86 protein-coding genes, 2 tRNA genes and 5 pseudogenes are annotated in these 99,071 nt (G+C 41.6%); 60 read left to right on the top strand and 33 right to left on the bottom strand.

From position 1 onward, the window contains the following. The 3 genes from CSQ79_RS24425 to CSQ79_RS24435 form a co-directional block, all read left to right on the top strand. On the top strand, window positions 1-273 hold a 273-nt coding region (locus tag CSQ79_RS24425), incomplete at its 5' end, for an NADH-quinone oxidoreductase subunit D-related protein (RefSeq protein WP_502693965.1). A 160-nt stretch (window positions 274-433) separates the two neighbouring features. Further along, window positions 434-1,315, top strand: a complete 882-nt coding sequence (locus tag CSQ79_RS24430) for a helix-turn-helix domain-containing protein (protein ID WP_289501519.1) — start codon at window positions 434-436, stop codon at window positions 1,313-1,315. A gap of 91 nt (window positions 1,316-1,406) precedes the next feature. Further along, a complete protein-coding gene (locus CSQ79_RS24435) occupies window positions 1,407-1,817 on the top strand; it encodes a nuclear transport factor 2 family protein (protein WP_099703803.1) in 411 nt (136 codons plus the stop codon). A gap of 147 nt (window positions 1,818-1,964) precedes the next feature. Here the strand turns inward: CSQ79_RS24435 and CSQ79_RS24440 are convergent, their stop codons facing one another. The 8 genes from CSQ79_RS24440 to CSQ79_RS24475 all read right to left on the bottom strand — a co-directional run bounded on the left by CSQ79_RS24440 (window position 1,965) and on the right by CSQ79_RS24475 (window position 15,696). Next, on the bottom strand, window positions 1,965-3,626 hold the full coding sequence (locus CSQ79_RS24440) for a glycosyltransferase family 4 protein (protein WP_099703804.1): 1,662 nt from the start codon (window positions 3,624-3,626) through the stop codon (window positions 1,965-1,967). 173 nt (window positions 3,627-3,799) lie between these two features. Then, window positions 3,800-5,194, bottom strand: coding sequence for an FAD-dependent oxidoreductase (locus tag CSQ79_RS24445; protein ID WP_099703723.1), 1,395 nt, complete (start codon window positions 5,192-5,194; stop codon window positions 3,800-3,802). Window positions 5,195-5,371: 177 nt separating this feature from the next. After that, window positions 5,372-6,577, bottom strand: coding sequence for a glycosyltransferase family 4 protein (locus CSQ79_RS24450; RefSeq protein ID WP_099703724.1), 1,206 nt, complete (start codon window positions 6,575-6,577; stop codon window positions 5,372-5,374). 100 nt (window positions 6,578-6,677) lie between these two features. Then, on the bottom strand, window positions 6,678-8,117 hold the full coding sequence (locus tag CSQ79_RS24455; protein ID WP_099703725.1) for a beta-barrel domain-containing protein: 1,440 nt from the start codon (window positions 8,115-8,117) through the stop codon (window positions 6,678-6,680). Further along, a complete protein-coding gene (locus tag CSQ79_RS24460; protein ID WP_099703726.1) occupies window positions 8,114-11,083 on the bottom strand; it encodes a type I secretion system permease/ATPase in 2,970 nt (989 codons plus the stop codon). Before CSQ79_RS24460 ends, CSQ79_RS24455 begins: the two co-directional genes overlap by 4 nt. 182 nt (window positions 11,084-11,265) lie before the next feature. Beyond that, the gene (locus CSQ79_RS24465; RefSeq protein WP_099703727.1) at window positions 11,266-12,039 is read right to left on the bottom strand and encodes a peptidylprolyl isomerase; all 774 of its coding nucleotides are present in this window, start codon (window positions 12,037-12,039) and stop codon (window positions 11,266-11,268) included. Between the two features lie 117 nt (window positions 12,040-12,156). Continuing rightward, window positions 12,157-14,286 carry a calcium-binding protein gene (locus CSQ79_RS24470; protein WP_099703728.1) on the bottom strand — a complete coding sequence of 710 codons (2,130 nt, stop codon included), beginning with the start codon at window positions 14,284-14,286 and terminating at the stop codon, window positions 12,157-12,159. Window positions 14,287-15,102: 816 nt separating this feature from the next. Further along, a complete protein-coding gene (locus tag CSQ79_RS24475) occupies window positions 15,103-15,696 on the bottom strand; it encodes a calcium-binding protein (RefSeq protein WP_099703729.1) in 594 nt (197 codons plus the stop codon). Window positions 15,697-16,018: 322 nt separating this feature from the next. Between CSQ79_RS24475 and CSQ79_RS28470 the strand changes: the two genes are divergently transcribed. Further along, a complete protein-coding gene (locus tag CSQ79_RS28470) occupies window positions 16,019-16,597 on the top strand; it encodes a helix-turn-helix domain-containing protein (RefSeq protein WP_289501520.1) in 579 nt (192 codons plus the stop codon). 17 nt (window positions 16,598-16,614) lie between these two features. On the opposite strand, the gene CSQ79_RS24485 is transcribed toward CSQ79_RS28470, so the two are convergent. Further along, on the bottom strand, window positions 16,615-18,906 hold the full coding sequence (locus tag CSQ79_RS24485; RefSeq protein WP_099703730.1) for a RelA/SpoT family protein: 2,292 nt from the start codon (window positions 18,904-18,906) through the stop codon (window positions 16,615-16,617). Window positions 18,907-19,186: 280 nt separating this feature from the next. On the opposite strand from CSQ79_RS24485, the gene patD reads away from it, so the two are divergent. From patD to CSQ79_RS24505, 4 genes and pseudogenes are all read left to right on the top strand, one after another. Continuing rightward, window positions 19,187-19,552, top strand: coding sequence for a heterocyst frequency control protein PatD (gene patD / locus CSQ79_RS24490; protein ID WP_099703731.1), 366 nt, complete (start codon window positions 19,187-19,189; stop codon window positions 19,550-19,552). A gap of 280 nt (window positions 19,553-19,832) precedes the next feature. Further along, a complete protein-coding gene (locus CSQ79_RS24495) occupies window positions 19,833-21,482 on the top strand; it encodes a dipeptide ABC transporter ATP-binding protein (protein WP_099703732.1) in 1,650 nt (549 codons plus the stop codon). A gap of 359 nt (window positions 21,483-21,841) precedes the next feature. Next, window positions 21,842-22,885 (top strand): fatty acid desaturase, encoded by a 1,044-nt coding sequence (locus tag CSQ79_RS24500; RefSeq protein ID WP_099703733.1) that lies wholly within the window; start codon window positions 21,842-21,844, stop codon window positions 22,883-22,885. 110 nt (window positions 22,886-22,995) lie between these two features. Next, window positions 22,996-23,287 (top strand): annotated as a pseudogene (locus CSQ79_RS24505) (nucleotidyltransferase family protein). A gap of 43 nt (window positions 23,288-23,330) precedes the next feature. On the opposite strand, the gene CSQ79_RS24510 reads toward CSQ79_RS24505, so the two are convergent. Further along, window positions 23,331-24,092, bottom strand: coding sequence for a class I SAM-dependent methyltransferase (locus tag CSQ79_RS24510; protein WP_099703734.1), 762 nt, complete (start codon window positions 24,090-24,092; stop codon window positions 23,331-23,333). 195 nt (window positions 24,093-24,287) lie between these two features. Here CSQ79_RS24510 and CSQ79_RS24515 point away from each other — a divergent pair, with 195 nt between their 5' ends. Further along, window positions 24,288-24,581 carry a type II toxin-antitoxin system RelE/ParE family toxin gene (locus CSQ79_RS24515; protein ID WP_099703735.1) on the top strand — a complete coding sequence of 98 codons (294 nt, stop codon included), beginning with the start codon at window positions 24,288-24,290 and terminating at the stop codon, window positions 24,579-24,581. A 32-nt stretch (window positions 24,582-24,613) separates the two neighbouring features. Next, entirely contained in the window at window positions 24,614-25,006 is a 393-nt protein-coding gene (locus CSQ79_RS24520) for a HigA family addiction module antitoxin (RefSeq protein WP_099703736.1), read from the top strand. A 206-nt stretch (window positions 25,007-25,212) separates the two neighbouring features. On the opposite strand, the gene CSQ79_RS24525 is transcribed toward CSQ79_RS24520, so the two are convergent. Further along, window positions 25,213-29,190, bottom strand: coding sequence for a magnesium chelatase subunit H (locus CSQ79_RS24525; protein WP_099703737.1), 3,978 nt, complete (start codon window positions 29,188-29,190; stop codon window positions 25,213-25,215). Window positions 29,191-29,582: 392 nt separating this feature from the next. On the opposite strand from CSQ79_RS24525, the gene CSQ79_RS24530 reads away from it, so the two are divergent. Further along, complete coding sequence (locus tag CSQ79_RS24530) at window positions 29,583-30,833, top strand: glycosyltransferase family protein (protein WP_099703805.1); 1,251 nt, start codon at window positions 29,583-29,585, stop codon at window positions 30,831-30,833. 48 nt (window positions 30,834-30,881) lie between these two features. Here CSQ79_RS24530 and CSQ79_RS24535 read toward each other — a convergent pair whose 3' ends face one another. Then, window positions 30,882-31,271, bottom strand: a complete 390-nt coding sequence (locus tag CSQ79_RS24535) for a hypothetical protein (protein WP_099703738.1) — start codon at window positions 31,269-31,271, stop codon at window positions 30,882-30,884. Window positions 31,272-31,906: 635 nt separating this feature from the next. Between CSQ79_RS24535 and cysC the strand changes: the two genes are divergently transcribed. The 5 genes from cysC to opcA all read left to right on the top strand — a co-directional run bounded on the left by cysC (window position 31,907) and on the right by opcA (window position 38,533). Beyond that, the gene (gene cysC, locus CSQ79_RS24540) at window positions 31,907-32,461 is read left to right on the top strand and encodes an adenylyl-sulfate kinase (protein ID WP_099703739.1); all 555 of its coding nucleotides are present in this window, start codon (window positions 31,907-31,909) and stop codon (window positions 32,459-32,461) included. A 531-nt stretch (window positions 32,462-32,992) separates the two neighbouring features. Further along, window positions 32,993-34,072, top strand: a complete 1,080-nt coding sequence (fbp, locus tag CSQ79_RS24545; protein WP_099703740.1) for a class 1 fructose-bisphosphatase — start codon at window positions 32,993-32,995, stop codon at window positions 34,070-34,072. Between the two features lie 60 nt (window positions 34,073-34,132). Next, window positions 34,133-35,296: a transaldolase gene (gene tal, locus CSQ79_RS24550; protein WP_099703741.1), complete on the top strand. Its 1,164-nt coding sequence runs from the start codon at window positions 34,133-34,135 to the stop codon at window positions 35,294-35,296. A 96-nt stretch (window positions 35,297-35,392) separates the two neighbouring features. Next, the gene (zwf, locus tag CSQ79_RS24555; protein WP_099703742.1) at window positions 35,393-36,922 is read left to right on the top strand and encodes a glucose-6-phosphate dehydrogenase; all 1,530 of its coding nucleotides are present in this window, start codon (window positions 35,393-35,395) and stop codon (window positions 36,920-36,922) included. Window positions 36,923-37,165: 243 nt separating this feature from the next. Next, entirely contained in the window at window positions 37,166-38,533 is a 1,368-nt protein-coding gene (gene opcA, locus CSQ79_RS24560) for a glucose-6-phosphate dehydrogenase assembly protein OpcA (protein ID WP_099703743.1), read from the top strand. A 40-nt stretch (window positions 38,534-38,573) separates the two neighbouring features. Here opcA and CSQ79_RS24565 read toward each other — a convergent pair whose 3' ends face one another. Together CSQ79_RS24565 and CSQ79_RS24570 are read right to left on the bottom strand one after the other, a co-directional pair. Beyond that, complete coding sequence (locus CSQ79_RS24565; RefSeq protein ID WP_099703744.1) at window positions 38,574-39,521, bottom strand: AEC family transporter; 948 nt, start codon at window positions 39,519-39,521, stop codon at window positions 38,574-38,576. Window positions 39,522-39,690: 169 nt separating this feature from the next. Next, entirely contained in the window at window positions 39,691-41,832 is a 2,142-nt protein-coding gene (locus CSQ79_RS24570) for an IMS domain-containing protein (RefSeq protein ID WP_099703745.1), read from the bottom strand. Between the two features lie 194 nt (window positions 41,833-42,026). Here CSQ79_RS24570 and pdhA point away from each other — a divergent pair, with 194 nt between their 5' ends. The 4 genes from pdhA to CSQ79_RS24590 all read left to right on the top strand — a co-directional run bounded on the left by pdhA (window position 42,027) and on the right by CSQ79_RS24590 (window position 45,569). Beyond that, on the top strand, window positions 42,027-43,058 hold the full coding sequence (pdhA, locus tag CSQ79_RS24575; RefSeq protein ID WP_099703746.1) for a pyruvate dehydrogenase (acetyl-transferring) E1 component subunit alpha: 1,032 nt from the start codon (window positions 42,027-42,029) through the stop codon (window positions 43,056-43,058). A 139-nt stretch (window positions 43,059-43,197) separates the two neighbouring features. Further along, entirely contained in the window at window positions 43,198-44,070 is an 873-nt protein-coding gene (locus CSQ79_RS24580; protein ID WP_099703747.1) for an aldose epimerase family protein, read from the top strand. Window positions 44,071-44,187: 117 nt separating this feature from the next. Continuing rightward, window positions 44,188-44,259, top strand: a tRNA-Lys gene (locus tag CSQ79_RS24585). 146 nt (window positions 44,260-44,405) lie between these two features. Next, window positions 44,406-45,569 carry a tyrosine-type recombinase/integrase gene (locus CSQ79_RS24590; protein ID WP_099703748.1) on the top strand — a complete coding sequence of 388 codons (1,164 nt, stop codon included), beginning with the start codon at window positions 44,406-44,408 and terminating at the stop codon, window positions 45,567-45,569. 297 nt (window positions 45,570-45,866) lie between these two features. On the opposite strand, the gene CSQ79_RS24600 is transcribed toward CSQ79_RS24590, so the two are convergent. Beyond that, window positions 45,867-46,085 (bottom strand): hypothetical protein, encoded by a 219-nt coding sequence (locus CSQ79_RS24600; RefSeq protein ID WP_099703750.1) that lies wholly within the window; start codon window positions 46,083-46,085, stop codon window positions 45,867-45,869. Between the two features lie 31 nt (window positions 46,086-46,116). Between CSQ79_RS24600 and CSQ79_RS24605 the strand changes: the two genes are divergently transcribed. The 20 genes from CSQ79_RS24605 to fba all read left to right on the top strand — a co-directional run bounded on the left by CSQ79_RS24605 (window position 46,117) and on the right by fba (window position 61,106). After that, the gene (locus CSQ79_RS24605; RefSeq protein WP_099703751.1) at window positions 46,117-46,311 is read left to right on the top strand and encodes a hypothetical protein; all 195 of its coding nucleotides are present in this window, start codon (window positions 46,117-46,119) and stop codon (window positions 46,309-46,311) included. A 98-nt stretch (window positions 46,312-46,409) separates the two neighbouring features. After that, window positions 46,410-47,084, top strand: a complete 675-nt coding sequence (locus CSQ79_RS24610; protein WP_143755499.1) for a hypothetical protein — start codon at window positions 46,410-46,412, stop codon at window positions 47,082-47,084. A gap of 11 nt (window positions 47,085-47,095) precedes the next feature. Continuing rightward, window positions 47,096-47,623, top strand: a complete 528-nt coding sequence (locus CSQ79_RS24615; RefSeq protein ID WP_099703753.1) for a hypothetical protein — start codon at window positions 47,096-47,098, stop codon at window positions 47,621-47,623. A 168-nt stretch (window positions 47,624-47,791) separates the two neighbouring features. Then, a complete protein-coding gene (locus CSQ79_RS24625; RefSeq protein WP_099703755.1) occupies window positions 47,792-49,777 on the top strand; it encodes a hypothetical protein in 1,986 nt (661 codons plus the stop codon). Then, window positions 49,774-50,691 (top strand): hypothetical protein, encoded by a 918-nt coding sequence (locus CSQ79_RS24630; RefSeq protein ID WP_099703756.1) that lies wholly within the window; start codon window positions 49,774-49,776, stop codon window positions 50,689-50,691. Before CSQ79_RS24625 ends, CSQ79_RS24630 begins: the two co-directional genes overlap by 4 nt. A 4-nt stretch (window positions 50,692-50,695) precedes the next feature. After that, entirely contained in the window at window positions 50,696-51,382 is a 687-nt protein-coding gene (locus CSQ79_RS24635; RefSeq protein ID WP_143755500.1) for a hypothetical protein, read from the top strand. A gap of 126 nt (window positions 51,383-51,508) precedes the next feature. Then, a complete protein-coding gene (locus tag CSQ79_RS24640) occupies window positions 51,509-52,039 on the top strand; it encodes a peroxiredoxin family protein (protein WP_099703758.1) in 531 nt (176 codons plus the stop codon). 7 nt (window positions 52,040-52,046) lie between these two features. Continuing rightward, a complete protein-coding gene (locus CSQ79_RS24645) occupies window positions 52,047-52,703 on the top strand; it encodes a hypothetical protein (protein ID WP_099703759.1) in 657 nt (218 codons plus the stop codon). Between the two features lie 5 nt (window positions 52,704-52,708). Then, window positions 52,709-52,999: a hypothetical protein gene (locus CSQ79_RS24650; RefSeq protein WP_099703760.1), complete on the top strand. Its 291-nt coding sequence runs from the start codon at window positions 52,709-52,711 to the stop codon at window positions 52,997-52,999. Window positions 53,000-53,025: 26 nt separating this feature from the next. After that, window positions 53,026-53,469 carry a hypothetical protein gene (locus tag CSQ79_RS24655; protein WP_099703761.1) on the top strand — a complete coding sequence of 148 codons (444 nt, stop codon included), beginning with the start codon at window positions 53,026-53,028 and terminating at the stop codon, window positions 53,467-53,469. Between the two features lie 3 nt (window positions 53,470-53,472). Continuing rightward, complete coding sequence (locus CSQ79_RS24660; RefSeq protein WP_099703762.1) at window positions 53,473-53,916, top strand: hypothetical protein; 444 nt, start codon at window positions 53,473-53,475, stop codon at window positions 53,914-53,916. Then, window positions 53,917-54,516: a hypothetical protein gene (locus CSQ79_RS24665; RefSeq protein WP_099703763.1), complete on the top strand. Its 600-nt coding sequence runs from the start codon at window positions 53,917-53,919 to the stop codon at window positions 54,514-54,516. Window positions 54,517-54,612: 96 nt separating this feature from the next. Beyond that, window positions 54,613-54,891 (top strand): hypothetical protein, encoded by a 279-nt coding sequence (locus CSQ79_RS24670; protein WP_143755501.1) that lies wholly within the window; start codon window positions 54,613-54,615, stop codon window positions 54,889-54,891. After that, a complete protein-coding gene (locus CSQ79_RS24675; RefSeq protein ID WP_099703765.1) occupies window positions 54,891-55,391 on the top strand; it encodes a hypothetical protein in 501 nt (166 codons plus the stop codon). The genes CSQ79_RS24670 and CSQ79_RS24675 overlap by 1 nt, the downstream gene beginning before the upstream one ends. A gap of 99 nt (window positions 55,392-55,490) precedes the next feature. After that, window positions 55,491-55,781, top strand: a complete 291-nt coding sequence (locus CSQ79_RS24680) for a hypothetical protein (RefSeq protein ID WP_099703766.1) — start codon at window positions 55,491-55,493, stop codon at window positions 55,779-55,781. 2 nt (window positions 55,782-55,783) lie between these two features. Then, a complete protein-coding gene (locus CSQ79_RS24685) occupies window positions 55,784-56,077 on the top strand; it encodes a hypothetical protein (protein ID WP_099703767.1) in 294 nt (97 codons plus the stop codon). Continuing rightward, a complete protein-coding gene (locus tag CSQ79_RS24690) occupies window positions 56,067-56,468 on the top strand; it encodes a hypothetical protein (protein ID WP_099703768.1) in 402 nt (133 codons plus the stop codon). The genes CSQ79_RS24685 and CSQ79_RS24690 overlap by 11 nt, the downstream gene beginning before the upstream one ends. 20 nt (window positions 56,469-56,488) lie before the next feature. Further along, the gene (locus CSQ79_RS24695; protein WP_099703769.1) at window positions 56,489-59,035 is read left to right on the top strand and encodes an AAA family ATPase; all 2,547 of its coding nucleotides are present in this window, start codon (window positions 56,489-56,491) and stop codon (window positions 59,033-59,035) included. Window positions 59,036-59,711: 676 nt separating this feature from the next. Further along, a tRNA-Lys gene (locus tag CSQ79_RS27200) sits at window positions 59,712-59,779 on the top strand. A gap of 247 nt (window positions 59,780-60,026) precedes the next feature. Then, entirely contained in the window at window positions 60,027-61,106 is a 1,080-nt protein-coding gene (fba, locus tag CSQ79_RS24705; RefSeq protein WP_099703771.1) for a class II fructose-bisphosphate aldolase, read from the top strand. Window positions 61,107-61,287: 181 nt separating this feature from the next. Here fba and CSQ79_RS24710 read toward each other — a convergent pair whose 3' ends face one another. The 3 genes from CSQ79_RS24710 to glyS all read right to left on the bottom strand — a co-directional run bounded on the left by CSQ79_RS24710 (window position 61,288) and on the right by glyS (window position 64,938). Then, the gene (locus CSQ79_RS24710) at window positions 61,288-61,713 is read right to left on the bottom strand and encodes a sulfocyanin-like copper-binding protein (protein ID WP_099703772.1); all 426 of its coding nucleotides are present in this window, start codon (window positions 61,711-61,713) and stop codon (window positions 61,288-61,290) included. Between the two features lie 111 nt (window positions 61,714-61,824). Then, complete coding sequence (locus tag CSQ79_RS24715) at window positions 61,825-62,637, bottom strand: carbon-nitrogen hydrolase family protein (protein WP_099703773.1); 813 nt, start codon at window positions 62,635-62,637, stop codon at window positions 61,825-61,827. A gap of 162 nt (window positions 62,638-62,799) precedes the next feature. Further along, entirely contained in the window at window positions 62,800-64,938 is a 2,139-nt protein-coding gene (glyS, locus tag CSQ79_RS24720; protein WP_099703774.1) for a glycine--tRNA ligase subunit beta, read from the bottom strand. Window positions 64,939-65,279: 341 nt separating this feature from the next. Between glyS and aspS the strand changes: the two genes are divergently transcribed. Further along, the gene (aspS, locus tag CSQ79_RS24725; RefSeq protein ID WP_099703806.1) at window positions 65,280-67,091 is read left to right on the top strand and encodes an aspartate--tRNA ligase; all 1,812 of its coding nucleotides are present in this window, start codon (window positions 65,280-65,282) and stop codon (window positions 67,089-67,091) included. A gap of 75 nt (window positions 67,092-67,166) precedes the next feature. Here aspS and CSQ79_RS24730 read toward each other — a convergent pair whose 3' ends face one another. Then, the gene (locus CSQ79_RS24730; protein WP_099703775.1) at window positions 67,167-68,090 is read right to left on the bottom strand and encodes an S-layer homology domain-containing protein; all 924 of its coding nucleotides are present in this window, start codon (window positions 68,088-68,090) and stop codon (window positions 67,167-67,169) included. Window positions 68,091-68,538: 448 nt separating this feature from the next. Between CSQ79_RS24730 and CSQ79_RS24735 the strand changes: the two genes are divergently transcribed. After that, window positions 68,539-69,426, top strand: a complete 888-nt coding sequence (locus tag CSQ79_RS24735) for a DUF2382 domain-containing protein (protein WP_099703776.1) — start codon at window positions 68,539-68,541, stop codon at window positions 69,424-69,426. A 234-nt stretch (window positions 69,427-69,660) separates the two neighbouring features. On the opposite strand, the gene CSQ79_RS24740 is transcribed toward CSQ79_RS24735, so the two are convergent. Then, on the bottom strand, window positions 69,661-70,239 hold the full coding sequence (locus tag CSQ79_RS24740) for a thioredoxin family protein (RefSeq protein ID WP_099703777.1): 579 nt from the start codon (window positions 70,237-70,239) through the stop codon (window positions 69,661-69,663). Window positions 70,240-70,648: 409 nt separating this feature from the next. Between CSQ79_RS24740 and CSQ79_RS24745 the strand changes: the two genes are divergently transcribed. Next, entirely contained in the window at window positions 70,649-72,163 is a 1,515-nt protein-coding gene (locus tag CSQ79_RS24745; protein WP_099703778.1) for a thymidylate synthase, read from the top strand. A 110-nt stretch (window positions 72,164-72,273) separates the two neighbouring features. Next, complete coding sequence (locus tag CSQ79_RS24750) at window positions 72,274-72,651, top strand: hypothetical protein (RefSeq protein ID WP_099703779.1); 378 nt, start codon at window positions 72,274-72,276, stop codon at window positions 72,649-72,651. Window positions 72,652-72,716: 65 nt separating this feature from the next. On the opposite strand, the gene dcd is transcribed toward CSQ79_RS24750, so the two are convergent. Together dcd and CSQ79_RS24760 are read right to left on the bottom strand one after the other, a co-directional pair. After that, window positions 72,717-73,310: a dCTP deaminase gene (gene dcd / locus CSQ79_RS24755; protein WP_099703780.1), complete on the bottom strand. Its 594-nt coding sequence runs from the start codon at window positions 73,308-73,310 to the stop codon at window positions 72,717-72,719. 52 nt (window positions 73,311-73,362) lie between these two features. Beyond that, the gene (locus tag CSQ79_RS24760; protein ID WP_099703781.1) at window positions 73,363-73,899 is read right to left on the bottom strand and encodes a P-loop NTPase family protein; all 537 of its coding nucleotides are present in this window, start codon (window positions 73,897-73,899) and stop codon (window positions 73,363-73,365) included. Between the two features lie 200 nt (window positions 73,900-74,099). Here CSQ79_RS24760 and rph point away from each other — a divergent pair, with 200 nt between their 5' ends. Together rph and bchB are read left to right on the top strand one after the other, a co-directional pair. After that, window positions 74,100-74,828 (top strand): ribonuclease PH, encoded by a 729-nt coding sequence (rph, locus tag CSQ79_RS24765; RefSeq protein ID WP_099703807.1) that lies wholly within the window; start codon window positions 74,100-74,102, stop codon window positions 74,826-74,828. 371 nt (window positions 74,829-75,199) lie between these two features. Further along, window positions 75,200-76,725, top strand: a pseudogene (bchB, locus tag CSQ79_RS24770) (ferredoxin:protochlorophyllide reductase (ATP-dependent) subunit B). A gap of 24 nt (window positions 76,726-76,749) precedes the next feature. Here bchB and CSQ79_RS24775 read toward each other — a convergent pair. The 6 genes from CSQ79_RS24775 to pgl all read right to left on the bottom strand — a co-directional run bounded on the left by CSQ79_RS24775 (window position 76,750) and on the right by pgl (window position 80,766). Continuing rightward, on the bottom strand, window positions 76,750-77,034 hold the full coding sequence (locus CSQ79_RS24775) for an AzlD domain-containing protein (RefSeq protein WP_099703782.1): 285 nt from the start codon (window positions 77,032-77,034) through the stop codon (window positions 76,750-76,752). 34 nt (window positions 77,035-77,068) lie between these two features. Next, a complete protein-coding gene (locus CSQ79_RS24780) occupies window positions 77,069-77,716 on the bottom strand; it encodes an AzlC family ABC transporter permease (RefSeq protein WP_099703783.1) in 648 nt (215 codons plus the stop codon). A 70-nt stretch (window positions 77,717-77,786) separates the two neighbouring features. Continuing rightward, window positions 77,787-78,677 (bottom strand): AraC family transcriptional regulator, encoded by an 891-nt coding sequence (locus CSQ79_RS24785; RefSeq protein WP_289501523.1) that lies wholly within the window; start codon window positions 78,675-78,677, stop codon window positions 77,787-77,789. Beyond that, window positions 78,643-79,146 (bottom strand): FHA domain-containing protein, encoded by a 504-nt coding sequence (locus CSQ79_RS28725; RefSeq protein ID WP_099703785.1) that lies wholly within the window; start codon window positions 79,144-79,146, stop codon window positions 78,643-78,645. The genes CSQ79_RS24785 and CSQ79_RS28725 overlap by 35 nt, the downstream gene beginning before the upstream one ends. 24 nt (window positions 79,147-79,170) lie before the next feature. Next, entirely contained in the window at window positions 79,171-79,962 is a 792-nt protein-coding gene (locus tag CSQ79_RS24795) for a double zinc ribbon and FHA domain-containing protein (protein WP_099703786.1), read from the bottom strand. 72 nt (window positions 79,963-80,034) lie between these two features. Next, window positions 80,035-80,766 carry a 6-phosphogluconolactonase gene (gene pgl / locus CSQ79_RS24800; protein ID WP_099703787.1) on the bottom strand — a complete coding sequence of 244 codons (732 nt, stop codon included), beginning with the start codon at window positions 80,764-80,766 and terminating at the stop codon, window positions 80,035-80,037. 331 nt (window positions 80,767-81,097) lie between these two features. Here pgl and CSQ79_RS24805 point away from each other — a divergent pair, with 331 nt between their 5' ends. Both CSQ79_RS24805 and CSQ79_RS24810 read left to right on the top strand, forming a co-directional pair. Then, window positions 81,098-81,790 carry a class I SAM-dependent methyltransferase gene (locus CSQ79_RS24805; protein ID WP_099703788.1) on the top strand — a complete coding sequence of 231 codons (693 nt, stop codon included), beginning with the start codon at window positions 81,098-81,100 and terminating at the stop codon, window positions 81,788-81,790. 118 nt (window positions 81,791-81,908) lie between these two features. Continuing rightward, window positions 81,909-82,568, top strand: coding sequence for a TIGR04282 family arsenosugar biosynthesis glycosyltransferase (locus tag CSQ79_RS24810; protein ID WP_099703789.1), 660 nt, complete (start codon window positions 81,909-81,911; stop codon window positions 82,566-82,568). A gap of 69 nt (window positions 82,569-82,637) precedes the next feature. Here the strand turns inward: CSQ79_RS24810 and CSQ79_RS24815 are convergent, their stop codons facing one another. After that, window positions 82,638-84,959, bottom strand: a complete 2,322-nt coding sequence (locus CSQ79_RS24815) for an ATP-dependent helicase (RefSeq protein WP_099703790.1) — start codon at window positions 84,957-84,959, stop codon at window positions 82,638-82,640. A 104-nt stretch (window positions 84,960-85,063) separates the two neighbouring features. Between CSQ79_RS24815 and CSQ79_RS24820 the strand changes: the two genes are divergently transcribed. Continuing rightward, complete coding sequence (locus tag CSQ79_RS24820; RefSeq protein ID WP_099703791.1) at window positions 85,064-86,713, top strand: glycosyltransferase family 39 protein; 1,650 nt, start codon at window positions 85,064-85,066, stop codon at window positions 86,711-86,713. A 19-nt stretch (window positions 86,714-86,732) separates the two neighbouring features. Here CSQ79_RS24820 and CSQ79_RS24825 read toward each other — a convergent pair whose 3' ends face one another. Further along, window positions 86,733-86,930 (bottom strand): hypothetical protein, encoded by a 198-nt coding sequence (locus CSQ79_RS24825; RefSeq protein ID WP_015188033.1) that lies wholly within the window; start codon window positions 86,928-86,930, stop codon window positions 86,733-86,735. Between the two features lie 199 nt (window positions 86,931-87,129). Here CSQ79_RS24825 and CSQ79_RS24830 point away from each other — a divergent pair, with 199 nt between their 5' ends. The 5 genes and pseudogenes from CSQ79_RS24830 to CSQ79_RS24850 all read left to right on the top strand — a co-directional run bounded on the left by CSQ79_RS24830 (window position 87,130) and on the right by CSQ79_RS24850 (window position 90,500). Next, a complete protein-coding gene (locus CSQ79_RS24830) occupies window positions 87,130-87,708 on the top strand; it encodes a hypothetical protein (RefSeq protein WP_099703792.1) in 579 nt (192 codons plus the stop codon). A gap of 166 nt (window positions 87,709-87,874) precedes the next feature. Continuing rightward, a complete protein-coding gene (locus tag CSQ79_RS24835) occupies window positions 87,875-89,164 on the top strand; it encodes a Glu/Leu/Phe/Val family dehydrogenase (RefSeq protein ID WP_099703793.1) in 1,290 nt (429 codons plus the stop codon). A gap of 386 nt (window positions 89,165-89,550) precedes the next feature. Continuing rightward, window positions 89,551-89,911 (top strand): annotated as a pseudogene (locus CSQ79_RS29060) (transposase); the annotation flags it as partial. Window positions 89,912-90,026: 115 nt separating this feature from the next. Continuing rightward, a complete protein-coding gene (gene brnA / locus CSQ79_RS24845) occupies window positions 90,027-90,314 on the top strand; it encodes a type II toxin-antitoxin system BrnA family antitoxin (protein ID WP_099703794.1) in 288 nt (95 codons plus the stop codon). A gap of 69 nt (window positions 90,315-90,383) precedes the next feature. After that, on the top strand, window positions 90,384-90,500 hold the full coding sequence (locus CSQ79_RS24850) for a DUF4351 domain-containing protein (RefSeq protein WP_099703795.1): 117 nt from the start codon (window positions 90,384-90,386) through the stop codon (window positions 90,498-90,500). Window positions 90,501-90,670: 170 nt separating this feature from the next. Here CSQ79_RS24850 and CSQ79_RS24855 read toward each other — a convergent pair whose 3' ends face one another. Beyond that, window positions 90,671-91,753, bottom strand: coding sequence for a RuBisCO accumulation factor 1 (locus tag CSQ79_RS24855; protein WP_099703796.1), 1,083 nt, complete (start codon window positions 91,751-91,753; stop codon window positions 90,671-90,673). A gap of 146 nt (window positions 91,754-91,899) precedes the next feature. Here CSQ79_RS24855 and ubiE point away from each other — a divergent pair, with 146 nt between their 5' ends. Further along, a complete protein-coding gene (gene ubiE / locus CSQ79_RS24860) occupies window positions 91,900-92,595 on the top strand; it encodes a bifunctional demethylmenaquinone methyltransferase/2-methoxy-6-polyprenyl-1,4-benzoquinol methylase UbiE (protein WP_099703797.1) in 696 nt (231 codons plus the stop codon). Between the two features lie 33 nt (window positions 92,596-92,628). Continuing rightward, window positions 92,629-93,864, top strand: coding sequence for a DUF445 domain-containing protein (locus CSQ79_RS24865; RefSeq protein ID WP_099703798.1), 1,236 nt, complete (start codon window positions 92,629-92,631; stop codon window positions 93,862-93,864). Window positions 93,865-93,867: 3 nt separating this feature from the next. Here CSQ79_RS24865 and hflX read toward each other — a convergent pair whose 3' ends face one another. After that, window positions 93,868-95,583 (bottom strand): GTPase HflX, encoded by a 1,716-nt coding sequence (hflX, locus tag CSQ79_RS24870; RefSeq protein ID WP_289501526.1) that lies wholly within the window; start codon window positions 95,581-95,583, stop codon window positions 93,868-93,870. A gap of 335 nt (window positions 95,584-95,918) precedes the next feature. On the opposite strand from hflX, the pseudogene CSQ79_RS24875 reads away from it, so the two are divergent. The 3 genes and pseudogenes from CSQ79_RS24875 to CSQ79_RS24885 all read left to right on the top strand — a co-directional run bounded on the left by CSQ79_RS24875 (window position 95,919) and on the right by CSQ79_RS24885 (window position 97,810). Beyond that, window positions 95,919-96,345: pseudogene (locus CSQ79_RS24875) on the top strand (DUF29 family protein). A 118-nt stretch (window positions 96,346-96,463) separates the two neighbouring features. Further along, window positions 96,464-97,063: a TetR family transcriptional regulator C-terminal domain-containing protein gene (locus CSQ79_RS24880; protein WP_099703800.1), complete on the top strand. Its 600-nt coding sequence runs from the start codon at window positions 96,464-96,466 to the stop codon at window positions 97,061-97,063. Between the two features lie 63 nt (window positions 97,064-97,126). Next, window positions 97,127-97,810, top strand: a complete 684-nt coding sequence (locus CSQ79_RS24885) for a glutathione S-transferase family protein (RefSeq protein ID WP_099703801.1) — start codon at window positions 97,127-97,129, stop codon at window positions 97,808-97,810. Window positions 97,811-97,861: 51 nt separating this feature from the next. Here CSQ79_RS24885 and cofG read toward each other — a convergent pair whose 3' ends face one another. Beyond that, window positions 97,862-98,824: a 7,8-didemethyl-8-hydroxy-5-deazariboflavin synthase subunit CofG gene (gene cofG, locus CSQ79_RS24890; protein ID WP_099703802.1), complete on the bottom strand. Its 963-nt coding sequence runs from the start codon at window positions 98,822-98,824 to the stop codon at window positions 97,862-97,864. Between the two features lie 136 nt (window positions 98,825-98,960). Here cofG and CSQ79_RS24895 point away from each other — a divergent pair. Continuing rightward, window positions 98,961-99,071, top strand: a pseudogene (locus CSQ79_RS24895) (photosystem II q(b) protein); the annotation flags it as partial.

Raw genomic sequence — 99,071 nt, forward strand, 5'->3', positions numbered from 1 at the left:
AATGGCTTTGATTACCAGTATATTGGCAAGAAAGTCGCACCCACGTTCAAAATCCCCAAAGGCGAACATTATGTTCGGATAGAAAGTGGCAAAGGTGAGTTAGGCATCTACATCATGGGTGATGATCGTGTCTTTCCTTGGCGGTGGAAGATTCGTCCAGCAGATTTCAATAACTTGCAGATTTTGCCGCACCTTTTGCGGGGTGTTAAGGTCGCTGATATTGTTGTTATTCTCGGCAGTGTAGATATTATTATGGGTTCGGTTGATCGGTAATACCGATTCTCTTAATTTCGGCAACAGATAAAACATCAACAATAGACTTCTGGCAATCATGGGCGGATGAAGACACCACCCCACAAACTTAAAAGTGTTATTTCATCAAGGTCATAAGCTTGATTCATTTACAATTTAGGCAATTAAAATCAAAGTAACAATGACCGATTTTAACAAGAACAATTTACCGCTGATCTTCCCCCATCCGCCGATTCTAACTAGCGATTGTGCTGACTGGAACAACATTCAGTTTACTCATTTCCGGCAACCACCCTGCGATGTTCCAGAACGCGTGTCGTCCCAGCATACCATTTGTATGAATGTTGGGAAGCCCGTGCAGTTGGAGCAAGCAGTTGGTGGGCAATATCAGCAGGTTTACTCAGGATTTGGAGATTTGAAAATTTACCCAGCCTACTGTAGCCAACAGTTTCACTGGGATAAAGAAGCTGAGTTTTTCAATTTGTTTTTAGCACCGTCATTTCTGGCTACTGTTAGTTATGACGTATTTGGGAGCGATCGCCTCGAACTCATTCCACATCTGGCTACACTATTCGATCCACTAGTTCAGCAGATTGGCTTTGCACTCAAAACATCCTTAGAGATCGACGGAAAAAACAGCCATCTTTATGCTGACTCGCTAGCCCATGCACTTGTCGTTCATCTTTTATCTAGATATTCAACCAACTCACGTCAAATCAAAACTATCACAGGTAGTTTTAATCAACAGCAATGGCAACAAATTGTTGATTTTATTGAGGCAAATTTAGAGAGAAACATCAGCTTAACTCAGTTAGCAGAAATTGTGCGGTTGAGTCCATATCATTTTGCTCATTTGTTTAAGAAATCGACTAATATTTCACCTCATCAATATTTAATTCGTTATCGGATTGAACGAGCCAAACAACTGATCGTTAGCGGTAATTTATCGCTGGCTGCGATCGCTCAGACTGTTGGGTTTGCCAGCCAAGGACATTTCACTTACCATTTCAAACGCCTTGTAGGAGTTACGCCCAAATTTTGGCAGCGATCGCAAGAACGTTGAAAATAACCGCAAGAACCTTGAAGAAAAGAATTTGAGAGTTATTGGATACTGAATGCGTAAGTTGATAACTTCTTACGAGAAAGGAGAATTTATGTCACGGGAGAATGTAGAGAATATTCGCTGTCTTTTTAAAGCTGTTGAAGAACGCGACATTGCTGGAGTTCTCGCCGCTTACGCTCCTGAGATTGTCATCCGCGATGCAGAGTCACTGCCCTATGGTGGCGTGTATCGCGGTCTTGAAGGTGCAAAACAACATATTGAAGGGGCTGCCCAAACTTGGAACAACCTTCAACCTTCAGCCGAGAGGAAAATGGAGGCAGTCTTTTTAGATGCAGAAGATTATATCATCGTCCTTTGGCGGTTGAAAGGGCTGGCGACGAGTAGCGGCAGAAAGCTCGATTTACCAGTAGTGAGCGTCTATAAGATGCGTGATGGCAAAATCGTCGAATCACAGATGTTCTACGCAGATACAGTTGCAATACGGCAATTTCTAGAGGAGTAGAGGAGAGGCGGGTGGTTGGTAGGCGGGTAGTAGGGTAAGAGGGAAAAATAGCAATTAGATCTCTCCTACACTCCTACACTCCTACTTTCTCAATAGCCAAAGCGCCACTACTCACTCCACATTGCAGTTAATTAACGGGAATTATTACTAGTTCTCAAGACGTAGAATATCGAATTTTAAGAGGTAAACGAGGGTACGTAAGAGTTTTGATGCGTTTTCTTCAGGAAATTGACTGAGAATTTGTGCTACTGACAGAGAACCGTGTTCGGCGATCGCTCTCACAATAGCATCAATAGTTGCAATAGGAATTCTTCTTTCCGCACCAAAGTTGGTTATCCATATTTGTTGGATGGCATTTAACTGTTGTGGTGTTGCCATTACACCGATTCCTAAAACTGAGTCGTGGTTTAGCGTTGCCGTTGGATAATGCCCAAAAACTCGCAACGGATCGTCACACAAAGGGTAAGGTGGTGTGTTTGGAGGAAGTGCAGACATCGCACTTTTAGTCCGAATTCCAGCAAGTTCCTGCCAGAGGTTTTCGTAAGCGGCGATCGCAACTTGCCAATCATACATTTTCCTGGCGCGTTCTCTGCCGTTGTTTCCTAGGCGTTGTCGTAGTTCGCTATCTGCTATGAGTTTTGTTAAAGCTGTTGCACACGCATCAATATCTACCGCAGCTGCCATAGACGTATGCGCAATATAGGCGCTGTAATTAAGGTTGTCGCTAAGATAATCGAAAGCTAAATCAATAGCTGTTGGTGGTGGTATCACTGTCGGGATTTTAAAACCATCGATCTCATCACGTACCGATTCTTGATAACCATCCCAATCAGAAACAACAACGGGTAAGCCTGCTGCCATTGCTTCAATTGGTGTCAGTCCAAAGGTTTCTTGAATGTTATCGACAAGCGAAACAAAAATATCTGCAACAAACCAAATACTAGAACGAACTTCGGGTTTGCGTCCATCAACAAAAATCGTATTTACCGAAGGACAAAAAACTTTAGCACTTTCTTTAAAAGCCACTTCTTCTTTTTGATCTTCAAACCAGCCTGCTTGAATCAAATGTACTCTTACATTACTTGCTTGTGCTGCTCTTTCTATGGCTAAATACATCGGTACGGGATGCGCTTTGGCATAAAAGCACAACCTACCAACGAACAAAATTACAATGTCATCCGGTGCAATACCGAGTTGTTGGCGAACACTGTGACGAATTTGCGTTTTATGACTGTGTAAAAATGCATTGCAGTCTACCCCCAAGGGAATCACTGGTAGCTGAACGTCAATGTTTGGTTTCCTACCAATGCGTTGTGCTAAATATTCAGCCCAGGTATCAAGCAGACGTTGAATTGCTATTTTAACTGCAATTGAGGTACATATCAGCGCGTCCCAAGGTTGAATGGGTGCAATCAGTAACTCTCCAATGCTTTGCATAACGCTAAGACTGGCAATTGTATGTGTTACCCCACAAATACTGTAAGCTTGTTGATCAGTAAAACGACGCTGCCAAGCTAATTGAGCGATCGTAGGGGCGGGATAATAAATTGCACCTGGTTGGGCTGGGCTATGAGGATTGCTAGTTGGTAGCCACTCGACTTGGCGCGGTTGTTTCATCCAAGGTTGAATGCGCTGGCAAAAATCAACAAACTCTGCACGGCTGGTTGCATAACAATACAAAGTGTCTGCACGACTAAACTCAATCCAACCTTTAAGAAAACCCTCACCCGCAGCTTGACGACCTAGAAGTCGGTTACTACTAGTATCATATCCATCTCGTTTGTAAAAAATTGCTGCATTGGAATTCATATGAGAGGCTGGTAACTGGTCATTAGTCATTAGTCATTGGTAGTCAATAGCGATCTTCTGTGAGATTTTGTTTGATTGCTAAATACTTACTGTTTTCTCATTACCCATTACCTATTACCCAATAAAAGATGTAACTTCTAATGATGTTTAACTACTTAGCTACGAATGAGTGTTTAAGTTACTTTGGTTGCAACCTTAGTTGTTAGTGTTTCTCGATGTAAAGTTGATTGCAGCACTTCTTTGAAAACTAGAGCAACGATTTTGGGATGAAATAAAGCATTTGGTGTTTTTAGCATATGCATGACTTGGAGAAACTGCGATCGCACACCCACATTTTTGGTAGATAGCAGCATTACCCAATCCATATACCAATGCATTAACTTCGTTTTTTGAGTCACTGGCTTACCTTCAGTACCGCGATAACGGTAATCTTCACTTGTTGCGAGTGTCCAAGGAACTGCGTTAACTTGAGCTAATTGAGATTGAAAACGTTTACTTAAGCCAAAAAGACCTTTTTTGAGACATTGATCTAGAGTTTCCGCAGCGATCGCCGCCGTTGTCATACCTTGTCCATATACGGGATTAAACGTACACGCCGCATCACCAGTGACGATGAAACCTTCTGGCATTTGGTGAAGTTTTTCGTAATGACGGCGGCGGTTTTCGGTAGCGCGATAGCTAACTATTGGGGAGAGAGGTTTAGCGTCTTTGATCGCGTCATAAAGAATAGAACTACGCAGCGTACGTACAAATTCAAGAAAACCCTTCTCGTCTGTGGGTGGATAGTCTTTATCACCTCCGCCTAGAGAAACAAGCCAACGATTGCCTTCAATGGGTAACATTAACCCCCCACGCGTCACGTTTGGTGGTGCGGCTTGCAAGTACAAAGCCTGCCAATCGCTTGAGAAGTTAGTAGGAGGTTGATAAATGCGACTTGCGTAGCCAACGTGAGAATTCACAACGGTTTCTTGCGGCGGTTCGTAACCGAGTGCTGTTAGCCACTGCGGAGTTTTGGACATTCGCCCACTTGCATCAACAACAAGATCGGCATAGACTTGTTGTTCACTCACCCTTCCAGGATGTGGTTGATTGTGTAAACGCACTTGAACACCAGTAATCGCACTTTTGTCAGAATTAGCAAGTAAACCTGTCACTTCAGATTTAGTAATGAAGCATACCTGGGGACATTGCATCAACCGTTGACGCACACCCCATTCCAATAAACTGCGGCTGCTAGCCAACAGCATCACTCCAGAAGTAAAGCGAATACCCCACCCCGCTGGATTTAGCCAAGCAACATCTTTTGCCATGTCAATCTGTGATGCGCCCGCAGCGTATAATTCTGTATGCAAGCCTGGAAAAAGTTCTTCTAAAATTATCGCTCCCCGCATTAATAACACGTGGACGTGATGCGATTGCGGAACGCCTTTACGCGGTACAGGGTTTTCAGGAAAGCAATCGCGTTCAATAATCGTGACTCGATCAAAGTACTTCGTCAAAACTCGACCAGCCACCAGCCCAGCGATACTACCACCGATTACCACTGCATGACTACCTTGATTTGACATTCTGGTATCTCCCGTAAAGATTGTGCTTCCAATAGCAAGCCGAGGAGAATTTATCTTCCTAGTAACACATCTTGCTTAGTTCAGATCTCTACAAACTCTTTACCACCAATTACAGATCCTCTAAGTCTATCTTTGCATTCTCTGCGTCTGAATTGATTCATGAAACTTATAAAAACACTACCCAGCAATACTTTTAATCATTTCAAGATGTTTCGGCAACAAATCTGCCAAAGCATAACGTTCTAACACCGTTTCTCTTGCTTTAGCACGAAGTTCTGCCATGCGTGTAGGATGATTTAACACTTCATCAACGCGATCTGCAATTTGCTGCGGTGCAAAGAAGTCAACAAGTAATCCATTCTCGCCATCTTGAATGACTTCCGCAACGGGTGCAGTGTTAGAACCTAATACTAAGCACCCTGTAGACATTGCCTCAATCATTGACCAAGATAAAACAAACGGTCGCGTTAAATAAACATGAACAGAGGAGGCTTGAATAACTTGCAGATATTGATTATAAGGTAATGAGCCAGTAAAATGCACCCGCGATAAATCTAGCGGGACTTTTTTGAGCATGAACTCTTTGTAAGATATACCGTCGGGTAAAGATTTACCATAGCAAACGCGCTCAGAACCTACAATAACAACATGACAATTGGGGCGGCGTTCTTGGATATAGGCGATCGCTTCCATAAACTGCGGGAAACCTCGATACGGTTCCATCCCCCGCGCCACATACGTTACAAGTTCGTCAACCCCCGATAAATCGAGATTTGGTAAAACTAGCTTTGCTCCTGGCTTCGGTTTAAAGTATTCTGTATCTACCCCGTCATGCAGTACAGAAATCTTACTGTGAAATTCTGCAGGAAACTGGGCACGTTGCCAAAATGTAGGTGATAAACCGCGATCGCAGCTATATAAATCAATCAAAATTGGTGCATTCTTAATCCGAATTCGCGCTATGTCATCAACATTTAAAGGATCGGTAGGATCAAAATCGGCATCTGAACCCCGCGCATGATAAAACCATTCAAAATAACAAATCAACGGTGTATTTGGAAATGCATCTTTAACAAATAATGTTGGACCCCAACCTGAATGTCCGCAAATAACATCAGGAATAAATTTTTGTGCTTTTAATTGTTCAGCTATTTTATATACGGCTTGTCCGTGCAATACTGCACTTTCTAAAGGTCTAACATAATGATGTGTTGATGGGTGAGGATTGCGACTTGGTTCAAAGATAGCTTTGTAAACACCTGGTAGCGAAACATCTTGATTTTTAGTACCAAAAACAACTTGGTTATTTGGAACGCTGGCAAGCGCTTGCGCAACATGACGATATTGTGCAGGAAAATTAGTGTGAAGAAATAATATGCGCATATAAATTAAGTGGGTAAAATAAACGTAACTTAAAGATTGGTAACTGGTAATTGGTCAATCACAAAAAATTTCAATTACCTATTACTTATTACCCATTACCCTATCGCACTGTTTCTAAACTCTTAATTTTCTTATCAAACATATTCATAAACATACTTAGAACTGTTCGCTTACGTACTTTTATACTGCTATTGACGCCCATACCAGATTGCAGTGGTACGTCTTTACCATTAACAGTTAAAGCTTGGCGTTCGAGTTGAATTTTTGCGGGAAAGGCGTAATATGGGCGTTCTTGCGTTGGCGGTAAAGCATCTGAACCAACCCAGACTAATTTGCCTTTAATACTACCGAATTCAGATTCAGGAAAAGATTCAATTTTGACATCTGTTTCCATTCCTGGATACACAAAACCAATATCTTTATTAGTTAGATATACCGAAGCTACTAAATTTTCATTTGGGACAATTTTCAGTATTGGTTCAGCAGAATTAGCGACAAATCCTTGCGATTTTGCTTGAAGATCAAAGACAATTCCATCAACAGGCGATCGCAATTCTTGATATTGTAAATTCAAGTTAGCTTTGCTTAATTCTCCGTCGATCTCGGCAATTCTTTTCTCGTTTTCTATTTTATTGCGCCCAAGTTGAGTATCAATTTCAGCAATTTTCTTCTGATTATCGGCAATTTTTGTTAAATTGTCTTTTGAACTGAGCGCAATTGTATTCTGTAATTGTTCTTTTGCTTGAGCAATTTGAATTGATAATCGTTGTTGTTCTGCATCCAAGCGATCTACTTCAGATTGGCGTGTTAAAACTTCTTGCTGTTGGCGTTGGTATTGTACTTGTGATAATCCACCTTCTTCGGCAACAGGTGTAATTTTATCGAGTATTCCTTGGTTGATTGCAGTGACTTTTCTAGCAGTTGCTAGCTGCGATCGCGTTTGACCAAGTTGTTTTTCTAGTTCTTGAATGCGGAGATTTGCATCTGCTATGCGTGAGCGATATTCTGCCCGTGCACTTGTTAGTAATTGTTGTTGATTTGCATCAAATTCGCCTTCAGTCCGCTTGTTAGGGTTAAGTCCATTAACTTGTGCTTTTAAAAAGTCATTTTCTGCGACTAAAGCTGCGCGTAACCGAGTTAATGCGGATAAATCTGATGAACTATCTAAACTGTTATTACCCGCTGTAGCTGTTGTGTAAAACTGATTTTCTCGTAATAAGGAGGCTTTTAATTGAATCAGCGATCGCACATCTGCTTGTGGGGCAGTAGGATCAAATGTAACTAACAATTCTCCTTTTTTAACTAATTGCCCATCATTGACATAAATTTCCCGAACAACACCACCAGTTGGTGCTTTAATTTCTTTTGTTGAGCCTTGCGGTTCAAGCTTTCCTGTTGCTGGTACGGCTTGTTCTATTTTGGCAAGTGATGCCCAAATAAATGCCGAGGTTGTCACCGAAACAAGTAACCACATGACAACTCTAGACCATATTGCGGGTTGCTCTAAAATAACGGGTTGTTCGATAGATTCTGATCTCATAGCTGCGACTCCTGTTGTTGATAAAGACAGTAGTACCGTCCTCTGATTGCCATCAATTCTTGATGGGTTCCTTGCTCAACAATCGAACCTTGATCCATCACGACGATTGTATCTGCGTTTCTCACCGTAGAAAGGCGATGTGTAATAAAGAAAACCGTTTTGCCTTGAAATGCTTCGTTTAAGTTGTTGCATACTTGACGCTCAGAATTGTAGTCTAAAGCGCTCGTTGCTTCGTCTAAGATCAGGAGTTTTGGGTTTTGCAGAACCGTACGGGCGATCGCAATTCTTTGTCGTTGTCCGCCAGATAAGGAAGAACCTCGCTCTCCCACTACTGTGTTATATCCTTGGGGCAAAGACATAATAAAATCATGAGCAACTGCAATTTTAGCAGCAGCGATAATTTCTTCGGAGCTTGCTTCAGGATTTGTTAAGGCAATGTTTTCCTGAACTGTGCCATTAAATAGCAAGGTATCTTGTAAAACTACCCCAATTTGCCGACGGAGCGAATAAAGTTCGACTTTACTAATGTCGTAGCGGTCAATCTGAATTCTACCGGAAGTTGGTTCATATAATCGCTGTAGTAACTTAGCTAGCGTACTTTTACCGGAACCACTTTGCCCGACAATTCCCACAAAAGATCCAGCAGGAATTTCTAAATTGACATTAATTAATTGCAGCGGACCATTGCTATTAAATCTGAAGGACAACTCATCGTAATGTACATCGCCTTTAATTTCAGGCATGGGAATATTATCACGATTGGTTTCATCAACTTCTTGCGGTGCATCTAAAACATCACTGAGTCGTTCGATAGATAATGCGGTTTCCTGGAAGTTTTGCCACAGTTGAATCAGTCTTAATAAAGGACTTGTAACGTAACCTGCAATAATCCGAAATGCGATTAGTTGTCCTAATGTCAGTTGGTTTGCAAGAACAAGGTGTGCTCCTACCCACAACAGAAGCAATCCTGTAAATTTATTTAAAAAGCCACTAATTGAACTTGCAGTACTGAATGTCAAAACATTCTGAAACCCAGCAGTGATATATTTTGCATAGCGTTCTTGCCACTGCCAACGCGATTTTAATTCAATATTTTGCGCTTTTACTGTTTGAATTCCTGACAATACTTCAACTAGATAAGACTGCGTATCAGCATATTTTTCAGCTTTTTTATGAAGTTGTCGCCGGACAATTGGCGAGACAAAAATTGTGAGTAAAGCAAATAATGGTATTGTGACTAACGTAACAAGAGTCAGCAGCCAGCTATAAAATAGCATTACGGCAACATAAATGACTGAAAATACCGCATCTAATACAACAGTTAATGCTGTTCCTGTTAAAAATTGCCGAATATTTTCAAGCTCATTAATTCGTCCTGCTAATTCTCCAATCCGGCGCCGATCAAAATACTTGAGGGGTAAGCGTAATAAGTGATCGATGACTTCGGAACCTAAACTGAGATCAATGCGGTTTGTTGTATCGACAAATAAATAAGTTCTAACGCTAGTTAATAACGCCTCAAATACCGCAACTCCGAGTAAGAATATTCCTAAAACATCTAAGGTATCAATGCTGCGTTGAACTAAGACTTTATCAATAATAACTTGAGTAATTAGTGGATTTGCCAAACCAAAAAGCTGGACAAAAAGTGAGGCGACTAAAACTTCAGTTAAAACTTTACGATAGCGATAAATTGATGGTAGAAACCAGCGGAGGCTAAATTTCTCTTTAACTTGATGGCTGGGAGGTTGAAGTAGCAGTACCTGTCCTTCTTTTCCCCAAATTTCTGCAAAACCTTGCGGACTTTTGCGTAAAAGTCCACTTTCGGGAATTGCTAGAATTAATTCTTTTTCGGTAATGCTGTAAATAACAGCAAAACTATCGGCGTAGCGAATTAGTGCAGGGGCTTTCAGGCGATTGATTGCTGTTGCAGAAACTTGCACTAGCTGGGCGCGTAAACTCATCATTTCAGCGATCGCCCCACACGCTTGCAGCGAAATATTTCCTGCGCTTTTAAATTGATTTTCTAAAACTTTGCGAATTAAATCTTTGCGAAATGTCAGTCCTAAGTGCTGACTCAACATCTGAAAGCACGCTAGTGGGGCTTCAATTGATCCTCGACCGCGTACTAAGGGATATTTAGGTTTGGCTGCGTAAGGGTCGGGTGGTGCTTCTGGTGGATGTTCTGGTGCGTAAGGAATTTCTAAAGCAGGGACACTAAAATCAGATTCGTGGGTAGCACTAGGCGGAATTGCATCAACTGAAATGTTGATTTGCTTGCGGATATTAAGTCCTAGTAAACGCGCTTTGTCAACACGAATAATTTGAGAGGAACCATTAGCAGGTAAACGACTGCCGACAGGAAAGTCTGAAATTGAACCACTACTGACTAGCCATAGGCGCTGCGAGTCGAGTTGTGCTAAATCGAGTTTTCCTCTGGGGATGTTGCGGACAACGGCGTCTTGCCACGCTGCAGTTGCTAACTCTTTTAATTTGGGAGTTTCGTTGGCACTGCGTTGAAGTTCGACACTGAGTAGTTCAAAAACTTCGCTGAGGCTGCTACTATGTAGAAAAGCTTGTTCTAGCGATGGTTCAGAATTGAGCAAGTCTGAGAAATCTTGAAATGCTATTGTAATGCAAATTACCTCGGTGGATGCGATCGCCGTTTCGCAGGGAATTCCGCGCACGAAGGAAGTTGCTCCGAGAATGCTTCCTGAACCTAGCAATTCCAAACTGACAGGAGTCCGCGTCCGCTGGTCGTAACCTAATAACCTCGCCTGTCCTTGATAGAGTATCGCTATGTGTGCAGGCATTTTTTCTCTGACAAGAATTGATTGCCCGACGCGATAGCGCATCAGTTGGCATTTAGCCGCGATCGCTTCTATGACCTCTGTTGAGAGTTGGTCAAACGGGAAAGTTTGTGCCAAGAAAGCTTGAATGGGAGCCAGAGGTATGCTTTGAGTCATATACTACTTACTAAATGCATAAAGCTGCTTTAATTTAGTATCCACACTTGTTATCAATACAATTCCTAATTAAATAAAAATTTTGCAATTTTAAAATATTAGACTTTCTATCCGAATCGCATAGTGACTAAAGTCACGGCTAATTGCGGCAACTTATTGTTACGAAGTGTGTTTAGCATTATTCAGTCTATGGGATTGGGAGATTTAGATAAAAAGTCTATTGAATTGCGATTGTGTAGACTTGTTGCGATCAATTGCTTGATATCGACTTGCTGCATTTTTTGGGCTAGCCAATTTTCAAATAATTCATCTTGCAAGCGGCGGCGCATTGATTTATCAAGTTGTGCTGGAATTAATTTTTCGAGACGAATAATCACCACCCATTCAGCTAAAGGACGAGGTGCCCAAAGTTGCCCTGGCTGACTCACAGACAACAGTTTACTAATAGCAGGATGCGGCTGTGCCAGTGATACTGGTCCTAGCAACCCACTTGTTTTAGCTTCTGCACCTTGCGAGTATTCGCGGGCTAACTCGGCAAACGATTGTTCTCCTTCTAAAATCCGAAAGTAAAGTTCTTGGGCTAACCCCATATCTTTAGTTCGGATCAGAGAATATACTACCTGATCTAGATGTGCCTTGCGGGTTAAGAAATAATTATCTACCTTGGGTTCCCAAACAGTAGTTTTATGCTTTTCTAGTAAGACAGGACGCAAGGCAAGGTCATGCATTTGCGCTAAGGTCATGCCTTGTTGATTAAGCCAATCGTCTCTATTGGCAGGAATAATTTGCTGTTGTGCTTCAAATGCTTCAATCGCGGCTTGGCGTTCCTCATCAGTACAAGGTATGTCTGCGATCGCTTGATCGACGATCAGGTTTCGTACTAACTGCGGCATCATTTGATAACGGCTCAACAAAGCTAAAAGCGCATCGACTTGATCTTTACTACCAGTTTGCATAGTTTTTACTTACCAACTTGTCCTCAGTATTTGCCCAGCAGTTTGATGCATCTGCATTACATAACTAATAGTGTGAGGGCATAATAAATATGCCTTTATTACTACACTGCCTAGTTGCTACAAAACGAAAATATCAGCATTTTGCATGTCTAAACCTTTAGGCAGTAACGCAAACTGCACTTTCTGTGTTGCTCCTGTACCATCTTCATCAAAAGATAAAGCGCCTGTGTTGCGGTTATAAATAAATCGATGATCTGTCGTTGATGCCGTGCCACCAATAGTAAATTGTGCTGCGCTAATGTGCGTACCGCGATCCAACTGACAATTAACACCAAAACCGACGCCTGAATTAGGTGCGATCGCATAGACAAAAATGCGATCTTCCCCAGCAACAAAATCTGTTATCTTGTCTATACCTTGGAATGGCTCATAGAAGCCAAAACAGTCGCGTCCGGCACCACCTGTCAGAACATCATCACCAAAGCTGCCAAAGAGCGTGTCATGACCAGAACCACCAATTAAGGTATCATTGTCAGAACCGCCTCTGAGTTTATCGTCACCGTCACCACCGTCGAGCGTGCCACCACCTTCGAGGGTATCATTTCCAGCACCACCAAACAAAAAGTTAGCTTCGCCACCAAACTCCATGTCACGCAGTATGTCGTTGCCTGCGTCACCTCTTAGCGTATCGTTGCCAAATCCGCCTTGGAGTGTATCGTTACCTAGTCCGCCATCTAAACTATCGTCGCCGAAACTGCCATCTAATTTATCGTTGCCAGATTCACCAAATATCGTGTCATTGCCATCGCCTCCCTGTAGCGAATCATTGCCGTCGCCACCTGATAACAGATCGTCGCCCCCGCTGCCATTGAGCGTATCGTTACCACCACCACCGTAAAGGCGATCGTCACCAAAACTCGCGTCTATTTTATCGTTACCAAGTCCACCGGATAAGATATTATTGCCGCTGTTGCCGTAGATAATATTGTTGAGTGCATTGCCAGTGCCATTGATGTTGCGATCGCCGCCCAAGGACAAATTTTCAAGATGATTACCTAGGGTATAACTTACCGTTGATTCAACCCAATCAATTCCTTCATTGGCAAATTCGATAATTGTACTACTAATGCTATTAACAATGTAATAGTCGTTTCCAGTACCACCAACTAACGTATCATTGCCTACACTACCATCTAAAAAATCATTACCTGCACCACCATATAAGCTGTTATTAGCATCGTTACCAACAAGAATATTATCTAAAGTATTACCTATAGCAAAGCTAGGACTATTAATATTGCTTTGCACTGTATTTAGTGGATTACCAATACCAATTAAACCATCGTCTGTAAGAACTAAGTGCTCTATATGCTCGTCTAAAACGTAACTTATTGAGGAATAAACAGTGTCAGTACCTTGATTGGGTAACTCAACAATCTTGTCATTAAGAGTGTCTATATAGTAAACATCGTCGCCAAAACCACCGACTAACGTGTCGTTGCCAAAACCGCCATCGAGCGTGTCATTTCCACCTTTTCCATAAAGTTTATTATTAGCATCATTACCAGTAATAAAATTGTCTAACGAATTTCCTGTACCTTTAATAGGCTGATTACCAGTAAGAACTAAATTCTCTACATACTGCCCTAAAGTATAATTAACAGAGGCATATACCGTATCGATGTCTGCGTCAACAACTTCTATATTCCAGTTTTCATCATACATTTCTACTGGATTAATAGTTTCAATGACTACATCACCACTACTGTCAACTATGTAGACATCATCACCAATTCCACCGATGAGCGTGTCATTACCCAAACCACCATCTAAAATATCGTCCCCTGCGTGACCATAAAGCCGATCGTTGTCTCTACCACCATAAAGATAGTCATCACCAGCACCGCCATAGAGAGTGTCTGTACCGAAGCCACCGTAAAGAGTGTCATCTCCTGTACCACCTGCAAGGAGGTCATTACCTACTTCTCCATAGAGAATATCGTAACCATTATTCCCTTCGAGGGTGTCATTGCCAATACCACCATAAAGGACGTCTAGCCCTATACCACCTATTAAACTGTCATCGCCAGTACCGCCGTAAATTGTGTCGTTTCCAGCTAACCCTAACAAGGTATCATTTCCCGAAAGACTATGAGCGTTGTCGCCAACTGCCCAACCTAAGATTTTGTCTGCACCTGGAGTGCCTTTGATTAAATCTGGTTTTTTAGTGCCATGTATAGTTGACATTTTTTCTCCTGCTTTTCCTCAACCACATTCAAGGTGCAACTTTAACTAACGAATTGCCACATCAGTTTGAATACACGCTTTATGTTTTGATTTGATTTTTCTATAAAAGTTTCAGCGCTAAGACAGGTTTTTCTGCAAAAAGTGCTGATAAAAATGACCATAAAGAAGTTGAGTGAGCCAACTTTATATAATGAACAAAATGCTGAATTTAAAAAAAAACTTGCATCTATTTTTGGTTAGATTTTTAGGAAAATCAGTAGTTGACACACTGGTATCGAAAAAATATTTTGTACTGACTTTATCTAATCTTAAGTGCGTGGCTAATGAATGAGCTTGATGTATGATTTTATCTGCAAAAACTTTAAACTCAATTGAATGAATCCCAGAGATTACCTCAAATTTAAAATAAGAAAATACTCCTGATTTTCAATAACTAGTATTAAAGTATTACTTCTACGTATATAATTTTATAAATTTTCGATGAAGACTTGATGAAAAATTTATGAAATGCAACTCAATATTTTAGGATTGCTAGCGGCTCAAAGAAATTTCTGTACTAGCATATTTTAAGCAAAGTTTGATAAGTTCACAATTAAATTAGTGGAAAAAATGACATTTATCAAAAAGTAGATATAAGTATGTGTTATTATTTACATGAGTAGTATGTGAAATACTCAGAAACAAATAAGAAGTTAACGCTTCTGTATTGACAACGAAGATGAGGCGATCGCCTGAATTCAATATTTTTACAAAAAATCCTCACCTTTGAACAGTGAGGAATTTTAGTGAAGAATGAGTTGCTTACAAGTAGTTACTCTACCAAATCATTAATTGTGTATTAACATCAAAGCTTGTGCCTGGTTGTAATTGAGCGACTTGACTTTCAACAGAGTTACCATTGATGTACTCAGTATATAACAGAGCACCAGTACTGTTGTTATATGAAAAGGAACCTTGATAGAAGCCTGTAAAGCTGGCAACAATCATGTCTCCTTGCTTGGCGTTGAAGTCTGTAATTGTTGCATGAGCAGATGGGTTATTTAGGATAAAGAGATCTGCACCTGCGCCACCAGTCAGTGTATCACTACCAATTCCACTTTCAAGCGTATCATCACCTTTTCCGCCCTTGAGATGATTATTACCTGCAAAGCCTATGAGATAGTCATTACCTGCACCACCAAGTAGAGTATCATTACCTGCACCACCAATAAGAGTGTCATGACCTACGCCACCATCTAAATAGTCGTTACCAGCACCACCCTCAAGATAGTCACGACCACCTCCACCAAAGAGACTGTCATTTCCAGCTTCACCAACTAGGGTGTCATTGCCTTGATAGCCATAAATTATATCTCCAGAATTTGAGCCTAATATGTAGTCAGCTTCACTAGTGCCAAAGTAATTTGCCATATTAATTTCTCCTATATTTCCTAATTCTTGATACGAGATAAAAACTTTAGATTTTGTTAATGTTTTGCGTATTTTCTCGGAAGAATCCTGATAAATACACTTATGTAGTTTGTTGCTGTTTTGCTTTAATTTGAAGCTAGATCAAATTTAAGTGTATCCACCGATTTTTGTCTGTCACTTAAGGTCATTTAAAGTCACACTTCATGAAAAAAATTGAGAACTTTACTGAAATTCGGTGAACTCACTGATTTGACGTCTGTAAATCTGCGGGTAAGCTAGGAAGCAAAACAAAGTACTATAAATATCGCTGTATAGTTGAATAATGGATATTGAAGAAGCATTACTTGTTATAGATATAGCTTTAGAGAACATTTTTTTAAGTAATATACAAGAGCTAGTTTTGCGGCAATCTTGGGAAGGCAAAACATATCCAGAAATTGCAGAAAGCCATGGATATGAGGCTAATTACATCAAAAATGTTGGTTATAAATTGTGGAGTTTACTTTCACAAGCTTTTGCAGAAGAAGTCACAAAAAGTAATTTTCGCTCAGTTATTAGAAGACAAGCTACTCAGGCGCTAATCAAGCCACGCACTCAATATGAAACAAATAACGATAGTAAAAATATGCAAAATACCATAGATGCATTGAAAGAGATAAAATCCCTCGCTCCTCAAGTATCGCAGTACAATAGCGATGATAATTCAATTTCAAATCAGCATTTAGTAGCAATAAATATTGTCAAGCAGTGTATGGGATGTCCGCTGATGGCACTATTGAAGCCAAGTAAAAATTGCCAAGAATTTAGTACGGAATTTCGCTTAGTCCGCCTAGCTATTGAAACCGACAATATAACGAGCAATCAAGTCCAGGCTAATAAAATTATATGCGCAATCAGCTAATGACTTGGTATTCAACGTTAATCTTCAGCTTGACTAATACGACGTAAATTAATGACATCGCTCATTTTTTTGATTTGTACAAAAACACGATCAAGTTGTTCGCGATCGCGGATATCAATTCCTAAATCAATTAAAGCAGGTTGCCCGTTGGATGTTTTGACTTGAGCGTTGCGCACATTAATTCCTTGATCGCTGAGGCGTGACAGAATATCTTTGAGAATTCCTACGCGATCAATTGCTTCAATTTGAATATTGACAGTGTAAGTTTGCGGGCGATTTCTTTCTGAGTTATTGTGATTCCAACTAACCGGAATTAAGCGATCGCCTTCTATAGTTTCAACATTCTGACATCCTTGACGGTGGATTGAAATGCCACGACTGTTGCGCGTAACGACCCCAATAATAGATTCGCCTGGAATTGGAGTACAGCATTTAGCCAAGTGATACAACAAACCTTCTACTCCAGCAATAGGAGAATCACTTGCCCGCGAACTCGGTAATGGTGCTTCTTTTTGTGTTTTGGTAGAAGACGGTAAAACTGTGACATCTTCTGTTTGCGCGATGGGTTGTTGGGCTTTGATGATTTCTCGCCAACGATTGAGAACAAGATTTAAAGTAATTTCACCGTAACCCAACGCCGCTAGGAGTTCTTCTACACCGTGATAGTTACATTTTTCGGCTACTGCTTGCATAGGTTCTGATTTAAGCAGCGCTTCAAATCCTGTTTTACCGAGTTCTTTTTCTAACAACTCGCGTCCCCGTGCGACATTTTCTTCACGGTGCGATCGCTTGTACCATTGACGAATTCGGTTTTTTGCCCCAGTTGTCACGACAAAGTTGAGCCAATCTAAACTTGGATGGCTATTCTTTTGAGTCAGAATGTCTACAATATCGCCGTTCTTCAACCGCGTATCCAACGTTACCATTCGCTCGTTAACACGCGCACCACAACAATGATTGCCGACTTCTGTATGAATCCGATAGGCAAAATCAACTGGTGTTGCACCCGCTGTGAGCGAAACAACATCACCTTTGGGGGTAAAAACGTAAACGTCGTCTTCAAACAAGTTATCTTTAACGCTATCAAGATACTCTTGAGCATCATTGACATCTTTGAGGTCATTTTGCCATTCCAGGATTTGCCGCAACCAGGTAAATCGTTCTTCACTAGTCTTTAACTGACTGTGGCTAGAACTTCCTGTTTCCTTATACTTCCAATGCGCAGCAATTCCATATTCAGCAATGTGGTGCATTTCAATCGTCCTAATTTGCACCTCTAAAGGACGCCCAGTAAAACCGACAACTGCCGTATGCAAAGATTGGTAGCGGTTAGGCTTGGGTAAACCAATATAGTCCTTGAATCTACCAGGGATTGGTTTAAATGCGTCGTGAACCTCGGCTAAAGCTCTATAACATTCTTCTTTTGAATTGACAATGATCCGAATTGCAGCAATATCATAAATTTCATGAAATTCTTTTTGTTGCCGCTGCATTTTCTGATAAATTCCATAAAGGTGCTTTGGACGACCGCTGATATCGATACAATTAATTTCGGCTTGCTCCATCCGCGCCTTTAGTACATCGACGACTCGTGTTAATCGAGCTTCTCGGTTTACTCGTTTTTCGGCAACTAAGTCTTGAATTTGACGATATGCTTCGGGTTCTAGATACTTAAACGCCAAGTCTTCTAATTCCCACTTAAACCGCCCGATACCCAATCGATTAGCCAATGGGGCAAAAATTTCGCGCGTTTCTAATGCAATTCGTCGCTGTTTTTCTGGTGCTAAATGTTCCAATGTGCGCATGTTGTGCAGGCGATCGGCAAGTTTGACTACAATCACGCGGATATCTTTTGCCATTGCCAAGAACATCCGGCGAAAATTCTCAGCTTGACGCTCAGTTTTGCTGGAAAATTTTTGTGAAAACTCGGAAAGCTTCGTTACTCCTTCGACTAATTGACGGACTTCATTACCAAACCGCTGTTCAATTTCTTCAATCGAGATATCCGTATCTTCCACTACATCATGGAGAAATCCTGCGGCGATCATGGCACTACTACCACCGAGATCCCGTAATAATCCGGCAACAGCAATTGGGTGACAGATATATGGTTCGCCAGATTTGCGGTATTGCCCTTGATGCAAATCATACGCAAAGCTAAAAGCCAAGCAAATCAAGCTATTGTCAGCTTGTTCTGAATGCTGATGACTATCCTGCGGTGCAACTAAACAGTTTTGCAACCATTGGGGAAGGTCAACATCAAAGGCGAGTGAGGTAGCATGAGTAACGGTGGAAACAGCGGCGTTCATAGGATCGAGCGGCAAAGATGGATGGTGGATATTGGGTAAGATATGTGTGGAATGCTCCACTGTTATTCAAAGTTGCGATCGTGCATTAATCAAAAAATTTATAAGGTAAAATTATCATCGCTTAGACTAGATTAAGTAGTATCTGCGAAAAATACTAAATCCGAAAATTGCGCTATCAACTCAAACTTATAAATAAGCATGAGTTATCGTTAGCTCTGAAACAGAGTTTATGCTACGGGGCAAAATTCTTTACATTAATAATATCGTAAGAAGCTACTGAATGTTGTCTAATTTTCATTATCAGAGCTATCAAGAATTTGCTGCAGTTCTAGAGCAGTTACAAGCAAATGCCAATCGGACACAGCCAGATGTTGCCAAACTGCACGAGGTTTTTCAGCAAGCACAACGGCTGTTTGGGCAGCAAATTATCACGCTAGACTCTAGCGATTTAGAGCCGAGTGTCGCATCCCGGGTACGTTCCTACCACACTGAAATTGATAAACAGCTGAAGTTATTAAGGATGGATATGACCTTTTTACAAGCAGCACGGCAACCTGAGACAATTATTGCCAGAAAAGAGCAAATTTGTCTCCGAATTCAAACTTTAATCAACTATTGCAATGTTTTATTAGAGGCGAGTGCATAGTTGATTGCGGTGGTTACTTGCTCACTTGCTCATTATGAATTTACTACTTGCCCATCAAATGACACCTACAGATTTGCTATTCGGGCATGTGCAGTTCCAGTCTATAATTTTTTCTTTGTCAGAAGTAGCAGATGAAGTGCAAAAATAATTTACTTGGTAGCAAATTCTTGCAGCGATCGCATTTTATGTTATCACTCTGTTGTCATCTGGTAAAAAGGCAACAGTTATGACGTTGACACATCACTAATATCACAGCAACAATTTATTGCAGAATACCAATATGAGCGAAGCCTTATTTCGTATTGAAAATCTCAAAGTTGCCTATCCTCAATCCGAAACGCAGCAACTACAATGGGCTGTTGATGATGTGTCTTTTACGCTAAATTGCGGTGAACGGCTAGGTTTGGTGGGAGAATCAGGCTGTGGAAAATCGACGTTGGGACGCGCAGCCATGCGGTTGCTACCAACATCCACTCAAATTGAGGGTAAAGTCACATTTGAGGGGAAATCAGTTTTTGATTTTACTCCGGCACAGTTAAGGCACTTTCGCGGTGAAGCTGTCGCTTTAATTTTTCAAGATCCCATGACACGCCTCGATCCTTTAATGACAATTGGGGATCATTGTACCGAGACACTCAAAGCCCATCAACCGCACTTATCACAACGCCAAGCAAAAGAAATTGCGATCGCAACTTTAGAAGCTGTGAAAATACCTGCGAGTCGCTGGAGTCAGTATCCGCATGAATTTAGTGGGGGAATGCGTCAAAGAGTTGCCATTGCACTCGCCTTGTTACTCAATCCCAAATTGATTGTTGCCGATGAACCAACGACAAGTTTAGATGTTACAGTGGCAGCGCAGATACTACAAGAATTAACTCGTTTGTGCCGCGATCGCGATATGGCACTGTTATTGATTTCGCACGATTTAGCATTAGTTGGGGAGTACTGCGATCGCATCGGCGTGATGTATCACGGGAAGCTAGTTGAAATTGGTGCTTCGCAGTCGGTTTTTCGCGATCCCCAGCACGAATATACGCGTTCTCTTCTCAAAGCCGCATTACACCTGCAAGCTGGAGATAGCAAGGTACATCATGACCAATTACCAATGACCAATTACCAATCACCCATTCTCCGCATCACGAATTTAAAACAACACTATTCTTTAGAAAGTAACTTTATCGAACGACTGTTTCAAGGCAAAAATCAAACAATCAAAGCTGTTGATGGAGTCAGTTTAGAACTTTATCAAGGGGAAATTTTAGGATTAGTTGGCGAGTCGGGATGCGGTAAAAGTACGCTATCGCGGACAATATTGCAGCTAATTCGTCCGACAGCAGGGAAAGTAGAGTTGCAAGGAACTGATATCACCGCATTACCAAAAGCAGGCTTGCGTTCTTATCGACGACAAATGCAAATGATCTTTCAAGATCCTCATGCTTGTCTTAATCCTGCCATGACAGTGGGACAAAGTATTGCCGATCCTTTGTTGATTCATCATTTAGCTGATGTTACTTCAGCAAAAAAACAAGTGTTGCAAATGCTCGAACGCGTTGGTTTAACACCGGCTACAGAGTATTATGAACGATACCCAAGTCATCTTTCTGGCGGACAACAACAAAGAGTTGCGATCGCCCGTGCATTGATTACGCATCCCAAACTAGTCATTTGCGATGAACCTGTCAGTATGTTAGATGCTAGCGTACAAGCGCAAGTATTAGACTTGATGCTGGAATTGAAGCGCGAGTTTGATTTAACATATCTCTTTATTACGCATGACCTTTGGGTAGCAAGATTTTTATGCGATCGCATTGCGGTGATGAATGCAGGGCAAATTGTTGAAATTGGTCCTACACAGGAAATTTTTCATCATCCAAAACACGCTTACACGCAAACTTTACTACAAGCTGCCCCTTTACTTGCAAAAACGTAACCAGTTGCTAGTTGTTAGTGGCTAGTTGCTAGTTGCTAATTGTATTAGCCCACAACATTAGCCGCAGATATCTTCCAACCTAAAAGCGTTATAAACCAACAACGTGGGCTAACCTCCTGAGTCAATACAACTAATCACTAGCCACTAGTCACTAACTCCTAATCCATAACAATAGTAAATTGTCAAGCGAATTTTTCTCAACGAATCTGCGATAAATTCTTTCCAAATGAGTAGAACTACAGTGTTCTAGCGATCGCCTGACATTGTTATAATTTCAAAGCGCTTCTATTACAAAACTTAACAGCAAGTTATTTGCTAAGGAGTTTGGCAGCGATGTGGCACACTTTGTTTAGGTATTCATGACTATATTAACGACACCGCGTTCGATTCCAACCAATGAAGAGACAATTCGCCTCAAAGATATTCTCAAAACTTTACCCAAAGAATGTTTTCAGCAAGATCAACGCAAAGCTTGGTTAGGGCTGTTAACAAATGTATTGTTGGTTGGTTTAGGTTACGCAGGTATAGCGATCGCTCCTTGGTTTGTACTACCTCTATTTTGGATTTTTACCGGTACAGCATTAACCGGTTTTTTTGTGATTGCGCATGACTGTGGACATCGATCGTTTGCGAAACGCCGCTGGGTAAACGATTTAGTCGGGCATATATTTATGTTGCCGTTGATTTACCCTTTTCATAGTTGGCGGCTATTGCACAATCATCATCATCTACATACAAATAAACTCGACATAGACAACGCTTGGCAACCTTTTCGCCCCGAAGTTTATGCGAGTTCAGATAACTTTACACAATGGGGTTATCGCTTAGTACGCGGTCGCTTTTGGTGGGTAGGATCAATTGCACATTGGGCACTTTTGCACTTTGACTGGTCAAAATTTTCAGGGAAGAACCGCGCCCAAGTCAAGCTGTCAGTGTTGGTTGTTGCAATATTTGCGGCGATCGCTTTTCCAGTTTTAGTTGCAACAACTGGAATTTGGGGTTTTGTGAAATTTTGGTTGATGCCGTGGCTAGTCTACCATTTCTGGATGAGTACATTTACACTGGTTCATCATACAGTGTCTGATGTTCCTTTCAGTACAGCAAGTGATTGGAATGCTGCTACAGCACAATTATCGGGTACAGTTCACTGCAATTATCCGCGTTGGATTGAGTTTCTTTGCCACGATATTAATGTTCACGTTCCGCATCATATTTCTACTGCTATTCCTTCCTATAATTTGCGTTTAGCATACAGCAGCTTGCAGGAAAATTGGGCAGAGTATCTTCACGACGAATTGCAGTTTTCCTGGTCTTTAATGCAGCAAATTACTGATGAATGTTATCTCTATGAGCAGAAGAATTGCTATCAATCTTTTCAAGATTATCATGGCATCAGTCGGTAATTTAACTTAACTAAATTTTGGGATAGCCATCTGGGCTATCCTTTCCTTCACTCGCAGCTTTGCACCATGATAAAATTAAATAGAGGGCAAGCTCACAATATAATCTTGCAATGAAACAGAAAGAAGTCTTATTAATTTTGGCAGCACACCAGGAAAAGCTAGAGAAACTAGGAGTCAAATCTTTAGAATTATTTGGTTCTGTGGCTCGAAATGAAGCAACATCTGAGAGTGATGTTGATTTTTTGGTTGAATTTTCGATTGATGCAGGATTTATTTGAGCTATTTAGAGTTCAGCACTATCTGGAAGATATTTTAGGATGTGCAGTGGATTTAGGCACTAAAGATGCTTTACGAGAACATTTGCGAGAACCTGTGTTGAAGGATGTAATTCGTGCTTTCTAGAAACTGGCAACTCCGTAGTCAAGACATTATTGGTTTTAAACCTTCACTCTTTCACAGCAACAATCCGTATACGGCGATAATCAGCAAACCAAGCGTTATTTTGATACAACACTGGATGTAATTGATTTTCCATATCAGAAATAATACTTACTTGTTGCTCAGGAGAAAACGTATTTAAAAAACTATTAGCAAACATTTTCAACCAGTTTTGTAGCCCTTTTTCGCCATCTTCTAAACGGGTGGGGCGATCGAAGAGAGTAGCAAATACGAGTTGTAAGCCATGTTTTTCTAATAAACTTCCATACTCGGCAATACTTGGAAAATACCAAGGATTTAGTTTTTTATCTATAGGATAACCAGCATTTTTTAAAGCTTGATATAATGCCGTAGTAATTGCTTTTACATTACCCTTACCACCGAACTCCGCCACAAAACGTCCACCTGGTTTTAAAGCTTGCTGAATTCCCAATATGACTTTTTCTGGTTCTGTGATCCAATGGAGTGCAGCGTTAGAAAACACAGCATCAAATTCTTCTTGATATTGTAAGTTCCTTGCATCTAATACTTCAAAATGCAAATGTGGGTATTTGCTACGCGCTTGTTCAATCATTGTTGTAGCAAAATCTATACCGACAACTTCGACACCTTGAATTGCAATTTTGTTTGTTAAATCGCCCGTACCGCAACCTAAATCAAGAATGCGATAGTCCTTTTGAGGTGCGAGTAATTCTGTTAAATCTGTTGCTAATTCTGAAACAAAAGAGTGGTTGCGATCGTAGAGTTTAGCATCCCATTGATTAGTCATTTTGTCAGCAATTGAAGAGTAAATAACATTTTTATTTTTTATGTTAGGTAATACATAACTTTTATTACAATTATATACTTTATGCAATCATTTACCCATTGTAACCCCAGCCATTTGCATTTTCAATAAGAGCAAATAGGTTTCTTTTTAAGATTATATTGTTATAATAGGGCACTACACGGTATAGTAGAGTAAATGATAGAAAGCTTCGCGTGTAAGGATACGAAAGATGTATTCAATGGTATTAAGACAAAAAGAACAAGAAAGCTAATTCCTGATTATCTATTAGAAGATGCTCAAGATATGCTTGATATTTTAAATGCTGTAGAAACATTAGATTCTTTGAGAATACCAACAAGTAATCGTTTAGAAAAACTACAAGGAGATAGAAAAGGACAATACAGCATCCGAATCAATAATCAGTATCGAGTTTGTTTTGCATGGAAAGACGGGAATGCTCACGATGTCGAAATAGTAGACTATCACTAAAAATTTTATTTCAAGCAGGAAGAAAAAAACACATGAGAGTACCAACAAATAGAAGACCACCACATCCAGGAAGAATTTTGCGCAAATACTTCTTAGATAATTTAGGTATAGATCAGCAACAGTTAGCTAATGGAATAGGTGTGGAGTACAAAAGAATTAATTCAATAGTTAATGAACGCAGAGATATTAGTGAAGATACAGCTTTAAGACTTGCAAAGTACTTTGGAAATACTCCAGGTTTTTGGTTAAATCTGCAAAGTGTTTATAACTTATACAAAGCTGAACAAAAAGTAAGAGAAGAGTTAGACAAAATAAGGACATTCACAGTGTCATCTTGTACCTCTGAGCAGATTGAGAGCGATCGCATAACAAATATTGACAAAGGAGATTCATCAATACTTGCTAATAGCCCAAGAGATGACTAGATTGTTTTTTAAAAGGCGATCAACTTTATTATTTATTTGATAGAGACAGTTTTCTATCGCACTTAGTCTTCCCACAACAGCTAAAAACCTAATATTTCTCTACGTAAAAGATTGAGTATCAGGGATGTCATTGATGCTTTATCCCAAAAAGAAAATAGTAGGATAGGCAATGCCCACCCTACTAATTAGTTTATCTTTATTAAGAACTACTCAATTCCCTCGATGCGGTCTTCGACTTCTTGATACAACTCGCGGAGTAGTTCGAGATTACTTTCGCTGGTTTCCCAATAACCGCGTCCGTTGACTTCTAGTAAAGTTGCGACAACTTTACGGAATGAATGCGGGTTCAGATTCATTAACCGCTGACGCATGGCTTCATCTTGGATAAATGTGGCGTTAGTATCCTCATAAATCCAGTTATCGACAGCGCCTGCTGTTGCACTCCAACCCATTGTATTGACAAGGCGTTTCGAGAGTTCGCGGACACCTTCATAACCGTGGTTCAACATTCCCTCGTACCACTTGGGATTGAGTAGTTTGGTGCGGGCGTCGAGACGTACAGTTTCAGATAAACTACGGACTTGGGCGTTTGCTGTTGTAGTATCTGCAATATAAGCTGCTGGAGTTTTGCCATCACCGCGTAAACTTGCGACAACCTTTGTAGGATCGGAGTCAAAGTAGTGCGATACGTCGGTAAGGCTAATCTCGGAAGAATCAAGGTTTTGAAAGGTAACTTCAGCAGTTTTTAAAGAACTTTCAAAGATTTTCCGCGATTCTTCCATTGTGCCAGGGTTATCGGATGTGAAGGCAAATGATTTGCGCTTGAGGTACATTTCTTGTAACTCAGCTTCACTATCCCAAGTACTGTTTTCTACTGCTAAGTTGATGTTAGAAGAGTAAGAACCAGAAGCATTGGAGAAGACACGAGTCGCCGCTTGACGTAGGTTAATCCCCATTTCCTCAGCTTGTTGCATCGCATGTTTGCGGATAAAGTTCATCGATGATGGTTCATCAACTTCCGCTGCCATTTTGACAGCTTGATCCAGCAAGTTCATTTGGTTAATGAACAAGTCACGGAAAACACCGGAACAGTTGACAACAACATCAATGCGCGGACGTCCTAATTCTTCTAAGGGAATTAGTTCGAGTTTGTTGACTCTTCCCAACGCATCAGGAACAGGACGCACACCCACCATCCACATGATCTGTGCGAGAGATTCACCATAAGTTTTGATGTTGTCAGTCCCCCAGAGAACGCAGGCGATCGTTTCGGGATATTGACCGCCATTATCTGCTTTTTGGCGTGCAATGAGGCGATCGACAACAATTTTGGCAGATTGTACTGCCGCTGTCGTCGGGATCGATTGGGGATCGAGGGCGTGGATATTTTTGCCAGTGGGGAGAACATCAGGGTTACGAATCGGATCGCCGCCAGGTCCAGGAAGGACGTATTCGCCTTCTAGGGCTTTAAGTAATGCACCAAGTTCGTTATCGGCGACAACTTGCTGTAAGCAAAATTCGAGATACTCAAACAGCGGTTTTAATGCTTGGGGATCAACTTTGGGATAGCCTGATTGATGCAATGCTTCTAACCAAGGTTCTTTTTTCCCCATGTTGAAGAAATTGAGTTTAGAAACCTTGGAAACTCGTCCATCTGCATCGGTTTGGGCTTTTACTAAAGCTTGAATTGCATCGCGTGTCGCGAGGGTGATCTCTTGCAACAATTGCACATCTTCGAGCATACCGCGATCGCTATTGCGATAAATTTCATCAATATCGCGATTGATGCTATTGGCAATAATTCGAGGAAGGCTCAGAATTTCTTCTTCTGGGCGATCGAGTGCTGCAATATTAACTAAAGTGGCGATCGCTTCTTCTGCTGTTGGTGGCTTACCAATTACGTGTAAACCACATGGTAAAAGTCGCGACTCGATTTCCATCAACTTACGATACACCGAACCAACAATGCGATCGCGTTCCTCTGCCGACATATCTTTCGCATCAACTTCGGGTAAAGCAATATCTTTATCCAAATTGACAATGCGGCACTTGTCCATAATCGTATTCACGATCGGAATCCCGCGTCCGCTGTCTTTAAGAGTTTGGTACGAAGCAATCAGTTCACTTAGTTCTTTTAACCCTTTGTATAACCCAGCATTTTCAGCAGGTGGAGTTAAGTAAGAGATCGTTTCCGCGTAGCTGCGGCGTTTAGCGATCGTGGCTTCGCTAGGGTTATTTGCCGCGTAGTAGTACACGTTAGGAATCGTACCGATCAAATTATCTGGATAACACTCGCCAGACATACCAATCTGCTTACCTGGCATAAATTCTAAAGAGCCATGTGTCCCAAAGTGCAACACTGCGTCAGCTTGCCAAATTCGCTCTAAATACGTGTAGTAAGCAGCAAAACCATGATGCGGACTTGCAGAACGCGAGAACAACAACCGCATCGGATCGCCTTCATAACCAAACGTTGGTTGTACGCCGATAAACACATTGCCAAAGTGTTTGCCGTAAATGAGTAAATCTTGCCCGTCACTATTGAGATGTCCTGGCGGTGGTCCCCAGTTTTCCTCTAATCTTTCTGAATAAGGTGTTAGTTCCTCATATTGGGGAACCGACATCCGATAAGCAATATTTAATTCAGGGCTGCTGTACTGTGCTTGGGCATCGTGAATGACTTCTTGCATCAGTTTTTCGGCAGAGTCTGGCAAGTTTTGCACATCGTAGCCATTGCGCTGTAAGGAGTGCATGACCTCGTAAATCGAGCCAAACACATCGAGATAAGCCGCTGTTCCCACGTTACCTTTATCCGGTGGAAAGCTAAAGACAGTAATTGCCACGCGCTTTTGTAGTTTTGGCTTGCGGCGCAAATTTGCCCATTTTAAAGCCCGTTGTGCCACAGCTTCAATCCGGTCTTGGAGTGCGATCGCTTTTCCGGTTGTCCCGTCTCTTCCTGATAAAATAATCGGTTCAATCGCGCCATCAAGTTCGGGGATCGCAATTTGCAAAGCAACTTGAATCGGATGCAATCCCAAATCGCTATCTTGCCACTCTTCGGTAGTTTGAAACACTAATGGCAATGCCACCATATAAGGGCGATTCAAACGTTTGAGTGATTCGATTGCTTTCGGATGATCTTGTCTTGCAGGACCTCCAACTAAGGCAAAACCTGTCAGCGATACTACAGTATCAACTAATGCAACTCCTTCCCCTCGCCCCTGATCGTAAAAATAAGCATCAACAGGCTTAGAAAAGTCCAAACCGCCGGCAAATACAGAAATCACCCGTGCGCCCATTGCTTCGATTTCTTGCACCATTGCGACATAATGCGCATCATCACCTGTAACAAGGTGCGTGCGTTGCAACACTAAACCAACGCAAGGAGCTAAAGGATCTTTGAGATCGGCAGGAATATCTTTGCGGCTGTTGTACCAGTTGAGGTATTCTTTGACATCCTCAAACATCTGTGGTGCTAGCGGGTGCCAGATTCCCATGTCAGGATAAGTCACAGGATCTTGGAATTTCACCTTTTGCTGTAATGATGGTACGTATTTATCTGCCAGCATCAGCAAGAAGTTTTCCAAGTTTTCGGCAGAACCACCCAGCCAGTACTGAAAGCTCAACATAAAGTTACGCGCGTCTTGTGCTTTGTCCATGGGTAGGTATTTCAGCACTTTAGGTAGCGTTTGCAACAGCTTGAGCATTCCATCTTGAAACGACGAGCCAGATTTTTCTTTACGCTTACGCATAAATTGCGCGATCGCACTTTTGGATTGCCCCAACTGTGCCATCGAGAAACTGCCCATTTTGTTAAGGCGCATTACTTGTGGCATTGAAGGGAAAACAACCGCTGCATCCAAGCGATCGCGATGTGGCTCGACTGCTGCAACAACTTTGTCTGCTAAGTCTTCGATAAAAATTAATGAAGCGATAAATATATTTGCCTCGGCAACTTCACGTTTGAAGTCCTCATAGTTTTCTGCGTCTCGGAGTTCTTCAACTAAGTAACCGCTAATTTCAATTGCCACAGAAGAGTTATTTGCATTAATCTTGCGTACGGCTTGCGACAATGCACTTTGGTACTGTGACTCAAGCACGACATAGACCACCTTAATTAAAGAGCGCCCCTGGAGACTTTCAGGAGCAATGTGACGAATGGTGGACTTGACGTGTGTAAACATTCAGGTAAGGCTCCTCAATGAAAATACGTGTTCTCTATCTTGAACTGCGCAAGATCGTGGACAATTTGCCTTCAGACCTTGTGCTTTTTTTTCGGCTATAAAGTGTTTTTTACCAGAAAATGCTTACCAGTCGGGAGTTTTACCACTCATCTGACACAATTTGATAAAAAAGTTGCAATAATTCTTCTTATTTGTTGACAACCAATAAAGTAATTGCTTGCGTCCTAATTAACAAAAATTATCAAAGCTATAAGTATATGACTACAAATAAACCTAATGCCAAGGCTGGTAACTGGTAACTGGTCATTGATCATTGGTAGTTGAAAAGCTTACCCATTACCCATTACCCATTACCCATTACCCATTACCCATTACCCATTCCCTATTACCCTATGCCAGAAATTGATATTTTAATTCTCTCGAATGGTCCAGGAGAAATCACAACCTGGGTGCGTCCTGTTGTAAAAGCATTACGTCAACAATTAGGAGACAATCGCACTCAAATCCGTATATCCGTAATCTTGTCGCCGTGTCCAAATGCCAGTGGGAAAGAAGCTGCGATCGCCCAAAGTTATCCAGAAGTCGATCGCGTACAAGCCGCACAACATTTTTGGCAGTTTCTATTAACAGGTAAAACTGCTGATAATTGGGATTGGCGCAAGCACGGTGTTGTCATTTTTTTAGGAGGGGATCAGTTTTTTCCGGTTGTGATTGGTAAACGTCTCGGCTACCGCACCGTAATTTATGCTGAATGGGATGCACGGTGGTATCGCTGGATTGATCGCTTTGGTGTGATGAAGTCTGAACTGATTTCCCGCATTCCTACGCAATATGCCTATAAGTTTACAGTTGTTGGTGATTTAATGGCAGAAGCGAGTCTAGGGGCGAGGAGTGAGGGGCGAGGAGTGAGGGAATATAAAGAATTGATTGGGTTGTTACCAGGATCAAAATCTGCCAAATTGACTCAAGGTGTGCCTCTAGCGTTAGCGATCGCCCAGCACATTCACAATCAAAAACCTGAGACAGAGTTTGTCATTCCTGTAGCTCCTACTTTGGATTTAGAAACTTTAGCTCGTTTTGCTGATCCACAATTTAATTCGATGATCGAACATTTAGGGGGTGTTACGGCTGAACTTGTGACGACCGAAGAACGTCCCTTTTTACAAACAAATACAGGATTACGTGTGGAGTTAGAAACGCGATCTCCTGCTTATGACTTACTCACACAGTGCAGTTTGTGCTTAACAACTGTCGGCGCTAACACTGCAGAATTAGGCGCTTTAGCAGTACCAATGATTGTCTTACTTCCCACGCATCAACTCGATGCAATGCGATCGTGGGATGGAATTCCTGGAATTTTGGCAAATTTACCCGTCGTTGGCTCTAGTATGGCAAAAGCAATCAATTGGCTAGTATTAAGACGCCTAGGCTTACTCGCATGGCCTAATATTTGGGCAAAATCTGAAGTTGTTCCCGAACTTGTCGGAAATTTGCAACCACACGCCGTTGCAGAACTTGCTTTAGATTACTTGAACCATCCTGACAAACTCGCAGCCATGCGCGAACAACTCCGCAATATTCGCGGAGAATCTGGTGCAGCCCAAAAACTAGCAACTCTAGTAACTGAACAGTTGAATTTCTAGCTAAATCAAACAAGATATCCAGTTTCACTAATCACTAGCCACTAGCAACTACTCTCCTCTCGAAGATTCCCCATCGCGACGCCCCAACTCATATACTCCACAGCCCATACACGCTAAAATTCCCATGCTGATCGCCCAGCTTTTGCCCAAACTAATTTCCACACCATAGTTGCACAAGCTACCAACAATTAAAAACGGCACAATACTAAAAAGAGAGGCGTAGAAAGCGTTTTGCGATTCTCTAGCCACGCGGGTTTTTTCAAATTCTTCGCTACTGTAGAGCGATCGCTCAGCAAAGTTAAACCAGCGATTGAGTTGATTGATTACCCAATCACTCACAGGTGAAAATCCTAGATACAAAGCCAAAGACCACAAACTCGCTCCTGCTATCGTCGTAGCATTCAAATCGAATTTAAACGGAAAAATATCACTCAGCATGGTTCAAATTGTGAAGAGTCACAAAAAGGTCAGTATTTTAACTACATTAAACCTCAGATGCAGGCTAGGTATCTTACCTGCCCCTAAAATAACTAAGCAGGCTATTTCTTTGTACTGAGTTGATAAGCTTGACATAAAAAACTCAGAGCTTTCACACGGTTGATACTTGTGGCATCAGCAATCTGCAACCTTGTTATGTAAAAAACAACACTCAGTTTAATATTAGTCACAATTTTGTTGTTTAAAATACATACTTTTTCTGAAATTTAAGCTTACTTATTCTGTAGTTAAAACTTATTTCTTTTTTGCCGAATTGAAGTAGGATAAACTCTCAAAGCAAATAAAAAGAAGTCATATAATTCATAAAAAATGATTGACATTTTATTGAAATAAACTAAAATTCAAAGGCATCGTTCAATACTGAATTCATTTGTTTCGGTAGAAACCTGTTTGCTAGCAAAAGCAAAATGAATCGCGAAAACTATTCTTCAAATACTCTAAATTTCATAGAACTGAACTTGCCTATTTGCCAAGCCTTTCTCAGAGCGTCATCCTTCAGATTCAAATCTAAATCGAATTAGTTTACTCGCAAACTTCTTTCACAATTAATACATTTAGCTAGTCGGCAATAAATAATGAAAAATCAAGGTTTCGTTTTGTGGCTAACTGGATTAAGTGGTTCTGGTAAAACCACACTTGCTAAAGGCATAGAACATGAACTCAAAGAGCGCGGCTGTACAGTTGAGTTGTTTGATGGTGATGTTATCAGAACTAACCTTTCTAAAGGTTTAGGTTTTAGTAGAGAAGACCGAGATACTAATATCCGACGAGTCGGTTTTGTTGCCAATCTCCTGAGTCGCAATGGTACGATCGTCATAGCGGCTATAGTGAGTCCCTATCGTGCAACTAGAGACGAATTGCGTCGTACAAGCAATTTTGTTGAAGTGTATGTCAATGCCCCATTAGAAGTGTGTGAAGCACGGGATGTTAAAGGATTGTATGCAATGGCAAGAGCAGGAGAAATTATAGCCTTTACAGGAATTGACGATCCTTACGAAGAACCTTTAAATCCAGATATTGTTTGCTATACCGCAGAAGAAACAGTAGAAGAAAGTGTTGCCAAAGTGATATCGCAACTAGAGCACCGAGAATATATAGGAGAAAAACCTCAACTCGAATATGTCATTTGATTTGTCAGCACGGAAATCTAAAGCTTAAAAACGAAGGGTAGAGCATTGCTTTACCCTTTCTGTCTTTATGTAAGAAATGCAAAATAATATCAAATTTCTATAACTTGAGCCTTTCTGGATGACACCAAGCTAAATTTAAGCTTAAATGTAACACTTCTATAATAGTAAGTAGGGTAAAATTCGGCGTGGTTGTTGGATGAAAACCAATAAAATTAAGACGATGAATCAACTCAATATTGTATTTTGCGCTATTGTCAACGCACTACAAGAAAAAAGGTTGATGTTTTGAGTTCAAGACAAGCATCATAAAAAGTGCGCCTTAAGTAAGGTAGTTAACCCAAAGTCAGATTTCACAATTGAAATCCCTTTCTAATATAGGAATTGAGAGCGATTGTGCAAAGCGCAACGCTGTTATGCGATCGCATAACATGACCGTAGCTAGATCGCTTATTAGTAACACGCGTTTATACTAGGCGCAAACTTGGCGATCGCAAATATGACTAGCGATCCACAAACCTAGGGAGAAGAAACATGGCTGAAGCGCAACAACCACTAGACTATGAGTACGCCCTGGATCGCGATTGTACAACTTTGTCACGGCACGTATTGCAGCAATTACAAAGCTTCTCGCCAGATGCCCAAGACCTCAGCGCTTTAATGAATCGGATCGCTTTAGCTGGTAAGCTAATCGCGCGGCGTCTTAGTCGTGCGGGCTTAATGGAAGGTGTTTTGGGCTTCACTGGAGACGTCAATGTTCAAGGTGAATCCGTTAAAAAGATGGACGTCTATGCTAACGACGTTTTTATCTCGGTATTTAAGCAAAGTGGTCTTGTTTGTCGCTTAGCTTCCGAGGAAATGGAAAAACCTTATTACATTCCAGAAAATTGCCCGATTGGTCGTTACACGCTGCTTTATGACCCAATTGACGGCTCCTCAAATACGGATATTAATTTAAGCCTAGGCTCCATTTTCGCAATTAGACAGCAAGAAGGAGACGACAGCGATAACTCAGCAAGCGACTTATTACAAAGTGGTCACAAACAAATCGCTGCTGGATATATTCTGTATGGTCCTAGCACAATGTTAGTGTACTCAATTGGTACAGGAGTTCACTCGTTTTCACTTGATCCCAGTTTAGGAGAATTCATCTTAACAGAAGAAAATATTAAGATGCCTCAGCAAGGAGCTGTTTACAGCGTTAATGAAGGCAACTTTTGGCAATGGGAAGAATCGATTCGAGAATACATTCGCTACGTGCATCGTACTGAAGGTTACACAGCACGCTACAGTGGAGCAATGGTCAGTGATATTCACCGCGTTTTGATACAAGGTGGTGTATTTCTCTACCCAGGAACCACGAAAAAACCAGAAGGTAAAATTCGCTTACTGTACGAGTCTGCACCTTTAGCTTTTCTCATCGAACAAGCAGGTGGGAGAGCAAGTACGGGAACCCAGGAAATTTTAGATGTAGTACCCGAACAACTTCATCAACGCACACCTTTGATCATTGGAAGTAAGGAAAACGTTGCATTGGTAGAGTCATTCATTCAGCAACAAGCTAAAGAACAAAACGAAAAAACAATCATGGCTCGTTCTCGCGTACCACAATAGAGGTGAGGGGCGAGGAAGAAGAAATTCTAATTTGAAGTTAAAAATAAGGAGAGAGTAGCAATGACAGACCAAGCAACAAAACCAGCTAATCATTTAATTGAAATCAAAGAATACGGTCAAAGTATCTGGATGGACAACTTGACTCGTGACATGATTCAATCGGGCGAACTCAAACAGCTGATTGAAAACGGTGGAATTTGCGGAATTACCTCTAACCCAGCGATTTTTGAAAAAGCAATTAAGGGTAATGCAATTTACGATGCAGATATTGAAGCAGGCATCAAAGCTGAGTTACCAACATATCAAATTTATGAGTCATTAATCTTTGATGATATCCGTCATGCTTGTGATATCTTGCGCCCTGTGTACGAAGCATCTAATGGTCTAGATGGCTATGTCAGCATCGAAGTACCACCAACGATCGCTGACGACACGGAAGCGACAATCAAAGAAGCTAAGCGCTACTACCAGGAAATTGGTCGGGAAAATGTGATGATCAAGATTCCTGGAACAAAAGCCGGTTTACCAGCAGTTGAGCAAGTCATCGCTGCAGGAATCAATGTTAATGTCACGCTACTATTTTCAGTAGAAAGTTATGTCGAAACAGCTTGGGCATATATTCGTGGTTTAGAAAAGCGCGTATCTGAAGGTAAAGATATTAGTAATATTGCATCAGTAGCTAGCTTCTTCCTCAGCCGCATTGATAGCAATATCGATCAGCGCATTGACGATAAACTTGCACAAGGTATTGACGATATCAGTCACCAAGCAAAACTCGAAGCAGTCAAAGGTAAAGTGGCGATCGCCAACGCTAAAATTGCTTATCAGAAATACAAAGAGATTTTTAGTAGCGATCGCTGGCAAGCACTTGCAGAAAAAGGCGGTAAAATTCAACGTCTATTGTGGGCAAGTACTAGTACCAAAGACCCCAAATACAGCGATGTCATGTACGTCGATGAGTTGATTGGTCCTGATACCGTTAACACTTTACCACCTAATACGATTGAAGCTTGTGCCGACCACTGCAATGTTGACAATCGCATCGAAACTGACCTTGAAGAAGCTTACAAACTGATTGAAAGCCTCAAAAATCCAGAAATTAACATCGACATTAATGAGGTAATGGACGAACTACTCATCGAAGGAATCGACAAGTTCGTTAAACCTTTTGAATCGTTGATGCAATCTTTGGAAGAGAAAGTCAAACATTTATCCCCTGTTTAAGCAGTTAGCTGTGAGCAATTAGTGATTGGTGGGCAATGTAAACTGCTAGTTGCTAATTGCTAACTTGTTAAATTAATTCACAAATTCAAAAACACTATGGTCACGCTGCTAGAAAACCCTCTGCGCGTAGGGCTGCAACAAGAAAAAATGCCAGAACCTCAAATTCTGGTAATTTTTGGAGCATCAGGGGATCTTACCCAGCGCAAGTTGGTTCCAGCACTTTACAAACTCCGACGCGAACGACGCATTCCCCCCGAAACAACAATTGTCGGTGTTGCCCGTCGAGATTGGAGTCACGAATATTTCCGCGAACACATGCGCGAAGGCATCGAGCAATTCTCTGATGGTCTTGGTCGCGAAGAACTTTGGCAAGAATTTTCTCAAGGATTATTCTACTGCTCAGGTGATATCGATAAACCAGAAAGCTATCAAAAGCTCAAAGAGTTATTAAGCGAACTCGATGGTAAGCGCGGTACGCAAGGCAATCGTGTTTTTTATCTTTCAGTTGCACCAAAATTCTTCCCTGAAGCAATTCAGCAACTTGGTGATGCAGGAATGCTCAGCGATCCCGTAAAACATCGTTTGGTGATTGAGAAGCCCTTTGGTCGCGATTTAGCTTCGGCGCGATCGCTTAACAAAATAGTTCAAAAAGTCTGTCGTGAAGAACAAGTATACCGTATTGATCACTACTTGGGTAAAGAAACGGTACAAAACTTGTTGGTATTTCGCTTTGCCAATGCCATTTTTGAGCCGCTGTGGAATCGCCAGTTTGTCGATCACGTCCAAATTACGGTAGCTGAAACTGTAGGCGTTGAAGATCGTGCCGGCTACTACGAAACGGCTGGAGCATTGCGCGATATGTTGCAAAATCATTTGATGCAACTATTTTGCTTCACGGCGATGGAACCACCAAATTCGCTCGATGCAGAAAGTTTTCGGACTGAGAAAGTCAAAGTTCTCCAAGCTACACGCTTAGCTGATCTTCAAAATCTAGAACTGTGCGCCGTACGCGGGCAGTATAGTGCTGGCTGGATGAAAGGAAAAAAAGTTCCAGGATACCGCGAGGAACCAGGCATTGATCCTAACTCAACCACAAATACTTATGTGGCAATGAAGTTCATGATTGATAACTGGCGCTGGAATGGCGTACCCTTTTATCTACGTACTGGAAAGCGCTTGCCTAAGAAAGTGTCAGAAATTTCAATTCACTTTCGCGAAGTCCCAAATCTGATCTTTCAATCCGCTTCGCAACAGATGAACACAAACATTCTGGCGATGCGAATTCAGCCCAATGAAGGTATTTCACTGCGCTTTGAAGTGAAAATGCCAGGACCAGATTTACGGACTCGTTCGGTCGATATGGACTTTAGCTACGGTTCAACTTTTGGCTTTGCTGCTTCTGATGCTTACGATCGCCTCCTCTTAGACTGCATGATGGGCGACCAAACTTTGTTTACACGCGCCGATGAAGTAGAAGTAGCTTGGCAAGTCGTAACTCCAGCCCTGGCTGCATGGGACGCACCATCTGATCCGACGAGTATTCCTTTGTATGAAGCGGGTACTTGGGAACCTGCTGAAGCTGAAGCCTTGATTAACCGCGATGGACGTCACTGGCGCAGACTCTAGCAGTGGTGTTTTAGTAGGATTGTCTTCATCAATTTAAAAGGAAGTAAGCGAGTGGCTAGTGGTTAGTGGCTAGTATCAAGAGTGCTTAACAACTAGTAACTAGCAACTAGTAACTAGCCACTAGTTCTTCCTCTGACCTCTGACCTCTGCTATACAATCCTAGTATACAAAAACTCAAAAAGAACTGAACTACCCTAAAGCTAATGGCTGATAGCTAATCACAGTAAAACTTCAAAACAAACTATGGCAATTCAATCTCCTCCACTTTTTTCACTTCAGGAGCCAAAGGACGTTTCTCTCGGTGAAATAGAGGCAGAACTAAATAAAATTTGGCAAAGTTATGGTACTGCTGGAAATGGCGAAGGAAGTCCAGCGGCAACTCGTGCAGCGACATTTAGTTTAATTGTTTACGAACCCGAAGAAACGCAACTCCTGCTCGCAAATTTAAATATCTATCGCGGTCCAATTGATGGCATTCCAGGTCCACAAACCGAAGCCGCACTCCGTGACTTTCAGAAAAAATATGACTTGCCCATAAGTGGGACTGCAACCACCGAAACTCGTGAGAAGCTGCGCGAAGCTGTTGCCCAGCAACATGGATCGAGCAATGGAGATGGTGATGCTCCTTACTCCTGGGATAGCAGTAGAAATCCAAAAATTGCCGATGCGATCGCTCTACGCAATCCGTGTCGGATTATTACACTTTGCCCCGTTGTTGGTGACGATGACGGCGTAACGGCGCAAGTCTCAGCATATTGCCCCATTCAAAAACAATCTTCAACAACATTGATTTGTTGTGAATACATCACATTTACAGGTACTACAGCGGGATTAGAGCGGGTAGCAGGTATGATTGCAGCCCTCCTCATCGGTGACTTGCCCAAGTTTCTGTGGTGGAAGACGACACCAGATCATCACAATCCGCTGTTCAAGCGACTCGCATCCGTGTGTAATTCGGTCATTATTGACTCTAGTGGATTTAATGCCCCTGAATTCGGTCTTTTACGGGTACAAGAACTGATTGAGGCTGGGTTCCCCATTGCCGATCTCAACTGGCGACGCTTATCGGCTTGGCAAGAATTAACTGCTGAAGCTTTTGATCCACCTCAGCGGCGTGCGGCGTTAAGTGAAGTAGACCGCGTCACAATTGATTATGAAAAAGGCAACCCCACACAAGCACTCATGTTTTTAGGCTGGTTGGCAAGTCGTCTACATTGGCATCCTTGCGAATTTGAACAGGAAGCAGGAGACTACGAAATTAAGCGAATTCGCTTTACTGCTGAAGATCAACGTCAAGTTGAAGCTGAGTTAGCCGCAATTCCCACGGCTGATAGCGGTGAGATTCCTGGAGATTTAATTGCACTACGCTTGAACTCCACAAACACTAAAGCTGATTGCTGTACTGTTGTTTGTTCAGAAACTGGCGGATGTATGCGTATGGAAGTTGGCGGTGGTGCTCAAGCTTGTCGTTTTCAACAGGTATCTTCACTTGCTGACCAAAAAGCTGAAATTCTACTCAGTCAGCAATTGCAACGGATAGGGCATGAGGCACTTTATGAAGAAAGCCTTGCTGTGACAGCGCAAATTCTGCAACTCACATCGCAAGACTAATGATTCAGTGCTTGTAGGGTGGGCAATAGCTCACCCTTAATTATTGAAATAGAAATAGCCACAAAGGCAGGACTAACAGCAGCAAAACGGTAGACACAACAATACAACTAGCGACTAACTCCCGTTCTAAATTGTATTCCTCCGCAAAAATGAGTCCAGCAAACGCCGAAGGCATTCCAGACATCAGTACCATTGCCAAACGGCGATCGCCTGATAGTCCTAAAAATAATGTCGTCAAAATACCAACTAACCCAGGGATAACAACGACTTTTAACACTGCAGGAATCACCGCAAGTTTTAAACTCTTCCACCCACGTAGTTGAGCAAGTCGCATTCCCGTTAATAGAAACGCACAAGGAATCACAATTCCAATCGAGGCTTGTAGTCCTGATTCTACTACAGAAGGCAGTTCGACATCGCGTGTCAGGTAGCCTAATAAGAAAGTCCACAGAGTTGGCACTGTTAAAACATCTCGTAACTGTACCCACCAATGATTCTGATGAGTTTCATGGGCAAAGTAACTCGCAATAAAAACACCGAAGCCATAAGTTCCAATTAAATTGTGCGTCAGGCTGTAGAAGACAATCCAATTTAAGTAACTGTGGTCAATAAATGCTGGCGCGATCGCCAGTCCCACAAACCCTGTATTACCTAATACTGCAGCTAAAATGAAACTTCCTTGCATCGCTGGTGAATTTAAAGCTGTGGCGATCGCAAGAAAAGAAAGTCTTTTTAATATTTGTAAACATAGCACTGCAACACCCAACCCCAAAAGCAATGCAGCAAAAGTAATTATTGGAGGAAGCCCTACAGATTGCGAAAAATCTGTCTGCCGCGCCAGTGCCAAAATTTCTATTGGTATGCCTACCCAATAAAGGCTGCGTCCTAATAAGCGTGGTAGCGTGTGGGGCAGAAAGCGAAAGCATAACAATCCTAAACTTGTCCACAAAATGAGTGGTAAGTAGGCATCAAATAAGGTTTCTGTCATTATTGAGGAGCGAGGAGCGTTAGCGTTAGCGTTAGCGAAGCGAGGCGAAGCCCAGCGAGGCGAAGTCCGGAGCTAGGGGCTAGGGAAAGATGAAAACAGACGTTATACATGAGTTCCCACTTACAATCATGATTGTAAAAGCTAATGGCTCATCGCTCATCGCTAAAAGCTAATTTAAAACCTGCATTTGCCGAATTTGCCATGCACCATTTCTGCGCACTAAATCATATCTAACACGGAGGTTTTGATCGGCGTAGGAAGCACGTTGGTTTAGCTGACCATTTTCGTATACTTGAGCAATTTCACTAACTATTGCTTGTACTACTGCTATGTCTGAATTCTTCGGATTGACTTGAACTGAGTCTATTTTTACACTATGTTGGAATTGCCGATAGCGGTTACTCGCTCTGTCGTTCCTGACACGCTGTTGCCATTGAGCTAACGTCGGATCAACTAAAATATTTTGTAAGCTTTCTATCGCATAATTAGGGCTAAACGCTGACGATTTTGCCGATAACCAACTTTGCACAACTTGCTCAGCTGTTGCAGTATCAAGAGGTTCCACAACAGGAGAAAATTGAGAACCAGGAGTAGGAATTGCGATCAGTGGTCGATTTAACTCTACTGACAACTGTTCTCCTGGTAACAGAGGTGGCGCTGGATACAAAGTTCGACGTAGCCAGTTAAAGGCTTGACCGAGTAGAGCAAACAAAAATACGCTTGCTAAAAGACCCGCAAGGGCTACTAATGCCAGTGCTGTTTTTCTTTTTGTAGAAAGTTTTCTTCTGCGTCTTTTTCTTGGAGAAATGCGTACGCGTTCTAGCGCTGAAGTTGTTTGCTTGGAATTTTCACCTACATAGGCAGCACGTTCTGTCGTCGGGACAAGCGCACCGTTGTTAGTTGGAGGCTTGATCGCTGATGTCGTTACTCCAGTAACATCCCCTGCAACATCAGTAGTATGCTGCTTGCGAGTAGGTTGCACTCGTTGCTGAGATGTATGATTAACTCTTGCTGACGTTGCAGTCATAGCCGGAGCTTTTTGCTGGTTTGCTACAATCTGATTTGGCAGTGCTTCCAAGTAAGCCTGAACGTGTTCGTCAGCAAAGTATTCTTTTAAAGAAGCTTGCTGATTTTTTAAATCGCGAAACTGGGGAAATACTTCAGTTTGCAGCCAGCGTTCTGCATAAAGACACAATCCAGGTAAAAGATCCGGAGAACCTTGAGAATGTTCGCGAATAAACTCTAAAGGTTCGTATTCTTGTGAAAGTTCTAAGGCTTGATTTGCTTCTACTGTTTGACCTAAAAGAAGTGTAGATATTGCCTGCTCTAAATAAACATCTTGAGGTTTGACTTGCGCTAAATGTTGTAATAACTGCTTAGCTTGAGAAATAAGAACAGGCATTCTTTGAGTAAAGCCGCGTGCGATTAAGGCATACACTGCTAAATAGTTAGCAACAGCCGATGGGCGTTTGCTTTCTGCTTCAAATAAACTTTGCTGTTCGGATACTGTGAGGTAACTGCGTATCTGCTGAATAAAACGGAGAAAGTCATCAAGACTGAGTCCTGAACCATCATCTGTGATCCCGTCAATTCCACCGCGAGCATCGAGCAAATCTTGCAGTAATGTTAATCCCAAGTATCGGCGTTCCAATGTGCCTTCTGGTTCTTTTAACAATGTCAAAATTCTATACGGGCGTAATTTATTGAGATCTGCTGAGATATCGTTTCTGATACCGAGTAAGATACCTTCGCGACTGAGTAGTTGTTCGCCATTTTGTAGGGAGTTTGCAGCACTTTCGTATTGTCCTTGCTGCCATTGTTCGCGTCCTAATTCTAGATAAGCTAAGGCAACTGTGAGAACAATATCAGCGCGGAATGAGATGTTATTTGGTTCGTGGTTCGTGGTGTTGAGGTAAGAATTTCCTAGGGTGAGGACAAGTTCGTATTCTCCAAGTTCTTGAAGGATCAGTAAAGCACCAGCAAATAAGTGATCTGCAACGTCGATAATCGGAGTGTGAGGCGCAAAAATATCCTCGACAGGAAATTCTGAATGAGGTGGCGTGTCATTAGGTACTAGTTGCTGTTCGTACCGATGTGCAAAATAATTGGTATCGTAAACACTACGCTGTTCAGGATCAGATAAAACGGCGTATGCTTGTTCTATCAGCTGCTTGCGGGCGGCGATCGCGGCTTGTGAATACTCGCGTCGCGGTAATTGTAATAAGCGATCGCGGTAAGCTTGTTGTAACTGTTCGTGACTTGCCGCAACTGGCAGTCCCAAGATTCGGTAGTAGTCTAGTGGAATTTGCACAGCTTACTTCCTTTGCACCGCAAGTAATCAACTTATACGAACGTTTTTCCGTCTCAGCAAAACCGTGCAATCATAATAACTTGTGAGCTTTATCCGCGACAGGAATTTGCCCCACAATAGTCAAAGTTATCTAACCTAAGATACTAGACAGTTTATAACTATCTTTAATATTACTACGAGGATACTACACAGCGATGGTGCAAGAACGAACATTACCCACTTTTTCTGCTGCTTCGACTCAACTGAGCAAATCAGAAGGACTGCGGCTGTATGAAGACATGATTTTGGGGCGCTACTTTGAAGACAAATGCGCGGAAATGTACTACCGAGGCAAAATGTTTGGCTTTGTCCATCTTTATAACGGACAAGAGGCGGTTTCAACTGGGGTGATTCAAGCGATGCGCCCTGGTGAGGATTACGTTTGTAGCACGTATCGCGATCACGTTCATGCATTAAGTGCTGGAGTACCTGCTAAACAAGTTATGGCAGAGTTGTTCGGCAAAGCAACTGGCTGTAGCAAAGGTCGTGGTGGTTCAATGCATATGTTCTCCGAAGAGCATCGTCTCCTTGGTGGTTATGCGTTTGTTGCTGAAGGAATTCCTGTTGCGACGGGTGCAGCGTTTCAATCGAAATATCGTCGCGAAATGATGGGCGATGAAAGTGCGGATCAAGTAACGGCTTGCTTTTTTGGCGATGGTGCTTGTAATAACGGTCAATTTTTTGAATGCCTCAATATGGCAGCATTGTGGAAACTGCCGATTCTTTATGTTGTAGAAAATAACAAATGGGCGATCGGCATGGCACACGAACGCGCTACCTCGCAGCCAGAGATCTATAAGAAAGCGAGCGTATTTGGTATGGCGGGTGTTGAAGTTGATGGCATGGATGTTTTAGCAGTACGCCAAGTTGCTCAAGAAGCTGTGGCGCGGGCAAGAGCAGGGGAAGGTCCTACACTCATTGAAGCTTTGACGTATCGTTTTCGCGGTCACTCTTTGGCTGATCCTGATGAGTTACGCAGTAAAGATGAAAAAGAATTTTGGTTTGCCCGCGATCCCATCAAGAAACTTGCGGCATATCTAACTGAGCAAGATTTGGCATCTCAGGAAGAGTTGAAACAAATTGAACTAAAAATTCAACAAGAAATTGACGAAGCGGTGAAGTTCGCAGAAAGTAGCCCAGAGCCAGATCCAAATGAGTTGTATCGGTATATCTTTGCAGAAGATTAATCAACTGTAATGGGCAACACATTTATCACACATTCATCGGTAGGGCAATAGCTAATAGGTAATATAATGCTCCAACTACCAATTACCGATTACCAGTCTTGAATTTATATTGATTTTCACCCAGTTACTGAGAATTACAGTGTTTGCGATCGCCTCTTCTCAACAACAATACAAAACCTACACTCTCACCGACAAAGCCGCTGATTCTCTTGCAGAAGTTGTCCCAGAACGCGGTGGGATCGTCACTCGTTGGTCAATTCAAGGTCAAGAAATTCTCTACTTGGATGCGGAACGGTTTGCAAATCCGCAACTGAGTGTGCGCGGCGGGATTCCAATCTTATTTCCAATTTGCGGGAACTTACCAGACAACACTTATATCTACAACGGGCAACAGTACACGTTAAAACAACACGGCTTTGCCCGCGATTTACCTTGGGAAGTTACCGAGCAGGTAACGCAAGAACAAGCTAGTATAACTCTGAGTTTAGAGAGCAATGATACAACTCGTGCAGTTTATCCGTTTGATTTTCAATTGGCGTTTACGTATCAGCTAGTCGGGAATAAATTAGCGATCGCCCAATGCATTACGAATCACTCTACAGTTGCTATGCCCTTTTCAATAGGACTGCATCCTTATTTTCTAGTACATGATAAAACGCAGTTACAGTTCACTATCCCCGCGACTGCATATCAAGATCAGCGTACCAAAACGAATCACTCTTTCACTGGTAATTTTGATTTTGAGCAAGATGAGATTGATGCTGCGTTTCGACCACTCAATGCAGCAACGGCAAGTGTTCGCGATGCTAATCGAGGCTTACAGTTGCAGATGAGTTGGAACGATACGTACTATAAAACATTCGTTTTTTGGACGCAGAAGGGCAAAGATTTTTACTGTGTTGAACCGTGGACTGCGCCACGCAATGCACTCAACACAGGAACTGACTTAATTTCCTTAGAACCTGGCGCGAGTTTGAATACTTTGGTAAACATGGAAGTCATTTTTTTATAAAATTCCCACACAAACTTGGAATTTATGTGGTATCTTAGGAAAGTTGCCAAAAAACATCAGGCATCTATCTTGTAAAGTTTGCTCAACGGAGGAAGCCTCCGCACGCAACTTTCCACTGGGTCGCTAACTCAACGGTAGAGTACTCGGCTTTTAACCGATTAGCTGCGGGTTCGAATCCCGCGCGACCCATGACTATTTATGGCTGGAACCAACGATTTTAAACGGTTCCAGCCATTTTTATATGCTAAAAACACTAGTAGAGTAACCATTGACTTTGGATAAAACTTGTATAAAACTTGTATAAGCTTACTAGAATAACCTTTTAGTTATACAACATGGCTCAATTAGCATTTACAGGTAAGGAAAGAATCGGACGCGTCACGATTGAGCGATTTAAAGACTACATCCGTTTACGTTGGACTTATAAAGGTAAAACTCACTGTATAACCATCGGTAGCGACTGTAGAGCCTCGATACAGGCTGCTAGAGCTAAGGCGGGTAGGATTAACGACGATCTCACCTTTGATCGCTTTGATAGCACCTTAGCAGCCTACAAAGCTGAAAAATCACCTGCGCTATCAATAGTTAATAAGTCATCTCCAGTCACTCACACTTCAATAAGGGAAATTTGGAATTTATTTTTAGATGACAAACTTCCGCAATGTAAGCAAAAAACACAAGATGAATATCGCAACTTTACTAGAATTTTTGACAAGGTAGGTAAATCATTATCTATCGATCCTATTGCTACTAAAAAAGCGTTGCTTGATTGTACGACTCAAGATCAAGCAAGGCGATCGCTACAATATTTATCAGCCGCGTGTAAATGGGGAATCAAACGACAATTAATTCAGTTTGATCCGTTTGATGGTTTGGCAGCTGAAATGCCTAAGCGTAAATCCTACACAGATCCACAACCAGATGCATTTACAGATGATGAGAGAGATCGAGTAATCGAGGCATTCAAAACAGATACACGCCCAGGAATAAACTACAGACATTACGCTCCTATTGTTGAATTCTGGTTTTTTACTGGATGCCGTCCAAGCGAAGCGATCGGCTTAAAATGGAATTGTGTTTCTGATGATTGCAGCAAAATTACTTTTATCGGCTCGATTCAAACTGTTAGGGGTAGGCAAGTATGGGTAGAAGGCTCTAAGAATAATAAGACTAGAACTATTGCAGTAAGTCGCAAGGTTCAATCCTTACTTTTATCAATTAAACCTGAAATTGATAATCCAGATAGCTATGTGTTTCCTTCGCCTAAAGGTAAAGCGATCAACTATCCTAATTTTCTATCTAAAATTTGGGGAAAAATAGTAGATCCGATTAAACCTAATACCACGCCATACAATTGTAGAGATACTTTTATTACTAATCAATTATTAAATGGTGTGGCTACTTCTGTAATCGCAAAATGGTGTGATACATCTACTCAAATGATTGATAAAAATTATGCAGATAAACTCAAGCTTTCACAGTTGCGTCCTGTGGACTAGCAATAGTATCTAGTTTGATTCATCAATAATCCTTGTGTCACCCGCACAAGGATTTTTTATGCGCTATCTCCTTAAGCTTCTTTATCCGCTTTTCCCAATTCCGGCATAATCTCCAGCCATAAGTTACTTGGTAGTAAATCAAGCTTGCAGCCTTACGCTTTGATTTCCAATCTGTTTTGGTCCACTGCTGTAAGTGTGGCAAGCTCTTAGCAATATCTGCTGAATAAGCACTCTTACACGGCTGGTGACTTAACCAGTTGCACAATTCCTCTAATTCTTTAATATCGTTGTCTTTTATCATTTCCCTTCATATTGCTCAAGCATTAGTAATGCCGTAATCCCTGGCTTACGATTGTGCAAGATATCCTGCTTCGCACAAGAAGCAGCCAGTACCAGATCCAGATCGCAATTCATACAGATATCCTTGCCTGGATACTCTTTCTTGAGAAAAGCGATTGCGCTTTCATCATCTGTATGAATTGCCTTGCCACAGCGATCGCAGTTAATTGATTGCATAGCCTATCTCTATCTCCATCTAAATTTTAAAATGAAAAAACAGCAAGCATACACAACAATCTGGATAGCGATCGCCTTCTCACTAGCCTGCAAAGAGCTAGCGCGTCGTACCGGAGTTCATGCGATGGACTGGCATAAAGAACTGCAGCATCGAGCGTTAAAAAAAATCAATCGTTTTTCGGATGGAGAGCTAGCAAGATATATCAAAGAGAATTTTGAGGAATAGGCGATCGCATATTTCAACTAAATCGAATATCTTAGATCAAGCTCAAAAGTTATTGCTCTATGCCAATTAGCAGTGTTAATCGTGTCCGATCTGTTGTCGTGCCATTACAATTTGATACCTTCGATAGGATTATTCCTATTTATAGAAGTAGCGAATTATCTATAGGTAGTGAATTAATTCCAGGTCATACAATTGTCAACTACAACTGCTTTTTTAAAAACCTCAAAGCTTTTGCCGAAATTATCAGCTTACCAGAAGCTAATTTACCTGATTTTGAATTAGAGGATAGCGAGACAGATAAACTTTACAAAGTTCTAGATATTGAGTGGAAATCAGCCAGAAAACAAATGACTGTGTATATATCGCCTACATCCAACACTCTTAACTGGGTAAAAGTAGGTAGCGTATCAATGCTAAATCCTTCAGGATATCCTTATCGCATTTACAACTTGCTAGATATGTTTACAGATAATCTTGCACTGGAGTTAGGAGAAAATAGCGCAATAGGGGTAGGAATAGATAATGTGGGGCATGGTTTACTGGGCACTTCTGACAAAGTAACAATTCATGGATCTTACGTAGAGGAAATATTTGTTCAATACACTGAACCACAGCCAATTATCAATCTGACAATTCCAGAACGGCAACCAATTATCAATGTTAACTTTGCTAGTAATCCAATTAGTAATGGAGGTGGAAATACTGGCAATCAGCAGCAATCTACAATTGATAACACTAGTTTGATTGACAATAGCTTTTTAATAGCCAATTAGCAAGGTAAATTATGTCTTACGATTTTGAGCATTTAAAAGTTCCCGTATTTACTGGAGTTAACGATAATCCAATCGAACCAACCGCAAATAAAGCTGGTAACGGTTCGCATTTAATAAAAACTATCAATGATTTAATTGATGAGACTACTGGTAGTTTAAATGAGTTGCAAAGCTTTATTCCTAGTGGTGATGCTCAATCATCAAATAACTGGAAAGTAATTAATGCTGATGTGGGGAATTATTATGCACAAGCAGGAGATAAAGTAGTAATTGTTTCTACAGGGGTTGACAATAATCTATCTTTTTATTTACCTAATCATGATAATCGCCCAATAGGTGCCGCAATATCTTTAATTAAAACATCTGATAGCGACATCGTAGAGATTGCTTATAACGGCAAATTTTGCAATGATTACCCAGCCAATTTATATCTTGCTGACAGATATAAATTGGCTACAGTTATTTGGTCGGGAGATGATTACGGCTGGATTCCTAACGATAGATTCAATACTATTTCAGAAATTTACAATGCTTCTTAATAATCCATTTAGTAATCAAATTTATGAAAACGATCCAGACGGTTTTCTAATGCCTTACAAGCTAGTCGGTAAAACTGATTTAGAAGTAATGAAGCATAAATATATGCGATTACGTAAAGCTTCTTATGGATACATTGTGCGATTGGGAATAGCTGAGAAAAAAAGATAATGGTTGTTCAAAGACTTGCTAAAAGATTAGCTTTTAATGAGATTGATAAAAGAATAAATCAACAAGGTAGGCGTAACGATATTATGCGTGGTTTAGTGCCTATTGGCGATACTGGCTTTTATCGTAGTTCATTAGAGCCAGTTAGCCCGTTTGATTGTGCTAGATACCCTGATAGTCCTTATTGTGGCGGTTTTCCAATATCACCATTTGCTTTTGAATTGCAACCCGTTATTTACAGAGATAATTGCAATATTGGGATTAGATTAAATCAGACTGTAGGTTTTATTAAATTTCCACCACTAGCAATTGTTTATCGATATCCAGATTGCAGACAACCTGCTAAATCTCTACCTTTTCCTTCCGATGGTAGTAATTATGAAGAATCTTTAGATATTCCTTTCATAACTGAACCTCATTTTTTATTTGTATATAATGACAAATTAATTAGTCAGCAGGAAATCTTTAGGAAAGAAACTAACGAATTGTTAATATATGACGAAAGTTCGGAGACGAACTTAATTAGCTTTGATTTTCCTTTGCAAACAACAGAAACAGTAACCGAAATAGGAGGTACTACTGCGCGTGTTCTTGGATATTTAAAGTTTTTTACAAAATCAAGAGTAAGAATGAATCGTGCTTGGAAAGAAACTATTTGGTTTAGCACAACAAACGAGCAGTGGATTGCGTCAGGATACAATTTAGAGGAGGACGGAGGTGTTCTAGCAAAAGGACAACGCGAAATTACTTATAGAATTCTTGAGTCTACTAGACAAGAATATCATAGTGGTTGGTACTCACAGCCAAATGAAGCTAAATATCAACTTCGGGATGCAAAAAACTATCAAATAACAACTATTTATGACGGTGAGACAGATTATATAAAAGATTTTGATTTACGTCATTATACTGTAGTAGCTAGAACAACTTTAGGGCAAACTCCCACTAAAAATAATCCACCGCCACCAATTGATAAAGAGAAGGATGAAGAAGATATGGCGTGTTGCCCCGAGCATACAGCTTTACTTAGTAGATTAATTAAAAGAGTAGAGGAACTATCTAAAAAATTAGAAGAGGAATCTGAAGAACCAACCTCATTAGAAGCAATTACAGAAAAGATAGATAAGTTATCAGAAATTATTGGAGTCGATGAATTTCCGGCATCTTTACCACAATCACTAATTAGTAAAGATGAAGGATTTATAGGTAACTTAATTCCCAACCCTAATAAAGAAATTGCTAACCTAACACAATTTTTAGCTTGGTATGTCGAACGTTTTGATGAAATTATGGGGCAGTGGGAAATACCTATCGAGATTAAAGATAGCGATCCAAGTACTCCAGGAGATCAGTCAAAAATGATGCGATTGCCTAATATAGCTGAAACAATGGCTGAGATGGTAATGCTATTAATGCAGATTAGTATTTCTAGTGAATTAAATACCAATATATCTACTCGTATAATGGTAGATTCTGGGCAGGATAAGAAACAAAATTTTATTACTTATAAATCAGTTGAAGCAATCATTGATTATCTGGGTTTCGATACTAAAAACAAACAGGTAAATCTACCAATGATGTTTACCCCAGAAAAAGAAAAGTTTGAGGAGATATTGCAAGAATCAGATATTCCAGTTTCTGTAGCAGAATGCAGCGAAAAGCTAAATCTGCAAGCTGATTTAATGAGATTTAGGGAAGCATCGGGAATCATTAAAGCAATTCACTTTAGAAAAGTAGATCCTAACAGTGATATTAAATTTCAAATCATGGAGCGGCTGTTGGATTTGAGCGGGTTGCTAGATGATACAAAACCGGAGACAGAATCAGAAGCAGATTTTGACGCCTTCTTAAACTCGGTAGAGCAAGGATTCACAAACATTGCTGGAGTAGGCGACCCATCTAAACCATATGGTAGAGATTACGAAAATCGACCTCGAATTAGGCGAATTAAAAAGGTAAATCCCAATGAGGACATTACAGAGCAATGAGCCTAGTTATCAGACTTGCAGACTTAGCCTCAAGGACAGAGCGGCAATATGCTACTGGTGCTGAAGGGATTAGAAGGTTTGCTAATAGTGGCATGGTATCGCGTCAAGGTAGAGATGGAGGCGATGCGACCTTTTGGGATGGATTAGCTAGGTTTGGGGCTAGTTTGTTTGCGGCTCTAACTTGGCAGCCACCTTGGGCTTCAATGTTCTCTCTCACTAATTTGTGGTCAAAAGCTGTCGCAACATACCAATTTTTATTTAACTTTAATTGGAACGCTACAGATGACCAACTTGATCAGCAAATTAAACAAGCTGAATTAGCTGTTGCTGCAGCCGAAGGAGGCGCTAGAGGCGCTTTTGTCGGTTATCTGGTTTGTGGAGTTGCCCCAACTGCTGCGATCGCAGTCTTTAATGAACCACTAGCGCTTTATGTCCTCAAAAACTTAGGAGAAGAAGCAGCTGAAGAGATGGCAGCAAGAATTGGGGCGTTAATACAACTGCAGATTAGAAAAACAGCCATAACAGCATTTATTAATATATTTAAAAATAATCGTGCCTTAATTCGTAGTGCAGCGCTTGGCTTTACTAAACTCTTACAGATTGCTGGCGTACCAATAGATGATGAGGCAATTAATAAAGCAAATGAACAGCGCGACCAACCGTGGTCAATTGCAACAGCAATGGAAGATACAATTGATCGCATTGAAGACCCAGCACAGAGGATTAGAGTAGAGGAATTCTGGGAAGAGTTCGGGGAAGCTTGCATTGAAGCTGGGTATATTGTCGCTGGTAGTACTGATAGCTGGATCGCTCAACAACGGGTTGTTAATAATCCACCAGAAGACATTGATGAAGACATAATTATCATTAACCCTAGTGGGGCAATTGGGGCATCTGGTAGTACGGGAGAATAATGTGATGAGCGATTTAGTTTATTTAAGAGGTACGCAAAAAGAATTACGTCCTGTCATTATTGCGATGATGGCAACTTATCAGTTGCTGCAGGGTAAAGATGTTGGCTCAATTTATGGTTATCCCTCAGAGCAAATCCAAGCTAGAAGAAGATTTAAGCCAAGGATATTTCTGTATTTTGAGCAAAGAAACACGCTTAACGCAGCTAACTTTAAGCCTAAAAGGGGTGAAATATCATTCCGAATTATGGATGAGGAGTATTCAACTATAACTAATGGTGAGTTAACTAGGCTAGCAACTAACATCAAAACTCAGTTTGGCGCTAATGGCGGCTACGAGTGGAATAAAGGTAAAACAATGTATGCCTACACTGACTGGGATAAAGGCTATCAATTCCAGATGCTATGCAGATCTAGCACTCAGGCTAGAGAGTTAGTTACTAAAGTATTAGCGATCCAAAATCACTCGCCAGAATGGGGAAAATTAGCTAAGTCAGAAGCTGAAGACGAAACCGCAGCTTATCCAGATATTCCAGGACAGCATCGAGTCTTAGGGGAGATGGTAGATAAACCACAAAGACGACCAAGAGTAGAAGTTTGTTTTACCTACGCTTATGCTGAGATTTGGGGCAAGCCAAATCCAGTAATTCTGTACGATCCATTGGGTAAAAAAGGGAATGCTTTAATCACTTGAAACTACACTCAAATTTTTCCGATAGGCTAGCCTATCGTATAGACACTGACCTTGCTTTTGAAACTGGACGATCGCCTTCTTACTTGCCTACGATTGACGCAAGTAGAGTAAGAGTGAAACAGAAGGATGCCGATACTTTCAGATGGATCTCAAAAGTTAAAAGGTGCAACAGAAGAGCCTCTAAAGATAAGCGATAAAGCAATTGGATTTAGGCGCTTAGCTCAAGATGGAAATGAGGTTGCGCTATCAGATTTTACGGGGAAGCCTGTTATTTTAATTGGAGTAGGCGATATTAGAAATCCTATTGCTAAGGAGTTTCTAAATAAACTCAAGCCAGTCATCAGCGAAGCTAAAGCTAATGGGGTGCAAACAATTGTTAGTACAACCAGTTATTACAAAACTAATAAAGAGATAGCGGATGCTAACGGGTTTGATTTCCCCTTGCTTGATGACGAGTCTTTTTATGAAATTTCCGGCACTTATGGTCAACAAATGTGGCGGGGAGAAACCTTAATAGGAATTGAATTTCCGATTTATATATTAGATGCGAAACACACAATCGTTAGCATGGTTAGCACTAACACTTTAGTTGATTTTGAAATCACACCAGAATTAACAGCAGCAATTGATCGAGTTAGCACTAAAGTACAAGCGTAGGTAAATTATGGGTTCTCAGTCTAAGTACAAGAGTAAAGATTTAGTCTATGTCAACATCAAGATTCCAGATCCTGAAGGTGGAGATGGAGCGGTAGGCTTAAAGTACGGTTTTTTTACGAATATTCCGGCTGGGAATAGAAGCGATTTAGGTCAGGTTGCAATTCCACCAACTGATTATGCCGATCCGCCTACAGCTTTAATTATTGGGGCATCATTTCCTAAACCAAGACGCGCTTCTAGAAGAGAGACACAAAGATTTACTTCTTCTTTTGTAGGTGTAGATAAGATAGCTTCAGCTAAAGTTGCTGGGTATCGAATCGGAAAAACAAAAGCGCGTAGTAAATTAAAAGTTGCTGGTAGCGGTTCATATTTTGTTGAAACCGTATATGTAACAATTCGTGGCATTAAATATGGGTGGAATATTCCCAAAGTTTCCAAGGCTCATATCGGAGGTGATGCAGCAGCATTAGGAATTAGAAATGCGGCTGCTAGCGATCGCGATGAGTTATGTTTCGGGGCTAATTTCCCTAAACCTCCAAGAGCGAATAAATCAGCTACGGTTAGTAACGAAGTTCAGACTTACTCTACTTTTTACGACCCTAGTACCGAAAGCTTACCTAGTGGTTGGCAACCTTCTGGTGGCGGGGTTTATTCCATCTTGTAATTGATATGCATAACCCAGGTGAACGCTTAATTATCCTTCCAGGTGATATTGAATTTGAACAAACTCTTGCAACGCCACCTCCAGATTGGCGGCAGATAGCAAATAAAACTAATGGAAGCTACGCTTTTATTGCCGATGCTGAATCTGGGTTATTGCGTACTGTTGACGGTAGGGGATGTCAAGAATATTTGCTAGGGGGTGAATACATCCAAAGACTTGAATCTTTATATGAAGATGAAGACGATTATTTGGGTGAAGATTTAGAGGGAGTAGAAGAACTCTACATTGATTGGTAGTTTAGTTTAAATACGTTTGAGATTGAGTGAATTATTCTAATGTAAGTTTTTGGCAAAAAGTTTATGAGCAAAGCTTCGGAGATAGAACGCTACAGGCTTACTCTAAAACACATATTCCTTTGCCTAATTTCTCAATTAATTACAGATTTAATCACAAAACAATTGCTATTAAAACAACTTCTTTTAATGCAAAATCAACGTGGCGGCGTGGTGTTTATGTCTACCAAGTTTTAAGCGTTGGTAGTTTGCGATCTTTAGTAGGAAAAATTCATTCAACTTTATTAGGGAAAACAAACCTACTTGTATTTGACGAAGATTCTTCTGATTATTATATAGAAATTTCAATTCCTAAATGGTTTTTAGATATTACTGTTGAGATTTGGGTACTAAAGGAATTTAGCCCAGAAAGTTTATTATTATCTACTCAATTAGGCTTACCTGAAAAAACTTTATTTTTAACACTTTTGTAAAGTATGGCTAATATCAAGGCTATTGATGCAAATAGTGCATTAATTGAAGTTGCAGCAGATGGTGATGGATCTGCTGCAAATCCTTTTGTTACTTATCACAAGATAATCGAATCTGCACTACCAGTTAACGCAGCTACAAATGAAGCTATTTATACAGTGCGAGACCGACTACCTATAGCTGCAGTTAATTCTAATGTTAATGCGATCGCGGCTGCAACTGCATCTATTCAATTACTCGCTAGCAATGCTAATCGATTAGGAGCTATTTTTTATAATTTCAGTACCAGTAAACTTTATCTCAAATTGGGTATGAATGCTTCAACTACAAGCTTTACTGTACTACTGAATTCAGAAGATTATTATGAATTGCCTTTTAGGTACGTAGGCGTTATACACGGCATTTGGGAGCAACAAACAGGCAATCTTTTAGTTACGGAGCTTACTTAAATGCCACTAGTGAAAGCACCAATTAGGGAATCTGGATCAAATTTTCTCAATTACGATCAAAATACTGCACCTATTAATCCAGTTCGTGGTGCTATTTGGAAAGAACGCGATAGCAATAATGATTTAATTCAAGAGTGGTTTTGGAATGGTACTTACTGGCTAAGTACAAAAGTCTATTTAGCTGAAAGTTCTTCCTTTACTTCAAGCGCAGCGTCTACACAATTGCCTCTTTTTTGTGATTTCAATAACGATATTTTTATTGAGAGTGTTTTTGTTTCTGGTAGAAATGCCGGAGCGGGTACTTCTCCAAGTATTACTAATTATAGGACTTTTATTTTTTACATTATCAATAATAACGGGACAACTCCAGAGGTTACACGAGTTGATTCGAGAAATAACTCAAGTGTACAAACTCATTCAACAGTAGGATTAGCTAAAAAGAATGTAAATTATTATATCAGTCGTCCTTTTGATTACGCAGCATATTCTGCAATAACACCTTTATCTGTTGGACTTGTTGTTACAGTTACCACTGCAGGAACACCACCAGCAATGAATTATATGACTTTCAGTGCAAACTATCGGATAGCAAGAAGATAAAATAGAAATACTTCTTTTATTCATCATAATCACTGAGGGAATTTAAAAATATTTTGGGCACTATTTAGTTAATAAATTTAATTTTGTTTTTGATAAATGAACGATCAAAAATTCTTATGTCCTGCGACTTGCCCTAATAGGATGACTCGATTAAGCAAAGGATATTGCTTTCTCTTTTCTATTTCAATTACTGCATTACTTGCTTGGCAATCAGTAGATCTTCAATACACAAAAGGTAATGGACTAGAACTCAAAACTAGAGATGTGCCTTTAGCTTTATTACTCCCATCAATGCTTTTAATCGCAGGGGCATTAGGAATAAATACAGACCCAATTGCTCAAAAACTTGGCGCTGCACTTACTGATAAACGATAATGAATCCAACCATTGAATTTCACTTACCTTTACCTTTAGCTAGTACTAAAGCACTTGCTAAAGGTTTTTTATTGCTGAAATCCGATTTCAGCAAAGCGGGTCTTAGATTGCAAGCTACAAGCGGTTGTTCTGGATTTCAACATTCTGGTTCCTGGAAATTTAAAGGCCGAGGGCCATTACCTCCCAGTGCTGCAATTGAACCCATAACTTGGAGCGTATCGACTCAAAGATTGTGGCTCCCCCATGTGCGAGGTGTGGAGGGAAGCTTTTATGCGATCGCACCATTTAGCGTACCTGTAGATGAGAAGGTATCTAGGGGCGATTTTGGCATTCACTTTGATGCAAATGTGCCTGGATCGGCGGGTTGTATCGTGATTCCTTTACAAGATCACTGGGATGTATTTAGGAAATGGGCTGCAGATCTTGCACATCAAAAAATACAACAAGTGCCTTTAAGCGTCACTTATACTTCTCCTTTAATTTCAAAACAAGCTGTATAAAAACAAGATTTTAAAGTTTAACTTCAAAATATAAGTATTACCACGGATGATTTTTCTCGGGGGGGGGTAAAATCATCCTTGTTTAGTTTTGGAGCCGAAATGCCAATAATTTACTGGCAAGATCTTCCAGGTAATAAATACTTAAAAAAATTGGAACCAGCAATGCTTAATTGCAGCGAATGCACTCGCAGGCAAATCATTCGCCCAATTGGTAAGAAGCGATTTGAAGATAGACAGACTGTTTATGTTACCTACGATCGCTCGTATGTAGTTAGCAAAATAGCTATTGAGATACTGCAATCGTTAGAGATTAAATCATTGACTGAATTATTGAAATTAATGATTGCAGTTTGGCGTGAATATGAACGGGGAAAGAGTAAAGCAAGTTAGCTATGGATTTTACACAATTGGATCTTGAGCATAAGAAAAGATTACTTATGCAATCGATGTGCTTGAGCAGTGCTATTCAAAACTTGGCAAATTCTACAGGAATAGAATGTGATGTGATAGTTTCGGGAATTTGGCTAGAAACAATTGCCAAGTTTCAAAAGTTAAACGAGGCTCAAATTCAAGATTTGATTGCACATATTGAGACTCAAAGCAGTTTTGCACAAACTTTATCGACTCCTGTAGTGGTGACAGGACAAATATTTGATCCAGAGGAACTTCAAGACTATGGAAATTAAAACAGTTTACTATTCAACAGTAGTTAATTTAGGTAACTACAACAATGAGAAAATCGGATTTAAAGCTGATGTAAGTGAAGGAGAGACAGTAGAGCAGGTTATTGAAGCACTAAGAAATAAAATTAAAAAGTGCGGACATCCTAATCTAGAAAAGCTTTATAAGGAACTGCGCGATCGCACATGGGACCTAGAACAATTAAATAACAAGATTGAGAAAGCCACTAATCAATGGAATTCAACAGCCGAATTCTTAAGAACACAGGGCATAAAACCAGATCTTGTAGATCTGCCTGTATTTACGCGTTTATTGCCTGAAGCTAAATCAGAAACGATTGTCACTGGTGATGATGTTGAATTTGTTGATGAAGACAATGATGAGGCTGAATTTTAGCTTGTTTGTAAGGATTCTACATGGCTTTCGATATTCGAGATTTCATTGATTCAAAAGGACGCGATCGCGGCAATATTCACATAGCGTGTCCTAACTGTCAGGATGCATCTACAAAAAATCCTGCACTCAGTATCAATCTAGAAACTGGAGCGTATCACTGCTTTAAATGTGAAGGTGAAAAAAATGGCGAAATAAAATTGGCACTGGGATATTCAAAGGATAAGATAGTGCCAACTGGGTACAGTAAAGTCTCCGAGGTTACAGTAACGCCAACTGATGTTCTCTCCTATCACACAAAGCTGATTAATGAATCCCGATTAGGTAAGCAATGGTTACTTGATCGGGGTTTTTCTTTGGAGATGATCGAATACTTCAAGCTTGGCATCAGGCGGATCAAGCGCTTATATCAATTGTGGTATGCCATTATTATTCCAATACCCGCCGATCAACTGGGTACGCGATACTTTCAAAAATTAAGGATTCAGCCGTGGGCCAACGATGACGATCGCCCTAGTGGATTAAAGGCGTGGGACCAAAAGGGTATTAGCGCTATGGTGTGGCTGACCTATAACCCTCCAGATGCAACGGAGACTTATTTATGTGAGGGAGAATGGGATGCAATGATGCTTGGATGGTTAGCACGGCAAGCTAACGCCAAAATTGCGATCGCCACTTTTACTTGTGGCTGTGATACTGTCCCTCCTCAATCTGAGCTTGATAAATTACCAGGACAGGTGACAATCTTTTACGACCGTAACGATAAACCGAATAGTAAGACGGGGGAGCTACCAGGTGAAAAGGGAGCGCTCAAGGTTGCAGGGCAATTACAAAATCGCGGGTTTGTTGCAGCTGTGCCGTGCAATTCGTATTACGAAGATCGTCAAGGATGGGATGTATCGGATGCAATTAACGCCGGATTTAAATTTGATGATTTTGTGGCGGCGGGGAAAATAGCAACGCAACCTACACTCCTACCGAAAGAAAACCCGTTACGCGATCGCTTAGTTTCTAATGCCGAATTAATGGCACGCGCTCCAGATTATATTGACTGGTTAGTACCGGATATGCTACCGGCGAATGAGTTGTTTGTACTGGCTGCAAGTCCACGGGCTGGGAAATCGCTAATGGCGATGCTACTTGCAAAGTGTATTGCAACGGGTGAAAACTTCTTAGGGCGTGTCGTTACTCAAGGTGCTGTACTTTATGTAAACCTTGAGGATTCTGAAGCGAAGATCAAGCAGCGTGAACTTGCGCAAGAGTGGAGTACAGATGTACCTATTTACTGGCTCGATCGCTTTAAATTATCTGAAACTGCTCATTTAAGAGAATTGGCTGAAGAGTTAGATGTCAGGCTGATCATCTTGGATACTTTAAGTCGTATCCGTGATGATGGTAGCCAGGAGACATCAGCAGAGATATCGCGGTATCTGGAACCATTGCAGGATATGGCGATGCAATTACGGCTATCGGTGTTGCTAGTTCATCACACTACTAAAATCACGATTGAGAACGCAGGTAGTACGAATGTATTCGACACCATTCGCGGGAGTAGTGCAATTCGTGGTGTGTGTCGTGGATCTTGGGTGCTGGCTGCTAGCGATCGCACTTATCGATTGTGTGTAGAGCATGGTTTTGGCGAGAAGCAAGATTTAGAGGTATTGCTTGACGGGGAAACTTTGACATGGAAAGCAGTAAGACCTTGGAATCCTAAATCAAGTAGCACGCAAGTAGAACAGATTTTGGAGTATCTCAAAAAGGCTAAGAAAGCCACAATCCCTGAGGTTGCTAGCGTGCTTAATTTGAATCCTAATTATGTAACTACTGCTTTGTGGCGGTTGCAGATGGAAAAGCAGGTTTACAAAATTCCAGGTAAGAAATATTACCCTGCTACGTACTACTATGCAATGTCAACAAGCAGCCTTAATGACCTATCAATTACCTATCAAAAAAATGGCTTGATAGGTAATGAAAAACCCTGTGCTGAGGGAGATACAGCCAATAATCGCCATAACCTATCAAGCGGTGATACTTTTGACGGTACAAAGTACAAAAAAAATCCTGATGATACACAAAATGCAAGTGATACTGAGATATTTGATCAACTTTCTTCAATAGCTGAAAAGCTTACCAATGAAGCTATTGAAGCTAAAATGAATACTCAATCAATAGATAAATTTCTCAGTATTGATTCCAGCAAGAGTAGCAATCTTGCTGTACCTGCTGAAGAAAAAGGTATCAGTTTAGAAGGGGGCAGTGATCACTTGATACCCAAAACTGATACCTTTTTGCTTGATGACAATAGAGAAACTAATGAGAATTTAGGAAATTCTATTGCAACTATTGATGGTAAGACTGAACACATACCACGCAGGAAAACACGCAAGTTGCAAGTAGGCGATCGCTGCAAGTGGATAGGCTTACCTGGAGCTATGGCAGTTGTTTGCAAAGGTAGGACGCTAGAAGTATTGGAGTTGAGGTATCAAGGCTTAGAAGCACGCATTAAAGCGCCTAATTGGGCGTGTGACTACTGGGTAGCTAGCAGTGATTTAAGGCAAGTTAAGCAATGAGATCAAAGCAAGAAAAACATACCAACTATTTGCTTGTTTTAGCAGTAGCAGACGCTTACGAGATCGCGATCGACGCTTGTAAAAACGACAGAGAGAATTTAGAGAAGCTTTTAAGATTGCGAATTAAAGCAGATTCCGCAATTGAAGCAAGGCTTGAGTATCTAAAAAAAAAATGTGCTTATTGCAAAAATGATACTTTTTTGTGAGAATAGCCTACCGCGTATATTGATAGGTGATATGTAATCATGCTCTAATCTTTACACTGTAAGGTTTCTAGTTACCTATCAAATTACCTATCAAATCAGATTGATAGGTAATAAGGTATCAGAATTAGGGGTTTACAGCCTAATTCTGATACCTTCTCTCTCAATAAGTATTGCTTGTTGAGAGAATGATACCCGTGCTTATTGGCTAAAGTATCAGCCTTGTTGCAAGTAGAATATTGGTCTATGCATATTCAGGGTAATAAATATATATATTGTAATAAAAATTAATAAAGTATGTCATAGAGGGTATATCTAAGTACCGCTTGTATATAATCCGTATATTCTACTTTTACGATTTTTAGCACTCGCATTGATATTTAGTAAGCATGGCAAGCAAAGCGATTCAACACGCATCTAGCTACAAACTTGTATAAAAATTGTATAAATAAATTGTATAAAGCTTGAAATGTCTATAGATAGGCAATCTCGCACTCGGCTTTTAACCGATTAGTTCCGGGTTCGAATCCCGGGCGACCCATATCAAATTTTTAATGACAAAGAGTAAGAGAACAGCTTAATCAACCGCGATGCACTAATTGCTGGATTATATTGAGTTAGCCTCATCCGTTCTTCACAATTTATAGCTCCGCACAGCGGTAAACACGAATTAAAAAGTATTCTCTGAATATAATTGCTTATAAGTTGAAAATTATCTTAAGATTAGCGTAAGAATTACGCTTGTTTTAAGACGACTAGCTGACTATCAAAATTTAGGAGGACTATCTATGGCGCTCGTACCAATGCGGCTGCTGTTGGACCACGCGGCTGAAAACGGTTACGGCATTCCAGCTTTCAACGTGAACAACATGGAGCAGATCCAGGCAATTATGCAGGCTGCTAAAGAAACAGATAGCCCCGTGATCTTACAAGCTTCTCGTGGCGCACGTAAATATGCTGGTGAAAACTTCTTGCGTCACTTGATTCTAGCAGCAGTAGAAACTTATCCTTACATTCCCATTGCCATGCACCAGGATCATGGTAATGAGCCAGCCACTTGCTACTCTGCAATGAAAAATGGCTTTACCAGCGTTATGATGGACGGTTCGCTGGAAGCAGATGCTAAAACTCCTGCAAGCTATGAGTATAACGTCAATGTTACCCGTGAAGTTGTGAAAGTCGCTCACGCGATCGGTGTCAGCGTTGAAGGCGAACTCGGTTGCTTGGGTTCCTTAGAAACTGGTATGGGTGAAGCTGAAGATGGTCATGGTTTCGAGGGTAAACTAGACCACTCTCAACTGTTAACTGATCCTGACCAAGCTGTTGATTTTGTTGAGCAAACTCAAGTTGATGCTTTGGCAGTAGCGATCGGTACTAGCCACGGTGCTTACAAGTTTACTCGCAAACCTACTGGGGAGATTTTAGCAATCAGCCGCATTGAAGAAATTCACCGTCGCCTACCAAATACTCACTTGGTAATGCATGGTTCTTCTTCAGTACCTGAAGATTTGCTAGAACTGATTAATAAGTACGGCGGTGCGATTCCTGAAACCTACGGTGTACCTGTAGAAGAAATTCAAAAAGGTATCAAGAGTGGTGTGCGTAAGGTAAACATCGACACCGATAACCGTTTGGCAATTACCGCAGCAGTACGCGAAGCTTTGGCAGCAAATGCTAAGGAATTTGACCCCCGTCACTTCCTCAAGCCTTCGATTAAGTATATGCAGAAAGTTTGTGCAGACCGCTATCAACAGTTTGAGGCTGCTGGTCAAGCTAGCAAGATCAAGCAAGTTTCGCAAGATGAGTTTGCAGCAAAATATGCTAAAGGTGAATTAAGTGCTGTAACGAAGAAGACAGTTTCTGTGTAAGAGACTTGATTTTTGGGTCGGGTAGTCTTTGGGCTACCCGTTTTTTTTACGAACCACATTCCCCGCAGGGGTTGCCGTTAGCGTAGCGTCAGCAAAGCGAAGGCGTTAGCCGTTAGCCGAAGGCGCTAGGCTAAGGTACAAAAGTCGCAAAGAATTTCTGCTTTCGAGAATGTGAACTTGATTATTCAACAAAAAGTTCGGCTTTCATTCCGGCTTGAAAGTGTCCTGGAATGTTGCATTCGATGAGGTATCTTCCATGTTCTAGGTTGGTAAGAAGCGTTGCGGTTGCGCCACTAGGGAGATCTTCTGCTTCGATTTCATCGATTTTTTCGCCGACTTTTTTACGATCGAGTCGATTGTCTTTGATAGGCATTTGAGCGAGTGGTAAATCAGTTTTGATGATTTCCATTTCGTGGGGAAGTTGACCTTGGTTGTGGGCAATGAATTCAACTGCTCCAGCTGGTACTGTACTAGGTGATAATTCAATTGCCATCTCAGTTTCGAGAACTTTGACTTGAGTTACTGTTTGAGATGCGATCGCCCAAGGCTCAATACCGCTAATCCAAACAAGTAACAATGTCCCAACCAGCAAGATTCTTCTTAGCATTTTCAACTTAACACCCTCTAAAACATGCTCGATTGCTATCTAAATTCTAGAATCGAATGCGATCGCTCCAACCTTCTTCTCTAATCCCTCGCCCCTCACTCCTCACTCCTCTTAAAGAAACACGCTATGTTGCAGTGATGGCATTTGTCTGCGGACTTGTTCTAAACGTGTTGGGTTAATTTCGGCGATCGCAACTCCTGGTGAATTGCCTGCGTCTGATAAGATTACTCCCCAAGGATCGACGATCATCGCGTGACCATGAGATTGGCGTAAGGCGTAGTGCTGTCCTGTTTGAGCAGGAGCGATAATGTAGCAGGTATTCTCGATGGCTCGTGCTTGGAGTAGCACTTGCCAGTGGTCTTTACCTGTGTATGCAGTAAAGGCAGCGGGAACAAAGAGAATATCCGCACCTTTGAGTGCCATATGGCGGTAAAGTTCGGGAAATCGTACGTCATAGCACACTGAGAGTCCGAGATTACCAAGATCTCTAGAAGAGTAAACTGGCGGGAGTTGATTTCCAGCCATGACTGTACTTGATTCGCGGTAAGTATTGCCGTCGGGTAAGTTGACATCAAATAAGTGGACTTTGTGATAGCGCGAGAGTTCTTGACCGCTAGGATCGATCAGTAGGGCGGTGTTGTAAACTTTTGTGCTGTCTACAGGTACCGGAAACCCGCCCCCAAGGATGGTGACTTGGAAGCGTTGCGCCATTGTTTTGAGGAATTTTTCACTTTTTTGGGCGATCGCACTTGCTTGGGCAATCTTACCTGCTTCTTCTCCCAAGTAAGAAAAGTTTTCTGGCAAGCTTACTAACTTGGCACCTTGACGCACGGCAAGTTCAATTAATTCTTCTGCTTGAACTAAATTTTTCTCTAGGTTAGGCAAGCTTGTCATCTGGATTGCGGCGGCAAGATAAGGCTTCATGGATCGGTAAATTAATAAAAGTTGAGTAGAAGATAAGAGAGGAGCAGGGGAGCAGAAGAGAAATTATTTGTCATCCCCACTTTAGTGAAATAGTATTACATCACATTTGGCATTTTACATTTAATCCTTCTAGTGATTTTAAAAATGTAGTGCTTGTTAAAGCTAGTTTTTGACAATTGCACCAAAATCTGCCAAAACGCGAGCATGATTGCGTAATAGTCCCAATAAATTCAAACGATTTCGCCTAATCTCTGGATCGGAATCCATAACTAAAACACTATCTGCTCCATCAAAAAAACTACTGACTTTTGGAGCAATTTCTGCTAATGCTGTTATCAATTGTTGATAATCACGCGAAGCACGGGCAGCAATTGTTTTTGGTTCGAGTTGTACCAAGGCATCATAAAATGCTTGTTCTGATGATTTTTGAAATAGTGCTTGATTTATCAATTGTGGATGTAGTTCGGTAGTATTTAAATCTCCTTGTGCTGCTAAGCGAGTTGATCGATTCACAGTATCGTAAACTATTTCTAACTCACCATTATTGCGAATTGATTGTAAAAAGAAAGCGCGATCGCGTACGTCTAATAAATCTTGCAATGCTCGCATTTTATAGTCAGCATCATTGTCTCCTACAACGGCATTCACTAAATCATAATCAATCATTTCTTCTTGTAATTGACTGCGCAGGCGTTGGAGAAAAAATTCTTGTAATTGGTGTAGTAGGTTTAACTGCGTTGGATGTGCAGCAACAAAATCTGTTGCTACTTGCTCTAAGAGTTGCTGTAAATTAATTTGTAAATTGGCACTCCAGGTAATGTTAATTATTGCATTAGCGGCACGTCTTAAAGCAAAAGGATCAGATGAACCTGTCGGGATCATTCCTAATCCAAAAATACTGACTAAAGTGTCGAGTCGGTCAGCCAAACCGACGACTTGACCTGTCATTGTCCTTGGTAGGCGATCGCTAGCACTTCTTGGTAAGTAATGCTCAAAAATTGCAGTGGCTACAGCTTCATGTTCGCCACTTGCTAAAGCATACTTTTGCCCCATGACTCCCTGAAGTTCGGGAAACTCATACACTATTTGTGTTACTAAGTCAGCTTTGCATAATAATGCGGCACGTTGAATCAAGTTACTGTTTTCTTTTGATAGCTGTAATTGCGCAGAAATCAGTTCAGCAACTTTGCTGACTCGCGCAACTTTATCGCGAACTGAACCCAATTCTTCTTGAAAAGTAACAGTTTCTAGTTGTGGTAAATAACTTTCTAACGGTCTTGATAAATCAGTTTTATAGAAAAATTGACCATCAGCTAATCGAGCGCGAATGACTCGTGCATTACCCGCTGCAATAATATCTGATTTTGCAGGATCTCCATTAGAAATTGTAATGAAATATGGTAAAAGCTCTTCAAAATTATTATTTTTAAATACAGGAAAATATCGCTGCTGAGTTACCATCACTGTTGTAATGACTTCCGCAGGCAAGTTTAAGAATTCTTCATCAAAATTCCCAACAACGGCACTAGGAAATTCTACTAAATTTGTGACTTCTGTCAGCAAATCAGGATAAATTGGCGTGCTACCATTGACTTTTTGGGCAGCAGCTTGTGTATGTTCTTGAATTTTATTTTGTCGCTGCTGTGGGTTGACTTCAACAAAAGCTCGCTGTAGTATATCTATATAGTTATTAGGGTGGGTAACTATTACCTTTCCTGGAGATAAGACGCGATGTCCAAGACTAAAGCGATCGCTCTTAATCGTCTTTGAACCATTCTCTAACTCCACAGACAATACAGCATCATCAAGTAAAGTTATTAGCCAAACAATCGGTCGTGCAAACCGCAGATCGCCGTCACCCCATCGCATCAGGCGTTTACCTTCTAGCCCTGTAATCCACTGCGGTACTAGTTCTGTCAGTAGTTCAGCAGTAGGTTTTCCAGGAAAACTTTGCTGGATAAAGACAAAATCTCCTTTATCCGTAGCGCGAATTTTTAATGCTTCAAGGGCAACTCCCTGCTTTCTGGCAAATCCCTCAGCAGCCTTCGTTGGTTGTCCGTCTTTAAATGCTGCCTGTGCTGGTGGACCTTTAATTTCTTCTTCACGATCCGGTTGCTGATCAGGTAATCCGTGAATGACAACAGCCAACCGCCGAGGAGTCCCATAAACGTCAATTGAACTCGCAGACAAACTATGTTCCTGCAAACTTTGAGGAATCCGCGATCGCCATTGGTGAATCGCACCGGCAACAAAATCTGCAGGTAATTCCTCTGTGCCAACTTCCAATAAAAAACTAGGCATAAAAAACAAACTACATACATTCCAGTTTCAACAGTTTATCGCGCCACTGGAGGAGCGAGGAACTAGGAGCGAGGAGTAAGGGAAACAAAACAGTTAAATGTCGTCGCAACGAGTGAACTTACAGATAGAGAATAATTAAAGTAGCTGTACTTTAATTTAAGTTACCTTCCCAGCAAGTAATTGCTGATAAAGACAAAACCAAATATTGCGGCTCCCTCACTCCTCGCTCCTTTTCATAGTAGAATGTCAAGATCTGTGCCCGTTTCGACAAACGGATATTAGATAATAAAAACTTGACGATCACCCTACTCAATCCCCAGCAAGATCAACAAACAGCAACTATGCGAACTCACTATTGCGGCGAACTGCGTTCCTCAAGTATTGGAGAAACTGTCACCCTGAATGGCTGGGTAGACCGTCGCCGCGATCACGGAGGCGTGATATTTTTAGATTTACGCGATGCCTTCGGCTCAGGCTCCGCCCTACGCACGGGAGTTGTGCAAATTGTTAGCGATCCGCAACGTACACCAGGATCGTACGCGCAAGCGGACGCACTCCGAAACGAATACGTTGTTCAAATTACCGGAAGAGTCACCCAGCGCCCACCCGAATCGATCAACCCGCGCCTACCTACAGGTGAAATCGAGATTTACGCCGACGAAATTCAACTTCTCAATGCTGTCCACAAACAATTACCCTTTCAAGTCGCCACGGCTGATACAGAGATAGTTCGCGAAGACTTACGGCTGAAGTACCGCTATTTAGACATTCGCACTAGTCGCATGAGTCGTAATTTGCAGTTGCGTCACCAAGTCGTCAAAGCAATCCGGCGTTACTTAGAAGATGAATATAACTTTATTGAAGTTGAAACGCCAATTCTGACGCGTTCTACGCCCGAAGGCGCAAGAGATTACCTTGTTCCTAGTCGCGTGAATCCAAGTGAATGGTTTGCCTTACCGCAGTCACCGCAGTTATTTAAACAATTACTGATGGTGTCGGGTTGCGATCGCTACTATCAAATCGCCCGTTGTTTTCGCGATGAAGACTTACGCGCCGACAGACAACCAGAGTTTACGCAATTAGACATGGAAATGAGTTTCATGTCGCAAGCCGAAATTCTCGAACTGAACGAAGGCTTAGTTTGTCATATCTTCAAAGCCGTTAAAGGCATCGAACTACCACGTCCTTTCCCGCGTTTAACGTGGATGGAGGCGATGGAACGTTACGGTAGTGATAAACCTGATACGCGCTTTGGTTTAGAACTTGTGAATGTTTCTGATTTAGTAAAAGATTCCGGCTTCAAAGTCTTTTCAGGTGCGATCGCATCCGGTGGTACTGTCAAAGTGCTACCGATTCCTCACGGTAACGAAATTATTTCTAATGTCCGGATTAAACCTGGCGGCGATCTCTTCAAAGAAGCTGCGGAAGCAGGTGCTAAAGGTTTAGCTTACATTCGCGTGCGCGATGACGGTGAAATTGACACAATTGGCGCCATTAAAGACAATCTCACTGCTGAACAAAAGCAAGAATTATTGCAACGTACAGGTGCAACAGCAGGGCACTTGTTACTTTTTGGTGCTGGTGATACTGTAACCGTTAATAAAACTTTAGATCGATTGCGACAATTCATTGGACGCGAATTAGGGCTAATTGACCCTGATAAAATTAACTTACTGTGGGTGACAGATTTTCCAATGTTTGAGTGGAACGCTGAAGAAAAGCGTTTAGAAGCACTCCATCACCCATTTACCGCACCGCATCCTGATGATTTACACGATCTTAAAACCGCCCGCGCCCAAGCGTATGATTTGGTATTAAATGGTGTCGAAGTTGGTGGTGGAAGTTTGCGGATTTATCAACGCGAAATTCAAGAACAAGTTTTTACCGCGATTGGGCTTTCGCAAGCGCAAGCACAAAACAAATTTGGCTTTCTTTTAGAAGCGTTTGAGTATGGGACACCACCACATGGCGGAATTGCTTACGGTTTAGATCGTTTAGTAATGTTGCTTGCTGGCGAAGAGTCGATCCGTGATGTGATAGCGTTTCCAAAGACACAACAGGCGCGGTGTTTGTTAACCGATGCACCTTCGAGTGTAGATGATAAGCAATTGAAGGAATTGCAGGTTGTCTCAACGTATAAGCCTAAAGCTTAGTTTGGTAATGGGTAACTGGTAATAAGTAACAAATTGATGCAACTCCAATTACCGATTACCAATTAGCAATTACCGTTACTGATTTTCAGCATTAGGACGACCGACAATATAGTTTGTCGCTTCTACATTCGGAGTTAGTGGCTCAAGTCTACCTAAACGGACTAAGGCTTGATGAATCCATGCGGCTGCGCTGGCGCGGCTTAGTGGTTCGGTAGGATTCAAAACACGTACGCTTGGATAATTAACAACAACATTGGCTTCAGTTGCTCTAGCGACATCTTCTACTGCATTAGGAGGAATTTGTGCAGCATCGGTGTAGTAATTGCTAACAATTTCAGCAGGTGGACGACTAACTGCTGCTTGAGTTTCAGATGGTGTTGTCGTTTCAGGAGGAGTAGCTTGTGCTGGTGCGACTTGACTCACCGCACTAAATACAGGTTGCATCAAAGATGCGATCGCAAATGGAATTGAGCCTCTTCTGGCGCGGCGAGTCGCTGGCGTTGTTTGCCCTGGAGTTGTTTGTGGTGCTGTGGCTGCTGTTTGTGCGGGTACTAAATTCAATCCCCGCATTAGAATAACTAATGCTTCTGCTCGTTCAATTTCCTCTTCAGGTAAAAAATTGTTATTCTCTGTGGCTTGCATAAAGCCTTGTTCGTAAGCTTCTTCAATTGCTGGATTTGCCCAATAACCTTGGGGAACATCATTAAACGTACTCGCACTAGGAATCTCTCTTACTTGTTCGGTACTAAAAGCCTTGCGTACGAGTGCTGCAAATTCATCGCGTTGCACAGCTTGTTCAGGTCTAAATGTACCGTCAGGATAACCAGCAATGATATTTCGTGCTGTTAAAGATTCAATGAAAGGTTGCGCCCAATAATTTTGCGGCACATCAGGAAATGTTGTTTGTGCTGTTGCTGGGGCAATGCTAACCATCGGAGCAACTACGGTTAATCCTAAAGTTAATGAAGCGATATTTTTTACTGAAAATAAACTATGCATTCTGGAAAATGCCCTCCTAATCATAGGATTTCTTAATCTAAAAATAACTTTATTGTTATTAAGTCTGCTCTCTCTCTCTCGATAGAAAGATTTTTATCTTCTTTAAAATATGCTGGAAAAAGAAGTAAGGTTTTTATTTTTATGAGTATTCTTAATTTTTTATTGAACTGTTGTTAGTTTCATCATCACGTAAAAATCTGCCTTTACATAGATATTTACTCTGTAACTAAAGACTGAATATAAGTTGTTGGAGAAGTTACCCTCTAAGAAAATGATGAATTTTTTTTGATATTTATGAGTGAATGCCTTGTTTTGACAATGTATTGAATTTAATACATACCTCCTTAAGATAGGAATTTGCATCCAATCTATTTACAACCAAAGAAAGATGGATTAATACGATAACTTTCTAGGCTAGTTATATATGAAATCGTCAGGAGGTTGCATCATGGTTCTTTACAAACTGGAAGACTTTGATTCTGACTATAGCTCTAGTTTTGATGACAACGATATCAAAGGATTCGATGTCTACACAGACGTAAATAATGAAAATGTTGGTACTGTCAAAAATATATTGGTAGACGAAGCAGGACACTTTCGCTACTTTGTTGTTGACACAGGCTTTTGGATTTTCGGCAAGGAAGTATTACTACCCGTTGGTCGTGCGCGGATCGACCAAAGTGCAAGAAGAGTAGTTGCATCAGGATTAACGAAAGAACAAGTCGAAGCATTACCAGAATTTAGTGATGACTTACGCGTAGATTACGATTATGAAGAGCGCGTACGTGGAGTTTATCGCCCTCAAACCTTAGAATCAACTGCACCGCTAGATACACCTACAGCTGCTACAGCAGGTGTTGCTCCTAGAATGGATACAACAGAATACAACAGAGATACCTACGACTACCAGTACGATGCTGATTTGTATGATATGAATCGACAAGATCAGCAATCGCTTAAGCTTTATGAAGAGCGGTTAGTTGCAAACAAGACTCGTAGAAAAGCTGGAGAAGTATCGATCGGTAAAAAGGTTGAGACAGAAACTGCTCAAGTTTCCATTCCAGTAGAGAAAGAAAAAGTTGTTGTTGAACGCACGACTCCTACTAATACTAAAGCCGTGACTTCTCCTGGAACTGATGCTTTCCGTGAAGGTGAAGTTGCACGCGTAGAGTTGCATGAAGAAGCAGCAGATGTTCAAAAAGAAGCTTTTGTGCGTGAAGAAGTCAAAGTGAAGAAAGTAACTGAACAAGAGACTGTCAATGCACAAGAGACAATTCGTAAAGAAGAGTTGGATCTAGGTAAATCAGGTAACTTAGACGTTGACAACAGAAGATAGATCGCTTTAGAAGTGTCAGTGCGTTTGATTCCTTGAAGCAATAAAAGTAATAAGTCCTTAGTTTCGACTAAGGGCTTTTTTCTACACTAATTTTCAATAGACTTCTTGCAATTATGGGTAGGTGAGGACACCCACCCTACAAATTCAGATGAATTCAGCTTTTGTGGGTTAGGCATCTTGCCTGACCAGAGTAAAAATGTGATATTGCAAGAGATTTAATAGCTTGGTAAAAGTTTAACCGTAGTAACTCGGTTCATTGCCAGGTTTCCACTTAATATTGCATCCAATACTAGGTTTTTGGTTAGAATCAATCGATTTTTCAGCTAATAGCGCATCAATTGCTGCTCGTAAATCTTTGCCGGTAACTGGTATACTGTTACTTGGTCGGCTATCATCTAACTGACCGCGATAGACTAACTTTTGATCAGCATCGAATAAAAAGAAATCTGGCGTACAAGCTGCTGTATAAGCTTTTGCTACTTCTTGGCTTTCATCAAAGCATACAGGAAATAAGAACCCAGTTTCTTCAGCCATTGCTTTTAATTGTTCTGGTGCATCGTCTGGGTATTTGTTGATATCGTTAGAGCTAATCGCAACAATTCTCACATTGCTATTAGCATAGTCTTGTCCTAAGTTGGCGAGTTCTGACTTGACATGCTTGACAAATGGGCAGTGCTGACAGATAAACATTACTAGCAATGGCTTTCCAGCAAAACTTGATAGCGAAATCGTTTTTCCAGTCACGACATTTGGTAACTCAAAGTTTGGTGCTTGAGTTCCTAAAGGCAACATTGTTGAAGCAGTTTTTACCATAATGCAGTTGCTCCTGCAAGTTTTGCATTTTAAAGGATTTGTTGATAGGGAGTTTTATTTTTATAGTAGTATCAAGGCGATTTAATTACTGACATCATGATTCTTGTTAATCGGGAATTGGTCATGGGTAATGGGAAATAGTGACTCTTGAAGTGCGAATCGCGGTTAATAACCTGGTGGATGTTGAAAGCCAATGATCTGGTGCAAGTGTTGGGTAATTTGCACCACCGTTGAGTGACAATTTGCATTCCTAAAAGTTTCTTTCAAGTCCATCTGTGTTCTCCTATTTCCAGTATCTCAGTGACTCTCTTGCTTCAAATTTCGATGCGTTTGCCCTGCTAGTCACTCATTACTATTCTCTCGCTCCATATGATACGCTAGAGGGTTTGTTACCCCCTAGCCCTGAACTATGGCAGGAACTACACAAATTTATCAGTACAAACCACTGTATAAGCCTAACCAATTGCTTTATGGTACTGGGCAAACCGCAGTTGTAACAGGATGGACAATGAAACAGGCGATCGCCAAAAAACTCCATCCCCACGAATATGCTGCGATCGGACAGTTGTATTCTCCTACGCGGGGTATTAGTTTCCTGATTCGCAATTTACTCGCCAACCCTCATGTCCGCTTTTTGGTGGTACTAAACGCTACAAAAGAAGACAGAAACGCTGGTGCGGGAATGTGTCTATTAGACTTTTTTCGGTATGGATTCGAGAAAGGTTATAGCGATACTGGGCGCGAAACTTGGGTAATTCGCTCTAAAATTACGGGTTATATTGATATTGAAATTGCAGCGGAAGCCCTCGAAAAATTACGACAATCTATTGAATGGCAAGAGGCTTTTTCAATTAATGAAGCTGTATCTCACGTACAGACTTACGCTTCAAAAGATGTAGAACCGTGGGGAACATTTTTAGAATTTCCGATTACTGAAGTTGAACCCACTGTTTTACCAGGAGTGCGTTACGGTCATCGAATTGAAGGAAAAACGATTGCTGAAACTTGGGTAAAAATTATTCATCGCATCAAAACGACTGGTACAATTCGCCCCACAGGTTACGATGGGCAATGGCAAGAATTAATTGATTTGCTGGCGATCGTCACCGACGAACCCGAAGATTTCTATTTTCCTGAACCGAATTATTTACCATGTAGTAAAAATTTTATTCAAGAATATATATCCCAAATTTTAGACGACGCACCCTATCAAGAAGGCGTGAAATACACTTATGGGCAAAGATTGCGATCGCACTTCGGGCGCGATCAAATTGAACAAGTTATTCAAAAACTCATTGCAGATATTGACTCAGCTAGAGCCGTGATGTCTCTATGGGATGTAGAAGATCATGAAGATAATAGTAGTCCCCCGTGTCTAAATCACATTTGGGTAAGAATTGTTGAAAATGAACTTGCTTTAACCGCAACTTTTCGCAGTAATGATATGTTTTCCGCATGGGCTGCAAATGCAATGGGCTTAAGAGCTTTACAACAACACATTCGTAACGAAATCGCTCATCGTTCGGAACATAACTTACACATGGGACCCTTAATTACAATTAGTCAAAGTGCTCATATATATTCCGATTGCTGGGAAAATGCAGAGCAAGTTATTCAAACTCAATATCCTAAAATTTATCAACAAAGAGACTACACAGATCCTGCAGGTAGCTTTGTCATTAATATTCAAAATGACCAAATCGTTGTCGAACACATGACACCTGGAACCGGAGAAGTTGTTAACTGCTACTTTGGTAAATCAGCAACACAACTGTATCGACAAATTGCAGCAGCTTGTCCAGGATTACAAGTCGAACACGCAATGTATTTAGGAACCGAATTACAAAAAGCACAAATGGCTTTATCTTTACAACAAGACTATCAACAAGATAAACCTTTTATACTTGTTACCTCGTACAAGTAAACATTATTTAACCTTAAAGCATATTTACTTTGAAAAGCTGTATCAAGAACTATATCTATCAATATTTCAAATTACTACTATTTTTTAGCAAACAGGAGTATTCTAGGCACATGTGGAAATTCAAACTAGGAAACCTTAGGAAGGAAGATAGATTTCCTCAAGTTTTGTCAGCCGAAGCAATACGATTGAATGCAGCTATTACTAAAGTTAAGCAGAGAGGGTTAGAACCAGATCTTGACTCAGAGATACAAGAAATTATTAGGGACATGATAGTTTTAATGCCTTTCGCCAAAAAGTTCAGAGAAATAGGACAAGCCGTACAATCTTTTTGTTCTCAACAGGACTACTTATCTACCTCTGAAACTAAAATAGCAGAACGACAAATCTTTTCACTTTACTTTGAATTAGAATCAGATAAGTCTTTTCAAAAGTTTTACAAAGCCTTGAAGCAGCAAGGGATATCAGAGTTACCATTCCTTAAAGATTAGACATAAAAGAATTCACGTATTTCTTTACTTATTTTCAAATGTGTCCTACGGGGAATACTGAAAAATCACACTTTAGCTAATGTTACAACTTGAGGCTGGTCTTGATATTTACCTTTGCGAGTTTCATAGCTTGTCGCGCAGGGTTCTCCCTCTAAAAAGAGTAATTGTACTACACCTTCTGATGCATAAATACGACAATCTGCACTTGAAGAATTGGAAAATTCTAAAGTCAAATGACCGCGCCATGCCGCTTCGGCGGGAGTTAGATTGGCTATAATGCCACAACGCGCATAAGTACTTTTACCTATGCAGATGACTGTAATATTCTCTGGAACTGCTAATCTTTCTAGTGCAACTCCTAAACCATACGAGTGTGCAGGCAAAATAAAATAACTGCCATGACTATCTGTATGCAGTTGCGTTGGCTCTAAATTCTGCGGGTTAAAATTTTTAGGATCGATGATTGTTCCAGGAATATGGCGAAAAATACGGAACTCGACTGGTGAAAGTCGAATATCGTAACCGTAGGAAGATAGACCATAGCTAATCACAGGTCTTGCCAGTGTATCTTCTTGTAATTGGCGAATTAAAGTAGGCTCAAAAGGTGCAATCATACCCTTTTGCGCCATTTGTGAAATCCAAATGTCGTTTTTAATCACAGCTATTCAGAGTCAAGCGCAACCAAAATACTAGAATATCTTGATATGGTTATTATGGGCGATCGCTTCTGCGTACTTGAGTAATTTGATCGGCAACATCAAGCAGCGGTTGCGGCATTTCGGGTCCTGTGAGAATAATGTCTACATGACTAGGGCGTTGCTCTAATAAAGCTAAGACTTCTTCTAACGCAATCAATCCGAAGTTAATCGCCAAACTTAGTTCATCTAAGACGACTAAAGAATATTTGCCCTCTAAGACAACTTGCTGTGTATGTTGCCACAATTGATGCAACGATTGGTTTTCAGCCTCATCTAATTGTGGTGTATCAATATAGCGTGGTAAGTCGCAGCGAATCCAATCTAAATGCTGTCCTAACCGCGTTGGATGTTTGTGTCCTTGATTAATCCCGCCTTTGAGGAACTGCACTACCAGAACTGGGGTTCCTTGTCCAGCAATTCGCAAAGCTTGTGCCATCACGTTCGTAAAAAAACTGCGGTGCGAACAAGTAAATACTTGCACCAACCCTTCAACTGGATAAAGTGAACTGCAAGTTGAATTTAAGGCTGGATTTTCAAGCTGGGCAACCATAGCGCAATTTTGAGTGAGGTGTGAGGACTAACAGCCAGATATATAGTGTACTTCTTCTGTTTGTCCTTTAATAAAACACTAGATATGCTTTTACGTCAACTGTCATAGAGTAGTAGTTTAACCCAAGATGTTGCAATCGCACTGCTTCCGCCAATCCAATATGTGCTGTATTCTAATCAAGGTCTTATATGGCAACAGCAATGTCCTGGCAACGTCCAGATAATCGACAATCTCACCAAATGCGTCCTCATAGCTTTGAGCTTGGCTTTACACGCTTCGCGGCTGCATCAGTACTAGCTAAATGCGGCGACACTCAAATCTTATGTAACGTTTCAATTCAGCCAGGAGTCCCCAGATTTTTAACCGACACAGGACGAGGGTGGTTAACCGCAGAATATCGAATGCTACCTGGTGCAACTCCCCAACGGCAAGAACGAGAATTTATGCGACTCTCAGGACGTACTCAAGAAATTCAACGATTGATTGGACGCAGCTTACGCGCTGCACTCGATTTTGAAGCCTTGGGAGAACGGACAGTTACAGTTGATGCAGATGTGTTGCAAGCAGATGCTGGGACTCGTACCACGGCAATTAGTGGCGGGTTTGTTGCTTTGGCACACGCGATGGATAGGTTATTACAACAAGGAGTTTTAACGCGATCGCCAATTGTTCATCAGATAGCTGCGGTTTCGGTAGGATTGTTGCAAGGTGAGCCTTTCTTAGATTTAAATTATGTTGAAGACGTCGCCGCCGAAGTTGATTTCAATGTTGTCATGAACGAAAATCTCGGCATCATCGAAGTTCAAGGAACCGCAGAATCAGGAACTTTTAGTCGTACCCAAATGAATCAAATTATGGACTTTGCAGAAAAAGGAATTCAGGAATTATTAGAAGCTCAACGTCAAGCACTTGGTGGTGTGGAATTCTAAAAAAAATTAATAATTACTGGCTTCAGAGGCTAGTGAGGATACAACGCTCACAGCAGTTGAGTAGAGAATCGATGCTCTACTCAGCGAAAAATTTTGGTAAATTCAAGTAACGACTGCAACAAAATTGTTCTAGTCCACTCAATTAACTAATACAGAACATAGCGAAAAATTAAGAATATTTGCATTTAAAGTAGCAGCGATCGCAGTTTTCCCCAACTAAAACTCTTGCCCAGCCTAACTTATAGCCTTTCATCGTTGTGATTAAGTGACGTTTTATCTACCGTTCTCACCTACCAATATCTTTGAGACAATTAGAGTCTCATAAACGCCATAAACAAACTGATAGTCATCAGCACAAGGGAGACAACTTTATGAAATTGGCTTACTGGATGTATGCAGGTCCAGCCCACATTGGTACGCTGCGCATCGCCAGTTCGTTTAAGAATGTCCACGCTATTATGCACGCCCCTTTGGGCGACGACTACTTTAACGTGATGCGCTCGATGTTAGAGCGTGAAAGAAATTTTACTCCAGTCACCGCGAGTATTGTCGATCGTAATGTACTAGCGCGTGGTTCTCAAGAAAAGGTAGTAGACAATATTACCCGCAAAGATGCAGAAGAACATCCTGATTTGATTGTGCTGACACCAACTTGCACATCAAGTATTCTGCAAGAAGATTTAAATAACTTTGTCGAACGTGCCTCAATTGAAGCAAAAGCTGATGTGATGCTAGCGGATGTGAACCACTATCGCGTTAACGAATTACAAGCAGCAGATCGAACCCTCGATCAAATCGTTCAGTACTACATTAATAAAGCCCGTCGTAGAGGCGAATTACCGACAAGTAAAACTGAAAAACCTTCAGTTAACATCATTGGTAGTTCTACCCTTGGTTTTCACAATCAGCACGACTGTACTGAGTTAAAGCGACTCATGGCTGACTTGGGTATTACAGTTAATGCAGTGATTCCTGAAGGGGCTTCAGTTCACGAATTAAAGAATTTACCCCGCGCTTGGTTTAACTTAGTGCCATATCGCGAACTCGGTTTAATGACAGCGCGATATTTAGAACAAGAATTTGAAATGCCGTATGTGGATATTACACCGATGGGTGTGGTAGAAACAGCACGATGCATTCGTAAGATTCAGCAGGTAATTAACGCCCAAGGTGCGGCTGTTGATTACGAGGAGTTTATTGAAAACCAAACGTTGTATGTTTCCCAAGCAGCTTGTTCTCACGTTCGATTGACTGTCAAAATTTAACAGGTAAAAAAGCTGTGGTATTTGGCGATAATACTCACGCAGCGGCGATGACGAAGATTTTGGCGCGCGAAATGGGGATTCATGTTGTTTGGGCGGGAACTTACTGTAAATACGACGCAGATTGGTTCCGCGAACAAGTCAGTGAATATTGCGATGAAGTGATTGTTACTGATGATAACGGTGCAATTGGCGATGCGATCGCTCGCGTAGAACCGTCGGCAATTTTTGGTACGCAAATGGAACGTCACGTCGGTAAGCGTCTGAATATCCCTTGCGGTGTCATTGCTGCACCAATTCACATTCAAAACTTCCCAATTGGCTACAAGCCATTCTTAGGTTACGAAGGCACAAACCAAGTTGCCGATTTGGTTTACAATTCCTTCACTTTAGGCATGGAAGATCACTTGCTAGAAATCTTCGGCGGACATGATACCAAAGAAGTAATTACCAAGGGAATTTCTGCAGATTCGGATTTGAGTTGGAACAAAGAAGCGCAAGCTGAACTTAATAAAGTTCCTGGTTTTGTGCGGGGGAAAGTCAAGCGCAACACTGAAAAATTTGCGCGCGATCGCGGTTTAAGCGAAATTACACTCGAAGTAATGTACGCAGCGAAAGAAGCTGTAGGTGCATAAGTTTGGGGTGGGCTTTTGCCCACTCTATGCTGCGATTGCTCCAAACACAAGACAACCTATTACAATCCGGAAAACGAGTGGTAGTTTGCAGACACTGGCGATGATGACAATGACGGTTGCCGCGATCGCACTCAATGTTTGTCGTGGTGTTTGACTCAAATCAACGACACCACTAATTGCCATAACTAAAATCACGGCGAAGGGAATATGATGCAGCCAAAATTGCATTGGTTTTGTTGCCCAAATACCGACGCTACGCATTAAGTATGTACCTAAGCCAGATAGTAGAATGATGATCCAGATGTTCATGTTAACGAACCTTACTAGATACAGAGATTGGAGATTAAGAGGATTTTTGTAATGTTGCTACGGCTGCGACTCCAAGGATGGATACGAGAATACCGAGGGTACTGATGTTTTGGAGTGTTAATACTAGGACAATACCTGTGAGAATTGTGAGAAGTGTTTGTTGATTCCAATTGATGCTATCGATGAGCAGGCAAATAAACAAGCTGGGGAGGGCGAACTGTAACCATTGCGCTGGGATTTGTTGTCCTAGTTGACAGCCGATCCATGTGCCGAGAATCCAGGAAAGCCAGCAAAACAGGTGAATGCCAGTGTAATAATGCCACGATTGGGGTTTGTGGGAGACATCTAAGGCAAAGGCTTCATCTGTGAGTCCATGTGCCAGAAATAGCTGCTGTTTGCGGTCAAATCGATTGAAAATAGGGTTAATTGCTAAACTCATGGGAATATGCCGTAGGTTCATCAGCAGCATTGTGAGGACAATACTGAACCAAGGAAGATTTTGTCTAATTCCTTCAAGTGCAGCAAATTGCGCCGCACCAGCATACACCCAAACAGACATGAGTACAGCCGCAGCATCCGAAAGCCCCGATCGCGTTGCTAACGCCCCAAAACTAATTGCAATTGGGACATATCCTACACCAACTCCTAATGCACGATTGATCCCTTTGAGAAATTCTTGCATAGGTGACAATTACCTATTACCAATTACCACCCCTCAGTTTACGTAGCGCGAATCAATTCTGTCTTGAACGTTATTGCCCTCTATACTGATATTGCCCTGGTGTGACACCTGTGATGCGTTTGAAGTGTCGTGTTAAATGACTTTGATCGGCAAAACCTGTGTTGTGGGCTACTTGGGAAATCGCACATCCTTGCGCTAAGAGTGTTTTGGCACGCGCAATGCGGATCTGTGTTAAATATTCGTGGGGTGGTAAACCAGTACACTTGCGAAACGTGCGAATTAAGTAAAACGGACTCAAGTTAGCAACGCGGGCGATCGCATCTAAGGAAATATTTTCTGCGTACTGTGCTTCTAAGTATTCTCGCACTCGCTGTACAGCATGAGGTTCTTGACTTACACTACTCCATATTGGGCGTTTTCCTGAGTGGCGTGTCACCAATTGTGCGAATGTCCACAATACGCAAGAGTCTTTTTCTAAAGTGCAAGTCTGTTTTTCTAAAGTGTGATGTAATTGGAGAATCCATCGCGCTAGTTGACAATCTTGAATGACGGCGATCGGAAAGTAAGGATTTGAGGTTTGTTGCGCATCCGAGGTAGCTTGTTGTAAAAGTTTGACATCTGGATACAACATCCGATAAGTCCAACCAATATCAAGACTTGCAGCACTACCCGTATGAACTTCCCCAGGATTGATAACAACTACACTACCTGTAGGAGCAACGTGTTTCTCTCCCTGATAACTAAACGCCTCTGCACCTTGCTCAATTACACCAATAGCAAACGTATCATGCGCGTGTCTAGAAAAGGAATGCGTGATATATCTGGCGTGCAGTAATTCTAGATGACTTAGTGCTACTTGCTCGCGCCAAAATTTGATTTTCTCCTGCTTGGCAGGTGCTTGCACAACGTGATGCCTTGACTTGGATTTAATCTTGAGGATATTTCCTAAATGGTTCGCCAATCACGGTTTCTTTTGATGGATCTTTTGGTGTCGCGGCTGGAAATTCTAAGGGTTCGCCAAAAATCGTCTCGATTGCCGTATCACGGGTTGAAGTTTGCTCTCTAAACGGCGCAGCTTTCGGTTTTGGTTGCGATACAGGTTTTTTTGTTTCTTTTATCGGTGTAGAAACAACTCCTAAGCGAATTTGAATTTGTGGCCCTGATTGTGCTAAACGAACTGTTACGCCATCTCTCACTGGCATTTTTGTAATGCGTCTATCGTCAATAAAAGTGCCATTTGCACCCAAGCTAATAATTTCCCAGTCGCCATTAGTGCAACGTAACTCAATATGTTTGCGAGAGACAACCGCGCTGTATAACACAACATTATTATCAGTGGCACGTCCTACGCAAATAACAGATTCTTCGGCAAATGTCCAATGTTGAATCGGGGTCGAATGCAGCGGGTGTAGGAGAATGAGTGTAATCACTTTGTAAATTAAAGTTGAAATTAATTAGGATATTTGAAATAAGAAAGTAACCAAGTCTCCCTTACCGAGGGCAATGCGATCGCCTGCACGCAATCGATGGCGATCGCCTGGTTGCAGTGGTTTACTGTTGATATAAGTTCCATTAGAACTGCCGACATCTTCAACAAAGTAGGCATCTCCTTCAATGCGAATATCCGCATGAATTCGCGAGACTATCTCTGAATTGGGAAATCCAGACACATCAATATCTGGAGGAATTTTGTCATTGGGCTTACCAATGTGAATCACAGCCAAATTTTGCGGCAATTCTATGTTTGTATCTGTTTGAACGTGCAACAATTTTATTGTTTGCTGCTGTAATTGGGTTTTGGAACTACCTGTAGATGATGAATTTGGGGTTGTGCTAATAAGCTCCACATTACTTACAGGAGTCGTAGGTGATGGAGTAGCTGCATCTGGTGATGTTTCTGATTGTGATGTCGGTGTTTCTACTGGTTCTACTAAGTAACTCTGACTTGATGTTTCTGCACTTGGTTGTGCACTAATTACCAAGCGCTGTGGTTCTACAAGTGGCTCAGGAGTTTCTAATTCTGGAATTTCATTGCCAACATCCGTACTGATCTCACCTGCGAAAATTTCTTCTGTTGCTCGACTTGCTTTTAAGTTAAAACCACATTGACCGCAGAAACTTGCGTCTGTTTGTACCGTTGCTCCACAATTAGGACAACTTGCGGTAGCAGGTAAAGGAGTATAGCAAGCCTCGCACGTTTGCGCTCCGTCGGGGTTGGAGTGATTACAGTTAGGACAGACAATCATGAATTCTTTCCATCAAAATTGAGCGTCGAGTTTGCTTAACCGAACATACTACGTCAAATTTTAGTCATTAATTTAGGATTCAGCAGCAGTAGAAACCTGTAACTCTTCCCCCGCATCTCGATCGAGTAGCCACCATAATTCTCCTTGGGGTTGAATTAAGCGGCTAGGATAACTAAAGTCGTCAGCATCAGTTGCAAACACTTGCGCTAAAGCAGATTTTTTGTCTGCACCAGCAACTACAAACATCACACATCGTGCGTGATTAATCAACGGCACTGTAAATGTAATTCGGGGTTCATTCTGCTTGTTGCCAACGGCTATCAAGCCGCTTGCTTGCAATGCCTCAGTGTGCGGAAACAAAGACGCAGTATGTCCATCGTCTCCCATACCTAGCAAAATAATATCAAACTGGGGAAACTCCCCACCACTGGTTTGAAAGAGCGTTTGGAGATGTTCTTCATACTTGCTGGCAGCGACTGCCGGTTCAACTTCATTTGTAGGAATTGGGTGAATGTTTTCTTCAGGAAGATTAACGCGATCCAACCAAGCTTGGCGTGCCATGAGTTGATTGCTATTAGGGTCATTTGGTGGCACATAACGTTCATCGCCCCAGAATACGTGAATTTTATCCCAAGGTAGCTGTTGCGCGGCGATCGCCTCATACAAAGGCTTAGGTGTACTTCCTCCAGATAACGCAATTGTACACATCCCACGCTCGGCGATCGCATGAGTCATCTTAGTGACAGTTAAATGCAGCGATCGCTCAATTAATGCTGGTTTATCTGATAAAACTTCAATTTTCATCGCTTAATATTAATTTGCTCCAGCATTAACATACTGGAACTTTTAAATTTTAGTTTTATATTCTGGTAATTATTAAATAATATTTCTTTTTATATCTCTTTACATAACACAAAAATATATACTCTGTATAATTTCTTATCCTCCAGTCAAAATATGCAAACAATTGATTCATCAAGCAGAGCATGCAAAAACTCATAAATTTTTGCCTCAGTAATATCACTTAAAGCTCTTATCCTGCTTCGTTTGATTCATTAGAGCGAGTTTGAAAATTGCTGGTGAGCAGTAAGAATTAAAATAGGATTGTACTGCTTCTATTTGTTTGAATTTTGTGATGCGTTGCCCTCGATGTTTACAAAACGTCAACGAAACAATTCAACGCTGTCAGTGTGGGTTTGCGCTTGATGATGTAACATCAGCAGATTTAAAAGATTGGTTTGCCGAAATAAAACAAATCTTAGAAAATGCGTATACTGCTGCACCGACACCCTGGCAGCAATCGGGTAAAAGCGGCACATTTGAGGAGTGGACAAGACTTCGTGTGGCAAACATAGCAGCAGTGAATCAACCAGGCAAGTATCTTGATATTGGTTGCGCCAATGGATACTTGCTAGAGTGTCTAGTTGCATGGTCGCGGCTGAAGGGAATTGAGTTAACACCGTACGGTCTAGACTATTCAGTAAAACTAGTTGCCTTAGCTCAGGAACGTCTATCAACTTATGCTGATAACATTTATGTCGGTAATGCTTGGAATTGGACTCCACATCAACGCTTTGACTACGTGCGAACTGAACTGAATTATGTACCGCGTAATTATCAAAAACGTTTTGTTGAGCGATTGATAGCGGAGTTTGTTGCTAAGGATGGTCGGTTGATCATTTCACAATACCGCAGCCGCTGTGATGATTTGAGGCAAGGCTGGATTGATTGTGATTTAGTCGGGTGGGGTTTTGAAGTTATTGAGATTCATTCGGGTTATAGCGAAGGTGGTTTAGAATTATGTCGTGTAGCGGTTTTGCAGCCGTAAACGCATAGATCAGCAGGATAACATAAGAATCGCTGTACTTGACTGTAGAAAGCTGGTTGAGTTCGAGAGGTTGTCTGCGGCAGGTGAACGGCACCGTTATTGTTTTAGATAATTCAGCGTGAGTTCTATAAATTCAGTTCCAGAACATTTAATTGTATTTACGCGCTATCCAGAGCCAGGAAAAGCAAAAACAAGATTAATCCCAGTATTAGGAGCTACAGCAGCAGCCCAGTTACAACGGCAAATGACTGAGCATACACTTTTACAAGTCAGCAAATGCGATCGCTCGCTAACAGTAGAAGTGCGTTTTGCTGATGGTAATTTAGAATTAATGCAACAATGGCTAGGTCATTCTCTTGACTATCAACCTCAAGGCGAAGGTGACTTAGGTGAAAAAATCAAGAGTGCTTTATCTGCGGCTTTTGCGCGTGGTAGTCAACGAGTTGTGACTATTGGCACTGATTGTCCTGGTGTAACCGCAGAGTTACTTGCAACGGCTTTTCATCAATTGCATGAATACGATCTAGTTCTTGGTCCAGCAATCGATGGTGGATATTATTTAATTGGTGTTAATCGGCTGATTGCAGAACTTTTTAATGGTATTTCTTGGGGAAGTAGTGAGGTTTTGCAACAAACACAAGCGATCGCCCAAAAGCTGAACTTATCGGTTGTCATGCTTCCTCCTTTAGCAGATATTGATCGCCCTGAAGATTTAGTCGTGTGGGAGCAAATTGCTCGTCAAACTTCAGATAGTAGGGGTCAGAGAGCCGAGGTCTGAGATCGGGGTTAAAAGCGAGATTTGAGCAATGACTCCGAACATCTTGAGTATCCTAGCCATGTACAACAGCTAATTACTTCTAACAACTGATTTGGGAAATTGCTTTTTCAAAGCCGGAAACACAGGACAAGGCGATCGAGTTTCAAAATTCTCTGGTTTACTCCAGGTAAAAGGAGCTTTTTGAGCTGCCGACATCCACAATAAACGTTTAGCTCGTGTCATCGCAACGTACAGTAAACGATATTCCTCAGCAGTTTTGAGTTGTTTTGCTTGTTCACTTGCTGCCGTAACATTAGGTAAAGGAAATTCTTCATGCAGTGCAGCACGAATTTGGGCACGGGCGACTTCTGCAAGCGTAAAGTCGCCGAGAAATTTAACTTGCGGTGGTATCCAGAAACTTCCAGGAATCAAGTTTTCGTGTAAGAACGGGATAAACACATAATCCCAGTCTAGCCCTTTAGCTTTGTGCATCGTAATGATCGTAACTTGACCAGGACGAGTGTAGCGTGCCTCAACTTCTTCGGTTTCGACTGGTTCAAAGCGTTCAGAACTGACAATTTCATTCAAGACAAATATTGCCTCACTAGAACTATTGCCAGTAATTTGTCGCGAAACTCGTTCAGCTAGTTTGTCAGCAGTGGCTAGTTCTGCTTGGTCGTATTTGAGTTCAGAAGCGATAAACGCAATTAGTTGATAGTAAGGTAACTCCATCCGCGCACGCAGCATACTGCAGCATAAGTTCCGCGCTTGTAGCGCCGCTTCAGATGAGGGTGGATCTAAAGGTCCAGGATAGAGAAATTGTTCAGGGACACTCGCCAGTGCATTGAGGTCTTGTGTGGGAATCAGCTGACGCTGGACGAGAACTTCTAGCGCGGCTTTTAAGTAGTCAGAAGAATGGGGGCGATCAAGAAATTGCAGCATTGCCAAAATTTCTGCCGGAACGTGTGAGTGGCGATCGCTTTCTGAGACTTCATAAAGTGGTATGTTATGTTCGCGACAAATTGGTGTCAGTTCTGACACTAACCACCGTCCCTGGCGGTTTTCACGGACTAAAATCGCTGCACTGCTGTTGGGATTTTCTCCAAATAGCTCTATTAAACGTTTGCCAATTAATTCTGCTGTGTGGTGGATATCTCGTGGTGTGCATAGTTCTAATCCACGACCAACTGGGACAGGATTTGCATCAGGTTGCGGATCGCTATCAGCAACAGGTCGAATTTTTTGCATGCGAAATGGAAGTGCAACAGATTGTTTGTTCTGACTTCCATAAGCCTGATTGACCCAATTTAAAGTGAAATTCGCAGCTTCAATAATCATTTGACTACTGCGACCTGCTTGATCCATCGTTGCTAGTCGGTTCTGAGATCGGCACTCTTCACAAAAGGCGCGAAAATAGATCGGGTCAGCAGGTGTAAACGTTGAGTTAATGGCTTGATTAGGATCGCCAACACGAATCAAGTGTGGAGAAGCTTCTGGAGTATTAGGATCGCTAGCGAGAATTTCTAATAATTTGGTTTGTAGTGGGGTAGAGTCTTGCGCTTCATCTTCAAATACTGCAAACACTTGATTTTGCTCGAACTTACAAGCGTTAGGGTTTTCTAGTACGCGCAATGCTGCCAGAATCATGTCGTCGTAGTCGATCAAGTCACGCGATCGCATGAGATTTTCGTACTGTTCGTACAACCCAGCGGCAATTTCTAAAATTCCATAATCATCAGTTGTTTGCGTGCTTAATTTCTGTAGCTGTTGTGGTTGATAGCCCGAACTTTTTGCTTCATGAATCGCGGTAGCAGCTAAATCCGGTAAAACGTCGGTTCGCAGTACCGATTGACGACGTAACCTTTCGGTTTCTTCTCCATCAAAGTACAATCCTTCGAGTAATTGAGAATAACGTCGCGGATGGTTCGCAATCCACTGCTCAACGCACGTCCGAATTAACCGATGACCTTGATTAGGTGTAATCAGAGTGGCATTCTCTAGCTGTAAGCCTGATAAGTCAGGATGACGCGTGGCAATATTTAAGGCAAGCCCGTGGAGGGTGTGAACAACGAACCCAGTAGGAGGTAAGGATAATTCTTCACGCAGGTATTTACGCACTTTGGCTTTGATATTAGCTGCCGCTGAACGCGTAAACGTGACAATCACGATCTGGCGTCGGGCGTGGAGTTGGTAACGAGCGATCGCTAATGCCGCTGCTGCTGCCATTCCTGTAGACTTTCCCGCGCCTGGAACTGCACTGACTGCTAAAGCACCACCCTGCCAATCTGCCATTTGCTGTTGTCCAGAACGCAAGCTATTTCTAATTCGTTCCCAAGCCGCGATGCGGAGTGTAGAGGCAGGAGGAGGCAATGATAATTCGGATTCGGTATGAGTAAAATTCGCGTCTGGCATTTTTTAGAGGTTAGGGGCGAAGGGTTAGGGGCGAGGGCTGATAACCTTTAACCATTGATTTATGCGATCGCACCCTCTCCTTTTATTACACTGATAGTTTATAAATGACAAATTCTAAACATTTTCACTACTTTGCCTTGATTGCAGTCATTTTGGTTGGTGGGCTGCTGCGGTTTTGGCATCTAGATTTGAAGTCATTTTGGTTAGATGAAATTATTACAGCCTTATTCAGTCTGGGGCGAAACTACAATGACGTGCCTTTGAATGTTGTGTTTCCCGTAGAGGATCTGTCGCAAATTTTCAGTTTTAAGGCTGCGCTATCTTGCCCCCAGATTGCAGCAAATCTTGCTACTCAGTCTGTGCATCCACCACTATTTTTTTGTTTACTTCACAGTTGGGTACAAATACCTTGCGTCAGCATAGTGGATCGGGGTTTGGTGTGGAGTTTGCGATCGCTTCCGGCTTTATTTGGCGTTGCGGCGATCGCAGCAATTTACTGGCTGAATGCGATCGCCTTTTCACGCAGTGCAGGACTCGTAGCAGCAGCTTTTATGGCAGTTTCACCTTTTGCTGTGTATTTATCACAAGAAGCGCGTCATTATACATTGCCTATCCTGTTGATTACTTTATCACTCGTAGGACTAACCCAGATTCAAAAGGATTTAGTGCAACATAAGCTACGCTATTTTACTTGGTTGGGATGGATCGCGGTAAACTGTCTTGGTTTTTACACTCACTACTTTTTTATTCTGGCGTTCGTTGCTCAGGTAGTTACCTTACTTGCACTTATGTACTCGCGACGCCGTAGCTTGTCACGTTACAGCTTCTTAGCGATCGCTGTGTCAATTTTAGTGGTTGTCGCTAGCTTTATTCCGTGGTTGCTGGCGATGTTGAGTCACGCTAATCGTTCAGAAACAACATGGTTATCACAGTCAAATCCTATTGCTCCGATTTATCAAACCCTGGCTAGTTGGGTGCTAATGCTAATAGCGTTACCTGTGGAGAATCAGCCTTGGTGGATTGCAATTGTTGTCGCTTTGGTCATGATATTGTTCAGCATTTGGAGCGCACAGCTTATTTTCAGAGGTTTAAAGCAACTGTGGCATTCTCCAAAAACTCATTTATCAACAAAAATGCTATTGAGTTTTACAATAATTGTCTTACTAGAGATGTTCGTTATTGTTTACTTTTTAGGCAGAGATATCACAATTGCCCCGCGCTATAACTTTGTTTATTATCCTAGTTTTTGCGCTTTAGTAGGAGCAAGCCTGACTGTTCAAAATTTTAAATTCCAACTGCCTAATGCTAAGTATATTGTTATCGTTTTTGGGTTAATAAGTTCTATTTTTGTAGTGAATAATTTAGCTTTTCAAAAACCATTTAATCCTAAGCTTGTTGCTCAAAATATGAATTTAGAACCTACTATACCGCTGATGATGGTAGTAGGATATGAAACTTATCAAGATGTTGCCCTAGGATTAAGCTTCGCTTTAGCGTTAGAGAAAATCAGAGACGATCGCATTCCTACCCACTTGGCTTTTTTCGCGCGATCGCCAGGATATGAATTTGTTTGGCAAAAGCTGTCTACATCACTGTCACCCGATGCAACACAACTCAATTTGTGGGTAGTTGCTTCTGGATTAAGACGCCGTGCCTATCCTCCACAACTGACATTATCAAACAAGCAGTGTGCTATTGACACTACACAACACTACCGCATCGGTATTCCCTATCAGCTTTATCGCTGTAATTAGTTATATTTTTTTCTAAAGACTAAGAAGCATCTTGCTGCTGTGCTTTGAGATCGCGTTCCATCTGCGCCATAATCGCGTTTCTTACCCATTCCGATTTGTCGGGAAGCGATCGCACATATTTATCAACTTCTACGGGCAAGCGAATCGCTAATGGAGACGCTGCTAGTTCCATGCGATGCTTGACAAACTTTTGTGGATTTCCCCCTTCTTTTGCCATATTTTTTAATGTTTACGATAGATCTTCTTATGATAAAATATTTCTTATGAGTTGAAAGCCAGAGGAACTAAAGTTACCAGCTTACCCTCCTCTGGCTCAACCTCAGAACGTGAAGTATACACAAGATCTACAGCACACAAGGTCTACTGATAATGTATACGCGAGGTCTACAGAAACTCATGTATACAGGAGGTATATAATGCATTTTACCCAATCATCCAATTTTGCGATCGCTTCAACGGAAATAAATCAATATTTTTCTTCCAAGCTTCCCAAAAACCCAGTTGAACTCAAACCGCTTGTTGCTAAAAAAATTAAAGTTGAGCGCGTTGGATTTACCCGTAATGCCTCAAACACCCCGTATATTGTTTATCTAGTGGGAGAACGCCGCTGTTGTACGTTCATCAAACGCAAAGTTTTGACATCTTTAATTCAAAAACTGCTGAAACTCACGCATCGTATTACTGAAGCTATTCGCAGCCTTACACTCAACTCAACAAGAGGACTGCAAATTAAAACTATGTCCGATGCAGTCTGTATCAAGCATCATGATGTCGTGAAGTTTTTAGAGAACTACAACACCGTAGCACTAGAATCTATCACTCCTACTATCAATTGTGACTGTAACGATCGAGATGGAATATGCGTTCATGCGATCGCGCAGTTGTTTGTGACGTTAGGCGATCGCCTTCCTACTTTCACCTTTTCAGCCGAAGCACCGATTAAACCCGTACGTCCTTTAACAAACTTAAGATTTGCTAGACAACTCACCAATTAGTCACACAAAAACGATATCCAGTCTTTGTTACAAAAATCTTTTTGGTAGTAGATGCAATTCGCAAAAACTCAAATTGTTACACTAGCTCGATTTTCGCTAAAAAACGGCATAAACTACAAACAGAGACTTATTCTGTAGTCAAAGCTACAGTGAATAAAAGACTATTATGGTAGAAGCATCAGTACTACCCTTAGAGGCTCCTTCTCCTGCACACATCTGTCCCTTCGATCAAGCGTGTAGTTATCTAGAGCAAGCAGCCAAAGAATTACAACTCGACCCAGGCTTGTTAGCAGTTCTCAGTCACCCCCGCAAAGTTGTCACTGTTTCAGTTCCTGTGAAATTAGATAGCGGTGAAGTGCAAGTACTTGCAGGACATCGAGTGCAGCATAGTGATATCTTGGGACCTTATAAAGGTGGAATTCGCTATCATCCAGCAGTCACACTGCGCGAAGTATCAGCTTTGGCAATGCTGATGACGTGGAAATGCGCGTTGCTAGGAATTCCCTATGGTGGTGCTAAGGGAGGAATCGCGTTAGATCCAACTCGTTATAGTATCGGAGAGTTAGAGCGAATTACGCGTCGTTATACCAGTGAGTTAACTAAAGATATTGGTCCAGAGGTGGACATCCCTGCGCCTGATATGGGAACTTCTGCCCGCGAAATGGCGTGGATTATGGATACCTACTCAGTCAATGTCGGTCATGCAGTTCCAGGTGTTGTTACGGGTAAGCCAATTTCAATTGGTGGTTCGAGAGGGCGCGAACAGGCAACAGGACGGGGAGTAATGATCGTCGTGCGAGAAGCTTTAGCAGCACGAGGTCAGTCGCTGGTAGGAGCAAGAATTGCCATTCAAGGGTTTGGTAATGTTGGTAGCGCTGCAGCATTATTACTCCATGAAGCCGGAGCGAAAATTATTGCAGTTTCCACAGGTTCTGGTGGTCTTTTTTCAGAAAAAGGTTTAGATATTCCAGCATTAAAAAACTATGCAGTAGCAAACCGCAAGCGAATTTCTGGTTTTGCCCAAGGAACTCCAATTACAAATACGGAATTATTAACTTTGCCTTGTGATGTGTTGATTCCAGCAGCGTTAGAAAATCAAATCACTGAAGAAAATGCACATCAAGTCCAAGCATCAATTGTGGCAGAAGCAGCAAACGCACCCGTAACATTAATGGCACATAGGGAATTAGAAGCGCGGGGTGTCACTGTGCTACCAGATATTTTGACGAATGCTGGGGGAGTTGTTGTCAGTTACCTAGAGTGGGTGCAAGGACTTTCTTACCTATTTTGGGACGAACAGCGCGTCAATCGGGAAATGGAAGCATTGATGGTTAATGCTTATCAGCAAGTCATCAAACAGTCGCAAAAGCGGCAAGTTCCATTACGGTTAGCTGCCTATACTTTAGGCGTGGGTCGCATTGCCCAAGCACTAAGCGATCGCGGTTTGTATCCTTAGATGCCCTCCGACTGAAGTCGGGGCTACTCAAGCCAAGTGTACGAAGGTACACTAAAACAAGATTCTTGTAACTAATTCCACGGAGGTGGTCTTCGTTTAGTTAGCGGCGAATTCATTCGCACTCGCATTCTTCAGGAACTCGATGCTGATTCAAAATGAGAAGATTGCGGCTATGTCATGGTAGATGTATGCATGAATGAGACTTAAAGAGCGATCGCTTACGTTAATGATGTAGTTACAGCAGATGGTCAAAGCCGATGTCAGCACCAAAAAGTTAATTAGTCTCGCACCCGATAACTGGGTCAATAAGAGGATGGGGGACAAGGGGAATCTTCATCGGTCTTTTCCCCCTTCTCCGTGTCACCCCCTCCCCGCGTCCTCTTTGACGTGCGGATGAACAATTAAATCAACTAGAGACGGTTTTAGCATTTTTTGCTACCTTCGTGCTTGATAGTGCGTTAGTGCAAGAGATTATGAGGTGGGATATGGCTGTGTTAAGGGAGTCGCCTTGGTATCAAGAAATTGAGCAGCGGGGAATACGCATCGGTGAGGAACTCGGTGAACAACGCGGGCGAAGCACAGGAAATTTTATCCAACATTGCCACCATTTTAGAGGTGAAATTGGGTAGTGAGGGCTTGGAATTAATGTTCCAAGTAGCCCAGATTTCTGATTTAGAGGGGTTGCAGGAAATTTTACGCAGCATTGTTGTAGCAAATACACTTGCAGAACTGCCGGATGTTTTGTAATCAAATCTAGGTAAAAATTAGGCAGTAATTGATGTAATGAGTAGTTAGTAAGTAAGTACGAATTTTGTAGGAGAATTTACCTATTGGAAAAGTACAAAAAGAGAGCGAGAGATTTATGAGCAATATTTCTATTGAAGAACTGGAACAGAAAATTGAGGCTGGCGAAGAAGTGATTGATCAGTATTTTGACCCTGCCACCACACGAGTTGGCACACCCCACTTGATGACTTCACGTAGAGGACAAGATCAGACAATCACCAATTTAGAGATTCCGCTTGCCATGCTGAATGAGCTTGACCAAATGGCGAACGAACTCAATATTAGCCGTCAAGCTGTGATTAAAATGATGCTACGACGCGCTCTCGATGAACACTATTTAGCGAAGCGATTGACATCATCATGAAATTGCTCAGCTTAGACAAAGCGCGATCGCCCGACAATTGACAAAAGGTTGGGAGAATTACCCCAACAGATGCGTACTTCAGTTTTGGGTTTGCCATTGCCTGCATTGAAAGATTTAAGTGAAGCTTTACTGGATTTTATGAGTATGGCTGATTTGCAAGCTTGGTTGGTACAACAGGTTGGTTGAGAGTTTTGAATTGTTTACGAAGAAAAGTACCGGAGGCATTACTATCAGTTTTGAGTTCTGTTAGCGTAGCGGTGGCTTAGCACGTTTTGAATTGAAGAAAATAACTCATAACTCTCTATTACCCATCACCCAACAAATGTTGTGTGTGATATTTAATTATGCCCACCTACTTACTCATCAATTTGCCACGAATCTTTTGTCAGTTCCTCATCGACAATTCGCTTAGGACGCAGTACGAGAACAACTCGACCGAGTAACGGAGTATTAGTAGCGGTATCGAACCACTGAAATTCTAATTGTCCTGATTGTTCAACAACAAAGTAGCTGTTCGCATCCCATTCACGTTGGGAACGATCGACAAGAACCAAGACTTGTTCTTTACTACTATCGGTTTGGTTTGGCAAGCGATCGCCTTTACACAAAATCACGACAGGATCTTGTGTCCCTAAAACAACCTGCCATCCTGGGATTGGTATCCATGCTTGTTCTCCAGCAAACTTGACCATGCGAAACGGTTCAATTTCTTCAACAAAGGGAACTGCTTTAAAGTCATCTACCTTCAGAGGTATTTCACCAACAACAGGCACAAGACACGGTAATTCTTCCTCAGCTTCAAGACGATAGAATGGTAAACGAGGCGCAGGGCGCTTAGCAGCAGCAGTAAAATCAACTAAAAGTTGCTCAATTTGTTCTCTAGCAGTTGCAGTATGCGCAAATCTTAAGCCTTTAGCAATAAGACGCGATCGCTCTTGTAAATCATTTTTTTGCCGCGCCAGTTTCCAAGATTGATACGCTAGTGCATCACCAGGATGATTAGTAAAGCCTGCGGGTAATGTCCGAAATCGCGAGAAGTCTTTAACGGCTTTAGCAACTTCTTTTGCTTCATCTGCATCAAGTCGGTGCAATAAAATTAACTCAGCAGCAGCAGCACGTTCAGCTTGAGTCAATAAGCGCAGTTCATATAATACATCACTACCCCGCTGGGCATAATGCGATCGCACTTCAGGTGGTGCTTCAGCTTTCTCAATCGAATCGTATACTTGTGCGCCGACAATCACTTGATTTTGCTGTACTGGTTCAAATCCAGTTGCTTCAAAAATTGCTTGGGAATTATAACCCGACTTTTGTAATTTGGCACAAGCTTTGCCCCATTCTACCCAATTGCCCTGCTTTTGCCGCAGCGATCGTAACAATTCCTCAATCACTTCTTGGGATTCACCACCATTAGCAGGATTCGCCGGTAATTCAGTCATAATCTCAGCAACTCTTCAGCACAAATTCTATTTTAATCTGAAGAGTGTAGAGGAGTAGAGGGGCGGAGGAGCAGAGGAGAAATACTACAATAAAATTCTTTTGCACTAACCACTAGTCACTAATAACTAATCACTAGCTACTCCCTATGACTTCAACTCAAATCCGCAATATTTTCGACCGCATTGCTCCAGTTTATGACCAAATGAATGATTGGCTGAGTTTAGGTCAGCATCGCGTTTGGAAGCAAATGACTGTGAAATGGAGTTGTGCAAAAACGGGAGATAAGTGTCTTGATTTATGTTGTGGTAGTGGCGATTTGGCATTACGACTAAGTCGTGTAGTAGGAACTACAGGTGAAGTGTATGGCGTTGATTTTTCACCGCAGTTACTAGCGATCGCGCAACAACGTTCTCAACAACAGTATCCTTCTTCGTCAATTACTTGGATTGAAGCTGATGTTTTAGAATTACCTTTTGCAGATAGTTCTTTTGATGCGGCGACAATGGGCTACGGATTGCGTAATGTTGTAGACATTCCCCATTGCTTTCAAGAATTACACCGCGTCCTCAAACCCCGCGCAACAGCCGCTATTCTCGACTTTCATCGCCCTAGTAATTCACAATTACGTGCATTTCAGCAGTGGTATCTCGATACATTGGTTGTCCCACTAGCACGTCAACTTGGCTTAACAGAAGAATATGCTTACATCAGTCCCAGTTTAGAACGATTTCCCACAGGTCAAGAACAAGTCAAATTAGCACAACAAGCAGGCTTTGCTGAAGTGACACACTACCCCATCGCTAACGGTATGATGGGAGTATTGACGATAAAAAAATCATAATGCAAGCAGCATTATTCTTATTGGTTCGCATCCTTGGACTGGTCTAACATTTGGTTCTACGCAGCACCTCCTGTACTGGGAGCAGTTATTGGCTATTTTACTAATGACATAGCCATCAAAATGCTCTTTCGTCCTTATCGAACTCTGTACATTGCTGGAAAACGCTTACCTTTTACTCCTGGTTTAATTCCCCGCAACCAAGAACGCTTAGCAAAGCGGGTTTCTGACACTATCATGGGGTCATTGCTAACGCCAGAAGAATTGCAGAACTTAGCACGACGCTTACTGCAACCAGAACGCGTACAAGCTGGTATTTTATGGTTACTACGATTAGCTTTAGACCAAATTCGCTTAGATAAAGAGCAGAAAACTGCAAAAATTACTGCAAATATTCTCAAAGATTTACTCGGTCAATCTTTACCACGTTTACTCAAAGTTTTAGCGCGGCGCGAAGATTTTTTAGAAGCACAAACAAATCAAATTTTCGATCAAGTAATACTTGAGTTTCAACTGAGTGATGAACAAGCAACTAAACTTGCAGATTGGCTACTACAAGTTGTTTTACCACCAGATGTGATTCGTCAGCTTTTAGTTGACTTTCTTACTGATCGCACAATTCAAACAATCGATGAAGGTTTTAGGGAAAAAGCTAGCGGAACTTACTGGGTAGTTGCTAATTTGTTTGGGTTACGCAATACCTTAACTCGCTTAAGAACCTACTGTTTAGATGAAAGAGAAGCAGCAAACAATCGCATCCAAGAATTGACTCGCTCATTAGACGTTCGTACCCGTCTTAAAACTTGGTTGCAAAACTTGTCGTTACAAAACTTACCTGTTTCTACAGTACGTCAACTCCGTAAAACAATCCGCGACACAATTCGCAGCTATTTGCAATCCCGTGGCGGTGAAGTTCTCCAAGGATTAAGTGATTCGGTGGATTGGGAAAATATTGCGAGTTTACTTTTAAATCGTCTACGCAATTCGGCTGTTGTCAATACTTCATTAGATGTTGTCAGCAAAGAACTTGCCTTAATTTTAGAACGCTACTTAGAGCGCGACTTAGAAAATATTGTGGCGCAGGCAATTCCTATTTTGTCAATCGATCAAGTGATTGTAGATCGCGTCAAATCAACTTCTGCAGCGGACTTGGAAACTGCAGTTGAAGGAATTGTTAAAAATGAACTACAAGCGATTGTTAATTTAGGTGGAGTATTAGGATTTGTAGTTGGTTCGCTACAAACCCTATTTCTGGTACTCCGTAATTTTTAATCTTTAGCTAGGTGCAACAGCGTAACGCACAAGTTGTCCGAGGCGTTGGCGGAGAGTTTCTAATCCTAGGCGATCGCTTGCTGAAATATACACTGCTTGGGGAAACTCTTCTTGCGCGACTGCTAGCGTGTCACTATCAACACAATCAACTTTGTTTAAAGCAATTAGCATTGGACCTGGAGTGATTGGCATTTCTGACAAAATACTCATCACTGAACGAATTTGACTTTGCCATGCTGGATGAGAAAGATCCACGACATGAAGTAATGCATCCGCTTCGGTAACTTCTTCTAATGTGGCGCGAAAAGCATCCATGAGTGACGCCGGAAGTTCGTGAATAAAACCTACCGTGTCTGTCAAAACAATTGCTTGTGGTTCTCCACTCACACTAGGAATGACCAAACGGCGAGTTGTCGGATCAAGTGTTGCAAATAACTGATCTGCTGTGTAAACTTCTGCATTCGTGAGCGCATTGAGTAAGGTAGACTTACCCGCATTGGTATAGCCCACAATCGCCACCGAAGGAACTTCTCGATGTTGGCGCTGTTGTCGCAGACGAGAACGATGTGCTTGTAATTGGTTAACCTCTTCTTGTAATCTGGCAATTCGTCTGGCGATCGCGCGGCGTTCGGTTTCTAGTTTTGTTTCACCAGGACCGCGAGTTCCAATACCACCACCGAGTCGAGACATTGCTTGACCCCGCCCTGTAAGTCGCGGCAGCATATATTCTAGTTGAGCAAGTTCAACTTGTAATTTACCCGCACGAGTTCTAGCGCGTTGGGCAAAAATATCTAGAATCACCTCAGTACGGTCAACAACTCGAATCCCGATTTGTGTTTCTAAATTACGCACTTGCGCTGGTGATAAATCGCGGTCAAAGACGATCAGATTTGCTCCCAAAGTTTGGGCTGTTAAAGCAATTTCTTGTACTTTTCCTTCACCAACTGCGGTTTGGGGGTGCGGACGCGATCGCTTTTGGCGAAATGTTTGTAACACTTCTCCACCAGCAGTATCAACTAATCGTGCTAATTCATCTAGCGTGTCTTGAAATGCTTGTGGCGTGATATTGTCAGTTTGGACTCCTACAATCAATACGCGATCGCGGTCTGAGTCTACCTGTGTCGCAACATATTCGCGCTGAAATTCAGCTTCGAGTCCTTCTACTAGATCGAGAAAATCTTGATTGCTGAGAATATCTAAACTCAGAGGTTGCGATACACTCCAACTTGCTAGTGGTGCGTCAGTGTCCGTTGTCTCAACAATAGGAACTAAATGCGCTAAATAAGTTTCTTTAACGTAACCTGTAGCGCCTCCACCACGACGTTGAAATCCTGAACCAGTGATATTGAGTATCGCTAGGACATCTAATCTTTGCAGCGCCATCGCTGTTAATGCAGCTTCGCTGGGTGGTTCTGGCTTAAGTTGCGTCGCAATACAACGAATTCCACTGAGACGTTCAGCACCATAGCGCGGTAGTTCTAGGGGAGGGATTTGAGTTTGACGTGGCGTTCCTACACCTACACGAATCACCTGTCCCCGACGATTAACATAGGCGCACACAGGTTGATTAATCTCAGTGCTAATTGCTGCTAAGCGCTGGGCAAACTCGGGTGTAGTCGGGCGATCGCCTGGCAAACGTTGTTGATACAGCCGTTGTAGTTGCTTAATCTGGCTGGATTTTAATCCTTGAAGATTACCGTAAATAGTCTCGATAGGCACCTTCGACCAATATTTGGTCTTCTGAATTCACTACATCTATTTTATCGCGCTGTTTTCACGTTGTTGAACTCAAGTTAGTAACAATACTTGAAGGGTGGTTAGAGATCATTCATATCGGCATTGCTTTTACGAGCACATAGATTATACAAGTGAAACGCAATCAAGCTCACAGATAATATAGGGCTAGGCTAATAACCTGCGTGCCATCATAGTACTTAAGTAGCAACAGTTACTACTACTCAAGATTGGGTCGATAATCAGCTTTCACTTCATAGACGGAATTCTTGATTGGTTTGTCTTAGAGACTAAAACAAGCTCTAACGGTGTCTAGAACTATGGAAGAGTTATTAGAACTTAAGAATTTAATTTTGAAGGGTGAAAGCGCAGCAGCTTTACTACTGGTAGAAGAACTTGATAGAAATGAGTCGCGATGACAAAACTAATAATATTCGTTCTCATGCCAAAGTTTTATTACATCACTTGATTAAAAAGCAAGCCGAAAACCGTTCTACAAAATCGTGGGAAGTGTCAATTCGTAACAGCGTGCAGGAAATTAAGGAAAAGAACAAACGCCGCAAGTTAGGAGGCTATTATCTAACTAAAGACGATTTGCAATCTATTCTATGCAACGCAATAGATAGTGCCATTGACACGGCATCGCTTGAAGTTAGCCAAGGAAAATATGAGTCAGAAGAATTAGCAGCCTTAATTGACTCGTCGAAGCTTTTAAATAATGCTTTATTACTAATAGTTGAAGATTAATATCAAACGCTTGACTTTGAGTAGCTAAGTCAATCTGTATAAAAAGACAAAGTAAATTTCATTCTTTTTGCTATATTTCTGCTATGATTTCAAACAGACTGATCGGTCTTTAATTGAGATGTCGAAAGCTCAACAAACCAAAGCACGTATTATCGAGCAAGCAGCAGCTCTGTTTAACCAGCAAGGATATGCAGGGTCTTCGATGTCAGACATAATGCGTGTTACAGGTTTACAAAAAGGAGGCATTTATAATCACTTCCGTAGCAAAGATGAGCTAGCTCTAGCAGCATTTGACTTTGCAGCCAGTCGCATACAGCAGAAATTTACAGGTGCTTTGAAAGGAAAACGTCATGCAGTGGAGCGGTTGATTGCAATTCTCAGTGTTTATGAGCATATGTTAGACGATCCACCCGTCCAGGGCGGTTGTCCAATCCTCAATACAGCGGTAGAGAGTGATGATGCTCATCCAGCTTTACGCGAACGGACGCAACTTGCGATGGATGCGTGGCGTGGTTTGATTCATCGCATTGTCGATAAAGGTGTTATGCGTGGTGAATTGCGTGCAGATGTCACTTCTGATACTGTTGCTACGATTTTGATTGCAACCATTGAGGGAGGGGTAATGCTCAGCAAGTTATATGGCGATGCTTCTTATTTGGAACGCGCCCTAAACCATCTTAAAACTTATATTCAACACCAGCTTGCGACACCCATCTAAATTTTTTTGCACTAAAACAAACCGATCGGTCTTTTTGTATCCTGATTGTGAGAAATAGTTTTTATGCTCAAGCTTTACTATGCCCGTCCTTCTGCTTATGCTCGTCCTGTATGGTTAGCTCTGCTAGAAAAGCAACTTCCTTTTGAATTAATTTCAGTTGATTTAAGCGGCGAACAATTTGAACCCGAATTTCTCGCCTTAAATCCTTTTAGCCATGTCCCAGTTTTGGTTGATGGTGATTTTCGCGTGATTGAATCGTTAGCCATTCTAGATTATCTAGAAGCACGGTATCCTGAGCGATCGCTGCTTCCGACTGATGCGATCGCTTTAGCAAAGGTTCGGATGGTGCAAATGGTTACGCTCAATGAATTACTACCTGCGGTGTTTAGATTACTCGTTCGCGATGAGAACTCAGTGGAGTTGGAGTATGCTCAGCTACGGGCAATTAATACATTGAATTATTTTGAAGCTTTGTTGGAGGACTCCCCTTACTTTGCTGGCGAACAGATGACACTAGCAGAAATTGTCGCTGGAACACTCGTTCATAGAATGCCTGATCTAGGAATTGCTTTGACCAAATACCCTAAATTGAATCGTTGGTCTGATTGTTTATTAGCTCGACCTACTTGGCAACAGATTGAATTAAGTCCAGAAGAGTGGAGTAGCTTCAAACGTCGGATGCGAGTGATACCAAAGATTTGGCAGCGTCGTCGCCATCAACGGATAAACGCACTGTCTCAACAGTAGATGCAATAGCAGTGTCAGCAGTCCTACAAGTCGAGCGAGCAGACAGAAGAATCAAAAAGCTGCTGAAGACATATTTCTCCAAGATTGCACTGCTGTTTGTAAATGCTGCGGTAGCCACGAATCATATTGTGGATAAATTGGCAAGCGTGGTATGAGTTGCCATCCGGCTGATTTTAATATTTGTAATAAATTCTCGCGAGTCAGATGTGGATAATCTGGATTAACTTCATCTTTTGGTCCAATACCGCCTAAATCTCTTGCTCCTGCTGCGATACAAGCAAGTAACCAGTTTGGATCTGGAACTAAATTTGGTGGAATTTGAATTGTAATTTCTGCGGGTAAAATTTCTCTAGCTTTGGCAATGACTTGCGGTAACTGCTGCGCCTCAAAGCCTGGTGCATTCCATGTTTGTTGATTTCCTGGACTATAAGGTTGCAAGATGACTTCTTGAATGTGATTGTAACGAATGTGTAATTGAGCGATCGCCTCTAATGTCTCCCACCAGTCGTTTTGTGTTTCGCCTATTCCTAAAAGTAAACCTGTTGTAAACGGAATCTGCAATTCTCCTGCCCAAGCAAGTTGTTGTAATCTCAGTTCTGGAATTTTGCTCGGTGCGAAGCGATGCACTGTATTTAATAAAGCAGGCGTTAATTGCTCTATCATCAAACCCATCGACACATTCACAGTTTTTAGCTGCTGCATTTCTGTAAAACTTAATGGTCCTACATTTGTGTGTGGCAAAAATCCCAGTGAAAGTGCTAGTTCGCACAAATTGTAAATTAGCTCAAACCATGCCTGACGCCGTGATGATTGCGGATGAACCTCACCACTTAGTATGAGAATCTCACAGACGCCTTGATGTTGCAATTCTTTAAGAATGTTTTCTGCTACCGAAAGCGTCATCCAAGGGTCTTTGCCTGGAGCTACCCGAAAATTACAATAATCACAACGATTAAAGCACTCATAGGTCGGCACTATGGTGTGGGCGGGGCTATAGGTAACTATGCCAGACATTACTTTGCATTCTTGTACTCATTTAATTCTAAAAAAAAGTTAAAGTCCTTTACAAAACGAAACAAATAGCTTAAGGTATTAATTGTAGGGATAAACACCTACAAAATCATAAATACATCCAAAAGCAATCATAGATATGACAACAACTCTACAAAGACGCGAAAGCGCATCGTTGTGGGAGCGGTTTTGCAACTGGGTAACATCAACAGATAATCGGCTATACGTAGGCTGGTTTGGAGTATTGATG

The organism is Gloeocapsopsis sp. IPPAS B-1203 (assembly GCF_002749975.1).
In the GTDB taxonomy this organism is placed as follows: Bacteria; Cyanobacteriota; Cyanobacteriia; order Cyanobacteriales; family Chroococcidiopsidaceae; genus Gloeocapsopsis.

Bases quoted from the DNA above. Each gene is read 5' to 3' on its own strand.
- CSQ79_RS24430 (WP_289501519.1), top strand. From the start codon at position 434: ATGACCGATTTTAACAAGAACAATTTACCGCTGATCTTCCCCCATCCG.
- CSQ79_RS24435 (WP_099703803.1), top strand. From the start codon at position 1,407: ATGTCACGGGAGAATGTAGAGAATATTCGCTGTCTTTTTAAAGCTGTT.
- CSQ79_RS24440 (WP_099703804.1), bottom strand. From the start codon at position 3,626: ATGAATTCCAATGCAGCAATTTTTTACAAACGAGATGGATATGATACT.
- CSQ79_RS24445 (WP_099703723.1), bottom strand. From the start codon at position 5,194: ATGTCAAATCAAGGTAGTCATGCAGTGGTAATCGGTGGTAGTATCGCT.
- CSQ79_RS24450 (WP_099703724.1), bottom strand. From the start codon at position 6,577: ATGCGCATATTATTTCTTCACACTAATTTTCCTGCACAATATCGTCAT.
- CSQ79_RS24455 (WP_099703725.1), bottom strand. From the start codon at position 8,117: ATGAGATCAGAATCTATCGAACAACCCGTTATTTTAGAGCAACCCGCA.
- CSQ79_RS24460 (WP_099703726.1), bottom strand. From the start codon at position 11,083: ATGACTCAAAGCATACCTCTGGCTCCCATTCAAGCTTTCTTGGCACAA.
- CSQ79_RS24465 (WP_099703727.1), bottom strand. From the start codon at position 12,039: ATGCAAACTGGTAGTAAAGATCAAGTCGATGCGCTTTTAGCTTTGTTG.
- CSQ79_RS24470 (WP_099703728.1), bottom strand. From the start codon at position 14,286: ATGTCAACTATACATGGCACTAAAAAACCAGATTTAATCAAAGGCACT.
- CSQ79_RS24475 (WP_099703729.1), bottom strand. From the start codon at position 15,696: ATGGCAAATTACTTTGGCACTAGTGAAGCTGACTACATATTAGGCTCA.
- CSQ79_RS28470 (WP_289501520.1), top strand. From the start codon at position 16,019: ATGGATATTGAAGAAGCATTACTTGTTATAGATATAGCTTTAGAGAAC.
- CSQ79_RS24485 (WP_099703730.1), bottom strand. From the start codon at position 18,906: ATGAACGCCGCTGTTTCCACCGTTACTCATGCTACCTCACTCGCCTTT.
- patD (WP_099703731.1), top strand. From the start codon at position 19,187: ATGTTGTCTAATTTTCATTATCAGAGCTATCAAGAATTTGCTGCAGTT.
- CSQ79_RS24495 (WP_099703732.1), top strand. From the start codon at position 19,833: ATGAGCGAAGCCTTATTTCGTATTGAAAATCTCAAAGTTGCCTATCCT.
- CSQ79_RS24500 (WP_099703733.1), top strand. From the start codon at position 21,842: ATGACTATATTAACGACACCGCGTTCGATTCCAACCAATGAAGAGACA.
- CSQ79_RS24510 (WP_099703734.1), bottom strand. From the start codon at position 24,092: ATGACTAATCAATGGGATGCTAAACTCTACGATCGCAACCACTCTTTT.
- CSQ79_RS24515 (WP_099703735.1), top strand. From the start codon at position 24,288: ATGATAGAAAGCTTCGCGTGTAAGGATACGAAAGATGTATTCAATGGT.
- CSQ79_RS24520 (WP_099703736.1), top strand. From the start codon at position 24,614: ATGAGAGTACCAACAAATAGAAGACCACCACATCCAGGAAGAATTTTG.
- CSQ79_RS24525 (WP_099703737.1), bottom strand. From the start codon at position 29,190: ATGTTTACACACGTCAAGTCCACCATTCGTCACATTGCTCCTGAAAGT.
- CSQ79_RS24530 (WP_099703805.1), top strand. From the start codon at position 29,583: ATGCCAGAAATTGATATTTTAATTCTCTCGAATGGTCCAGGAGAAATC.
- CSQ79_RS24535 (WP_099703738.1), bottom strand. From the start codon at position 31,271: ATGCTGAGTGATATTTTTCCGTTTAAATTCGATTTGAATGCTACGACG.
- cysC (WP_099703739.1), top strand. From the start codon at position 31,907: ATGAAAAATCAAGGTTTCGTTTTGTGGCTAACTGGATTAAGTGGTTCT.
- fbp (WP_099703740.1), top strand. From the start codon at position 32,993: ATGGCTGAAGCGCAACAACCACTAGACTATGAGTACGCCCTGGATCGC.
- tal (WP_099703741.1), top strand. From the start codon at position 34,133: ATGACAGACCAAGCAACAAAACCAGCTAATCATTTAATTGAAATCAAA.
- zwf (WP_099703742.1), top strand. From the start codon at position 35,393: ATGGTCACGCTGCTAGAAAACCCTCTGCGCGTAGGGCTGCAACAAGAA.
- opcA (WP_099703743.1), top strand. From the start codon at position 37,166: ATGGCAATTCAATCTCCTCCACTTTTTTCACTTCAGGAGCCAAAGGAC.
- CSQ79_RS24565 (WP_099703744.1), bottom strand. From the start codon at position 39,521: ATGACAGAAACCTTATTTGATGCCTACTTACCACTCATTTTGTGGACA.
- pdhA (WP_099703746.1), top strand. From the start codon at position 42,027: ATGGTGCAAGAACGAACATTACCCACTTTTTCTGCTGCTTCGACTCAA.
- CSQ79_RS24590 (WP_099703748.1), top strand. From the start codon at position 44,406: ATGGCTCAATTAGCATTTACAGGTAAGGAAAGAATCGGACGCGTCACG.
- CSQ79_RS24600 (WP_099703750.1), bottom strand. From the start codon at position 46,085: ATGCAATCAATTAACTGCGATCGCTGTGGCAAGGCAATTCATACAGAT.
- CSQ79_RS24605 (WP_099703751.1), top strand. From the start codon at position 46,117: ATGAAAAAACAGCAAGCATACACAACAATCTGGATAGCGATCGCCTTC.
- CSQ79_RS24615 (WP_099703753.1), top strand. From the start codon at position 47,096: ATGTCTTACGATTTTGAGCATTTAAAAGTTCCCGTATTTACTGGAGTT.
- CSQ79_RS24625 (WP_099703755.1), top strand. From the start codon at position 47,792: ATGGTTGTTCAAAGACTTGCTAAAAGATTAGCTTTTAATGAGATTGAT.
- CSQ79_RS24630 (WP_099703756.1), top strand. From the start codon at position 49,774: ATGAGCCTAGTTATCAGACTTGCAGACTTAGCCTCAAGGACAGAGCGG.
- CSQ79_RS24635 (WP_143755500.1), top strand. From the start codon at position 50,696: ATGAGCGATTTAGTTTATTTAAGAGGTACGCAAAAAGAATTACGTCCT.
- CSQ79_RS24640 (WP_099703758.1), top strand. From the start codon at position 51,509: ATGCCGATACTTTCAGATGGATCTCAAAAGTTAAAAGGTGCAACAGAA.
- CSQ79_RS24645 (WP_099703759.1), top strand. From the start codon at position 52,047: ATGGGTTCTCAGTCTAAGTACAAGAGTAAAGATTTAGTCTATGTCAAC.
- CSQ79_RS24650 (WP_099703760.1), top strand. From the start codon at position 52,709: ATGCATAACCCAGGTGAACGCTTAATTATCCTTCCAGGTGATATTGAA.
- CSQ79_RS24660 (WP_099703762.1), top strand. From the start codon at position 53,473: ATGGCTAATATCAAGGCTATTGATGCAAATAGTGCATTAATTGAAGTT.
- CSQ79_RS24665 (WP_099703763.1), top strand. From the start codon at position 53,917: ATGCCACTAGTGAAAGCACCAATTAGGGAATCTGGATCAAATTTTCTC.
- CSQ79_RS24670 (WP_143755501.1), top strand. From the start codon at position 54,613: ATGAACGATCAAAAATTCTTATGTCCTGCGACTTGCCCTAATAGGATG.
- CSQ79_RS24675 (WP_099703765.1), top strand. From the start codon at position 54,891: ATGAATCCAACCATTGAATTTCACTTACCTTTACCTTTAGCTAGTACT.
- CSQ79_RS24680 (WP_099703766.1), top strand. From the start codon at position 55,491: ATGCCAATAATTTACTGGCAAGATCTTCCAGGTAATAAATACTTAAAA.
- CSQ79_RS24685 (WP_099703767.1), top strand. From the start codon at position 55,784: ATGGATTTTACACAATTGGATCTTGAGCATAAGAAAAGATTACTTATG.
- CSQ79_RS24690 (WP_099703768.1), top strand. From the start codon at position 56,067: ATGGAAATTAAAACAGTTTACTATTCAACAGTAGTTAATTTAGGTAAC.
- CSQ79_RS24695 (WP_099703769.1), top strand. From the start codon at position 56,489: ATGGCTTTCGATATTCGAGATTTCATTGATTCAAAAGGACGCGATCGC.
- fba (WP_099703771.1), top strand. From the start codon at position 60,027: ATGGCGCTCGTACCAATGCGGCTGCTGTTGGACCACGCGGCTGAAAAC.
- CSQ79_RS24710 (WP_099703772.1), bottom strand. From the start codon at position 61,713: ATGCTAAGAAGAATCTTGCTGGTTGGGACATTGTTACTTGTTTGGATT.
- CSQ79_RS24715 (WP_099703773.1), bottom strand. From the start codon at position 62,637: ATGAAGCCTTATCTTGCCGCCGCAATCCAGATGACAAGCTTGCCTAAC.
- glyS (WP_099703774.1), bottom strand. From the start codon at position 64,938: ATGCCTAGTTTTTTATTGGAAGTTGGCACAGAGGAATTACCTGCAGAT.
- aspS (WP_099703806.1), top strand. From the start codon at position 65,280: ATGCGAACTCACTATTGCGGCGAACTGCGTTCCTCAAGTATTGGAGAA.
- CSQ79_RS24730 (WP_099703775.1), bottom strand. From the start codon at position 68,090: ATGCATAGTTTATTTTCAGTAAAAAATATCGCTTCATTAACTTTAGGA.
- CSQ79_RS24735 (WP_099703776.1), top strand. From the start codon at position 68,539: ATGGTTCTTTACAAACTGGAAGACTTTGATTCTGACTATAGCTCTAGT.
- CSQ79_RS24740 (WP_099703777.1), bottom strand. From the start codon at position 70,239: ATGGTAAAAACTGCTTCAACAATGTTGCCTTTAGGAACTCAAGCACCA.
- CSQ79_RS24745 (WP_099703778.1), top strand. From the start codon at position 70,649: ATGGCAGGAACTACACAAATTTATCAGTACAAACCACTGTATAAGCCT.
- CSQ79_RS24750 (WP_099703779.1), top strand. From the start codon at position 72,274: ATGTGGAAATTCAAACTAGGAAACCTTAGGAAGGAAGATAGATTTCCT.
- CSQ79_RS24760 (WP_099703781.1), bottom strand. From the start codon at position 73,899: ATGGTTGCCCAGCTTGAAAATCCAGCCTTAAATTCAACTTGCAGTTCA.
- rph (WP_099703807.1), top strand. From the start codon at position 74,100: ATGTCCTGGCAACGTCCAGATAATCGACAATCTCACCAAATGCGTCCT.
- CSQ79_RS24775 (WP_099703782.1), bottom strand. From the start codon at position 77,034: ATGAACATCTGGATCATCATTCTACTATCTGGCTTAGGTACATACTTA.
- CSQ79_RS24780 (WP_099703783.1), bottom strand. From the start codon at position 77,716: ATGCAAGAATTTCTCAAAGGGATCAATCGTGCATTAGGAGTTGGTGTA.
- CSQ79_RS24795 (WP_099703786.1), bottom strand. From the start codon at position 79,962: ATGATTGTCTGTCCTAACTGTAATCACTCCAACCCCGACGGAGCGCAA.
- pgl (WP_099703787.1), bottom strand. From the start codon at position 80,766: ATGAAAATTGAAGTTTTATCAGATAAACCAGCATTAATTGAGCGATCG.
- CSQ79_RS24805 (WP_099703788.1), top strand. From the start codon at position 81,098: ATGCGTTGCCCTCGATGTTTACAAAACGTCAACGAAACAATTCAACGC.
- CSQ79_RS24815 (WP_099703790.1), bottom strand. From the start codon at position 84,959: ATGCCAGACGCGAATTTTACTCATACCGAATCCGAATTATCATTGCCT.
- CSQ79_RS24820 (WP_099703791.1), top strand. From the start codon at position 85,064: ATGACAAATTCTAAACATTTTCACTACTTTGCCTTGATTGCAGTCATT.
- CSQ79_RS24825 (WP_015188033.1), bottom strand. From the start codon at position 86,930: ATGGCAAAAGAAGGGGGAAATCCACAAAAGTTTGTCAAGCATCGCATG.
- CSQ79_RS24830 (WP_099703792.1), top strand. From the start codon at position 87,130: ATGCATTTTACCCAATCATCCAATTTTGCGATCGCTTCAACGGAAATA.
- CSQ79_RS24835 (WP_099703793.1), top strand. From the start codon at position 87,875: ATGGTAGAAGCATCAGTACTACCCTTAGAGGCTCCTTCTCCTGCACAC.
- brnA (WP_099703794.1), top strand. From the start codon at position 90,027: ATGAGCAATATTTCTATTGAAGAACTGGAACAGAAAATTGAGGCTGGC.
- CSQ79_RS24850 (WP_099703795.1), top strand. From the start codon at position 90,384: ATGCGTACTTCAGTTTTGGGTTTGCCATTGCCTGCATTGAAAGATTTA.
- CSQ79_RS24855 (WP_099703796.1), bottom strand. From the start codon at position 91,753: ATGACTGAATTACCGGCGAATCCTGCTAATGGTGGTGAATCCCAAGAA.
- ubiE (WP_099703797.1), top strand. From the start codon at position 91,900: ATGACTTCAACTCAAATCCGCAATATTTTCGACCGCATTGCTCCAGTT.
- CSQ79_RS24880 (WP_099703800.1), top strand. From the start codon at position 96,464: ATGTCGAAAGCTCAACAAACCAAAGCACGTATTATCGAGCAAGCAGCA.
- CSQ79_RS24885 (WP_099703801.1), top strand. From the start codon at position 97,127: ATGCTCAAGCTTTACTATGCCCGTCCTTCTGCTTATGCTCGTCCTGTA.
- cofG (WP_099703802.1), bottom strand. From the start codon at position 98,824: ATGTCTGGCATAGTTACCTATAGCCCCGCCCACACCATAGTGCCGACC.